This is a genomic window from Streptomyces sp. NPDC052016 (assembly GCF_044548445.1).
Lineage (GTDB): Bacteria > Actinomycetota > Actinomycetes > Streptomycetales > Streptomycetaceae > Streptomyces.
Genome location: NZ_JBIUBX010000001.1, coordinates 379,851 through 492,639, shown reverse-complemented (window position 1 = coordinate 492,639; position 112,789 = coordinate 379,851). Strand labels below are relative to the sequence as shown.

Below are 112,789 nucleotides of genomic sequence, written 5' to 3'. Positions count from 1 at the left end.
CCAGGTGCCGTCGACTGCCCAACCTGATCAGCCGTTTGTGAGCGGTCTGGAACGCGCCGAGCCCGGCAGGCAGGGCCCGTCAGGGCGAGTTGGTGCGGTACTTCCACGCGATGGCCTCAAGGGGGGCGGTGGTCGGCCCACCGCCGCCCGCGGACCGGATTGGCTGGCATCAGCGGCTCGATCCGGTCCCACATCGCATCAGTTATTACTAATCGGACAGACATATCCGATCAACTGACCAACGCGCCAAAGAGACACGCTCTGCGGCGGCCCGGGCCCGATCCTTCGAGCCGCAACTGTTGGCGAGCTCACCTGCTACGGCCGATGCTTTCATCGGCTGCTGCGCATGCCGTCTTCGGGAGACTCCCGGAGGGCGTCTTGCTGCATGGCAAAGGTGCAACTGCCGGGTCACTCGCGTCGTGCGTCATGGTGCCGCCGGCAGAGATGCACACGACCGCCAGCCGGAGACCACAGCCGAGCCCGAGCGGACCACCCATGCCGATCCCCCAGCCCCCGGGCCGGGGCTCGACCGAGATGATGCTGGTGGCCGCCAAGGCGTCGGCGGACGTCGTGACCGAGGAGGAGCTGAACGTCTGTCAGTGCATGAACATCAACGGCGACCATACGTGCTCTCACCGCTGCGGGGCGGCCTCCTGACAGTCCGAACACAGTCCCCACCAGGTGATTTCGGCTTCGTCGACAGCAAAGCCCTTGTCCTCGCCGGGGCTGAGGCACGGTGCCGCGCCTACGCTGCAGTCGACGTCCTCGATCAGACCACACCGGCGGCAGACCAGATGATGGTGGTTGTCGCCGACCCGCAACTCGTACCGGGCGGGCGAACCGGCGGGCTCGATGCAGCGAACGAGCTGGGCCTTCGTCAGATCCTCCAGCACGTTGTACAGACCCTGCCTGGACAGACCTCCGGCCGCGCCCGCGTCCGTACCGATACGCGTCTCGAGATCTGCCGCCGTGGAGTGCGGATGGCCCTGCAGAGCGGTCAGCACCGCCCTGCGCTGGGCCGTGCTGCGCAGCCCCTTGCGCTTGAGCAGGTCACCCGCGAGCTCCTCCATGGCCATTTCGCTCTCCTACGCGATACCGAGTGCCGACCACTCAGCCGCACGAACGGCGGCAGCCCTCGGCGACATCCCGGCCCGGCACCTCACCACGGCCGCCCGGCAGGCAGAGCACAGGGAAACCGTGCCGCCCTTCGACACCACGGCGCCAAGCGTGCAGCCCACGATACAACCCAGAGTTGACTCAGTCAGCTCTAGGGCGTGTAAAGAAAGCGCCTGGTGAGGACGGGCAACGGCGCCTCCGAACGGATCATGACCAAACCGGGGATGCGTCCGCTCCGTGAGACCGTCAATCCCACCTGCGGTCGGCGAGTACGGGTGTTCGAGTTGTCGTCGGACCAGTACGTCACGACCACTCGTTGATGGCGGCTACGAGGACGGCTTTAGGCAGCTTCCGCCGTCCGGCAGGCGCCACACACCAGACGCCGAGCCGGAAGGGCACTCGTCATGGGAATCACTCCGATGGGCCGCTGGACAGGCGACCGCATGATCAGTGAGTGATTGGCGCAGGTGAACAGTCCACAACGCGTGCAGCAGCCGATACCGGTGGCCTCGTTGTGCCCTTCCTGGGAACAGTCGTAACAGTGCATGGTGCTTCCCGAGTGAAAACTGGCCCACTTGCCACGTGCAGTGGGGTGCGTGATGTCCGCATCCCGCCCACGCCGCACTGCGCACACTCAGGCAGAAAGACGACGTTTCGAGCAGGGATGGCCATGTGCCCGCGAGCGCTACTCGCCCCTCGGCACACATCGAACATAGCCCCCTAGTTTTGACTGAGTCAACTCTAGGGACGGCGCGGCGCGGTTTCCATGTCCGGATCTTGGGGTATCGCGTTGCCGCCGGCTCCAGCCCGGGGCATGCCGACGGCAGCCGACTCTCCGGGGAACATGCACCCAGAGCGTGCTTCGGCGTCAGCCGCACCACCCTTCGGCCACGCCCTTCGACCCCTCGTCGATGCGGGACTCGTCACCGACCACGCGGACGGGCACCGAGGAGTACAAGCCCCGCCTGGACGACCGCTGGAGCGAAGACCACACCAACCCACCTCGACATTGTGGGAGGTAGATCCTGCCGCCCGGCTGTGAGGGCAGCCACCGGTCGCGTGAGCCCGCGGGCCGAGTCTCGGCTACTTCAACAACGACGTCACCGACCACGTCCAGAACGGCGGTGGTCAGCAGGGCCAACGACATGGTCAACCGCACGTTTCCACAGGGCGCGGCAGTCCCGCCGTTCCGCAACTCCGCGAACCTGGCGGGTGTCGGCGCTCCCCCGACGGGGGTCCGCCGATCCGCCGATCCGCGATCCGGCGGCCCGCTGAGCCGGTCGCCCGGCATGCCGACCCGGCACACGTCCCTCAATCCGCCAACAGCGCCGACAACTGGGGGGAGTACGTGGCGTGCAGGACGAGCGCCGCGCTGCCCACCACCGCGGCGTCCGCGCCAAGCGGGGACGCCTCGGCCCGGACGACCCGGACGTGACGGGACAGGGGGCGGGTCGCCAGCGCCGCGGCGACCACGTCGACGTAACGCGACTCGACGTGCTGAATGCCGTGTCCGCCGAGGACGATCAGATCCACATCGATGAAGTTGGCGATGTTGACCGCGACCGAGGCGACGTATTCCGCCACCTCGTCGATGACCGCCGTGGCGACCGGGTCGCCGGCCGCGGCGGCCCTTTGGACGGCGCCGTGGTCGACCGCGTCGGGGTCCTCGGCGAAGGCGCGTGCCAGCGCGCTGTCCGCATGCGGTCCGGTGGCTAGTCTGCGATGCACTTCAGCGACGATCGCCTCAGGGTTGGCAAGCCGCTCCAGGCAACCCCGGTTGCCGCAGTAACACTCCGGTCCGTCGGCCAGCACGCAGGAGTGGCCGAACTCGCCCGCGTTGAGTGAACCACCGCGGTACACCTGGTGGTTGAGGATGAGCCCGCCGCCGATGCCGGTTCCGAAGAAGAAGTAGGCGAAGTCCGCCACGCCCCGGCCCGCGCCCGACCAGCGTTCACCGACGGCGGCGGCCGTGGCGTCGTTGTCCAGGGTAACGGGCAGACCAGTGGCCTCGCTGAGCATGTGCTGGACTGGAACCCTGGTCCAGCGGGCGAGCTGTGGCGCGCCGACGATCGCGCCCTGCGCGGCGTCGATCGGTCCGGGGGTGGCCAGGCCCAGTCCGAGTACCTTGCCGCGGTCGACACCAGCCTCGGCGAGCGCGTCGGCAACCAGCTCGGCCATGACCTTCACGACCTCGACCGGGTCGTTGCTCGGGTGCGTCGGGCGCCTCCTCACGACCAGCGGGCGGCCGAGCAGGTCGACCACGGTGCAGCTGAGCTCCACGGGGTCGAAGTGGAGACCCACCGCGCTGCCCGCGTCGGCGTTCAGCCGAAGGGTGGTGCGCGGCTTCCCGCCGCTGGAGCCCTTGCTCGCACCGTCCTCACGCACGATCCCCTCGTCGAGCAGCCGGCGGACGATGCCCGAGACCGTCTGGGGGGTGAGTCCCGTGTGCTGGGCGATCTCGACCCGGCTGATGCCGTCGGCGAGCTGGATCTGGTCCAGGACGACGGCCCGGTTGTATCGCCCGACCTTGGGAAGGTTCGTTCCTGCCTGCCGCACGCACGGTCCTCTCTTGTAACCCACCAACAACATATCTCCCCGCGCCCATTGACTTAGTAAAACAAATGGATTTAGTGTCCGGGCCTCAGACGGAACACCCCGGACACGAAGGCACAGGGCAGTGCCATCGGAGGCAAGTTGATGTCCACGGAATGCCGCAGGCCCGAAGGCCGGGAGGCGCTCTGGCGCGTTCCCGGCGGTGGGGAGCCCGGCTCATGACACCCACCGCCACGCCCCTGCTGGAAATGCGGTCGATCACCAAGACCTTCCCCGGCGTCACCGCGCTCGCCGACGTGAACCTCGTGGTGCGCGAGGGCGAGATCCACGCGATCTGCGGCGAGAACGGCGCCGGCAAATCGACCCTGATGAAGGTGCTGAGCGGGGTCCACCCGCACGGCAGTTACACCGGAGAGATCGTCTACCGGGGCGAGCAGGTCCGGTTCAACGACATCCGGGCCAGCGAGCACGCCGGCATCGTGATCATCCACCAGGAGCTGGCCCTGGTGCCCGGTATGTCGATCACCGAGAACCTCTTCCTCGGCAACGAGCCGCGCCGCCGCGGCTCCATCGACTGGAAGACGGCCCAGCGCCGCGCCCTGGAACTGATGGAGCAGGTCGGGCTCCGTGAGAACCCCGACACCCTGATCAAGGACATCGGCGTCGGCAAGCAGCAACTCGTCGAGATAGCCAAGGCGTTCGCCAAGGACGTCAAGCTGCTGATCCTCGACGAGCCCACCGCGGCCCTCAACGAGGACGACTCCCGGCACCTGCTCGACCTGCTGCGCGGCTTCCGCGAGCGGGGCATCACCTCGATCATCATCTCGCACAAGCTGAACGAGATCGAGGCGGTCGCCGACACCATCACGATCCTCCGTGACGGCCGCACCATCGAGAGCCTCGACGTGAAGGCCGACGGCGTCAACGAGGACCGCATCGTGCGAGGCATGGTGGGACGGGAGCTCAGCAGCCGGTTCCCCGACCGCACGCCCGACATCGGCGAGGTCTTCTTCGAGGTCCGCGACTGGACGGTACGACACCCAAGCTCGGACGAACGGCTGGTGTGCAAGGGGTCGTCGTTCCAGGTGCGCCGCGGTGAGATCGTCGGCTTCGCGGGACTCATGGGGGCGGGCCGCACCGAACTCGCGATGAGCCTCTTCGGCCGCTCCTACGGCACCTGGCTGTCCGGCCGGGTCTTCAAGGACGGCCGGGAGATCCAGCTGAAGACGGTGTCGGACGCCATCGGGCACGGACTGGCCTACGTCAGCGAGGACCGCAAGTCGATCGGGCTCAACCTCCTCGACGACATCAAGACCTCGATGGTGGCCGCCAAGCTGTCGAAAATCGCCCGGCGCAGCGTCATCGACCCCGTGCGCGAGCACCGGGTCGCCGAGGAGTACCGCCGGAGCCTGCGCATCAAGACGCCCAGCGTCGACGAGGGGGTCGTCAAGCTCTCCGGCGGCAACCAGCAGAAGGTCGTCCTGGCGAAGTGGATGTTCACCGACCCCGACCTGCTGATCCTCGACGAGCCCACCCGGGGCATCGACGTGGGCGCCAAGTTCGAGATCTACGGGATCATCCAGCGGCTCGTCGCCCAGGGCAAGGGGGTCATCGTCATCTCCTCCGAGCTGCCCGAGCTGATCGGCCTGTGCGACCGCATCTACACGGTGTTCGAAGGTGCCATCACCGGCGACGTGGCGCGCGAGGACGCCGACCCGGAACTCCTGATGAAGCAGATGACCGCGACGAAGAAGAGCCCCACTCCATGAGCCGTATGACTGACCTGCAAAAGAACCTCTTCGGGGGCACCACCTCCAACGCCCGCCAGTTCGGCATGATCTCCACCCTGGTGGCGATCGTCGTGCTGTTCCAGATCTGGACCGACGGACTGACGCTCACCTCCGGCAACCTCATCGCGGTCGTCAGCCAGTACTCGTACATCCTGATCCTGGCGATCGGCATGCTGATGGTGATCGTCGCCGGGCACATCGACCTGTCGGTCGGCTCGGTGGCCGCGTTCACCGGCATCGTCGTCGCCAAGGCGATGCAGGAGTACGACCTCCCGTGGCCGCTCGGCATCGTGCTGGGCCTGCTGGTCGGCGCGGCGATCGGCGCCTGGCAGGGCTTCTGGGTCGCCTACATCGGCGTACCGGCCTTCATCGTGACCCTCGCGGGCATGCTGCTGTTCCGCGGCGGCAACCAGTACATCGGCAACGCCGACACGGTCCCCGTGCCCGAGGGCTTCCGCGAGATCGGCGCGGGCTTCCTGCCCGAGGTGGGCCCCGACACCGGCTACAACAACCTGACCCTGCTGCTCGGCGCGGTCGCCTGCGCCGGTGTCGTGTGGCGCGAGTGGAAGGCGCGGCAGACCCGCCGCGAGATGCAGGCCGATGCGGCACCACTGTGGGTCACCGGCATCCGTCTGGCCGTCATGATCGGTGTCATCGTCTTCGCCACGCTCCGCTTCGCCGGCGGCCGGATCGGCACCAGCCTGCCGATCTCGGGCATCATCCTGATCGTCCTGGTCCTGCTCTACTCGCACTACACCCGCAACACGATCGGCGGCCGGCACATCTACGCCGTCGGCGGCAACGCGCGCGCCGCCGAGCTGTCCGGCGTGAAGCTCAAGCGGGTCAACTTCCTCGTCATGATGAACATGTCCGTTCTCGCCGCGCTCGCTGGCATGATCTTCGTGGCCCGCTCTGCGGCCTCGGGACCCCAGGACGGTCTCAGCTGGGAACTGGACGCCATCGCGGCCGTGTTCATCGGCGGCGCGGCGGTCTCCGGCGGCCTCGGCACCGTCAGCGGCTCGATCGTCGGCGGTCTCGTCATGGCGCTGCTCAACAACGGTCTCCAACTGGAGGGCGTGGGCTCCGACATGGTGCAGATCATCAAGGGCCTGGTCCTGCTGCTGGCCGTCGCCTTCGACGTCTACAACAAGAAGCAGGGCCGCTTCTCGATCATCGGCGCGCTCATGCGCCCCTTCAAACGGGACGACCCGGCCACCCCGGTGGCCCCCGCACCGGGCGGCGGCACCGACGCCGACGCCGATCCCGGCAAGGCGAAGGTCGCGGGCTGACCCGGTGTCCGCCCACCGACCGGTGACAGGACCCTCCGGCCGGCCGCCCCCGACGATCGGGGGCACCCCTGACGACCGGATGCCCGGTCACCCCCCACCCCCGCACGTGGACCCCGCCCACGATCCGGCGGTCGAACCGCACCGCCTCCACCGCCGCGCTCGACGGCACACCCACCCGCAACCAGCACCGCACGAAAGGTCCAACGCCACCATGCGCAGACTCGTCACCAGAGGCATCGCCGCCGTCGGCGCCGCCGCCCTGCTCGCCCTGGGCACCGCCTGCTCCAACGAGCGCGAGGGCTCCACCGGCAGCGACAGCGCCGACGCCAAAGGCTTCGCCAAGGACGCCCTGATCGGCGTCGCCCTGCCGGCCAAGACCTCGGAGAACTGGGTGCTCGCGGGCGACCTGTTCACCGCCGGCCTGAAGGACGCGGGCTTCAAGGCCGACGTCCAGTACGCGGGGGCCTCCACCACAGTCGCCGACCAGCAGGCGCAGATCTCCTCCATGGTCACCAAGGGCGCGAAGGTCATCGTCATCGGCGCGACCGACGCCTCCCAGCTCGCCACCCAGGTCTCGCAGGCCAAGGAGGCGGGCGCCACCGTCATCGCCTACGACCGTCTGATCACCAACACCAAGGACGTCGACTACTACATCGCCTTCGACAACTTCAAGGTCGGCCAGCTCCAGGGCCAGGCCCTCGTCGACGGCATGAAGGCGAAGAAGGCCAAGGGCCCCTGGACGATCGAGCTGTTCTCCGGCTCGCCGGACGACAACAACTCCAAGGTCTTCTTCGACGGCGCGATGCAGGTCCTCAAGCCCCTCATCGACAAGGGCGACATCGTTGTCGGCTCGGGCCAGACCGACATCAAGCAGACCGCGACCCAGGGCTGGAAGGCGGAGAACGCCCAGCAGCGCATGGACTCGCTGCTGACCTCGGCCTACAGCGGCAAGAAGACCCTCGACGGTGTCCTCTCCCCGAACGACACCCTCGCCCGCGCGATCCTCACCTCGGTGCAGGGCGCCGGCAAGCCGCTCCCGGTCGTCACCGGCCAGGACTCCGAGGTGGAGTCGGTCAAGTCGATCATGGCGGACCAGCAGTACTCGACCATCAACAAGGACACCCGCAAGCTCGTCGCGGAGACCGTGAACATGGTCAAGGCTCTCCAGAAGGGTGACAAGCCCACCATCAACGACACCAAGTCCTACGACAACGGCGTCAAGGTCGTCCCGTCGTACCTCCTCCCGCCCGTCATCGTGACGAAGCAGAACGCGGCCGAGGCCTACGCGAACGACCCCAAGCTGGCGCCACTCACCAAGTAGCACCGGGCCCATCGAACCCTCGCCCGCCTCGGACCGCGGTTCAGGGGCGAGCGGGGGTGCCGGCGCACCGCCGAAGTGCTCGCCCGACAGGGCCATACGGGCACCGATCTCCCGGGTGACGGTCTCCCATCAGCGGCGCGCTCCACGCCGGACGCGAACTGCACACCCCGGGGCGGGTTCCACCTTCTGCTGCCGGAGCCGACCGCCCGCAGCCGCCGGCTGCGTGGCTCGCCATCGCCGCTGCCCGCGACGCCCCCCAGGCCGACCCGGAGGCACAGCGGGCCGACGCCGCCACGAGCGACGCCTGAGCGCGCGGGCGCCCGTCGTCCGCACGCACGACCGTCCCACGTGCCCACCGCGCCGCCCGCGGGGGCGCGGCAGGCTTGTTCATCCCGACAGGCCATGCGCCAGCCCAAGGTTGACCATCGTGTGGGCGCCCCTTCCGAACATCCCCGGGGCCGCCCGCCCAAGGCGCGATGATCTCGTTGCGAGCGTGGTCACCTCCGGGTCGTGGGCCGTGGGACGGCAGCCACTGGCCGGGAGGGCGGCCGGACCTGCGGGTCCTCGGACAGGCGGTGCGAACCATCGATGCCCGTGCGCTGAGGCCGGTGGGGCGGAGCATCGGTCGCCTGACCGCGGAAGCGGACCACGGTGGCGCCCGGGCCGCCTGCCGCGCCGCGCGCGTGCCCGGTGTCCGGTGTCCGGTGTTCCGGGGTGGGGCATGCGACGTACGACTGCGCCGGCATCGAGGGCGCGGCGGCGAGCGTCTCCCGGAACCGCCGAGGGGGCGGACGCCCAGTGAGCGGGCAGCCGGACGGTCGGAGTCGGCGGCCTGCCGTCGCCCCGGTCCGTCGCTGCCCGGGCAGCCGGTCGCCTCCTCATCAAGCGTCTCACCGGCCCCTGCGGGCCGGCACCGACGGCGGCCGCCGTATCACGCACCATCTCGTGACGGGACACGCCTGGGAAATCAGGGTGCGTCGCCTTCCCTTCCCGCACTCATGGTTTACAGTTCAACCACATTCGGTGCCACGAGGAGGTCGCACCATGGCGGAGCTCGGTCTGGCCGACACGGTCGGCATCCTGCGGCAACCCGGCGTACGGACGCGGCACAGCAGCGCCGGGCTCGGATGGGAGCGGCTGTACGTATCCACCCAGGTGGAACAGCCCTATCGTGCCGCCTTCGATCCTGCGCCCACGCATCTGCTGATCCTGCACTTGAGCGGACCCGTCACCGTGCGGCGGGGACACGGGGCGGGCACCCGGTCGCGCACGATCCCGGCCGGTGGGCTCTTCCTGCAGCCCGCCGGCCGTACCCTCGCCGTCGAACTCGGCGGCACGCTCGACACGGTCCACGCCTACCTCACCGACGACGCGCTGTGCGAGGCGAACGACGGACGGGCCGTGGAGCTGTCCGAGGAATTCGGCATCACCGATCCCCTGGCCGAGCAGGTCCTGCTTGCGCTGGCGGGCGCGGTGCGCTCGTGGGAGCCGTCGGCCCGTACCTACACCGACCACCTGACCGGGATGCTCGCCGCACAGCTCGCCCGCCGGCACGGCGTCCGCGACGCCGTGCCGGCGGAGGGCCGGTCCGGACTCTCCGCACGTCGGCTGGCCGCCGTCCGTGCGCTCATGGAGGAGCGGCTGGCCGAACCGCTACCGATCGCGGACCTCGCCGACGCAGCCGCACTGAGCCGCAGCCAGTTCACCCGGCAGTTCCGGGCGAGCACGGGACAGTCGCCGCACCAGTTCCTGCTCGCGCTGCGTCTGGAGCGGGCGTGCCGGCTGCTGCGCACCGGCACCCACCCGATCGCTGCGGTGGCCGTGGCCTGCGGATTCTCCCACCAGGAGCACCTCACCCGGGTGATGCGCGCCCGGCTCGGCACCACTCCCGCCGCGCTGCGCCGCTCGGGCTGAACGCGGCGGCCGCCCCGTTCAGCGTTCCAGCACCAGCGCCAATGCCTGGCCCACCCCGATGCAGAGCGCCGCCAGCCCCGTGCCCGTGCCCGCCGCGGCCAGCTGGTGCGCGACCGCTCCCGTGATGCGGGCTCCCGACGCGCCCAGCGGATGGCCGACGGCGATCGCGCCGCCGCGCGGGTTGACGACGGCCGGGTCGAGCTCGGGCAGGGCGGCGAGGCAAGCCAGTGCCTGGGCCGCGTAGGCCTCGTTGAGCTCGACGGTGTGCAGATCGGCGGCGGCGAGGTCCGCCTTGGCGAGCACCTTGCGGATCGCGTCGACCGGACCGAGCCCGAAGTACTGCGGCTCGATACCCGTCACCGCCGCCGCCCGCACCCGCGCCAGCGGTTCGCGTCCGATCGCCGCGAGCCCCTCCTCGTCGGCGAGCAGCAGCGCGGCCGCCCCGTCGTTGAGCGGCGAGGCGTTGCCGGCGGTGATGGTGCCGTCCGTGCGGAACGCCGGCTTCAGCCTGGCGAGGGCCTCCAGTGAAGTGTCGTCGCGGATGTTCTCGTCGCGCGGCAGGCTGACGTCCTCGACCGGGACGACCTCCCCGTCGTAGAGGCCCTCGCGCCATGCGCGCGCGGCGTTGCGGTGGCTGGCGAGCGCGAACGCGTCCTGGGCCTCGCGGGTGATGGCGTACTTGGCGCCGACCAGCTCGGCGCTCTCGCCCAGCGGAATGGTCCACTCCCGCGGCATCCTCGGGTTGACCAGCCGCCAGCCGAGCGTGGTCGAGTACAGCTGCTGGTCCTTCGCGGGGAACCCCCGGTCCGGCTTGGGCAGCACCCAGGGTGCGCGGCTCATGGACTCGACGCCGCCCGCCACGACGACGGAGGCGTCACCGAGTGCGACGGCGCGGGCCGCCTGGACGACGGCTTCCATGCCGGATCCGCACAGCCGGTTGACGGTGGCGCCGGGCACGCTGACGGGGAGCCCGGCAAGCAGCACGGCCATGCGGGCCACGTCGCGGTTCTCCTCGCCCGCGCCGTTGGCGTTGCCGAGCAGTACGTCGTCGATGCGCGCCGGGTCCAGGTCGGGGCTGCGGTCCAGAAGGGCGCGTAGCACACCGGCGGCCAGGTCGTCGGGGCGGATGCCCGACAGCGCGCCGCCGTAGCGACCGAAGGGGGTTCGGACGGCGTCGACGACGTACACGTCACGTGGTCGCTCGATCATGGAGGGCTCCCGGCTGGACAAGGGGGGCGGTCAAGGGGCGTCAGGGCGGCTGTGGTGGGCACGGTCAGGGGCGTCAGGGCGCCTGAGGTGGGGGCACGGTCAAGGGCGTCAGGGGGCCTCAGGTGGGGGCACGGTCAGGGACCTCAGGGCGCCTCAGGTGGGGGCACGGTCAGGGGCGTCAGGGCGGCGACCTCGTCGGCCGTCACGCCGGGTGCCGTTTCCACGAGGGCCAGTCCGTGCGGGGTGACGTCGAGCACGCACAGGTTCGTGATGATCCGGTCCACGCAGCCGCGGCCCGTCAGCGGCAGGGTGCACTCCTCCACGATCTTGGAGGTGCCGTCCTTCGCCGTGTGCTCCATCAGTACGACGATCCGGCGGACCCCGTGGACCAGGTCCATCGCACCGCCCATACCCTTGATCATCTTTCCCGGCACCGCCCAGTTCGCCAGGTCGCCGCGGACGGAGACCTGGAGTGCTCCCAGGACGGCGGTGTCGATGTGGCCGCCGCGGATCATGCCGAAGGAGAGCGAGGAGTCGAAGAACGACGCGCCCGGGAGCACGGTGACGGTCTCCTTGCCCGCGTTGATGAGGTCGGCGTCGACCTCGTGGGGCGCGGGATAGGGACCGACGCCGAGCAGCCCGTTCTCCGAGTGAAGGACGACGTCGACGTCCGGGGGCAGGAAGTCGGCGACGCGCGTGGGCAGTCCGATGCCGAGGTTGACGTAGTCGCCGTCCCGCAGTTCGCCGGCGGCGCGGGCGGCCATCTCGTCCCTGGTCCAGCTCATCGTTCGCGCACCGTTCTCTTCTCGATTCCCTTGTCGGCCGCCTGCTGCGGCGTCAGCGCCACGACGCGCTGCACGAAGACCCCCGGCAGGTGCACCTCGTCGGGGTCGAGCCGCCCCGGCTCGACCAGTTCCTCAACCTCGGCCACCGTGATCCGGCCGGCCATCGCCGCCAGCGGGTTGAAGTTGCGTGCCGCGCGGTGGAACACGAGGTTGCCGTGCCGGTCGCCGCGGGCGGCCCGGACCAGCGCGTAGTCGGTGGTGATGGCCTGCTCCAGGACGTGGTCGACGCCGTGGAAGCCGCGCACCTCCTTGGGCGGCGAGGCCACGGCGACCGATCCGTCCGGGGCGTACCGCCACGGCAGCCCGCCCTCGGCGACCTGCGTGCCGACGCCGGCCGGCGTGTAGAAGGCGGGGATTCCGCTGCCGCCCGCCCGCAGCCGCTCGGCGAGGGTGCCCTGAGGGGTGAGTTCGACCTCGAGTTCACCGGCGAGGTACTGACGTGCGAACTCCTTGTTGTCACCGATGTACGAACCCGTGACCCGGCTGATGCGGCCCGCCGCGAGCAGGACACCGAGGCCCCGCCCGTCGACCCCGCAGTTGTTCGACACGACCGCGAGGCCGGTCGTCCCGGTCGCGTAGAGGGCGTCGATGAGGATCTCCGGGACACCGCTCAGTCCGAAGCCTCCGACGGCGAACGACTGTCCGTCCGTCACGTCTGCCAGGGCCTCACCGGCCGTGGCAACGAGCTTGTCCATGTCCTCCCCTAACGCGCCAGGACGTGGCGGAGCGCGCCGAGGAGTTCCTCCCGCGCCGCCTCATCGGTCTCGGCGGCGGTGGCCCGGCGCCAGGCGACGTGTCCGTCCGGGCGCACCAGCAGCACACCTTCCTCGGCGATCTCGCTGACGCGGTTCCATTCGCCGTAGGAGTCACGGCAGTTGTCGTCACCGACGCGCACCACGCGCAGCGGTACGCCGAGGGCGTCGCCGCAGGCGCGCGCGGCGGTCTCCCAGACACCGCCGGACAGGCCGGTCAGTACGGTGAAGACACCCTGGCCGACGACGTCCAGCGTGGAGACGCGCTCGCCCTGTGCGTCGACCAGCCAGGCGTGCGGCAGTTTGGCGCCCGGCCGAGTCGTCGGCTGGTGCACCAACTCGCGGTCGCCGGCCCACGCTTCGGCCGGGCTGTCGTCGTGGAGAACCGCGGTGGAGACATACCGCTGGTTCATCTCCACGCCGTGCGCGTTGAACTCGTAGTTCTTCAGCTGGATCGCCTCTTCGAGCTGCCGTCTCTTCTTGGCGCCCTCGGGTGTCCGTGCCCGTATCGCCGCGATCCCCGCGGCAATGGTGTCCGCGTCGCTGCCGACGCCGAGCACGTCGAAGATCGGCCCGAACTGGTCGCGGCTGAGGTTGGCCCGCTCGACGATCTGCCGCCCCACGGGGGCGCGTTCGGCCGTGTAGCTGTCGAGCAGGGCGGGCCCCGCCTCACCGCGGATCACCATCGCGAGTTTCCATGCGAGGTTGTACGCGTCCTGGACGGAGGTGTTGGAGCCCAGTCCGTTGGACGGCGGATGGCGGTGCACGGCGTCGCCGGCGCAGAAGACCCTGCCGATCGCGTACTCCTCGGCGTAGGTGTGGTTGACGGTCCACAGCGAGGTCGACGTGATCTCCACCGGCAGGTCCGGATCACCGACGAGGTCGCGCACGATCGTGCGGGCGGCCTCCTCGTCGACCCGCGGCGGCGGCTGATCTATGTCGTAACCCCACACCAGCAGCCACTCGTTCCACGGGCGGACCATGCGGACCAGGCCCATGCCGATGCCCCCGGTGTCCGCGCCGGGCTGCAGCACCCAGTACAGGACGCTGGGACGGTGGGCGCAGTACCGGGTGAGGTCGGCCTTGAAGACGATGTTCATGCTGCCGGCCTTGGCCATGCGACCGGCGAAGGGCAGGCCGAGCTGCTCGGCGACCGCGCTGCGCCCGCCGTCGGCGCCGATCAGGTAGCGCGCCCGCACCGTGAACTCGTCACCACGGACCCGGTCGCGCAGCAGGGCGGTGACCCCGTCCTCGTCCTGTTCGAAGCTGACGAACTCGGTGTCGAAGCGGACCTTGGCGCCGCGGGCCGCCGCGTTGTCGACCAGGATCGGCTCCAGATAGGTCTGCGGCAGGTCGATCATCTCGCAGGGGCTTTTGGCGGAGTACTCGGTGGCCGTCGCGGGGCCGGTGCCCCAACTGCGGATACGGCCGATCTCGTCGCCCGTGAGCGCCGTACACAGCACGGTGTCCCCCATCAGGTGGGAAGGGCTGCCGAGGGCCAGCGCCTCCGACTCGACGCCGAGGTCGCGCAGGACCTCCATGGTGCGCTGGTTGGTGATGTGCGCGCGCGGGGTGTTGGCGAGCCACCCGTACTTCGTCACCAGCAGAGTCCGGATGCCATAGGTGGCCAGCAGCAGGGCGGCCGAGCCGCCTGCGGGGCCGCTGCCGACGACGAGGACGTCGGTGTCGTACACGTCGAGCGGGTCGGTGGTCGTCATGGATGGGCGCTCCTCGGTCATCCGGCCAGCGGGGCGAGACGGAAGGTGTAGTCGAGCCGGCACCACTCGCCGTCGACCGGGCGGCCGTCGGGGGTGGGGGCGGACAGCGGTGTGAAGTCGACGACGAGTTCGTCCTTGACGCCGAAGACGGTGTCGCTGTCCAGGTACGCTCCGCCGGCCACGAACAGCTGCGTGACGAGCCGGCGGTGGCCGGGCGCGTCGAACATGAAGTGGAGGTGGGGCGCCCGGTAGGGGTGGCGTCCGACCGCGTCGAGCAGCTGCCCGACCGGTCCGTCCGCGGGGATCGGGTAGTGCGAGGGCAGGATGGACCAGAAGGTGACCCGCCCCTGGGCGTCGCTGCGCAGCCGGGCCCGCAGCACCGGTCCCTCCAGATCGGGGAGCTGTACGTCGTAGAAGCCGTCCTCGTTGGACTGCCACACGTCCACCACTGCGTCCCTGACCGGTTCGCCGTCGCTGTCCGTGACCCGTACGTCCACCCACAGCGGGGTGCCCCGCAGGCCGCCGGAGATGTCGCTGCCGAGCGCGGTCTCGGGCGGGCCCTCCACGTAGAAGGGACCGAGCACCGCGGATGGAGTGGTCGCGGGCGTGCGCGAGTTGGTCAGCAGGTCCACGGCGCTGGAGACACCGAGCGTGTCGGACAGCAGCACGAACTCCTGGCGGGTCGGGCCGCAGAGCTGTCCCGTGCGGGTGAGGAAGTCGATGGCGTACTGCCATTCGGCGTCGGTGACGTCGTTGGCCGCGACGAAGGCGTGCAGGTGCCTGACGAGGTCGGTCATCAGCGTACGGACGCGGGGGTCGGGGGCGTGCGCGAAGCTGGCCACCACCTCCTGGGTGAGCCGGGCCAGCTTCGCCTCCGTCGAGGGCGGGCCTTGCGGGCGGCGTCCCTGCCAGGCGCCGGCCAGCAGCTCGCCGATGCCCTCGGTGGTCAGCTCGCGCGGATTGGGGTACGGCGTCGAGGTGGCCAGCTCAGCCGCGCGTGCCAGGTCGGACTCCGCCATGCCGAGGTCGCCCAGCGAGGTGGGGCCGCCCAGGGAGACGATCAGGTCGTGCACGCCGCTCGGGGCGTCGGGCACGCCCAGGGCGTCGGCGATCCGGCGCATGACCTCGGGGACGGCGGGTGCGTTGTAGGCCATCGCGTGCGACAGCACGACGGTGTGGGTCTCGGCGTGCGGCAGGCCGAAGCTGCCGCCGAGGGTGTGGCACAGCTTGTGGTGCAGACCCATGCCGACCGTGGCCAGGCAGGTCCCGGCGAGCCAAGCGCCGTGCAGCAGGTCGGCCCGGGCCTCCGGGTCGGCCGGGTCGGCGGCCAGCCGCGGCAGCGCCCGTGCGATGCCCGAGATCGCGTCGAGTGCCTGCCGGTCCGTCACCGGATTGGCGTCGGCCGAGTAGAGGGCCTCGACGGCGTGCGCGAGGGCGTTGACGCCGCTCGTCACCGTCATGGGCAGCGGCAGCGTGAGGGTGAAGTCGACGTCGTAAACGACTGTCTCGGGCAGGATCGCCGTAGAGGACTGGATGACCTTGCGCCCGTCCCGGGTTTCCCCGAGCACCGGGGTCATCTCGGAACCGGCGTAGGTGGTCGGCAGGATCACCTGCGGGAGGTCCGTACGCAGGGCCAGCGCCTTGGACAGGCCGGTCGTCGAGCCGCCGCCGACGGCCACGATCGCGTCGGCCGAGGCGTCGGTGAGCACGTCGAGCGCCCGTTCGGTCACCTCGACCGGGGTGTGCATGGCGGCGCCGTCGAACTCCGCCACAACGAGGTCTGCGAGGGCCTCGCGGACCCGCGTGGCGGTCCGGGCCAGGGGCCGGCTGGACAGCAGCAGGACACGGGAGCAACCGAGCCGCTCCACCTCCTCGCGGAGCCGGCCCACCGTGCCGGGTCCGAAGACGACCCGCGAGGAAGGGGATGTGTAGACGAACGTGCGCATTGAGTTCTGCCTCCGCCTGTCATCCGGTGTGCGTCGAGCGCTTGGATGACCGAGTGTGCGGAGGAGGGCGGCACGTCGTCCTGCACGATGAGCGCGTCGCGCTGCACGAAACGCGCGTGTGTTCCGAGCCGACGCACGCGCTCGACGCGGCGGGGCCCGCGCCGAGCTCGTCGAGGACCAGGTTGGCTAGCAAGCCACATGAGATGACCGGCAAGGCGTACGGCCTCGGATCCCCTACGGCACTCCCGGAGCCGCAGGCGTGTCGTCTCGTACGCAGACCGGGCCCCGGGGAAGACTGGCGGCCGGGGACACCGCCAGGCAGAAGGGACAGCCAGATGACCAAGGATGTCGACCCGGGTCCCGTTCGGATGCTGGTGTTCGGTGCGGCCCTGCGCGCTGATTCCACCAACGCGCGGCTGGCCTCGCTGGCATCGACCCTGCTCGTGGAGGCCGGTGCCGAGGTCGACCTGGCCAGGATGCGGGATTTCGACATGCCGCTGTACGACGGCGACGTGGAGGCCGACGAGGGTCTGCCCGCCGGTGCCCTGGCGCTGTGTGAGCGGATCAAGCGCTGCGATGCGTTCGTGATCTCGTCGCCCGAGTACAACGCCTCCGTTCCGGGACTGCTGAAGAACGCCATCGACTGGGTGTCACGAGTGCGGCCGCAGCCGTTCAAGACCAAGCACGCGCTGCTGCTGTCATCCTCGCCGTCGCTGGTCGGCGGCAACCGCGGCCTGTGGGCGTTGCGGGTGCCCCTTGAGCATCTGGGAACGCGGGTCTACCCCGACATGTTCAGCCTGCCCCGTGCGCACGAGGGCTTCACCCAGGACGGCCGGCTCGCTCAGCCCGGGTCGCAGGAGCGGCTCGCCGAAATCATCTCCGGGTTCATTCAACTGGTTCGGGCCGATGTGCAGTTCGTCTGCCTGCAGCGTCTCTGGTACGAGTTCCCGGGCGACCGAACGGACGCACTGGTAACGCAGCGGGCCGAGGACTGACCCGTCGTGACCGCCATGACGCTCTCCGGCACGACCAGGCGCCGGACGGCGCGACCGCGTGTCGGGCGGAGCGGTTTTCTGGCGTGCGTCCCCCTGTACTGAGTGCCGGTACGGGGCACCGCCTTACCCGCCATCGACCTCGCGTAGGACAGGCACTGAAGACCACTGTCAGCTCCGCATGTCGTGGTACGGCGAACTTCTCCCGCGAGCGCCTGGTGCGCAAAGAAGAGAGTGATCGAACTCGCGTCGGCGCACTCCTAGCAGTGCAGGTGATGAAGAAACCGCTCTACGAACCGCACATCGGCGAGCCACTTCTGCACGAGCCGGGTCGCCCCGGCGCCGCGCCAAAGCGCGACCCGCGCCATCACAGACGCCGGGTGGCCCGGCCATGGTGAAGGCGGTGTGAAGAGGCTCCCTGCGGCGGAGGAGGAGCCGATGCCGCATGCTGGCCCTATGGGGTCGTTCGCCCGGGATCCGACCTGCACCTTCTGCGGCATCGTCTCCGGCCGTGTGCGCGCCAGCCGGGTGTACGAAGACGCGCAGGTCCTCTCCTTCATGGACATCCACCCGGCCGCGCCTGGTGATCTCCTCGTCATTCCCAAGGCGCACGCGGCAGCTCTGGAGGACATCGACCAGACGCTGACGGCTCACCTGTTCCAGGTCGTCCACCTGCTGGCGCGGGGACTCCGGCGCTCGGGGCTGCCATGTGAGGGAGTGAACGTGTTTCTCGCCGATGGCGAGGCAGCCGACCAGACGGTCTTCCATCTTCACGTGCACGTTTTCCCCCGTACTGCGGACGACCGGTTCCGTCTGGAGGTCAGGTGGCTGGAGCGGTCCCGAGCCGACCTGGACGACGACGCCGCACAGGTCAGGACAGGCTTGGCACGCAGCGGCTACCGCCCGGGACATCCATGAGGTGCACGTGATCGAAGACGAAGCGCCCCTTCGCCTGCTGGAGAGCCGACGTGGGTGACGATCTCATCACCGTTGGCCGGCCCGCGCTCGGACCGTCCCTCGCCTTGGCCGCGTAGAAGCCGGTCCCACCTGCAGGGCGGACCGGCCCGCTGAACCGGCGGGCGAGCCGGCTTCAGCGGACCCAGGGGCCGGCAGGTCCTTGCCCACGACTTCGAGATCAGCCGCTATGGCTGCTCGGCCGATCGTCGCCCCTCTCAGCGAGGGGGGTAGGGCGGGGAAGCGTCGGAGGCGACACGGTCGACCTTGGCTGCGTCGGCGAGGGCCGCGGCGGCGGCTTCTGCGGCCTGAGCCGTGTCACTGGCAGCCTGGGCGGCCTGGGCAGCCATGTCGTCCGAGAGCTTCTCCCGGGTGGCCGGCGACTGCGGCAGCACCTCGCTGAAGGCACGGGACACGCCCTGGAGCGCAGAGGTCATCTCGCTGGGGATCACCCAGAAGGTGCTGCCCGGGCCTTGTGCGAGTTGGGGCAACATCTGGAGGTACTGGTAGGCGAGCAGCTTGGGGTCGGGGTCGTTGCGATGCACGGCCTGGAAGACCTCGTCGATGGCCCGGGACTGCCCCTCGGCCTGGAGGATCGCAGCGGTACGGTTGCCTTCCGCACGCAGGACAGCGGCCTGCTTGTCGCCTTCGGCCGTGAGAATCTGCGATTGGCGCTGCCCCTCGGCCCCGAGAATCGCGGCCCGCTTGTCCCGCTCGGCTCGCATCTGCTTCTGCATCGCGTCCTTGATGGACTGCGGCGGGTCGATGGCCTTGATCTCCACCCGGTTGACCCTCAGCCCCCATTTGCCGGTGGCCTCGTCCAGCACGCCACGGAGCTGGCTGTTGATGGTGTCCCGCGAGGTGAGCGTCTTCTCCAGATCCATGGACCCCACGACATTGCGCAAGGTGGTGACGGTGAGCTGCTCGACCGCCTGAAGGAAATTGGCGATCTCGTAGAAAGCCGCTCGCGGGTCGGTGACCTGGAAGTACAGCACGGTGTCGATCTCGACGACCAGATTGTCCTCGGTGATGACCGGCTGCGGCTTGAAGGAGACGACCTGCTCCCGCAGGTCGATCACCGGATGAACCCGGTCGATATACGGGATCACCAGATTGAGGCCGGGATTCAGAGTCCGGTGGTAGCGGCCGAGCCGCTCGACATTACGAGCGCGCGCCTGGGGCACGATACGGACCGCCCGCACCACGGTGAAAACCGCGATCAACGCGACGATCAGGCCGGCAATCAAATACGCCGAGGTATCCATGGTTTCAGTCCCGGGGGTAGACGATCGCGGTAGCACCGCTGATCTCTATGACGTCGACGGTCCTTCCAGCAGGAATCACCAGCGTCTCGTCGTAGGCCCGGGCCGTCCACTCCTCGCCATCGATGCGGACCCTGCCGTCCTGGCCCGTCACCTCCGAGACGACATGGGCGGCCCTGCCCACCAGTGCATCTGTGCCGAAGCGCGCCGCTTGGGGCTGGAGCACGTGGCGCAGCGCAATGGGACGCACGAACAGCAACGTGATGATGGCGACGATCGTGAACACCAGGAACTGGAAGGGCAGCGGCAACCCGACAGCGGCGGATCCCGCCGTGACCAGCGCGGCCGCACTCAGCATTCCGAGCGCAGCAGTAAAGGTGAAGATCTCCGCCACAGCCAACACGGCTGCGATGATCAACCAGATCAGCCATAGATCCATTACGTGCCTCTTCTGACCGGTTCGGGTGCGAAGGGCTTGACTCTCTTCATTGGACCCCGACGAGGGACGGCCGCGATACCCCTGGGAAAGGAAACCCTGCCGAGCGAGCGGTGGGCGCACTCGTACAAGGCACTGTAAGTGACCGCTTCAACCTTTACAGTGATCCTTTTCAGCGCTGCCGCTCCGGGGTGAGGACGGCTCCGGCGACTGACGACATTCGAATAGGGCTGCACCGGCCCTACGGAAGGTCCGCCAGGACTTCAGTCGTGCGACGCCGCGCTCGACCGGTGCCCGTGCCGCGACAGCACGCGGTAGACGGTTCGCTGGGTCGGTGCGGGGTCGCGGCCCGGCGGACGTCTCTTTGGTCGTGCGGGCCGCCCCCTGGTTGACGCGCGGCCATCAACGAGCTGCGGGAACTGGCGTCGGGCATCTACCCGCTCGTTCTGAAGAGAACCAGGATGGTTCAGAACGCCATGGCTACGCCCCTCACGGCTATGTCCCGATCAGACCTGCTCGGCACCATCATGAGGGAACACCGGGACAGCCTCGTCTCGTGCGCCGAGAAGATGCTGGGTGACCACGGACTCGCCGAGGACATCGTCCAGGAAACGCCGCCCGACCGGTGGCCCCCGGCCCTGGGCTGCGGCTTCGGCTTTTCCGCCATGGCGCGCGCCTTCCGACACATGTGACCTTGCCGAGCACGCGCGGCATCGTCGCCCGTTTAACCAGTGACGGTGCTGTCATGTGGGCCCAAGGCTGTCAACAACGGACCGTTCATGCACACGTATGAACTCGCCCGGAGCCACACCGCCGACCGGAACGGGAAGGCGGCTGTTAGCATCGGGGGGACGTTGACCGTTGATCGAGGAGTCACAGACGTGGTGGGTGAAGACGACATCTCCGGGTGAGATCCGGATCTGACGGCCACCGGCCGGCGCTCAGGAGCGCTGCCGAGGTGGTCCGTTTCGTCGTACCCCTTTTCCCACGTCTGCCCAGGGCAGAGGTCCAAGCTCTGCCCTCAGTCCCTTCGAGGTCGCCTCCATGTCCGACGCCGCGATCGTCTGCTCCAACCTCTCCTTCGCCTGGCCCGACGACACCCCGGTCTTCCACGACCTGTCCTTCACCGTGACCAGCGGCCGCACCGGCCTGGTCGCCCCCAACGGCTCCGGCAAGAGCACCCTGCTCAAGCTGATCGCCGGCGAACTGAAGCCCGCCACAGGCTCGTTGTCCGTCGCCGGCACTCTCGGTTACCTCCCGCAGAGCCTCCCTCTGACCGGCAACCTCACGGTCGCCGAGGTGCTCGGCGTCGCCGCGGTGATCCGCGCCCTGGACGCCGTGGAGTCCGGCGACGTCAGCGAGGAGCACTTCACCACCATCGGCGACGACTGGGACATCGAGGAGCGCACCCGCGCCCAGCTCGACCGCCTGGGCCTGGCCGACCTCACCCTGGACCGCAGCCTGAGCACGCTCAGCGGCGGCCAGGTCGTCTCCCTCGGCCTCGCCGCCCAGTTGCTCAAGCGCCCCGACGTCCTGCTGCTCGACGAGCCGACCAACAACCTCGACGTCGAGGCCCGGCACAAGCTCTACGACGTGCTGTCGGACTTCACCGGCTGCCTGCTGCTCGTCAGCCACGACCGCGCGCTCCTGGACCGCATGGAATGCATCGCCGAACTCGGCATCGACGAACTACGCCTCTACGGTGACAACTTCACCGCCTACGAGGAGGCCGTGCGGGCCGAGCAGGAGGTCGCTGAGAAGAACGTCCGCAACGCCGAGCAGGAACTCAAGCGGGAGAAGCGGGAGATGCAGCAGGCCCGCGAACGCGCCGAACGCCGGATGAGCAACGCCTCCAAGAATCTCAAGAACGCGGGTCTGCCCAAGATCTTCGCCGGCAACATGAAGCGCGGCGCGCAGGAGGCCGCGGGCAAGTCCGGCACGATGCACGCCTCCCGGGTCAGCGAGGCCAAGGCCCGCCTGGACGAGGCCGGACGCGCCCTGCGCAACGAGCAGCGCCTCACCCTGGAACTGCCCGACACCCAGGTACCCGCCGGGCGCAACCTCTTCCTCGGCGAGGGCATGCAGGTCCGCCTCGGGGACAGGGAGGTGTTCGCCCCCGGCGGGATCGATCTCACCGTCCGCGGCCCCGAACGCATCGCGCTGACCGGGCCCAACGGGGCCGGCAAGACCACCCTGATGCGGCTGATCACCGGCGACCTCACACCGGACGGCGGGGAGATCAAGCGCAACGACGGCCGGATCGCCTACCTCTCCCAGCGCCTGGACCTGCTGGACCTGGGCCGCACGGTCGCGGAGAACTTCGCCGCGTTCGCCCCCGAGCGGCCCGAGGCCGAGCGGATGAACCTGCTCGCCCGCTTCCTCTTCCGGGGCCCCCGGGCACACCTGCCGGTCGGGGTGCTCTCCGGCGGCGAACGGCTGCGCGCCACCCTGGCCTGCGTGCTGTGCGCCGAACCGGCCCCCCATCTGTTGCTGCTCGACGAGCCGACGAACAACCTCGACCTGGTCAGCGCGGGCCAGCTGGAGAGCGCGCTCAACTCCTACCAGGGCGCCTTCATGGTGGTCAGCCACGACGAGCGGTTCCTCGCCGAGATCGGTGTGAACCGCTGGCTGGGACTGGCCGACGGATTGCTCAAGGAGACGGGAGCCCCCGCGGTGTGAACCGCCGGCGTTGACGTGGCCCGCGTCCGAGGCACCGCGCCCCGCGGGCCGAACACCGATCACGTTGGACGGTTCCCCGTGCCCCAGCCGGGGGAGGCGGTCAGGGAGACGCCGTCCAGGACCTCCGTCCCGAGCAGCCGGTCGATGTTCCGCCAGGCCCGGATGATGGTCTCCTGGACGATGTCCTCGGCGAGTCCGTGGTCACCCAGCATCTTCTCGGCGTACGAGACGAGGCTGTCCCGGTGTTCCCTCATGATGGTGCCGAGCAGGTCTGATCGGGACATAGCCGTGAGGGGCGTGGCCATGGCGTTCTGAACCATCCTGGTTCTCTGTCGTGCAGTGACCGGGGGCCGGATGTAACCCCGCGCCCGCACTCTAGGCAGGGGCGAGTGCCACCGACGTGCCGCATGTGTGTCGCCGTAGTGCCGTGCTCCGCAGCCGACCGACACATGTGTCGAGAGAACCCTTGTCACCTGGGGTGACAGCCCCGGTAACCGATCCCCCGACGATCCGACCACAAACACGTATCTCCAGATCGATGCCACCGCGAGGAACATCCGAAAGGTATGGCCGAACGGTGATGACATCCCCTGATGGACGGCATCGCGCCGATGATTCCGTTCGGGCGGCCCACTGTCCCCGCGTTTGCCGGACTGCTGCTCGCCAGCAGCCCGAACGGCGCCTGCTGGTACGGCCATCGCGGCCTCACGCTCCTCCTCCCACTGCGTCGGACACGCACATCGTCACGGGTCTTGACAGGCAAGTGTCCTGCACAACAGCCTGGCAACGTTGTCAGAGCGCGGGGGGCCGCCCCGCACCGGCACACCGCGCCACCCCTTCTCACCCGCTGTGATTGGACGACTACACATGGCCGAACAGTCGCGTCCCTCGCGACACCCCTCCCGGCGCACCCTCGTCGCGACCGGCTCGACGTTGCTGGCCGGGTTCGGCCTCGGCACCGTCTTCGCACCTGCCGCCGAAGCCGCCGGCCGAACCGCGGGTGCGTCCGGCACCGCCGCCCCCGCCGCGCCCGGCGAACTCGCCGCCTACCGCCCGGTCCGGGTCTCCTCGCAGGCCTACGCCCCCGCTCCCGCCGAGTTCGTGGTGGACGCGCTGCCGGCTCAGGGAGTACGCGGCACCGGCTGGCGCGCCGAGGCCGGTGACCCGCAGTGGATCGAGGTCGACCTGCAGGCGGACTGCCGCGTCGACCGCGTCCGGCTCACCTTCGAGGCCGAAACCGGCGACCCGGTGTTCACTCCGCCGACCAGCGGCAACCCGCGCCAGGGCACCACCGGCAAGGAGATCCTCTCCAGCTACGCCACGGAGTTCGTCGTCGAGACCTCCCGCGACCACGACTCCTGGACCAGCGCGTACCGCACCACCGCCGGGACCGGCGGCGTGGCGGACATCCCGCTGGCGAAGCCCGTCACGGCGCGCTGGGTACGGATGACGGCCCACCGACGCTCCAGCCACAACCCCCTGGGCCTCAACGGCTTCGAGGTGTACGGCACCGCTCCGGGGCACCGCCCGAAGACCACCGGCTGGACCGCCTGGGGGACCCACCGCGGCGTCGCCCCGCGGCTCACGGTCGCCGCCGACGGCACAGTGCCACTGGAGTCGGGCTGGGCGCTCACCCTGGACGACTGGGCGGACGGTGACGGCGCGGCCCTGTCGCGGACCGGCGTGGACACGAGCCGCTGGCTGCCCGCAACCGTGCCCGGTACCGTCCTCGGCTCCCTCGTGGACCAGGGCAAGCTGCCCGACCCGGTCGCGGGCCTGAACAACCTGCGCATCCCGGAGGCACTGTCACGGCACTCGTGGTGGTACAAGCGGGACTTCGAACTGCCCCGAGGCCTCCGCACGGGACGGGGACGCCACATCTGGTTGGAGTTCGACGGGGTCAACCACAAGGCCGAGATCTGGCTCAACGGACACGGCGCGGGCGAGGTGACGTTCCCCTTCGCCCGCTCCGCCCACGACATCACCGACCTCCTGGCCGCCGAGGGCGGCAACGCGCTCGCCGTGCGGATCTCCCCCATGCCGGTGCCCGGCAGTCCCGGCGACAAGGGCCCGGAGGGCGAGGCCTGGGTGGATGCCGGCGCCAACACGATGAACCGCAACTCGCCGACGTACCTCGCCTCTTCGGGCTGGGACTGGATGCCGGCGGTCCGCGACCGCGCGGCCGGCATCTGGAACCACGTACGGCTGAGATCGACCGGCCATGTCGTGATCGGCGACCCGCGTGTGGACACCGTGCTGCCCGCGCTTCCGGACACATCGGTCGCCGAGCTCACCCTGACCGTCCCGGTGCGCAACGCCGACTCCGCCGACCACGAGACCACCGTCTCCGCCGCGTTCGGCGACGTCCGCGTCTCACGCACGGTCACCGTCCCGGCAGGGGAAGACATCGATGTCATCTTCGCCCCCGACGCGTTCGGCGCCCTGCGGGTGAAGAACCCCGACCTGTGGTGGCCCAACGGTCTGGGCGAGCCCACCCTGCACGACCTCACCCTGGTCGCCCGCACCGACGGCACCGAGAGCGACCGGCGTACCACCCGCTTCGGCATACGCCAGTTCGGCTACGAGTACGACACCCCTCTGAAGTTCACCCCCTCCTCCGACGCCTACACCCAGACCGTCCAGGTGGGTGTCCGCCGGGCCCGCCACGTCCGTGTCCGCTGCCTCACCCGGGCCACCAGCTGGGGCAGTTCCCTGTGGGCCCTGTCGGTCTTCGACAGCGCCCGCCCCGGAACCGACCTCGCCCTGCACGCCCCGGCGGAGGCCTCCACCACCGACGAGGACGCCCACGCGGCGGCCAACGTCACCGACGGTGACCCGAACACCCGCTGGTCCTCCGCCTTCGAGGACGACCAGTGGATCCGCGTCGACCTCGGCTCGGTGCAGTCCTTCGACCGGGTCGACCTGGTCTGGGAGCAGGCCTATGCGCGGACCTTCGTCGTCCAGGTCTCCGAGGACGGCGAGCAGTGGACGGATGCCGCGTCCGTGGACAACACGGCCGTCCCGCTGCCCTTCAACAGCGGTGACGCCAGCCTCCGGGTCACCGACTTCGAGGCCCGCACGGCCCGTCACGTCCGGCTGTCCTGCGGTCTGCGCAACACCAGCTGGGGCAACTCCCTGTGGTCCCTGGCCGTCATCGACAGCACCGAGCCGGGCACCGACCTGGCCCTGCGCCGGCAGGTGACCGCCTCCAGCGAGGAGGACGGCCACCCGGCCGCGCACGCCACCGACGGTGACGCCGGCACCCGCTGGTCCTCCGCCTACGAGGACCACCAGTGGATCCAGGTCGATCTCGGCTCCGCCCGGCGCTTCGACCGGGTGGCGGTCCTGTGGGAGCAGGCGTACCCGAAGACGTACACCATTCAGGTCTCCGACGACGGCGACACCTGGACCGATGTCACGACCGTCACCAACACCCCCGACCCACTGAAGATCAGCGTCAACGGCGTGCGGGTGCTGGTGCGCGGCGGCAACTGGGGCTGGGACGAGCTGCTGCGCCGGATGCCCGCCGAGCGGATGGACGCGGCGGTGCGGATGCACCGGGCCATGAACTTCACGATGATCCGCAACTGGGTCGGCAGCAGCAACCGCGAGGAGTTCTACGCCGCCTGCGACGCCCACGGCATCCTGGTGTGGAACGACTTCCCCAACGCCTGGAGCATGGACCCGCCGGACCACGAGGCGTTCCTGTCCGTGGCCCGCGACACCGTGCGGCGCTACCGCATCCACCCGTGCGTCGCGGTGTGGTGCGGCGCGAACGAGGGCAACCCGCCGGCCGCGGTCGACGAGGGCATGCGCAAGGCGGTCGAGAGCCAGGTGCCGGGCGTCCTCTACCAGAACAACTCGGCCGGCGGCATCGTCACCGGCGGCGGGCCCTACGGCTGGGTCGAGCCGGAACGCTACTTCGATCCGTCGACGTACGGCAGCAAGGACTTCGGCTTCCACACCGAGATCGGCATGCCCGTCGTCTCCACCGCCGCCAGCACCCGCGCCATGGTGGGCGACGACGGCCCGGAGTGGCCGATCGGCGGTGCCTGGTACCACCACGACTGGAGCGAGCGCGGCAACCAGGCACCGCACAACTACAAGGCCGCCGTCGAGACCCGCCTCGGCACGGCCCGCGACCTGGACGACTTCACGCGCAAGGCACAGTTCGTCAACTACGAGAACTTCCGCGCCATGTTCGAGGCCTGGAACGCCAACCTGTGGGACAACGCCAGTGGATTGATGCTGTGGATGTCCCACCCGGCCTGGCACAGCACGGTCTGGCAGACCTACGACTACGACTTCGACGTCAACGGCGCCTACTTCGGTTGCCGGAGCGCCTGCGAACCCCTGCATGTGCAGGCCGACCCGGTGAAGTGGCAGGTCATCGCGGTCAACCACACGCGCACGGCGCTCAAGCGCGCGACGGTGACAGCGGAGACGTACGACCTGTCCGGCCGCCGGATCGCCGCTGTCCGACGGGCGCACGTGGACGTGGACCCCGCGACTTCGGCGACGGCGTTCACGGCCGCTTTCGGGGACGACCTGCCGGACCTGCACCTGCTGCGGCTGACGCTCACGGACGAACGGGGCCGGGTGCAGTCCCGCAACACCTACTGGCGCCACCGCACCCCGGAGGCATTGCGGACACTGAACCAGGTCCGGCAGGCCGGACTGTCCGCCTCTCTCACACAGGTGTCACGCGACGGAGACCGGCGTACGGCGACCGCCACGGTCCGCAACCGCGGCTCCGTGGTCGCCGCGATGGTCCGGCTCTCCCTGCTGGACGAGGACGGCAACCGGGTCCTGCCGACGCTCTACGACGACAATTACCTGTGGCTGCTGCCCGCTGAGACCCGCACGGTGACCCTGTCGTGGCCCGCCTCCGCCCTGCCCTCGGGCCGGCCGAAGCTGCGGGCCGAGGGGTACAACACGTCCCCGGTCACGGTGCGCGGCTGAGCGCGAGGAGGGGTCCGGGGGCCGTCAGACGCTGCGTTCGTAGCTGGCCCACGCGATGTGCGACTCGTGCAGTGTCACGACCACCTCGCGGATCCCCCGGGCCCCCTCCCCCAGCGCTCCGCCGTGGATCGCCTCGACCAGGCGGTCCGCGATCACTTTGGCGAGGTACTCCGTCGAGGTGTTGACCTGGTGGAACCGCTCCTCGTCGTCGAGGTTGCGGTAGTTGAACTCGCCGATCCTTTGCCGAGTTCAGCGGTGGCCAGGCCGATGTCGACGACGATGTTGTCGTCGTCCAGCTCCGGGCGCCGGAACGTCGCGTCCACGACGAACGTCGCCCCGTGCAGCCGCTGGGCCGGACCGAAGACCGCGCCGCGGAAGCTGTGGGCGACCATCATGTGGTCGCGCACGGTGATGCTGAACAAGGGTCCTCCAGGTGGAAGTGTGCGCTCAGCAGGAGCATATCCGGCGCACATGTGAACCAGATGCGCGCTCCTAACGTGTCCATCATGTGCCGGAAGGTCCTGAGCCCGGGTCGTCTCCCGGCACACCCTCCCTCTTCCCCTTCCGGGGACGTGCGGAGAGGATGTGCGCGCCGCCCGCGGGTGGCTTCACCGGCGAGGGAGGACGATGGAGACGTCACGGACAGGCCGTCTGGAAAACGTCCTTGCCGACTTCGCCGAGCGGTACGCCACTCTGTCCAGGGCCCGGGAACAGCCGAGGGCGCTGACGGTGACGACGCGTTCCCGGAACGGCGTCGTCGAGGTCACTGTCGGTGCCCACGGCCGGCCGGTGCGGGTCCGGTTCGTCGACCAGCGGTTCCGTGGGATGGCTGCCCCGCAGCTTCGCGACAGCGTCCTGGAGGCGCTGACGACGGCCCGGGCCGAGGTCGCGGCCCGTGCTGCGGCCGTGATGGCGGCCGCCGACCTCCTGCCCGCGCTGCCCGCACAACCCGGGCCCGGGAGCGAGCCGGCACGGTCGCGGCCGCAGGGACCGCTGTGGGGCCGCACCTCCGCGCCGCGCACTCCTCTGCCGCCGGAGCTGCGCGAGGCCGTCACGAAGACACCCATGTTCGTCTGCTCACACGTTGCTCCGGTGGACGAAGACGCCACCTAGAGGAACGGGCCGGCCTCCGCCGGATCCCACGTACGACTCACTTCCCCTCCCCGCCGCCGGTTCTCCGGACCGCCCGTGCGCGCTATGCCACCATCTGCGGCTGGCGGTCCACCTCCGCCAGCACCGAAGGCCCCCGGACGTCTCCCCCCATCCCCCGGACGGCGCAGCACAGCCCCCACACATACAACGATCGCCAAGGTTCGTCACTGCGGTGGTTCTACGACACACTTACCGGGCAGTACCTACGAAGGGCACCTCGTACGAGTGATGTCGTCGCACCTCAAGGAGGCCAAAAAGGGTCCACACTTCCGACATGCACAGGCACATCAGCGCCTACCGTGAAGAGTGGGCATGCCGGACGAATCATCCTGCGCTGACACTTTTCCGCACGGGACCCTCGGGCGTGGGTACCATGCGCAACGTCATTCATATCGAGGGAGTGAACGGTTGTGACCAGCCAATCAGCCGCCACGCTCCGATCGCGGTACGTAGCACAAGCCGCATCGGACCTGGAGGAGAACCGCCGGCGACAGCAGGAGCTGGCGGAGAGGATGAGCGTCTTGAAGCAGGAGGAGGCCCTCCTCGCGGACATCCTCACCCTCGCCGAGCGGTACGAGGGTTTCGCGGACGCCACCCGTCTGCCCGAGCAGTTGCAGGACGAGCCGAGCGTCGCGAAGACGAAGCAGGCTCCGGCCAAAGCCGCCGCACGACGCCCCGCGTCGGCCAAGTCCGCCACGGCCACCCAGACGGCGAAGGTTGGTGCGAAGGGGAAGTCGCGCCAGCCTCTGCTCGGTGACCTGTTGGCGGAACTGCTCGGCCAGTACGACGAGCCGCGTCTGGCGAAGGAGCTACGGGACGAACTCCTGGAGAAGCACCCGGACCGCAACCCCACCCCGCAGGTGGTGCGCAACACCCTCGAGTCCCTGGTCGCCAAGGGCCGTATCCGGCGCCACAAGCAGCAGCGCTCCGTCATGTACACCCTGGTCGAGCAGGACGGGACGGACACCGACTGACACCGACGACGGTCGGTCGGCCGACGGGTGCCCTGAAGGCCCGACCAGGACGGCGGCGTCCGAGGGCACCCGGCACACATGTGCAGGAGACGGGTGTGCAACCTCACTCGCGTCGCGTACGCCTGCGGGCGCGCCCCTGCAGCGCGCCTACGCCCGCCATACGTTGTCGAACGCCGCCTGCTCGACGTCCCGCCGCAGCCGCACGGCCTCCAGTTGCGTCACCGCGTCGCCCACGGCGGCCAGCACGGTCGTGACCGCGTCCCCGTCGAGACTCTCGGCGGCCTCGTCCGACTCCTCCTCGATGCCCGCGGCGGCCAGCAGCGCGGCGAGGACGGGCTCACCTGTCGCCCTGCGCTCCTCCGCCCCGTGGCGGGCCTGCGATTCGGCCAGGACCGTGCGGGTGGACCTGAACCCGAGGTGACCCCGTGGGTGGATGACCAGCCCGGCCCGCTCCAGGTCGTCGACATAGGCCGCGGCGAGTTCGCCGCCGCGCCGCCACAGCCACTCGGCAACCGTGTCGTACGGCTCCCGGCGAATGAGCGAGGCGGCCGCCTGGTCCAGCAGACGGTCACCGGTCGCCACCGGCGGGCCGGGCACCATGCGGTCGCCGTCCAGGCGCAGTGCCCCGCTCTTCAGGAGGTCGATCGCCTCGGCGCCCGCGAGCGCCAGGGACAGGTCTCCCTGTGCCACGGACCGCTCGGCCGGCAGAGCCAGGGCGACCAGGGTGAGGTCGCGTGCGGTGGTCATGAGTCCCTCCTCGTCTCCAGCAGGCGCAGCCACACCTCGCTGATGGTGGGGAAGGCGGGCACGGCGTGCCACAGACGCTCGACCGGCACCTCCCCGGTGATGGCGACGGTGGCCGAGTACAGCAGTTCGGCGACGCCCGGTCCGACGAAGGTGGCGCCGACGACGACCTGACGGTCCCGGTCGATGAGGATCCGCGCCCTGCCCCGGTAGTCGGGGCGGTACTGGACGGCGCCCGCGAGGTGCCCGATCTCGTAGTCGACGACCTCGACGTCCCGCCCGGTGCGCTCGGCCTCGCGGACGGTCAGGCCCACGGAGGCGATCTCGGGGTCGGTGAAGACGACGCCGGGGACGGCCTCTACGTCGGCCGTGCTGCTGTGCGGGGCCCAGCGGCCGATGTCCAGCCGCTCGCCCCGGGCACGGGCGGCGATCACGGCGCCGGCGACACGGGCCTGGTACTTGCCCTGGTGGGTGAAGAGGGCCCGCCGGTTGACGTCGCCGACGGCGTACAGCCAGTTGCCGGGAACGGCGGTGACGGTGAGGCTGTCGTCGGTGGTGAGCCGGTCCCCCGGGTTCAGTCCGACGGTGTCCAGGCCGATGTCCTGCGAGCGCGGGGCGCGGCCGGTGGCGAAGAGGATCTCGTCGGCGGTGATCACACCACCGTCCGACAGGGTCACCCGGACCTCGTTCCCGCCTTCGCCCACCCGCTCCGCGCCGACGACGGAGACGTTGAACCGCACGTCCGCGCCGGCCTCCCGCAGCCGTTCGGTGACCATCTCGCCCGCGAAGGGCTCCGTCCGCGGCAGCAGTCCGTCGCCCCGGGCGAGCAGGGTCACCCGGCTGCCCAGGGCCTGCCAGGCGGTGGCCATCTCGACCCCCACCACACCGGCGCCCACGATCACCAGGCGCTGCGGCGGCCGCTGGGCACTGGTCGCCTCCCGGCTGGTCCAGGGCCGCAGCTTCTCGATCCCGGGCAGCGCGGGCAGGGCGGCGCTGCTGCCGGTGCAGACGGCGACCGCGTGCCGGGCCCGCAGCCGGACGGTGTCGCCCGCGGGGGTCGTCACGGACACCTCCCGCTCCCCCGTCAGCCGGCCGTGACCGCGCACCAGGTCGATGCCAGCCGACTTGATCCACTCGACCTGGCCGTCGTCCTTCCAGTCGGCCGACATGCGGTTGCGGTGCGCCAGGACGGCCTCGACGTCCAGCGGTCCCTTGACGGCGGGGTCCAGGCCCGGGACGTGCGCGGCATCGGCGCGCAGCAGGACGGGGCGCAGCAGGGCTTTGCTGGGTTCGCAGGCCCAGTACGAGCACTCGCCGCCGGCCAGTTCGCTCTCCACGATGACAGTGCTCAACCCGGCGGCGGTGGTGCGGTCCGCGACGTTCTCGCCGACCGGGCCTGCGCCGATCACTATGACGTCGTAACTACGGGTGTTCTCGGTCGGCATGAGTCCTCCGGTGACCGGTTGCCGGTGGGATGGCTGGGGGTGGAGCGGGGCTCAGCGACCGGGGGCGCGCTCGGTGACCTCCTGCAGGAACCACTCGTTGCCGTCGACGTCCTTGAAGGCCGCGAAGGTGCCGTAGCTGGCCCGCTCGGGGTGCACGCCGGGCACCCGGTGCGTGTCACCGGCATGGTGGAAGGCGCCGGTCTCGTCGCGGAACGGGCCGGATACCTCCACACCGCGGGAGGTCAGCTCCTTCTGTGCCTTGAGGATGTCCGTGACGGTCAGCTGAAGGCCGTGGAGCGTGCCCGCCTCCTGCTGGGTGAGGCCCTCCCCGAAGATGATCGAGCACTCGGAACCGGGCGGGGTCACCTGCACGATCCGGTAGCCGTCGTTGATCGGGAAGTCGGCGTCGAGGCGCCAGCCGAGCTGCTCCACGTAGAAGCCCTTGGCCCGGTCGACGTCGGCGACGGGCAGGATGACGACTTCGAGCTTCATGTCCATGTCTGTGATCTCGCTTTCGGATGCTTCGTTCTCATACGCCGGCGGGTGCCGTGCGCTCAGTGTCGGCCGACATACGTGCACGGCCTCAGTCACCTGTCGGATGCTTCGTTCTCATACGCCGGCGGGTGCCGTGCGCTCAGTGTCGGCCGACATACGTGCACGGCCTCAGTCACCTGACGGTGTGTTTCGTCCGGACCCCGTTCCCGGGCCCTTGAGCCATGTCGTCACCGGAGCCGGAGCACCTTAGGGCGCTTGGATACGTGTGAAGGATTAAGGCTCTGCCACCGGCCAGGTGTGCGGAGACCTCTCGACTGATCGCGGAAGGACAGATCTTGGGAGGACCCGTCCCCGCCTCCCGCGCCGGCCGCGCGCTGACGGTGGGTGTCGCGCTGCTCTCCGCCGGAGCCACCCTCGCCCCGGTCGGAACGGCTGTGGCGAGTACGACCACGGAGGGCCGGCAGAGGTGGACTACGTCACCGTCGACGACTCGTACGCCTCGGCGCCGCCCGTGCCCACCCAGGTCGACGGGACCTGTCAGCGTTCCGACCGGAACCAGCTTTCGTTGGTGGCGCGTTCACGGTCCGCGAGACTGACGGACGTCAGCAGGTGACCGGTCCGGGACGATCCGGTGCCGGACGGGTCATCCGCCGGTCACAGGAAGTGGAAGGCGGACGGGCCGTATCCCGAGAGGGCCGCGCTCTCCGCCCAGTTCCACACCTGCGTGTCGGTCGGCCGGTCCCGGTTCTCGGGGTTGTTCGCCTCCGCTCGGGGCTTCCGCTCGCGGTGACACCATCGCGGTCGGAGCGGGCCCTCGAGGCGATCCGTACGTGGGTGTGCGTCATGGAGACCGTGTCCTGCCCTAGCTCGGCGGTCGGGGTGCGGCTGGGGGTGGCGGGTCCCGTGCCGGGGGAAGGGGCACGGGACCCGCGGCTCGGAGGGACGGATCAGGCGGCGGCGCTGGCGTTGATGACGACCGGGATGTTGTCGCGCGTGGCCTTGGAGTACGGGCAGATCTGGTGGGCGGCCTGCGCGAGCTCCTGAGCGGTGGCCTGGTCGACACCGCCGAGGACGGGGTTGAGGACGGCGGAGAGTGAGAACTCGCCGTCGTCGCCGTGGGTGAGCGTTATCTCGGCGGTGATGGTGGTGCTGGTGACCCGGATCTTGCGGGTGGTGGCCGCGCGGCGCAGGGCGCCGAGGAAGCAGGCGGCCCAACCGGCGGCCAGGAGCTGCTCGGGGTTGGTAGCGGTGCCGGCGCCGCCGAGCTCCTTGGGGAGGGCGAGGCTGGTCTCCAGCAGACCGTCGGAGGAGCGGACGTGGCCGCCGTTCCGGCCCTCTCCGTCGACGTCGACAACGGCGGTGTAGCTGACTGCCATGACTGGTGCTCCCCATCTGGGTCGAAGGTCTTGGGATGCCTGCTGACCTGGACACTTTGCGCGTCACCGGTTGAGGCGGTGACGCAATCATGGCAGCCACTACGTCACCCGTCAAGCCGGTGATGAACGATTGCGTGGGTTCACATGTCTCCTGTCGCACTTGTCACACGTCTCAGGGCTCCGTGCGCCGGCGGTGCGGTCCGCCGCGTCCCTGTTCGGCCGCGCCCACCTGCTCGCCGGCTGATCCTCCGACGGCCGGAACGGCAGCCGCCCAGGGAACTCGTCGCCAGGCAGGTACCAGCTAGGTAGGGCCGGAGGACATGACGGTCTCGGACGGCTCCGCGCTCGTGGCGGTTGTGGCAAGATCCGCGACACCCGGCTCAGGGTCCACGCCGTCGCCGAGCAACTGCGCTCTTTTGAAATCTGAGCCGCGGCGGACTGTCGTACGTGGTGGTGCGGCTCAGCGGCTCGGGTCGAGCAGGAGCTTGCCGGAGGTGCGGCGCGACTCGATGTCGGCGTGGGCCTGCGCGGCGGCGCCCAGCGGATAGCGCTCGCTGATCTCGATCCGCAACCTGCCCTCGCGGATCTTGTCGAAGAGGTCTCCGGCGTGCTGGAGCAGCAGCGCGCGGTTGTGGATGTGGTCCGCGAACACGGCGTAGGTGAGTTTGACGCCCTTGGGCAGGTCGAACAGCCGGACCGTGGGGAGGTCACCGATCAGAGGGCCGTCGTAGACCAGGGTGCCGACCCGTCGCAGGACCGCGGCCGAGGACCAGAACGTGGCGGCGCCGCCGCCGTCGAAGACCGCGTGCACTCCCTCGCCACCGGTCAGCTCCATGACCCGGTCCACGAAGTCGCCGCCCGAGGAGACGAGGACGTCGTCCGCACCGGCCGCCTTCGCGGCCTGGACCTTCTCCTCGCGGGAGACGAGGCCGATCACGCGCGCGCCGCGCAGCTTGAGCAGCTGGGTGACGAGGCGCCCGACCCCTCCCGCGGCCGAGTGCACGAGCGCGGTCTCGCCCTCGGCCAGGGCTGCGGACTCGGTGACGAAGTGGTGCGCGGTGAGTCCCTGCATCATGGTCGCGGCGGCGACGTCGCTGGGGATGCCGTCCGGGACGGGGACGACCCCGGCGGCGGGGACGGCGATCCTCTCGGCGTAACTGCCTTGGACGTAGGGCCAGGCCACCCGGTCTCCGATCGTGAAGCCGCCGACGCCCTGGCCGGGGAGGCGAGGAGGAGGACGGCCTCGGCGACGTCATCCGGCTCGTCCAGGCGGCCCAGGGCGTACTGGGCGGTCAGGAGCCTCTCCGGCTGAGGACCGGCGAAGGTCGCGGCGGACGTGAGGTCGGCGGAGACCACCCACGGCCTCCGGCCCGGGCCGGGCATGTCTCGGGGTTCACCGCGGACTGCGTCTCTGTGCCGTCCGATCAGTGCCTCACGGGCGTCGGCGCCGGCCGACGGCTGCCACACTCGCCCCCACTGGCCGGGCCGCCGCCGGCCACGGCGGTGCGGCCTGGCGGCGGCCTGGTGGGCGGGCTTTCGGACCTGTCGGTTCCCGTGCGGGAGGTGGCCCGGATGGGGTGTCAGCCGGCGGGACGGCGGTAGGCGCCGTACCACCAGATCCGCCCGAGTTCGCGGGCGAAGGCGGCGTCGCCGCTGCCGTCGTCCACGGCGATGTGGTGGGCGATCGCCTGGGCACCTCCCCAGACGATGATCCGGCTCGCCGCGACGGCGTCGAGGTCGGCCGGTGTCGAGCCGGCGGCCTGTTCGGACCGCAGGGTCCGCAGTACGGCCTCGTCGAACCCTTCGAGGTCGGCGGTGTAGAAGTCGCTCACCGCGGGGTCGTAGGAGGCCGCCTCGCGAACCGCTGTGATCACCCCCTGGTGGGCGCGGTGGATGGTGATCACTTCCGTGAAGAACCGGGCGAACCGGTCGGCGCCGCCCTCCTCGGGACCCGGGGCCCACTGCCGCGCCAGCTCCAGAAGTGACTCGCGCAGTTCGTCGGTGAGCCGCACCAGGATGTCCGACTTGCCGTGGAAGTGGGCGTAGAAGGTGGCCCGGGAGACACCGGCCTCCTCGATGATCCGCTGGACGCTGATCTCGGAGAAGGGCTCGCCGGAATCGAGCAACCGTTGCAGGGTGGCCAACAGCTGGGCCCTGGTCGCGGCCGTCCGCGCGGCATGGTGGTCCGCCTGACGGCGGGTCACGGGTCTCATGAAGCACCTTCCGGTTGTCGCACTGAGGGGGCGTTCCCCCACACCACGGTAGGTGCCCGACCCGCGCGCTTCGCGAACGGTCCGGAAGGCGCGGGCCGGTCCCGTGCTTCCGGGGTGATCCGCGATCGCCACGAGGCTTGCACGTACTCGCGGGCGTGAGAGGAGAAGGGCGCATGGTGACCCGGGCCCAGCACACTGTGTCGGCGCGCTCGGCCGGGGTCTCGGCGAGCGCCCCGGTGAGGGAGACGTCGCTTTGCGGGATCACCTGGCTGTTGGGGACGGTCCGCCGTCCCACCCGGGTGAGTGGGCCGCATCGGACGGAGCGGCCGCGGCCTCTTCGGCCATGTCCGGTACGGTCGTTCATCTCGTTCCTTCGCATCGTCCGAGCGGCCGTCCCGGTCGTTCCCGGCGAGGTGAACAGGGGCGCGGGAAGGTCAGCTCACCACAGGGAGTGCGTAGTCCCACAGGCGGTCCGCGCCGACCGGGTCGACCGACCACCTGGCGACGCCCGCCATCACGTCGGGGCCGCCCTCTACGACCTCCGCTTCCTGGTTGTCCTCGAAGTACCGTCCGGTCACGCCGTCGAGGAGGGGGGAGGCCGCCAGCAGAACCGTGGTGGCGGCGCCCTGGGCCGGGGTCTTGTAGTAGTCGGGGGTGAGGAGGTCGCCGTCCTCGTCCATGGCGCCGAAAGCCTGCATGGTCGCCTTGTCGAGGTGGCGTTGCAGGTTGGTGTGGATGAATCCCGGTGCGCAGGCGTTCGCGGTGATGCCGTGTTCGGCCCAGCGGCGGCTCATTGCGACGGCGAGCATCACGTCGGCGGTCTTGGACTGGGCGTAGGCGGCGAAGGGGTCGTAGGGGCGTCGCTCGAACTGCGGATCGTCGAAGTCGAAGCCGGCCCGCAGCTGGGCGCCCGAGCTCACCAGGACGACGCGGGACTCGCCGGCCGCCTGCAGAGCGGGGCGCAGGCCGACGGCCAGGGCGAAGTGGCCGAGGTAGTTGATGGCGAGCTGCATCTCCCACCCCTGGGCGTTGACCTGCCGGGTCGGGAGCATCATCACGCCCGCGTTGGCGACGAGGGCGTCGACCGGCCCGCTCCAGTCGTCGCAGAAGGCGCGGACGGAATCTAGATCGGCGAGGTCGAGTGCGACGGCCCGCGTTCCCGGCAGCGCCTCGACCAGCGGTTCGGCGGCAGCGGGGTTCCGGGTGGCGATGGTCACCTGCGCGCCCGCGCCGGCGAGCGCGCGCACCGTCTCGGCACCGAGGCCGGAGGCCCCACCGGTGACGATCATGCGGCGCCCGCTGAGATCTACTCCGTCGAGCACCTCCGCAGCGGTGGTGCGCATGCCGAAGGGAGTTGTTGTCAGCGTCATAACTGGTGCCATGCCTTCAGAAGGGGATGGTTTCGCGCGGTCGGCGGCATACGTCCTGTGTCGCGTGCGCCAAACGCCGCGCGAGAGTAACCATACAACGTGTTCAGACATGAAGGCTGGTATGCCGTCTCGCCGAACACGTCCTGGCCCACGGCGACCAGGTGGTGGCGACGGCCGGATCGACGCAGGCCACCACCGAACTGGCCGCGCGCTACCCGGAGACCGCGCCGGCGGTCAGGCTCGACGTCACCGACACCGGGACCGCATCGAGGCCGTGCGTGCCGCGGAGGCGCGCTTCGGGAGCGGCACAGGACTACGCCGCCACGGCCGGGGCCTTCCGCGCCATGCGGAGCAGCCTCACGCGCCGGAGTTGTTCCCCGGGGATCGGGAGGGTGCCGCCGAGGCGATCCTCCAGGCCGTCAGCGCCCAGGCGACGGCCCACAGGCTCGTGCTGGGCAGTGACCACGCCCAGCGGCGTATCGGTACCGGCGTCAACCTCGACCAGCTGCGGGCCGAGTTCGAGGCGGGCCGGGAGCCGGCGTTCAGTACGGACTTCCCGGGGGACGCGGACAACGCGGTGCTCTGAGCGGGAACAACGCGCCGGCGGCAGATGGATCGGGCCACCTGCCGCCGTCGGCGTTCGTCGTGTGCTGGGCGGTGCGTACGGTTCGGGGTCAGACGGTGATGGTCTTGTACTCGGTGTAGGTGCCGAGGCCGACCGCGCCGTATTCGCGTCCGATGCCGCTGGCCTTGAAGCCGCCGAACGGGCCGTCGAAGGCGACGGAGGCACCGTTGATCGTGATGGTGCCGGTGCGCACGCGGCGGGCGACCGCGAGGGCGTGCTCCTCGTCGGCGGACCAGACGCCGCCGGACAGACCGTACTCGGAGTCGTTGGCGATGCGGACGGCCTCGTCCTCGTCGTCGTAGGCGATGACCACCAGGACCGGGCCGAAGATCTCCTCCTGCGCGATGCGCATGGACTTGTCGACGTCGGCGAAGACGGTGGGCGTGACGTAGTTGCCCTTCTCCAGGCCCTCGGGGATCTGGGGGCCGCCGGTGACCAGACGGGCACCCTCCTCGATGCCGAGCCGGATGTAGTTGCGCACCCGCTCCTGCTGGTCGGGGCGGATCATCGGGCCGATGAAGGTGTCGGGGTCGTTGGGGTCGCCGACCTTGAGCGACTCCACCAGGTCCTTCAGTCCCGCCACGACCTCCTCGTAGCGGCTGCGCGGGGCGAGGATCCGGGTCTGTGCGATGCACGACTCGCCGTTGTTGAGCAGGGAGCCGAACTTCACGCCCTCGACGGCCTTGTCGATGTCGGCGTCGGGCAGGATGATCGCGGCAGACTTTCCGCCCAGTTCCAGGCTGACCCGCTTGAGCTGCTCGCCGGCGATCGCGGCGATGCGGCGGCCGGCCCGCGTGGAGCCGGTGAAGGCGATCTTGTCGACGTCCTTGTGCGACACCAGGTACTCGCTGGTCTCCCGGTCCGCGGGCACGACGCTGATCACACCCTCGGGCAGGCCCACCTGTTCCAGCAGTTCGGCCAGGAATCCCATGCTCAGCGAGTTCTCCGGGGACACCTTCAGGACCACGGAGTTGCCGGCCACCAGAGCCGGGATGATCTTCGAAGTGGCCGAGGAGAAGGGTGAGTTCCAGGGGATGACGGCGGCGACGACGCCGACCGCCTCGCGGCGCACCACGCTGCGTACCGGGGACGCCGGGTCGGAGGGGACGAGCGTCTCCTCCCAGGCGAACTCCTCGGCCGCCTTCAGGTAGGCGTTCGCCTGCCGGGTCAGACCGGGCTGCCCGGCCCGGGTGAACCAGCCTGCCGAGCCGTTCTCCTGCGAGATCAGGTGGGCGATCTTCTCCGCGTTCTCCTCGCGGAGCGTGTTGAACCGCCGCAGGGCGGCGATGCGCTCCGCGGGCGGGGTAAGACGCCACTCGCCCGCCTCGAAGGAGGCCCGTGCCGCGGCGACCGCGCGGTCGACGTCCGCCGGCTGCGCCTGTGCGGCGCGGCCGACCACCGACCGGTCGTGCGGTGAGGCGATGTCGAGCAGCTCCGGGTTGCTCGGCTCGACCCAGGTGCCTCCGATGAAAAGCCGACCGTAGGTGATCATGTGCTTTCTCTCTTCCGGGTGCTTTCGGTGCGGTCTACAGGGCACCCCTTCTAACTGCCACTTCAATGTAGCACTTCTATCAGTTAAGTTCTCACACTGTGACAATAAAGCGTCCATTCTCTACATCGGGGGTACTCTTGAGGCGTGAGAGCCGATGCAGCGCGCAACCTGGTAGCCGTCCTGACCACCGGCGCACGCATGCTCGCCGCCGACCCCGGCGCGAGCATCGCCGCCGAGGCGGGAGTCGACCGGCGCACCGTCTACCGCCGCTTCGCCTCCCGCGAGGACCTCCTCGCCGCATCTACGAAGCCCGCCTCACCGCCATCGAGCACGCCATCGACGACGCCCGACTCCGCGAGGCACCCGTCGCCATCGCCCTGCACCGCTACGTCGAGAACGTCATCACCGTCAGACTGGCGGCGCCGGCCGTCTCGGTCGCGCCGTTGGCGGTGCCGCTGACCATCATCCTGGAGCACGGCGCCTTCGCCGACGGCTCCAGTTGGAACGGCGTCATCGCCGACCTGCGCGCCGGTGGCTACCCGGTCATCGCCGCCGCCAATCCGCTGCGCGGCCCGGCCTCCGACGCCGCCGCCCTGCGCACGGTCCTCGACCACGTCGAGGGCCCGAAGATCGTCGTCGGCCACTCCTACGGCGGCAACGTCATCAGCCAGGCCGCCACCAACGACCCCGAGGTCAAGGCCCTGGTCTACGTCGCCGCCTTCCTGCCGGCCCCCGGCGAGAGCGCCCTGGAGCTCACCAACAAGTACCCGGGCTCCACGCTCCCCGGCACCCTCGACCCGGTCACCTACCAGCAGGCCGACGGCTCAACCGCCACCGATCTGTACATCCAGCAGGACAAGTTCCATCACCAGTTCGCCGCGGACGTGCCCGCCCGGCAGGCCGCCCTGATGGCCGCCGGGCAGCGTCCCATCGCCCAGGCCGCCCTGGAGGAGAAGGCCACCAGCGCGGCCTGGAAGACCAAGCCCGGCTGGGACATCGTCACCACCGAGGACCTCAACATCCCCGTCGCCGTGCAGCGCTTCATGGCCAAGCGTGCCCACGCCCACACCACCGAGGTCGCCGCCTCCCACTCGGTCGCCGTCTCCCACCCGCACCTGGTGGCCGACGTCATCGAGCGCGCAGCCCGCGCCACCGTCCGCTGACACACCTCGGAGGGCGGCGGGACCAAAGTGTTCCCCCGCCCTCGGGCGACATCACGGCACCCACCGGCACACCGCACATGTGTGCGCTCCGCAGGAGAATCGACGTCATGAGCTCACATCACGACCCGCATGCCCTCGGTGCCTTTCTCCGGGCCCGTCGAGCGCAGCTGGACCCGCTCGCGTACGGTCTGCCGGATACGGAATCCGCGCGCCGGGGCGCCGGACTGCGCCGCGAGGAGGTCGCCCGGCTCGCCGCGATCAGCGTGGACTACTACACCCGCCTCGAACAGGGCCGCGTCCGCGCCTCCACCCCCGTCCTGGCCACCCTGGCCCGCGCCCTGCGCCTCGACGACGACCAGCAGACCTACCTCTACGAACTCGCCGGCCGCACCGACGACCGCCCACGCCGCCGCCGCACCACCCAACGCCTACGCCCCGCCATGCGTCGCCTGCTCGACCAACTCACCCACACCCCCGCCCTCGTCCTCGGCAAACGCCTCGACATCCTCGCCTGGAACCCCGCCGCCACCGCCCTCTACACCGACTTCGCCGCCGTACCGGCCGACCGCCGCAATTATCTGCGCCTGCTGTTCACCGACCCCGTGATGCGGGGGCTGCACCAGGAGTGGTCGCATGACGCCCGCGATGCGGTGGCCGCCCTGCGGATGGAGGCGGGCACCGATCCCGACGACCCGGACCTGGCCCGTCTGGTCGGCGACCTGACCATCCGGGACGCCGACTTCGGCACCTGGTGGGCCGAACACCGCGTCAACAGCGCGACCTACGGCACCAAGCACTACCGCCACCCCCTGGTCGGTGACCTCACCCTGGACTGCGACACCTGGTCCGGCGCCGACGGCTCCGGACAGCGCCTGATGGTCCTGACCGCCGAACCCGGCAGCCCGTCCCACGACGCCCTGCGCATCCTCGCCTCCTGGACCGCGCAGCGGACGGAGCCCGACACGGCGAAGGACACGACCCGATAGCGTCCCGGGCGAGTGAACCCGCACGCCCGTGTCTCCTGGACGAACGAGTCCGATGTCGGGGCCGGTGCGCGAGCTCGAGGAGAGGACGCTCAAGATCATGTTGTGGCGCAAGACCTGAACCCCCCTTGACCGCGCTGTACCTGAAGATCGACGAGAGGGGAGGGACCCGGTGGAGGGGACGGCCGCCGCTGCTGACCGACTCCGAGCTCGTCGCCTTGCCGTGGCGCAAGCCCTGCTCCGCAGGTACAGGTCCAGGCACGCCGCTCGCGCAGCGCGACGGCGAGGTTTCCAGGTACGTGGCTCAGGGGTACAGGCCGGCCCGGAAGGTGAACGAGACGAGTTGCGCTCGATCACGTGCGCCGACCTTCGTCATGGCCCGCACCGCATGCGTCTTCACGGTGAACGGCGACACGGACATCTGGGCCGCGATCTCGTCGTTGCCGAGACCGCTCGCGACGAGAACGACCACGTCCCGCTCCCTGGGTGTCAGAGAGTCGAAGCGTCGCAGCAGCTCCTGGTCGATCACCGGGGGCGGACTGTCGGTCATGTGACCGATGAGCGCGGCCGTCGCGGCGGCCGACAGCGCACCGCCACCGCCGACGACCTCGGTGATTCCGGCGACGAGTTCAGCGGGGCTCACGGTCTTGCTCAGGAAACCGTTGGCGCCCGCGCGAAGGGCGGCGAGAACGATGTCGTCCCGGTCAAAAGTGGTCAGCACGATCACCCGGATCTTTTCGGGTGGGTGCTCTTTGCGGATCCGGCGGGTGGCTTCGACACCGTCGATGCCGGGCATCCGGATGTCCATCAGGACCAGGTCGACGGGGTGGTCCCGGAGGAAGGGGACGACCTGCAGTCCATCGGAGAGATCACCCGCAACAACGAGACCTGGGTCGAGCCGGAGCATCGCTTTGATGCCGACCCTTATCTCGTCCTGGTCGTCGACGATCAGGATCCGCGTCATCGGACGACGGCTCCCAGGGGGCTGAACTCCGCATGGACCCGGAATCGCCCGTCGTCACTGTCGATCGTCAGCCGCCCGTTGGAGGACTCGACGCGTTCGCGCATCCCCACGAGTCCGAGTCCGCTGCCCGAGCCGGAGCCGGAGCCCCGCAGTGAGCGACCGACGCGGTTCTCCACGGTGACGCAGATCCTGCCGTCGCGCTCGCGCACATCCACAGTTGCCGCCCCCTCTCCATGCCGGTAGGCATTCGTGAGTGCTTCCTGAACGACCCGGTAGACCGTCACGCCGACACTGGGCTCCACGAAACCGGCGGGAATGTCGATGGAGGGATGGACGTCGAGGCCGATGCTCTCGAAAGAGGCGATAAGGCCTTCCAGCCCGCTGAGCGCCGGGGTCGGCCGGAGCGCCTCGTCGTCGCAGACGTCGTCTCCGAGGCGGAGAAGGGCGAGGATCCGTTGCGTTTCGACGACGACCGTGCGGGCGCTGGACCTGGCTGAGACGAGGGCCTGCCGGGAAGATTCGGCGTCTTCGGGCAGCCCGATCTCCGCGGCACCGAGATGCAGGCTCAGCATCGCGACCTGGTGGCCGATGACGTCGTGGAGGTCCCGGGCGATGCGGAGTCGTTCCTCGGTCACCCGTCGGGTGGCTTCGATCTCGCGGGTGGCGATGGCGCTTTCGGCCCGTCCCTCCAGGGTGCGCCAGTGCTCTCGATGGATGCGCAGCGCGGCCCCTGTCGCACCTCCTGCTATGGCTGAGAAGAGTGCGGCGGCTCCCACGATCGCGCCGCCACGGAATCCTCCCAGCGTCATGAACGCGCCCAGGAAGAACGCCGCCACGATGCCGGTTCCGGCCAGCGGCTGCTTCCCCCTGAGGGTGACCGAGAACAGCACGAGCACCGCCATCATCCACACCGACAGGGGGTCGTGGCCCACCGCTGTGACGGCGAAGGACGCCGCGCTCGTCACGACCAGTCCTGCCCACGGCCTCCACCATGAGAGGGCGGCACCGCCACCGGCGAGGAGCACGGAGAGGGCCGTCGGCCAATCCGCCCCTCGCAGGATCACTGCCACGATCTGGCCGGTGAACACCAGCGCGGCCACCGAATAGGCGACGAGGTGCAGCACCTCGGGGCGGCGGACCCACAGGGGTGCCACGGGCCCGTCCTGATTGCTCTGCGCCTTGACCATGGCCTGATTCTCGTCGATGTGTGCTGCGGCCGTGTACTTCGAATGATGTAGACGGCGAGCCCGGTCCGTGCGATGGGGACGGCAGAACTCATTCGATTCGAAGTGGATGGCAAACCTACTTCGTTCGAAGTACACGGCGCCTCCCGAGGCCGCTGAGACTCCTCATCGAGGCGACCGTCTCACACCATCACGATCACAGATCGGGACACCCGATGACTCAGACCACCGTGACTTCGAGCACGACCACGACCACGACGACGCCCTCCGGGCTCCGATCGCTCTACCTGATTCGAGTCGCCTTCTCCCTGATCTGGGTGGCACTCATCGTCACGACCTCCGCCTCGCTCGTGTCGACGGACAAGCCCACAGTGATCGCGGCCGCGCTGCTCGTCATCTACCCCTTGTGGGACGTCATCGCCACGCTCCTCGAGCGTCGCATGGCCGGCACCGGCTCCACGGACCGCGTGGGTACCACGAACATGGCTCTCGGCCTTGCCACCACCGCCGGGATGATCATCGCCGTCTTCGCCACCATCGGCACGGCCCTGCTCGTGTTCGGCATCTGGGCCGTCCTTTCCGGAGCGATCCAGCTCGTCGTGGCGATCCGGCGCCGACACACCGTCGGCGCCCAATGGCCCATGATCATCAGCGGCGGACTGTCCGTCCTCGCCGGTGCCTCCTTCGCTGCCATGTCCGCCTCGGCGACGAGCAGCCTGTCCACCGTCGCCGGATACTCAGCCTTCGGCGCCTTCTGGTTCCTTGTCTCCGTCATCGCCCTGAGCATCCGCAGCCGACGCGAAAAGCGTTGACCACTGCCGTCGGAGCCACCGCCTCTCCCGGAGGCGCGGCGTCCTCGGCACATTCGGCGTCGAGCAGATCGACCCGCTGATCCTGCACCGGCCCGCGCCGGACCGGGCCGGACTGACGGGATTCGTGATCGCCGGAACCTCGCTGGGCGCGGCCGTCGCGGTCGCGGTCGCCGCCCGCCATCCCCGCCGGGTCCGGGGCCTGTTCCCCTTCTGCGGGTTCGCCCGGCGCGGCGGGAGTGCAGGGTTCTCGGCGTAGCCTCACCACGTTCAGTCCGTCAGATGCTCCAGGACCACGGTGGCGAGACGGAGCGCTGCGTGCAGTTCCGTCACCTCCGCGACAGTGGGGCGGACGACGGCGGACCAGTCGCCGCGCAGGCCCGGCCAGAGCGCCAGCAGGACCTGGGCGCCGGCGAGGCCCAGATGGGCCGTGACGTCCGTGCGGTCCTCGCCCGCGGGTCTCCAGGACAGCAGGACGCGGCCCTGCGGATGCGGGACGGCTCGCTCCGGGACCTCCAGGTGGCCATGAGCCTGCCGTGCACCGGCGTCACGATCGCACCCCGCACGTCCGTCGGCATGGGCGCCCGTGTCAGCGTGGACAGCTCGACGGGCGTCACGCCGGGGCCGGCGCCCCGTACCAGGGTGAGAACGGGGCGGCCTGCGCGGTCGGCCTCGGCCGGCGCGGCCGACAAGAGGTCACCGTCACCGCACGGTCGGCCACACCTGTCGTACCTCGTCATGGTCTCTCGAAGTCTCCCGGGAGCGGACGCCGGACCACATCCGTCATCTGACTGCGGGGTACACCGGATCCCACGCCCTCGACCGGCCGACGCCCACCGGGCGCCGGCCGGCGGCGTGCTCCGGCCACCCCACGGCGCCGGCTACGCGCCGCCGTCCTGCTGGGTCAGGCGGCGGGGACGGATTCCTCGGCGGTCGCGGGGTCAAAGCGGCCGGAGGCGGAAGTGGTCTCACCGGTCTTCCGCGCCGGCTTCAGGAACAGGGCGAGGAGAATGCCGACGGCCAGGGTGGGCGCGATCCAGAGATAGCCGGTGGCCGTGGCGTGGGCGAACGCGTCCAGTGCGGTGTCGCGCAGGGCGCCGGGCAGCTCGCCGATGGTGTCGGGGCGGGTGGCGTCGAAGCCGCCGGCGGTCGGCAGGGCGTGGGTGCGGTCGGCGAAGCCGGTGTTGAGGAGGGTGCCGAAGACGGCGACTCCGAAGGCCGCGCCGATGGAGCGGGCGAAGGTGACGACGGCGCTGGCGGCGCCGAGGTCGGCGGTGGGCACGCTGTTCTGGACGGTGGTGAGCACGACCATGGGCACCATGCCGATGCCGACACCGGTGATGAGGAAGTAGACGCTCAGTACGAGGGTGTCGGTGGCCGCCCCGATGGTGCCCAGGAGGAGCAGCCCGGCGAGGTTGGCGACCAGGCCCGCCAGGAGGATCACTCGCAGCCGGCCGGCGTGTGCGGCCCAGCGTCCGGCCAGGGACTGGCTGACGACCAGCCCGGCGACGAGCGGCAGCATGTAGATGCCGGAGAGGGTGGCCGAGACTCCGTGGACGATCTGGAGGTAGGTCGGCAGGTAGACCAGCACGGAGAACATCGCGGCGTTGGCGAAGAACCCGATGAGGGAGGAGAAGACCACGGTCCGGGAGGCGAACATGGCCGGCGGCAGGACCGGGGCGGCGGCGCGGCGCTCGACCGGCACCAGCACGACGGCCAGTACGACGGTGGCGGCGATCAGGCCGACGATGGCCGGCGAGCCCCAGCCCCAGCGCTCGCCGAAGGACGTGACGAGGACCAGGCCGGTGGCGATGGCGGCCAGCACGGTGGCGCCGAGGTAGTCGATACGGGCCCGGGTGCCCCGGGTGGCGGCGGGCAGCGCCCGCGCGGCGATGGTCAGGGCGACGATGCCGACCGGCAGGTTGACCAGGAAGGCCCACCGCCAGGACAACTGATCGGTGAAGACACCGCCCAGCAGGGGGCCGACGATGCTGGCGACGCCGTAGACCGAGCCGAACATGCCCTGATAGCGGCCGCGTTCGCTCGGGGCGACGATGTCGCCGACGAGGGCGAAGGTCAGCACGATCATGCCGCCGCCGCCCACGCCCTGCAGGATGCGGGCCCCGATCAGTTCGGGCAGGTTCTGCGCCAGGCCGCAGGCCACGGAGGCGATCAGGAAGACCGACGTCGAGGCCAGGTACAGCCGCTTGCGGCCGAACATGTCGCCGAGCTTGCCCCACAGCGGGGTGACCGCTGTCGAGGCGAGCAGGTAGGCGGCGCTGACCCACGCGATGTCGTCGAACCCGTTCAGGTCCTCGGCTATCCGTGGCAACGCGGTCGAGACGATCGTCTGGTCCAGGGCGGCGAGGAGGACCGCCAGGACCAGAGCGCTCATCGCTGCGGCGACACCACCCGCCTTGAGTGAGGAGGACTTGTCTGCCTTCGACATCGGCGGATGCCTTTCTAGAGGACTCACTGATCTGGCACTACTAGATCTATCTGTCACTGTACCGTAGCGCTTAGAGGGAAGGGTTCTACTCCCGAGAGGCGTTAGGTGCCTCAGGCATCACATTCCGCCACTAGACTCGGTGCGGTGAGAGCCGACGCCGCGCGCAACCTGGAAGCCGTCCTGACCACCGGCGCACGCATGCTCGCCGCCGACCCCGGCGCGAGCATCGCGAGCATCGCCGCCGAGGCAGGAGTCGACCGGCGCACCGTCTACCGCCGCTTCGCCTCCCGCGAGGACCTCCTCGCCGCCATCTACGAAGCCCGCCTCACCGCCATCGAGCACGCCATCGACGACGCCCGACTCCGCGAGGCACCCGTCGCCATCGCCCTGCACCGCTACGTCGAGAACATCATCACCGTCAACCGCACCTGGCCCGTCGACCTCGCCCGCATGCTCGCCGACGACAGCGTCCACGCCCGCCGCGACGCGGCCATCCAGGAGGTCGGCGCCTTCCTGCAGCGCGCCACCGACGAAGGACTCCTGCGCTCCGGTCTCCCGCAGGGCTGGGCGAGCGTGCTGCTGCCCCAGTTGATGCACCTGGTCTCCCGGCAGCTGCCCGAGCTGAGCGCGGGTCAGGCGGCGGACGTCGTCGTCGACACCCTCCTCAACGGCATCGGGACGTCCTGACACACCGACGTCCCTCGGGAACACCTGTGTTCGGGTGTTCCGGGACAACCGACCGCGGCGCCCGCACCATCGGTCGCGCACCGGTTCAGCCGCGGCGGACGCCCTCGATGAAGCGGCCGGCGAGGTCGACGCGTTCGGTGACAGAGCCAGGGGTCTGCCCGAAGTCCACGAACAGCTCGTGCACGCCGACCTCGGCGGCGGCCCGCGCGTAGTCGACGTACTGGGCGAGGGTGCCCGCCCGGGGCATCCGGTCCGGGGCGGTCGTCGTGTCGGTCAGGCTGGGTTGACGCGGAGCGCCGTCCGCAAGGCGGAGGGGTCGCGGCCTGCACCGCCTCCTTCCGGATCACGTCCCACATGTCCGTCAGGTGGGCGATCGGTATCGCCACGGGCAGCCAGCCGTCGAGCCGCCGGCCGATGCGGCGCAGCCCGCCGGGAGTGAACGCCGCGATGGTCAGCGCGCGGGCCAGCATGATCGGCGGCAGCCACAGACCACCTCCAGCTCGTAGCCGTCGTAGAGGTTCCAGGGCGTCGGACCGACGGAGTTGGAGAGGATGCCGACCCTGACGCCGGCCCGGCGGGCGGCGGCCGCGGCGATCACCGAGGGCTGCGGGCGCAGATCGGCGAAGACACGGCCCATCAGGTTGTCCGGCCGGATGCCGAGCAGCCCGGCGGCCGCTTCGTTCCACTCGGTCTGGGTGAGCGTGCCGCGCTCCAGTTCCTCGGTGAGCCGGATGCCCTCGGGGTCGAGGTAGAGGCCGGTGAGCAGGGTTCCCTCGGGGAGTCCCTCGCGGTGCTCGAAGGCGAGCGCGGCGGGCAGCAGAGGGGGGGTCGGCACACCACCGAAGTCGAGGACGAGACCCTTGCGGTGCTGGGTCATGCCCACACTTAAACAGGTACCTCGCCACTCAGGCACACATGCCTACGCGGATACCGGTGGCGACCGTTGTGTGTGAACCCCCGGTGCAGGTGTCCACGTTGTCCCGATGACGGGTTTCCCGCCGCCACGGACGGCGGCGGAAAGCGTTTCAGGCCGCTCCGGACGTCTTCCTTGTCTCAGGTCCCGGAGAGAAGGCGGCCCCGCGCGACGGGCACGGCGGGCCTGACGTGCCACGTCGGCGCGGGGCCGCACACCGGCTGCCGCAGGTGTGCGCTCAGTTCTCCAGCCGGTGCGGATGCGCGGGGTACACCCCGAGGATGCGTACCTCGGTGGAGAAGAAGCGCAGCTCGTGCAGGGCGAGGGCGACGCGCTCGTCGTCGGGGTGTCCCTCGATCTCGACGTAGAAGCGGCTGGCGTTGAGCCCGGCGCCCATCTGGTAGCTCTCGATCTTGGTGAGGTTCACGCCGCTGCTGGCGAACCCCCCGTGCGCCTTGTACAGGGCGCTGGGGATGTTGCGGACGCTGAAGAACAGGCTCGTCATCGTCGGTTCGCCGGTGTGCGGGGCCTGGGCGGCGTCGCGGGAGAGGACGACGAACCGGGTGGTGTTGTCCGGGTCGTCCTCGACCTCGGCGCGCAGCACCTGAAGACCGTACAGCTCGGCCGCGGCGGGCGGGGCGAGCGCGGCGTGCCGCGGGTCGCCGAGTTCGGCCACCTCGCGTGCTGACCCGGCCGTGTCGTCACTGACGAGCGTGCGCCAGTCGCCCTCCCGCAGGACCTTGCGGCACTGCCCCAGCGCGTGCGCATGACTGCGTACACACTCCACCTGGTCGAGGGTCGCGCCGGGCACGCCCATCAGGTCGAAGCGGATCGCGAGGAAGTACTCGGCGACGATGAACAGGCCCGACTCCGGCAGCAGATGGTGCACGTCGGCGACGCGTCCGGCCGCGGAGTTGTCGACCGGGATCACGGCGACGTCGGCGGCGCCGAGCGTCACGGCGTCCAGAGCCTGCTCGAAGCTCGTGCAGGGCACTTCGCCGGCCTCGGGGAAGAGGGCGCGCGCGGCGGTCGCCGAGTTGGATCCGGGTTCACCCTGATATGCGGCGGTCGTCACCGTGGTTCAGCCTTCCTGGGGGGCAGGTTCCGTCGTGGCGCAGCAGAAGCTCCGTCGCCTACCGCACCTGCTGAAGTATCAGTCACCTCGGCGAAGTGGACGGTCAACCCATCCGCAATGAGCAGCAACCAACCCGGTGTACAGGCCCGACCGGCGTCGTACGCCTGTCCCGAGTTGATCGTGGACATCGAGCGCGTGCTGGACGTCGCCGCCCGGCAGACGATCAGGGCGGAGTTCCGGTTCGACCCGGGGTCTCCCCTGGTGGTGTCTCTGGAACTCGTCATCAAGGACGGCCCGCGTGTCCTGTGGCGGATCGGCCGCGATCTCCTGCAGCAGGGGCTCTGTTCGGCGAGCGGTCTCGGTGACATCCAGATGTGGCCGGCGCGCCCCGAGGAGGGGGGCACCGTATGGCTTCAGCTGGCTTCCAGGGACATGGCCGCTCTGTTCGAACTGCCCGTGCCTCCGCTGGAGGAGGGGCTGGAGTACACCTACGAACTCGTTCCCGCGGGCCGCGAGCTCGCGGAGATCGACTGGGAGGCCGCCACCGCGGATCTGCTCAGGGGCTGCTGACAGGCGGTTGCGGGCGCCGACGGCCGCACGGGCGGGACCGGAGCAGCCCTTCGAGGCGAGGGACTCAGCAGTCGGGTCGCCTGGCCGCCCGCGACCAGGACCGGGCCGTCCGGAACCGCGGGGAAGTCCTCGTCTCCTCCAGCCCCGAGTGCTTCGACTTCCGCCCGCATACGCGCCGGGTCGAAGGAGTTGCCGCCGCCGCGCACCGCGGTCCAGTGCCCGACAGGGCGTAGCAGCGCGTCGTCGGCGGCGGGGTTGGTCCCTGCCACCAGCCGTGTCCCGGCACCAGGGTCTCGACAAGCCGGGGCAGAGCAGCCCGCAGGGCCTCGTCCGGCAGGGAGGGCACCGGCAACCAGATCAGCTGGTAGGCCTCGGTCTCCGAGCGTCCGTGGCTGGGCGGGGCCGAGCAGGGGGCGCCGTCATAGACGCTGTCGCGTTCTGCCGGCGCAGGCACCCGGGCAGCCGACGCCGGGTCTGCGGCCGCAGCTCACCCGCGCCAGGTCCAGCGCCCGCTGTGCAGTACGTCCGAGCCCTCCACCCGTGCCTGAGGAAGACCCTCGGCCAGCGCCAGGGCCGGAGCGCCGACGCCGGTGCCCACATCGAGAATGCGGCTGCCCTCGGTTTGCAGCCCCTCAGCGCACCCGGCAAGCCGTGGCACGACCTATCCGGCGAGCGCACGGCCGGTCGCCGCGGCGGCCCGTCCCCGGCTGAGCAGCACTTCGTCGGCCCGCGCTTCCCCGCCGGCGCGCAGTATCCCGTCCGCCTCCGAAGCGGCTGCCGTGACGGCCTGCCGCAGCGAGCTGAGCTCCCTCCACCGCGCTGAGTGCTGTCGCCGCGTCCCTCCGGTCCAGCGAAGGGTGAACAGCGCGGCCACCGGATTCGCGCCGAGCGGCAGCGCGGGATTCGCGGAAGACGCGGCAGGTTCGGTCGGTGCGGCCCCGGGCATGGGCGGTATCCCCGTCAGGTCGTTCGACATCCGGCACTCGGCGCTCGGCACTCGGCATTCCGAGGCGTGTGTTCAGGAGAGGGCGAACGGAAGCAAGCAGGGCCGAGGACGCCGCGGAGTTCGAATAGTAGCGACGAGCGTGAACCCGCCAGGCCCCCCGCCCCGTTGTCCCAATGAAGAGCACCCTGCGGTCAGGGTGTTCACTGGCTGGCCTGGTCGCACGACGGGGTGGCCGTCCTCATGCTCTTCCCCGACATGAGGGCGGCCGCTCCACCCACCACGGCCACGCGCACGTCAGCGCTGCGACGTGAGGTTTTCGCAGTCCGCGGCCCACACCTCCTCCAGGACGGCCGCAGTCGGGACACAGACTCGGGCTCGCGCACACGCGGCACGGGCAAAGCGTCACACCGGCGGCCGGGTGAGTTTGGCGGCCACGGCATCGAGGACCCAGTCCAGGCCGGTTGCAAAGGATTCCTCGGCGTCCACGTCCGTGCCGTCGTACACGGCCTTGGTCAGCGCCGGGAAGCGGCCCGTGGCCAACATCCTCGTCACATGCGGGCCGGAGGCACGCTGCCAGTCGCGCTTGGACAGGCCCGTGGCGCGCTCGGCCCGCAGGTTCGCGATCTCGCGCCTGATCGCGCCAGTGAAGTAGGCGCTGACAGTCTCCACGGCGCGCATGACGGTGTCGATGTCTGCGAGGCCGTCGAGGGCGGCGAGCGTGGACTCGGTCACGGCGAGGCCGTTCGGGCCCAGGGTCGGGCGGCCGCCGAGCAGGTCGGCCAGCCATTCGTGACGGAGGGCGGCCTGCCTGGTGCGGTGGGCGAGGACGCGCAGCGCCTCCCGCCAGTCACCGGGCTGTTCCTCGGGGAGAATCTCGGCCTGGACGTCGTCCACCATGAGGTCGAGCAGTTCCTCCTTGGTGGAGATGTATCCGTACAGTCGCATCGGGCCGGCGTTCAGCCGGGCGGCGACCTTGCGCAACGACACGGCCTCCAGCCCGCCCTCGTCGGCCAGCGCGACGGCGGCGGCGACGATCCGCTCCCGGTCGAGCGGCACGGGGCGGGCCGGCGGCTCCGGCCGGTCCCACACAGTCATGGTCCACACACACCGTTCTGTTGCGATGCATCGCATCGGGGAAATACAGTGTATCGACATGAGACAGCGTATCGCCGTCGTCGGGAGCGGCCCTGGCGGCCTCACCCTCGCCCGTGTCCTCCACCGCCACGGCTATCCCGTCGCCGTCCTGGAACGCGATCCCGCCCCCGACGCGCGCCCCCCGGGCGGCACGCTGGACCTGCACGAAGGACTGGGCCAGCTCGCGCTGGACAAGGCCGGGCTGCTGGCGGAGTTCCAGGCGCTGTCCCGCCCCGAGGGGCAGGCCATGCGCATCCTGGACGCGGACGGAACCGTCCTGCGCGACTGGCGACCCCGTCCAGGCGACCGGGCCAATCCCGAGATAGACCGCGGGCAACTCCGTGACCTGCTGCTCGGCCCGCTCGACGTTCAGTGGGGGCGGAGCGTGACGCAGGTGGTGCCGGGGACCCGGGATGGCGTACTGGTCCATTTCGCGGACGGGCGACAGGAGACGTTCGACCTCGTGGTCGGCGCGGACGGCGCCTGGTCCCGGATCCGCCCGGCAGTCTCGTCGGCGACGCCCCACTACACCGGCGTCACCTTGGTCGAGACCTCCCTCGACGACGTCGACACACGCCACCCTGAGCTCGCCCGGTTGATCGGCGACGGTTCAGTGGCTGCGTACGGCGTGAACCGAGCTCTCGTCGCCCAGCGCAACAGCGGCGGCCACGTCAAGGTGTACGCCCAGTTCCGCGCGCCGCTGGACTGGCACACGAACCTGGACCTGGCCGACGTCGAGGCCGTCCGATCGAGCCTGCTGGCTCTGTTCGACGGCTGGGCCGCTCCCGTCCTCGACCTCCTCCGCCACGGCACCGCGTTCGTCCACCGCCCCCTCTACGTCCTGCCCGTGTCCCACACTTGGACCCACGTCTTCGGGGTGACGCTACTGGGCGACGCCGCCCATCTGATGCCTCCGTTGGGGGCGGGCGCGAACCTCGCGATGCTGGAAGGCGCCGAACTCGCCGAGTCCATCGCCACCGGCGCTGAAGATCTGGACGAGGCCGTTCGCGCCTTCGAGGAACAGATGTGGGCACGGGCCGGCAGATGGGCGAAGATCACGATGGCCTGTCTGGAACGCCTCGTGAGCCCGGACCCCGCCGAAGCCCTCGCCCTCTTCGACCAGGTCCAGCCATCCTGACTGCCGGCGCGAGAGCACCAGCACCGCCGGCTCGCCACGGTTTCACGGGACAGTACGGCACCGCCGCAGTCCCTTCCGGGCAGAACCACCGCCGGGCCTTCAGCAAGATCGATAGAGCGGGTGATGACGCCGGTAGGGTGGCCTGATGGAAGCGGGGGCGGAAAACAAGATGGTTGCGGTCCCGTCGGGACGGGTGACGCTGTCGGACCGGCGGACGCAGAGGAGTTGGCCGGTCGAGGTCGCATCGTTCTGGATGGCAGCGGTGCCGGTCACTCAGTCGTTGTACGCACAGGTTACCGGTCAGCGGCCGAGCACTGCCCAAGGTGACCGCCTGCCCGTTGAGGGCGTTTCGTGGTGGGACGCGGTCCGGTTCTGCAACGCGTTGTCCGGGCGTGAGGGGCTGACGCCTGCCTATCACCTTCACGCTGACGAAGAGGCGGTCGAGTGGAGCGCCTCTGCCGATGGGTACCGGCTGCCGACCGAGGCTGAGTGGGAGCACGCCTGCCGCGCGGGCACCACCGGCCCTCGGCATGGCGGGCTTGACGAGATCGCTTGGTACCAGGGCAACTCAGACGGACAGATCCACCCTGTGGGGGGCAAGCAGCCCAACGCCTGGGGTCTGTACGACATGCTGGGCAATGTGTGGGACTGGTGCTGGGACGTCTACGACTCCGAGGTGTATGGCACCTATCGCGTGCTTCGTGGCGGTGGATGGGCCGACGAGCATTGGAGCTGCCGGGCCTCGGTACGGCGGCGCAGCCACCCGACCTTCCGGATCGACGACGTGGGATTTCGTCTCGCGCGCTCGCTGGTGGCCAGACGTCTCCGAAGCCCTTCTTGACCGCCGGCTCGCGGACCGCCGCGTACGAACCGGCGAAGCCGATACCGGCGACGAACACGGCACCTGCCACGACCACACCGGCAAGGATCCCTATGCGCTCGCGTCAGCTGGGGGTCGGGAGTCGGGTGGTTCGCAGCCTGCGAGCCAGTGAAACGCCACGGCCGGCTTGCCCCAACCCCCAGTACCCGTGGGTGGACGCCACGGGCCGTAGCCCGCCGGAATACTCGACGCTTTCGCGTAGAGGTTCGGCCGCGTAGCGCGTTGGCCGGGCGCCCGGCGCGGGGGCTGCGAGGGCGGGGAGGGGGCCCGCCGTGCGACAGCACTCCCAGGAGCGTGCAGGATAGGAGCATGACAACCAAGGTCTACTTCGATATCACCATCAACGACGAGCCCGCCGGACGTATCAACTTCAACCTGTTCGACGATGTCGTGCCCAAGACGGCGGAGAACTTCCGTGCGCTGGCCACCGGCGAGAAGGGTTTCGGCTACGCCGGCTCGTCCTTCCACCGGGTCATCCCTGCCTTCATGCTCCAGGGCGGCGACTTCACCCGCGGCAACGGGACCGGCGGCAAGAGCATCTACGGGGAGAAGTTCGCCGATGAGAACTTCACCCTCAAGCACGACCGGCCTGGCCTGCTGTCCATGGCCAACGCCGGCCCGCACAGCAATGGCTCGCAGTTCTTCATCACCACGGTCGTGACCGACTGGCTGGACGGCAAGCACGTGGTGTTCGGCGAGGTCGCCGACGAGGCGAGCATGGCCGTCGTCAAGAAGATCGAGGCGCTCGGCTCACGCAGCGGCGCGACCTCGGCCAAGATCACCATCGCAGCCTCGGGCCAGCTCTGACTGACCCCAACGCTGGAGGCAGTGGCGGCGCTTTTGCCGATGGCCGGGTAGTCGGTGTTGAGGAGGTGCCCTGTGCGTGGCTCGCTGGGACCTCCTCAACCCGCAGGCCCAGGTAGCGAGGGCGCCTTCGCCTGCTCGTCAGGTGCGGTGCGTGAAGCCTCCGGGTCGGCCTGCCCGAACGCCCGCCTCATGTCACTGTCGACACGTCTGACGCGACGGTGCCGCCGCACCCTTCCGACCTGCTGTTGTGCGGTCAGGAAGGTGTGCGGCGGCGTCTGTGGGACTTCTCTGGGTGTGAGGCCGGAACGACCGCGCCGGGCCGTGACAGCCGCTCCGACCGCCGGATTCGCGCCGGAGTCACGCCGCTACGAGAGGACGGCATCTCGGACGAGCCGCACCACCACGTCGTGGTTCGGCGGGCGGCCACGTCGCCGTCTCGCCAGCGCACCTTGGCGGACGCAGTCGGCAGGATCGAGGCACTGACCGGGTTACGTCCCGAGACGTCGGGGTCACTGCTGGTTCACGCTCCGGGCGCGACCTGCGGCGACTGACGGCCCTCGCCCTCCAGATCGCCCTCCGTCTCCAGGTACACCCACCCGGGAGTCTGCCCCGGCCAGGCGTCGGGAGGGTGCCGCCGAAACCCGCTCACCAGCTGCTTCGCGCTGTCCACACCGTGCCGCGGGCCTCGTACTCGAGCATCGTTTCCAGACCGACCGCGGCGTCCGCGCCGAGTTCCCGGCGCACCAGCCACAGGGCTAGGTCCAGCCCGGAGGTCACCCCGCCGGCGGTGACCAGGTCGCCGTCGTCGACCACGCGGGCGTCCTTCGGCACGCCGCCCTGCCGTTCCAGGTCGGCCCGCGCCCGGTGATGGGTGGTGCAGGGGCGCCCCGTGGTCAGCCCGGCGGAGGAGAGCAGCATCACGCCCGTGCACAGCGCGCTGACGGTCAGGCCGGGGCGGGTCGCGGCGGCCAGGGCCCGTGGCAGGGAGCCCCGCCGGATCTCGGCCCACACTCCGGGGTCCTCGCGGCGCGCGTACCCGCCGCCGGGGACGACGAGGAGGTCCGCCTCCTCGGGTGCCCACCCGTGGTCGACGCGCAGCCTGGTGCCGTAGGCGGCCTTGACGGTACGAGGGCCGTCGAGCGTGACGTAGCGGACCTCCACCTCGCGGTCGGCGAAGTAGCCGGAGGCGGAGAACACCTCGTACGGGGCGGTGAAGTCGAGTTCCTCCACACCGTCGAACATGACGACGTGTACGCGTAACGGACGGTCGCGCCCGGGAGCCGCGGAGGCCGCCGCGTCGGCCCGGGTGGCGGCGCCGGCGGTCAGCGTCGCGGCCCCGAGCGCAGTCGTGGCGTGCAGGAGGGTACGGCGGTTCATCTCGTTCGGTACTCCACTTCTCGGTCGGTCACGGGCAACGGAGAGGCTCGTCCGCCAGGTACGGGGGTGCCGGGTCGTACTGGAGGGCACGGCGCACGGCGCGGGCGTGTTCGCGCCCGTGCAGGTGGCCGACCAGCCACAGGGTGCTGTCGATGCCGGCGGAGACGCCCTGGCTGGTGAGCAGGTTGCCGTCGACGACATAGCGGGCGTCCCGTACGACGGTGACGTCGCCGCGTCCCTCGAGCGCCTCCTCGTACTGCCAGTGGGTGGCGACCCGGCGGGCCCGGGCCGGGCCGGCGGCGTGCAGCAGGAAGGTCCCGGTGCAGACGCCGACCACCCAGGTCGCGCGCGCGGCGGTGTCGGTGAGCCAGCCGGTGACCCGCTCGTTGTACGGCTCGACCTCCCGGGCGCCGTGACCGCCCGGTACGAGGACGACGTCCAGAGGCGGGTGGTCGCCGAGTGTGTGATCCGGCAGCACCCGCATGCCCTGGGAACACCGGACGGGCGCGGAGCGCTCGGCGACGAGCAGGACGTCGTCCCTGCCGTCACGCAGTCCGGAGGAGGTGGCGAACACCTCCCACGGACCGGTGAAGTCGAGCTCCTGCACCGAGTCGAACAGCAGGATTCCGTATGTGGTCATGCTCAGTTGCCCCAGCGGGCGGCGTCGGCCATGGTTTCCATCCGGGTCCTGTGCGGCGGCACGGACCGCTCCCGCAGCAGTTCGGACGCGACGGAGAAGAGCGGGGCCTTCTCCGGACGGCGCCGTGCCTGGGCGACGATCTCGTCGGTGAGGGTGGTGGCCATCGACAGCCGCGGATAGGCGGCGTGGATCGCGGCCCCGGTGGCGTCGTCGACCCAGTCCGTGTCCCAGCCGAAGTCCATACCGGTCCCCTGGTGCACGAGGGTGCACAGGGTGCCGCGGCGCTCGGCGATGCCCGGCGTCGTGTGCAGGGCGACGGCCTCCCAGACGGCGTCGACGTCGGCGGTGGGCAGGCCCTGCGCGGTGAGGAACTCCGCGGCCGTGTCGGCTCCGTCCACCTCGAACCGCTGGTGGCGGTCACCAGCCTGCGTAAGGCCGATGTCGTGCAGGACGCAGGCGAGGAACAGCAGCTCCGGATCGTAGTCGTGCCCCGGCTTCGCGCCCTGGTGATCGGCGCGGAGGCGGGCGAACAGCGCGCTGCGGACGCTGTGGTTGGCGGTCGCGGTGGACTCCGTCGCGCGCACCAGGTCCAACGCGCCGCGGGCGACGGGGGTGTCGGGGAGCGGCGGGACGCCGGCGGTCATCACGTCGTTCATGACATCGATGATCGGCTGCGTCAACCACCCGTGACAGAGGCAGACTTGCCTCCATGCGAGAGGAAACTGCCACCCCCGCCGCACCGCACCGAGTGGCGGTACTGGTCATGGACGACGTGCTGCCCCTGGACCTGGGTATCCCGGCCCAGGTCTTCATCGCCGTGCCCGGCGATCCCTATGAACTGACCCTGTGCGGACGGACCGCGGGGTCGGTCCCGACCGCAGCGGGGTTCGCCGTGACCGTGACGGCCGGGCTGGAAGCGGTGCGCGGTGCGGACACCGTGGTGGTCCCGGGGTACGCACCGCACCTGCGGGAGCTCCCGGCGGACGTGCTCGCCGCACTGGCCGGGGCCCACGCCCGGGGCAGGCGGCTGGTGTCCATCTGCACCGGGGCGTTCGCGCTGGCCGCGGCCGGGATCCTGGACGGCCGCAAGGCCACCACCCACTGGAAGTACGCCGACGAACTGGCGGCGCGGTACCCGAGGGTGTCGGTGGACCCGCGCGTGCTCTACGTGGACGAGGGACAGGTGCTGACCTCGGCGGGCGTCGCCGCCGGCATCGACCTGTGCCTGCACCTGGTGCGACGCGACCTCGGCTCGCAGACGGCGAACCAGGTGGCGCGCTCCCTGGTCTCCGCTCCCCACCGCGACGGCGGGCAGGCGCAGTACATCAAACGGCCGCTGGCCCCCGACACGCACGGCGTCACCCTCGCGCCCACCCGGGCGTGGGCCCTGGCCCACCTGCACGAACCGTTGACGGTCCCCCGGCTCGCCGCGCACGCGCACATGGCACCGCGGACCTTCGCCCGGCGGTTCGTCGCCGAGACCGGCACGACTCCCCTGCGGTGGCTGCTCGCCGCCCGGCTCGACCGCGCCCGGGAGCTCTTGGAGAGCACCGAACTCGCCGTCGACCACATTGCCGACCGATGCGGTCTGGGCAGCCCCTCGAACCTCCGGCTGCACTTCCGCCGCACCCTCCGGACGACACCCACCGCCTATCGCGCGGCGTTCGCCCGGACGACGACTACCGGCTCGCCGACCACCTCGCTTTCCCGGACGACAACGACGCCGGAAACTCCGAAACCACCAGTCGGACAGCCCGCCTCGTGTAAGCGCGAGGCTAATTGACCCGATCGGCCCTCAGTTCTTCTTCAGCTCCTCGGCGAGCATCACAATGATGCCGCTGGGACCGCGGACGTACGTGAGCTTGTAGACGTCCTCGTAGGTCGCCACACCGCGAAGCGGACGGCATCCGTGCTTTGCGGCTACCTCAAGGGCTTCATCGATGTCGTCGACTGAGAAGGCGACGCGATGCATGCCGATCTCGTTGGGACGAGTGGGCTCCGACTCGATCGCTTCGGGGTGGATGTATTCGAAGAGCTCGAGGCGACCGTGACCGTCTGGTGTCTGGAGCATCGCAATGTTGGCGTGATTGCCATCAAGACCGACGGCCGTGTCGGTCCACTCACCGCTGACCGTGTCACGGCCGACGACCGTGAGGCCGAGGTCGGTGAAAAAGGAGATCGTTGCTTCGAGGTCGCGAACAGCGATGCCGACGTTCTCAAGTTTGATGGCCATGCGTTGCATGCTACCGAGCAGGGCCACTCAGGTACTGCCGGCAACGACGCAGCCGGCCTCAGCAATCCTGATTCTCGATGGTCAGAGGCGCTTTGTTCTCCTTCTTGACAACCGGTCGGACAGCCCGCCTCGTGAAAGCGCGAGGCCAGGAGCATGGCGAGCGGGCCGGGCTGGTCGTACGGCACTTTCCGCAGCCGCTCGGCGACAGTGCGGCGAACGGACAAGCTTGCCATCGTCTACCAGGCGTCCTCCACCTGGTCGCCATTCTCGTCTGGGCTCGCGAGTGTGATCGAAAGGGACACGTGTCAGGGCTGTTGGTCAGAGGGGATCGAGGAGCATCAGGACCTCGTCTCGGGTGTCGCCGGGCGCGAAGCGCAGGGCGCTGGGCCAGCGGCCGACCTCCCGCCATCCAAGGCGGCCGTAGAAGTCCTCCAGCCCCTCCCTCCCCCGGGCCGTAAGGCGGAGCTGCTCAAGCCCCAGCTCGTCACGGGCCACCGTCCGCAGTTCTTGCATGAGGGCGGAGCCGACACCACGGCCGCGGAAGCTGGGGTGGGTCTGGAGGTGGTGGACCGTTCCCCAGTGTGCGACGAGCCGAAAGGGATCACGTTTGAGGACGACCCATCCGACAAGAGCCTCACCGAACTCAGCGATGATGAGGCGGCTGCGCGACGGGGCGAGACTGCCGAGGAGTTCGTCAGTGACCGGCGCGACGTCGTCTTCATGGACCGGAGGGAAAGGGAATCCCGCAGCACCACCCGCGTTCGTGACCGCGACCCAGCAGCCGATGAGTTGGCGCCTCAGGCCGGGAGTTACCTCATGTATCCCGGTGATCTGCGTGAGAGTGGGCGTGATCTTCTTCCTCATGCGCAGGAGCATCCCAGGCGGTGCTGACATCGAAGTGGGCAGGGCCCTCGGAGCCACCTACTGCTCACTCTTTCGAAGAGGCATCCTCAGCGCGGAGAGGTCAGGGCGCCCACCCTAAAGGGTCAGCCTCACGAAACCCTTTGGCCCAAAGTGAAAATAGTCCTGCGTGTCCCTCAATCGCCTTTTCGCTCGTCGCCGAATGATGCCTGAGGAAGCTGAGCAGCTTCCGCATCATGCATGGCTCCACAAGGAGGATTCACATGCGTCCTGTGAACAGGACCTCTTCCCTCTTCAGCCCGCTGCCTCAACGAGGCAAGCAGCTCGCCGGCAGCGCGATGGCAGCGGTGGCCCTCGTGGTGATGGGCCTCGCCGGCAACGCGGCGGCCGTCGGTCCCAGCGAGCAGCAGATGGGTCACGCTTACGAGTCCCCCGCGGTCGACGAGTGCACGAACCCCGGGTCCGACGTGGTGCGCTCCGGCTCGAAGGGGCTGATGGGCAACAAGGACGAGTGCAAGACAAAAGCGATCAAGGTCACGGAGGTGGTGGGGAACACCGTCAACGTGGCCCCGGGTGGCACCGCGACGAGCATTGCCGTCTGTCCGGCCGGCCAGGTGGCGATCTCCGGCGGGCACAACTTCACCGTCGGGGCGGTACCCGGCTTCTCCAAGCGGGTCACCACCGTCACCCCGGGTGACAGCTGGCGAGTCGATCTCGACAATCCTCCGACGAACACCGAGAACGAGAACGGGCAGGCCTACGCGTACTGCGTACAGGGATCCGCCACGACGCTGCAGAACTCCACCACAGCGGCAACGCTCAAGGGGGGCAGGGCCGCGGCCTGACGCAGTCTTGACCGCCCTGGGAAACGCTTGCGGATTCGCGGCCCCTGAGACCTGATGAGGTTTTGGGGGCCGATCGCATGTGCGGGTCGTGCCATGCCTGTCCCTTTGTCAGGGTGGATGTCAGGGTGCCCCGCCACGCGGCTTGAAGCCTGTCGCCAAGGCTGTGTTCGAACAGCGGAAGCGGGCCGGTGGATGACCCGGGCGCGGTCATGCGCCCGTACCGCAAGCGGGCCGAGATACGGCTTGGCACGAGGGTGCTCCTCCAGCCCGGCCCGTCACCCGGCACCGGACGCCTCAGTCTCCGCGTCGCCCGGCAGGCGAACCCGGCGTGCGGTTGCGCTGCTTCCTGGACCTGCGTCAGGAACTCGGCCGGAGTACCAGGAGGAGGGCGAGCCTGACCCGGTGACCGGCTGAGCAGCCGAGTAACGCCGTCAGATGCAGCATGGCCGGCGGTTCCCCTCGCCCCCGACCATGCGCCCGGCCAAGACCGGTCCGGCCATGGCGGTCACCCGGGCAGCCGATGGTCCGGGTGGAAGGCATGGTGCGTGACGTCTCCGCTGCCGGGGCCCGGGCCGGGGACGATGCCGGCCACCCCCGTCCCGCAGAACCGGCTTCAGCGGCGCGGCGCCGGGGCGGCCCGAGCCGCAGGCGAGTGGCCGACCCACTCTCCATCAAATTCGACGCGCCGGCGCGATGTTCTCCCTCGCCCACGACTTCCGCGTCATGCGCGCCGACCGCGGCTACTGGTGCCTGCCCGAAGCCGACATCAACATCCCCTTCACCCCTGGCATGGCCGCCCTGATCCAGTCCCGGCTGGCACCACAGACCGCGCACGAGGCCATGCTCACCGCCCGCCGCTACGGCGGCACCGACGCCGCGGCCGCCGGCATCGTCGACCAGGCGGTCGGCGAGGACGCCGTACGCTCCACCGCGATCGAGATCGCCCAGACGCAGGTGAACAAGGCCGGCGACACCCTCGGCACCATCAAGGCCCGCATGTACGCCCCGGCCCTGGCAACCCTGCGCGACACCACCAACCCGCTCGGCTGACCAGCACCGCACCGACGGCCGCCCCTCGCGTCGAGCTGCCGAGTCCATCCGCCACATGCTTCATGCGTGCGCGATGAGTTCGGGCGGTGGTTCGGGTCTGTCCTGGCATGACTCGAACCATCGCTGACATCTCGGTCTCTCTCGACGGCTTCGTCACCGGGCCGGATCCCAGCCCGGACAACGGTCTGGGCACCGGTGGCGAGGCCCTGCACACGTGGGCGTTCTCCGACGACCCCGACGACCGCCGGGTCCTGCGTGAGGGGACCGCCCGCTCGGGCGCCGTCGTCCTCGGCCGCCATCTCTTCGACGTCGTCGACGGGCCGAAAGGCTGGGACGACACGTCCGGCTACGGCGCAGGCGAGGTCGGCAAGCCCGCGTTCGTCGTCGTGACGAGCTCGCCGCCGGAGTCGGTGCGGACAACCGACCTCGACTGGACGTTCGTCACCACCGGTCTGCCCGACGCCGTCACCGCCGCGCGCGAGCGAGCCGAGGCTGCGTCGTCGGACAGCGGCGAGGACCTCGACGTCATCCTCATGGGCGGCGGTGCCACGATCGGCTCGGCGCTGGAGGCCGGGCTGGTCGACGCGCTGACGCTGCACCTCGCACCCATCGTGCTGGGCGCCGGGACACCACTGTTCACCGGCGGAGCGCCGCGCACGCTGACGCAGCGGAGCGTGATCTCGACGTCGACCGCGACGCACCTGACCTACGACGTCTCCCGGTGATCCGATGACCACTGTCAACGCCAATGAGATCGCCTTGGGCATCGAGTCGTTCGGTGACGACGACGCGCCACTCGTCCTGCTCGCGGGCGGGACGACGATGCTCTCCTGGCCCGACGCGCTGTGCGAGCGCCTCGCCGCCGGCGGGCGCCGTGTGGTGCGCTACGACCTGCGCGACAGCGGGGAGTCGACGACGTCGGATCCGGAGGCGCCCGCCTACACCCTGCGCGGCCTCGCCGCCGACGCGGCGGCCCTTGCTGACGCGCTCGGCGGGGGGCCTGCGCACCTCGCGGGGATCGGCGTCGGCGGGATGGTCGCCCAGGTGGCCGTGCTCGACCATCCGGGCGCGTTCTCGGCGCTCACACTGGTCGGCACCCGCGCGGTTGCCCCTGGTCCGGCCGACGATGACCTCCCCGACCATGACCGGGCGACGATGAGCCGACTGTTCACGCGTCCGATGCCCGATTGGACGGACCGCGAGGCTGTCGCGGAGTTCGCCGCCGCCGGCGCGGAGATCCTCGGCGACGACCCCGTCGCCGCGCGCGCGATCGCTGCGCGCATCTGGGACCGCACGCCCGGCGTCGCACCCCCGGTCCAGATGGCCAACCAGATGGGCATGGTGTTCTCCAGGCTCGACTGCACACCCCGCTGGCGCGAGCGCCTGCCCGAGATCGAGGTCCCCACGCTCGTCGTCCACGGCCGCCGCGACCGGTTCTTCCCCGTCGGCAACGGCGAGGCGATCGCGCGCGAGATCCCCGGGGCACGGCTGCTCGTCCTCGAGGAGGCCGCCACCGCGATCCCCGATACGGCGGTCGGCGAGGTCACCGAGGCGATGCTCACACTCGGATAGAGGACGGCGGGTGCCGCGCGGGTCTGGCCTCCACGCAGCAGCGGAGGTCGGAGGCTCGATTCGCCGGTTGCAGCCCCTGCCTCGTGTACGCACCGCCCCGAGCGGGCGGGAGCCGCCGGAGGGGGACGGACCCGGCACGCTCCGCGCATGAGACGGCCTGGTGGGCGTGGCCGTCTCATACGCGACCGGGGCGCAGCGTGCGGTCGATCAGTTCAGCGGTTCGATCCACACATTGCGATAGCGGACCTTGTTGCCGTGGTCCTGGAGTTTGATCGGGCCGGTGGCCAGGCCTTCGACGATGCCGCCGCCGGTCGGCCCGTCGATGGTCACGTCGTCGTGGACCGTCTTGCCGTTCCACACCACCGTGACCCGAGCCTTTTCGGTTCTCTCACCGGCGCTGTTGTAGCGCGCGGCCCGGAAGACGATGTCGTACGACTGCCAGGTCTCGGGCGGCGTCGACGCGTTGGTGTCGGCCGCCTTCTGGTTGTAGATGGCGGCGGCCTCGTTGTTGGCGAGGGTAGTTACTCCGTAGGAGTCGAGGATCTGGATCTCGTAGCGGTTCTGGAGGTAGACGCCGCTGTTGCCGCGGTCCTGGCCGGTGACGTCGTCGGGGAGCTTCGGCACCCGGAACTCGACGTGCAGCCGGTGGTCGCCGAAGTTCTGCTTGGTGCGGATGTCTCCGCAGCACACCTCGATGGAGCCGCCATCGGTCCGGGGCCATTCGACCGCGCGGCCGTCGGTGTGCTGCCACTGCGACAGGCTGCCGCCGTCGAACAGGTTGATGCGTTCTCCGGGGCGGTTGATGTGGATCATGTCGAGGTTGACATGGCCGTCGTCGTCATCGTCGTACCGGTAGGCGATGGTGTTGACGCCCTTGCGCAACGTCAGCCTCTCGCTCTGCGTCGCCCAGGTGTCCCAGTCGGCGGTCGGCGGCAGCACCGTCCGACGAACCTTGTCCCCGTTGACGTAAAGGCTGATCTTCTTGTTGCCGTGGAAGGGGTGCGGGCCGTTGGCGTACCGCAGACCCACGTCGTACGTGCCCTTCTTGGCGACGTCGACGCGGAAGGTGGTGGTGGCGCCGAGGGTGCCGTAGCGGTCGACGAAGCCGCCGCCGGAGTAGCCCCCGTGATCCTTGTTGACGCCGGCGCCGCCGGTGAGCTTGGCCTCCTCCGCCTCGTAGGCGGTGACGGGCGTTTCCTCGCCGGGTTGCGCGTTGAGGGTGTACCAGGCCTCGGTGCTCCACAGGTTCTGGCCGTTCTCCGCGGCGAAGGGACGCGGGGACCGGATGTGCACCACGCGGTCGGTCTTGAGCCCGGGGATGTCCAACCGGACCTGCTTGCGGTCGTCCGAGACGACGGCGCGGGACACCGTCAGCGGCTCCTCGTCGATCTTCGGGCCGCCGTACTCGGGCGTGGGCGAGTAGCGCCACTGGCGGACCTGGTAGCTCTGCGCGAGCTTGTCGACGGTCTCCTGGGTCAGGGGTTGGGTGTACTTGAGGACGAAGCCGTTCCTCGTGGCACGCATCGAGTGGATGTCGAAGGCGTTGGTGCCGTTCGGGGTCAGCTTCTGAAGGCCGAAACGGAGCTTGCCTTCCTGACCCCAGTTGCCGTCGGCGCCGAGGCCGCCGGCGTAGATCGCGCCGTCGGGACCGACGCTGATGCGGTTGACGCCCGCCTCCAGGCCTTGGGTGTGACGGAAGACGGCGCCCTGGTACTCACCGTCGACCTTCTCCAGGCTCGCGCGCTGCAATCCGCCATAGGTGACGTCGCCGAAGATCATCTGTCCGGCGAAGGGCCCCTTCTTCAGCATGAGCGGTGTGCTGGGCGAGTTGGCGATCTCGTTCTGCGGCAGCCACAGGACCGGCTTGGTCACCGGACGGTCGTCGAAGGGGCCGGGCCGGAAGGGGGCGTTCTCGCCCGTGCCGTCCCGGTACCGGGTGTAGTGGTTGAAGAAGCGGTCCTGCTTGATGTGCACCAGCTTCGAGGAGGGCAGCCAGCCGCCCTGGTTGTCGGTGACGAAGATGCCCTTGTCCGGGCCCCAGCCGATGCCGTTGGGCGTGCGCAGGCCTCCGGCGATGTAGGAGACCTTGCCGGTCGCCTTGTCGACCTTGATGGTCGTGCCGCGGCCGCCCTCGGCCGGTTGCGGGTCGGTCGTGGCGCCGCCGTAGTTGATGGAGACGGACAGGTTCAGGTAGAAGCTGCCCTTGTCGTAGAGAAGGCCGAAGGCGAACTCATGGAAGTTGCCGCCGTAGGGCCAAGAGGCGATCTTCTTCTTCTCGTCGGTGACTTCGTCGCCGTCGTGGTCGTTCAGCTCGGTCAGCTGGTGCTTCTCCGAGACGTACAGCTTGCCGTCGACGTACTTGATGCCCATGGGCTCCTTGAGCCCCGAGGCGACCTTCTTGGCCGTGACCTTCTCCGGGCCGGTGTCCCCGGTGACGTTGTCCAGGAGATAGACCTCGCCGTTGGTGGTCTCGCTCTCTCCCCAGGTGGCCACGGCCAGTCTGCCGTCCGGTAGCCAGTCCATGCCGGAGACCTTGGGTTCGAAACCGGCGGGACGCAGGTCGGTGAGGGTGTAGTTCGGGTGGACGCCGGCCAGCGGCAGGCCGTCGCCCGGGCTGTCCTGGCCGCCGACGCACTCCTTGCGGCCGGGAGCGGTGACGCGCACGACTCCGGCGTCGGTGCTCAGCGCCGAGTTGGGCACGAGGGTGAAGTCCGCGGCACCGGGTGGCTTCCACTGAAGGGTGAGCTGCTGGCCGCCGCCCGCCTCGAAGTGCTCGATGCGCAGCGGGTGCAGACCGGTGGTCAGATTGGCGGTGCCGTCCTTGGGTTCGGCGCCGTGCAGGCCGTCGTGGTCGATGACCTCCTGGTCACCGATGTGCAGGCGTGAGCCGTCGTCGCTGATCAGACGGAAGCCATACGTACCGTCCTGTGGGACCTGGAGGTTCGCGATGACGTGGGAGACGAAGTTGCTGCCCATGCCGAAGTCCGCATCCGTCGTCCAGTCGACGGTGGGCATCAACTTGTCGATGTTGGGCGTCTGACCGGCCTTCAGTTCGCAGATGTTCTTCAAGGGCACCTGCACGTCGAAGACGCGCAGCGTCACCCCGGGTTCCTGCGGTGGGATGTCCGCAGCGGCCCGGGCGGCCGGCTGGGCGGCGGCGGGGGTCCAGCTTCCGACGACGACTGCGGCGAGTGCCAGCCCCGCAGCATGTCTGCGAAGCCGGCGGTGCGGCCGTTGACTCACTCTTCCTCCTGGCGCTTGGGGCACGGACTGCGGACGCCTGGTCAGGGGTGAACCAGCCTTCGACCTCGGACGAACGGCAAAGGCGGGCATCTGCGGTCCAGCGATTGCGGGTTGCGCTGTACACGGAAAGTGGTTGCGACCAAGACGGTAAGGACTTCCGCTCTCGCCGTCCATGCTTTGTCCTCAAAAAGTTCAAAGAACTGGCGTCTTGAAACCAAGAGGGTGCCCTCGGTGGCGCGTTCACCGCCGCTGTAGCGGCTGCGAGGGCAAGCCGGGTGGTTGCGGGGAGCGCGTTCATCTCCCTGGGCGGCTCTCCCGTCCTTATGCCCGCGGGTAGCTCCCGGCCCTACCAGGGGCCCACGCGCATGGGGCCTGCCAGATGCCCGTCCCGGCGTCTGCGACAGTCACAGCAGGGTCGGGGTACCCACGGGCCATGGGTCGCCGGCAACAACGTCGTCTCTACCGCGACCGCCTGCAACCCCGCGCTGACGTCGTCGTCCCGTGGGTCCGGGGCGCCCGAACCCTCCTGAAACACCTGGATCCGCCGACCGAACGAGCGCCCACTGCTTGTGCCCTGCGAGGAGAAAGAAAGCGTCCGAGATTGAAGCCCCCGCCCCACTTCGGCCGGCGTGGGGCCTCTAGGCGCGCTCCGTGTGGTGCAGTATCTCGTCGGCCAAGAGGTCGTCCAGTGCCTGGGGCAGGGTGTGGCCCATGCCCTGGACCATGACCAGGCGGGCGCCGGGGACGGCGGCAGCGGTGGCTTCGGCGTGCTCGGGTGGGAACATCGGGTCTTCAGTGCCGTGCAGTACCAGCGTCGGTGCCGTGACGGAGACCAGGTCCGCCGTGGAACCCATGGGGGCGGTCCCGGCGAACGTGTGGTTGAGCGCGGCCTGCAGGTCGCGCGCCCGCTCGTACACCCGGTGCTCCATCGCCCGGTACTCGTCCTCGTGGAACGGCAGCGCTGGGCCGTGCAGCACACGCCATAGCGGCAGCCGGGCGGCCAGGTATTCCTCCAGGTCCGCCTGCCCCTTGGGGAAGGCCGAGACGAGCGCGGCCAGCAGCTCGGGCTTGGGCGGAGGCAGTTCGCCCGGGAGCGGAGGCGCCCCCTCCAGGACGCGCTGCACTGCCGCCGCCGTGTCCGTGCCGAGAGGCTGGGACGACAGGCTCGTCAGGGTCAGCACCCGGCGCGCGTGGGTGACGGCCAGATGCTGAGCGATGATGCCGCCGAGGGACGCGCCCACCAGGTGGGCTCGTGCGACTCCGAATGCGTCCAGGACGGCGAGCGCGTCGCAGGCCATGTCGGCGACGGTGTAGGGCTGGGCGGCGAAGTCGACCGTCGAAGAGCGGCCCGTGTCGCGGTGGTCGTAACGGATGACCCGACGGCCCCCGTCGACCAGGCGACGGACGATGCCGTCGTTCCACTGAATGCCCTGTGCCTGCGCACCCATCACCAGCAGCACCGCCGGATGGTCAGGGTCACCGAAGTCCTCTGCCCACAGTTCGAGGCCGTCTGCACGGACCGTCCGCTCGCGGCCCGTCAGGTACTCGTTCTTCGTTTCATTTTCCTGCATGGTCATTCAAGATAATGGTGTGGGGCAGGCTTCGCACCTGTTTTCTCCTCCGAGTTGGACGCCGCGGGTCCGTCCGGGCACCCTGATGCCATGGCGGGTGTCAAGGGACAGGTGCAACGGCGTGGCGTGGAGCGCCGCCGCGCCATGGTCGACGCGGCGATCGAGCTGTTCGCGCGTCAGGGGGTTCGCGGCACCGGAGTGGCCGCGATCGCCGAGCGCGTCGGCGCCACCCCGTCCGCCCTCATCCACCACTTCGGCAGCAAGGACGGACTCGTACGGGCCGTCCTGGAGGAGGCCGACCGGCGTGCTCTGGAACGGCTGTCCATCACGCAGGGGGCCGAACCCACCCTGGAGGAGGCGTTCGACTGGTTCATACGGGACGCCGAGCACACCGCCGCCACCGAACGGGACCTGGCTGCCCTGCACACCACCCTCACGGCAGAGAACCTGGAGCCCGGTTCCGTGCTCCACACCTGGTTCCGGGACCGGGGCCGGGCGCTGCGGGCCCATCTGGTCTCCCTGTTCACCCGCGCCGCGGCCGACGGTTCGGCCCGCGCAGACCTGAACCCCGCGATCCTCGCCGCGGAGACGGCCGCGTTCATCGAAGGGGCCCACCTGCTGTGGCTGCTGGACCCCGAACAGGTGGATCTGGCCTCCGTGCACCGCAGCTACTTCGAGGGACTGGCATCCCGGATACGGCCGTGACCCTGCCCGGCTTCCGCCGGCACGACGTGGTCGAGTGCTGCCGCAAGCCGGGCTGGGGCGACGCCTGCGATGCTGCAATGCTCCGATGCCGGACGGTCCCCCGACATCCGCCGTCCCCGCCGACGAACGGCTGCTCCTGAGGAGAGCCTGGCGGCGACCGTTCACCCGGGGACAGAGGTCCGGTTGTGACCGTGACGATCAGCCGGCGATGGAGTCCAGCTGCTCCGGCGCCGGGCGCAGTGGCCACAGGTCGCCTCCGGGAGGCTCCTGCAGGGCGGGAAGGGCCCGGCGCGCCCGGGTGCTGCCTGCGTCGGCGGCGGCGTGGACGACGTCGGTGGCCGCGTACCGGTGGAATGCGAGTTCCGGATGCGGCCAGGCCGCGGTCCCGGTGGCGGCGGGGAGCAGGTAGTCCACCGCCCTGAACAGGCTCTGTCCGTCCGGGCCCCGGTACGCCCAAAGGTCGACGCCGACGTGACGGCCGATCGCGGCGAGCCGGGTGTGGGCGACCAGGGTGAAGGTGGAGTAGTGCCAGCTGCGGGTGCGGGTCAGCTCCTGGGGCTGGCTCCCGTCACCGGCGATCTGGGGCGTGATGCGCGCGCTCGCCGCCTGCTGGACGGTACGGCGCGCCAGTTCCTCGTCGCCCGTCGCGTAGGCGAGGGCGGCGAGCTGCATGTCGTAGAAGGTGCCGTGGTTGTTGGCGGCCGCTGCTTCCTGCCGGCCGAAGTCGCTTGTCCGCAGCCAGTTCAGGAAGTCCTTGTTCCACCGCGTCATGCCGGCGCGATCGACGGCGGACCAGCCGGGGGCGCCGGTGTCCAGGACGGCGATCGCGTCAAGGACGCTGGTGTACGACTGGGAGAAGTCGATGACGCCGATCGCGCGGCCGTCGTACTTGCAGGGGATGAACTGCGCGTGGTTCAGATGGGGGTTCATGCGGGTGGCCGCGTCCAGGAACCAGGTGCGCAGGATCTGGCCGGCCTTGCGGGCGTACCGGGGGTCGTCGGTGTAGTACCAGGCGAGCGAGAGGTCGTAGACGGAGTCGACGACCTTCTCCAGGTCCTGGCGGTCCGTGCCGGTGTCGACCTCCGGATTGCGCTGGCCGTCGCGCTGCACGTACGGGCAGCCCCACTCGTTGCCGGGGCCCGGCGGCTGGGAGGGCCACCAGTAGGGGGCTTGACTGAGGTAGTCGTGGACGTCGCCTCCGGGGGCCGGACGGGGTTTGTCGACGACCGTCCAGGGGCCTTGGCCGAGCCATGCGTCGGCGCGAGCGGTCAGTGCCCGGGCCGCCCGCCGGAGATGGGCGTCGCCGTGCGCCAGACGGATCTTCGTCTGGTGAAGGCGGGCGCCGTCGAGTACGGCGGTACGGGGGATCCCGTGCGCGGCGCTCGCCCCCGGCGCCGGGACAGCCGGGGTGGTTCCTACTCCGGCGAACGCGGCCAGGGCGGCCAGCAGGACCCCCAGGCGATGCCCCGCCCTCATCGGCCCGCTCCCTTCGCGTGCGTGATCAGGTCGCGCTGGGCCTGATGCAGGTTGCGCGGGCGCACCACGCCGGTCGTGCCGTACAACTCGAGTCGGGCGTGCAGGTCAGCGTCGAAGTCGGGAACGTCGATCTGGTCGAACTCGCGCACCTCGGAGATTCCGACGGTCGCGGAGTACGGGGCCAGCCCGTCGATCTTCATCAGACCCGCGCGGCCGTTGGTGACGCGGATGTTCCAGTGGGTGAAACGGGCGCCGAAGAGGGGCCCGGCACTCGCGTCCCCGCCGTGGCGGCCGTTGTTGTTCACGGTGATGTCGGTGCGGACGTTGGCGAAGGGCATGCCGCGGTGGCTGTCGAAGGTGCCCATGCGCATGTCGCCGCGCGACCAGACGTTGTGGGAGGACAGTCCCTCGACGTTGATGCCGTGCAACTGGGTGCCGGCGGGGGCGGGGGTGGTGCGCTCCTCGATGACGAAGTCCTCGATCAGATTGTCGTGCGAGCCCTCGCGGCAGAAGTACGGGTGGTGGGAGCCTCGTCCCGCCACACGCGTGCGGCGCAGGGTACAGGCGGAGGCGGCGACCAGGCCGAAGCCGTTGTCGGTGTGCCGGACCGTCACGTCGTCCACCCAGCAGTCGTACGCGCACTGGAGCACCACACCGTTGTGGCCCGGGTCGAGGAGGTGGGGTTGCTGCGGCGTCTGCACGGCCTCCAGGGTCAGCCCTTCGACGCCCGAGCCGGTCAGCTCCGGCACGTGCGTGGTGAACCGCGGGTCCCACTCGGGGCGCACGTCCAGGGGAAGCGGGCGCTCCAGGGTGACCTCACGTCCGTGGACGCGGGTGACGCGGACGGGCCACTCGTAGGGGACGTAGGAGAGCAGTTTGGTCTTGTCGGCCCAGCTGTAGGCCTCGGGGCCGGGGCCGTCTCCCGCCATGTGCCTGAGCAGGGTGTGTCCGGCGTCGTCGGCCAGGCGCAGCAGGACCAGGGCGCCGGGACGCAGCCCGGCCGGATCGGTGACCGTCACGGTCCAGTCGCCGCGGCGGGCGGGGCTGACCGCGGTGAGCGTGCGCCACTCGTCGCGCCGGTTGCCGGTCCAGCCCTCGAACGGCCACGCCCGCGCCCTGATCGCCGCGGTCAGGGAGTCCCAGCGGGCCTCGGGCGCCAGCCAGATCAGGCCGCCCGCCCAGGACCAGGAGGACTTGTCGCCGCCGTACCGGGAGCCGTACGGGCCGATGAGTTCGGTGAGGTTCTTCGTGGCGTACAGCGTCGTGCGGCCGCTGCCGGCGCCGCGCAGGACGACGTTCGAGTGGCTGACGCGGATCAGTCCGTCGATGCGGAAGGTGCCGGGCGGGATGGTGACCGTGCCACCGCCGGCCTTTCCGGCGGCGGCGATGGCACGGTTGATGGCGGGCGAACAGTCCGTGCGGCCGTCCGCGACGGCGCCGAAGTCGCGCACGTCGGCGACGACCGGGCGGCGCGGCAGGCACGCCGCCCCGCCCCCGAAGCCCGCCCGGCCGATGTACGGGATCTGGGGGTGCCGGTACGGGTCACGCGTGAACTCGCGCCAAAGCGCGGGGACGTGAGCGTCCGTGCCGGAAGCGGCGACAGCGGTCCCGCCTTCCGCGACGGTCCCCGCCACGGCCATGGCCACGGCGCCGCCCAGCAGGCCGCGCCTGGTCATTCCGGAGGCGGACCCGTCCTCGTTGCCTTTCATGTCGCGTGTCTCCCGCTCTCTCGTGGGCCGGTGGCCGCGCAACCGGTGTGTCAGAGGCTCGACAGGTCGATCGCCCGGTCGACGTCCCGCGGCCGCAGCACGCGCAGGATGCCTTCCAGGAGGTAGTAGTCGGCATAAGGGACCGAGATCTCGACCCCGTCCTCGGCCGGCCGGTTGCGGGTGCAGCGCGCGACGACCGCGTCGGCGCGCGACGACGTCCGCGTCAGGCAGGTCCGCGACAGCGCGGTGAGCAGCCGCAGGGCCACATCGCGGTAGGCGCGCTCACCGGTCACGGTCGACAGGTCCAGCAGTCCACAGGCCATCACCGCACCGGCCGAGGCGTCCTTGACGTCGTACGGCTGCTGCGGCGCGCGGTAGTCCCACACCGGCACGTGGTCGGGGCCCAGCGCCCCGATCGCGAAGTCGGCGAGGCTGCGCGCGCTGTCCAGGAACTCCGCCTCGCCGGTTCGGCGGTGGATCGTGGTGAAGCCGTAGATACCCCAGGCCTGCCCCCGCGACCAGCAGGAAGCGGGGCTGTAGCCCTGGACGGTACCGGGCCCGACCGGGGCGCCGGTGACCGGGTCGAAGTCGAAGACGTGCGGGGTGGAGCCGTCCGGCCGCAGGAAGTGCCGCTGCGTGGTCCTGGCGTGCTCGACCGCGATGTCGAGGTACCGGCTGTCACCCGACTCCTGGCTCGCGAAAGCCAACAGGTCCAGGTTCATCATCGTGTCGATGATGACGCGGCCCGCGTTGTTCGCCTCGTCGAGCCGGCCCCACGCCCGCAGGAAGCGGCCGCGGGTGTTGTACCGCCGGATCAGCGTGCCGGCCGCCTCCAGCGCACCCTCCCGCCAGGCCTCGTCGCCGGTCAGCCGCCAGGCAGTGACCCAGGAGGGGTAGAAGAGGAAGCCGAGGTCATGGGTGGTGGTGTCGTAGCGGCGGGGAGCGAGGCGGCGGGCCCAGTCGACGGCCAGGTCACGGAACGCGCCGTCTCCGCTGTACAGGTGGGCCATCCACAGCGTTCCCGGCCAGAACCCGCCGACCCAGTCCCCGCTCTGCGAATAGACCCACTTCTCGAACCTCGTGCCGACCGGGAAGCCGCCCACCTGCGGGGCGACCGCCCGCACCTTCTCGACGGCGTAGTCCGCGGCCGCCCGCAGCGTGCGTCTCACCTCGTCCGGTGACTCGGCGCCGGCGGCCCGCGCGCCCGGCGCGGAGGCGACCTGGGCGGCGGTGGCGGCAGCGGCCGCCGTGGTCAGAACGGTGCGCCGGGATACGACCATGCGTGGATGACCCCCATCTCGCGCGGATTGGGACTGTTGTCATGAGCGTGGCACACGATTCGACAGTGGTCTACTCACGTGCATCACGTTCATGTATATGAACCCATGATGGGTCAGGCGGCGCCACCCTCTGCTGCTGCAAACGGCTTCTGGACGCTGGTGGTCGAGTCGGTCGCCTGCCCGGCGATCCGCAAGGTACGGATCGAGTCCCTCATGGCATGGTCCCGGCTGAGGCGGCCCTGGTGGCCGAGCACCGCCCCGACCGGCCGGTACCGGCGATGGCCGGTACCGCCGCGATCGGGGGCGGTTGTGCATGTGCCGGCCACCGCCATCGAGAAGGGCCGGGACCTGGGACCTGTCCTCGATGGCGGCATCCTGGCCGACACCGCCTACCGTCTGCTGCCCGCCGGACGGCCCGGCCTCACTTCAAGTGTCGGTCCAAGAACCGGCACCCGTCCTCCAGCTCGAACCACGGGGTGCCGGTGTGCCCTCCCAGATTGGCGTGCAGCGTCTTCTCCTTGCTGCCGAAGGCGTCGAACAGGTCCAGGGCCCGTTGCCGGGGATTCCCTTCGTCGTCCCACTGCAGCAGGAACAGCAGCGGAATGGTGACCTGCCGGGCCTCCTCGCGCTGGGCACGGGGCACGTACCCCCCGGCGAAGAAGCCTGCGGCCGCGATGCGCTGCTCGACCACCGTCAGCCGGATGCCGAGGGCGGCCCACCCCCCGGAGTACCCGACCGGGCCGCCGATCTCTGGCAGCTCGAGGAGGGCGTCCAGAGTGGTCTGCCATTCCGGGACCGCGTTTTCGACCAGTGGGCCGATGAAGGACTCCAAGATCTCGTCGATCGGCTCGCCGGCCTGCATCGCCCGCCGGAGGTCGGCACGGGACTGCTCGTCGGCGGCGGAACGGGGACGGTCACCGCACCCGGCGGCGTCGATGGTGGCCACCGCGTAGCCGCGCGCCGCGGTGTACCGGGCCCGGGCAACCAGCCGGGGTTCCGCCTTGGGCAGGCCGTTGTTGTGGGCCATCAGGACCAGCGGGGCCGGTGCGGATCCGGGCGTCCACAGGGTGCCGGGGATCTCGCCGAGGGCGAATTCGCGCTCGAGGACGCCGTCGTCGAGGCGCTGTTCGGAAGTGAATCGCACGGTCGTGCCTTTCGGGAGGGCTCGTGAACGGCGCTCCCGGACGACCTATCGCCCGACCGTGACCCCGGAGGGGAGCACCCATGTCGACACTGCGTTCACGGGTACCACCTCCTCGTTCTCTCGCACGGCCTCCGGGAGGCTAGCAACGGTCGCCCTGGTCCGCCAACGGGTTTCTGCGGAGGCGACGTGGCCGGATGCCGCCTCAACGCATAGGGCGCGGCCCGAAGTTGTCCCAGGCCCAGCTCGAGCACCGCCCGGGGTGCTCGCCGGCTTGGTCCCCACCCCGATCGGACGCTCCTCCCCCGCACGCGATCAGGACTCAGTCACATACCGTCCGAACAACTCGCTGATGAACTCTGCGTCAGCTGCCTCTCGCACACTCCGCTTGGGCAGCACGCAGATGCCTCCGAGCCTCGCGCTCACCGACAGCACCCAAAGATTCGGCGTCTCATGAAAGCTCTGAAAGGCAGTCCACTGATAGGTGGCTGTGAAATGAGCCGTATCCGCCTGCACACCGCGATTGCCCAAACGGATCACACACAATCCCTGATCGAGCGTCCAGTGGTACATCTGCCGCGTTCCAAGGCGCAGCCACAGCTTGATGTAGAGCAGCCGCAGCAGCACCGCCAAAGGCGCCAAGGCCAGCCATGCGAGCAGGTGCCACGGCCCAGGAAGCCATGCGGTCGCAGCTACCGCCGAGGCCAGGCCAGCCAGACACGCAATGCGCCGCGCTCCCGGAATCGTGCGGCCCGACCAGACGCACAGGGCCTCGGCAAGCTCCGCTTTCGTTGCCTGGTAGCGCACTTCGACCACCCGGTCGCGGGCATCCCGCCCCGCGTTGAGTGCCATCACCGCAGACCTGTCAGGAGGAGGCACAGGCGAGTGCCGTGGAGCCGACAACACCACCGGAAACCGTCACAGAGATCATTCCTCACGGTCGAACGCTAGTCCAATACCGTGGGAGATTACCCCTGCGCAGGGGCGCCTGGCCCGCTGCGAAGCCGACCGAGGCCGTGAAAAGTGGTCGGCTTGCCTGTCAGCGCCGCAGTAGGTTCACGACCCGTCCGGGCCACGGTCGTCGACGCCCCCGCGGCTGACCACTGCCGCAGTGGACCCTCCGCCCGAGGGATCGGTGGTGAGCGAGCACCGACTCGGCGTCCTCGGCGCCCCCCTCGCTCGCGGCGTCCCCGGTGACGTCCTGGTGCTCGGGGCGCGGGGTGTTCATCAGCACGCGACGATCACTGTACCGACCAGGAGGATCCCCGCGGCCAAGGTGCCGGCCGTCACGAACCCTTCCAGCATCGCCTAGGAAGGTCCGTTTGCGGCCGGTGTAGTCGGCGGTCCGACCGCCGAGAAGCAGCAGGCTGCCGAACGCGAGCGTCTACGCGGTGATGATCCACTGCCGGTCTCCGTCGGAGATTCCCAGATCCCGCTGGAGCGAGGGCAGAGCGCATGCTGCCGTCGGCGGTGATCTACGCGACCCGCACCGGGTGAGCCGTGTCTCACAGCGGCAGCGTTGCTATGCAACGAGGTGCATAGGAGGATCGTGGACATGGCGCTCGAGCACGCGATCCTCGTCTCCCTGCTGGAGAAGCCGGGCTCCGGCTACGAGCTGGCCCGGCGGTTCGAGCGGTCCATCGGGTACTTCTGGACCGCCACCCACCAGCAGATCTACCGCGTGCTCAAGCGGATGGAGAGCGACGGCTGGGTCGACGTCCGGGACGTCCCGCAGTACGGGCGTCCGGACAAGAAGGAGTACTCCGTCGCCGGGCCCGGACGGGACGCGCTCTCCGCGTGGCTCCACGAAGCGACCGGGCCCGAGAGTGTGCGACACGACCTGGCGGTGAAGGTCCGGGGCGCCGCCTTCGATGATCCGGCCGCCCTGATCAGTGAGGTCGAGCGGCACCGGCAGGCGCACACGGATCGCCTCGCCCACTACCTCGCGGGCGAGGCCCGCGACTTCGGGGACCCCCCGGCGGACGGTCCGCTCGACGCCGAACGGGAACTCCAGCACGTCGTGCTGCGCGGCGGCATCGCGTACGAGCGCATGATGATCGCCTGGCTCGACGACGTCCTCGCCACACTCGCCGGCTTCGGCGCCGGTCGCTGACCGGCCGAGCAGGCCCCCCGGGACCCGTACCCGGACCCACCCTCACCCTCCCAGCCGAAAGGCGGCACCCATGGCCGACGCGCTGCTCTTCAACCCGCGGACGTACGACCCCGCGCACTTCGACCCCGAGACGCGCAGGTTGCTGCGCGCCACCGTCGACTGGTTCGAGGAGCGGGGCAAACGCCAACTGATCGAGGACTACCGGACCCGCGCCTGGCTCGGTGACTTCCTCGCCTTCGCCGCCAAGGAAGGGCTCTTCGCGACCTTCCTCACGCCCGCCTCCGCCGCCGCGGAGGGCGAGGGCGACAAGCGCTGGGACACCGCCCGCATCGCCGCCCTCAACGAGATCCTCGGCTTCTACGGCCTCGACTACTGGTACGCCTGGCAGGTGACCATCCTCGGCCTCGGCCCCGTCTGGCAGAGCGACAACCCAGCCGCCCGTGCCCGTGCCGCCGAACTGCTGGCCCAGGGCGAGGTGTTCGCCTTCGGACTGTCCGAGAAGGCCCACGGAGCCGACATCTACTCCACCGACATGCTCCTGGAGCCCGACGGCACGGGCGGCTTCCGGGCCACCGGCTCCAAGTACTACATCGGCAACGGCAACGCCGCCGGGCTCGTCTCCGTCTTCGGCCGCCGCACCGACGTCGAGGGCCCCGACGGCTACGTGTTCTTCGCCGCCGACAGCCGCCACCCGGCGTACCACCTGGTCAAGAACGTCGTCGACTCGTCGAAGTACGTCAGCGAGTTCCGCCTCGAGGACTACCCCGTAGCCCCGGAAGACGTCCTGCACACCGGCCGTGCCGCCTTCGACGCCGCCCTCAACACCGTCAACGTCGGCAAGTTCAACCTGTGCACCGCCTCGATCGGCATCTGCGAGCACGCGATGTACGAGGCCGTCACCCACGCGCAGAACCGCATCCTCTACGGCCGCCCGGTCACCGCCTTCCCGCATGTGCGGCGCGAGTTGACCGACGCATTCGTCCGGCTCGTCGGCATGAAGCTGTTCAGCGACCGCGCCGTCGACTACTTCCGCACCGCGGGCCCCGACGACCGCCGCTACCTCCTGTTCAATCCGATGACGAAGATGAAGGTGACCACCGAGGGCGAGAAGGTCATCGACCTGATGTGGGACGTCATCGCCGCCAAGGGCTTCGAGAAGGACAACTACTTCGCCCAGGCCGCCGTCGAGATCCGCGGCCTGCCGAAGCTGGAGGGCACCGTCCACGTCAACCTGGCGCTGATCCTCAAGTTCATGCGCAACCACCTTCTCGACCCGGTCGCGTACGAGCCCGTCCCGACCCGCCTCGACGCGGCCGACGACGTCTTCCTCTTCCGGCAGGGTCCGGCCCGTGGCCTCGGCTCGGTGCGTTTCCACGACTGGCGGCCGGCCTTCGACGCGTACGCCCACCTGTCCAACGTCGCCCGTTTCCGCGAGCAGGCCGACGCCCTCTGCGAGTTCGTCCGCACGGCTGCTCCTGACGAGGAGCAGAGCCGGGACCTCGACCTGCTCCTCGCCGTCGGGCAGCTCTTCGCGCTCGTCGTCCACGGGCAGCTGGTCCTGGAGCAGGCAGCCCTGGCGGGCCTCGACGAGGACGTGCTCGACGAGCTGTTCGCCGTCCTCGTGCGGGACTTCTCCGCGCACGCCGTAGAACTGCACGGCAAGGACTCCGCGACCGAGGAGCAGCAGCTCTGGGCGCTCGGCGCGGTCCGGCGCCCGGTCGTCGACGGGGCGCGTTCGGAGCGCGTCTGGCAGCGCGTCGAGGCTCTCTCGGGGGCGTACGAGATGATGCCCTGAGGCCTGGACGCGGCCTCGGACCGCCTCGCGGAGTACGGCGACCGCCGCCGTACTCCGCGAAGTGTTCGCCGGTGCGCGTGGAGCGGTTGGCCGAAGGACGACGGGGGTTCGGGACGAACGGACAGCAGCCGCTGGATGCCCCGGTTCACGGTGATCATCAGGACGCGCTGCTCACCCGCTCGATTGCGGACCGGTGGGACCGCCTCGGTCGATTCGTCCATCGGGCCGGCGGTACGCGTCGACGGTTCGGCTGCCCGGTCGGCTTCCTCTTCTCACCCGATGCGCCGCACCCCCATTCGGCCATTCCCCCGTCCGCCGGTGGACACGGGACAGTCTGAATGGAACGCTCGCTCCAGACCGCGGGCAGTACCCAGGAGGCGCACCCCCCGGCCGCGCCGACGCGTTCCCGTATACGAGCCGCGCATCGCACCAGCACGAAGTCCTCGCAGAAGCCGAGTCCTGGTACGCCCGGATTCCTCGCCGAGAGGGGTTCACCCATGAAGGCCACAGCCGTCACGGCCGCAACCGCCGTCGTCCTCCTTGCCACCGCCGCACCTCACGCCGCAGATCCCACCGCGCATCACGTCGCCCGTGCCACCCCTACCGCGACCGCCGGACCTGCGGAGTTCACCGTGGACACCACGTCCGACGCTGTCGACGCCGACGGGTCGGACGGCCGGTGTCTCACCGCCTCGGGCGCGTGCACCCTGCGTGCCGCGGTGATGGCCGCCAACGCCCGGCCCGGCAGTACGATCACGCTGCCTCCCGGCCACTACCGGCTGACGATCCCGCCCGACCCGCGGCTGATCATCGGCGACAACCCCGACCCCACCACGGGCGATCTGAACATCACCGCCCGCACCACGATCAAGGGCGCCGGCGCACGGACCACGGTCATCGACGCCAACCACCTGGACCGGGCCTTCCGCATGCAGGCGGACACCCGGCTGTCCGACCTGACGATCACCGGAGGAGTGACCAGGCAACGCGAACTGCCCATCACCGACACCGGTGGTGGCGCGATCGCCAACGGCCGTCACATGACGCTGCGACGGGTCACCGTGACCGGGAACTCAGCTGGTTACGGCGGCGGCATCTTCAACGTCCCCGACTCCCACCTCGTTCTGATCGACAGCACAGTGAGCGGGAACGTCGCGGGCGAGGCCGGAGGCATCAGATTCGACGACACCGGCACCGTGACCAACTCGACGATCGCGGACAACCGGGTGACCAACCCCGGCAACCGCCCCGGCAGCCTCGCCGGTTACGGCGGAGGCATCGACATCCGCGGGACGGGCCTCGTGGAGATCCTCAACTCGACCATCACCGGGAATCGTTCCAGCGACGGCGGGGGCGGCATCAACATCGCCCCCGCCTACCTGGACAGCCTGCCCTCACCGATCCCCGACATCATCGATCTGCCCCTCGGGCGCGTCACGCTGCGCAACTCCATCATCGCGGGCAACACCGTCGACGGCGCGCCAGCCGACTGCAAGAAGGCATTCGCCACCATCGCGTCCGCGGGCCACAACCTCGACGGCGACGGCAGCTGCCGACTCACCGCGGCCGGCGATCTGCCCAGCCGCGCCCCGCTGATCGGACCGCTCGCGGACAACGGCGGCCCCACCGACACCGTCGCACTGCTTCCCGGCAGCCCCGCCCTGGACGCGGCCGAGAACTGCACGGCCACCGATCAGCGCGGCGTCGCGCGCCCCCAGGGCGCCTCCTGCGACATCGGCGCCTACGAGCGAACGCCCTGACAGCACCCTCGTACCGGCACTTGGAGCCGAAGATGAGAGCCCCGATCCTGCGTGCCGTTCCGGCCCGCGCCGCAGCCGCCCTGTCGGCCCTGCTCCTGTCACTGACCGTCCCCGCGCCCACGGCCCGCGCCGCTTCCGACCCCGACTCCCTGGTCGTGCGCACCGACCGGGGCTGGGTGCGGGGCGCGGCCGTCCGCGACGGCGGGCGGGTCTTCCACGGCATCCCGTTCGCCGCCCCGCCGACCGGTGAGCTGCGCTGGCGTCCGCCGCGACCGGCGGCGCGGTGGTCCGGCACGCGGGACGCCACGGCACCGGCCCACCCCTGCCCCCAGTTACCGCTGACGCTGCTCCCCGACGGCGGCCCCGTCCTGCCCGGCGAGTCCAACCGCACCGGCAGCACCGTGGAGGACTGCCTCCACCTCAATGTCTGGACCCCCGCCCGCAGCGGCGGCCGGCCTCTTCCGGTGCTGGTGTGGCTGCACGGCGGCGCCAACGCCTACGGCGCGGGCAGCGACTACGACGGCGCCGCGCTGGCCGCGCGGGGTGTGGTCGTGGTGACGGTCAACTACCGCCTCGGAGCACTGGGTTTCCTCGCCCACCCCGCCCTGTCCGCCGAGAGCGCGGACCACGCCTCCGGCGACTACGGCCTGATGGACCAGCAGGCCGCGCTGCACTGGGTACGGCGCAACATCGGCGCCTTCGGCGGCGACCGCAACCGGGTCACCCTCGGCGGCCAGTCCGCCGGATCGGCGGACACCTGCCTCCACATCGTCTCGCCGACCGCGAAAGGCCTCTTCCACCAGGCGATCCAGCAGAGTGGAGCCTGCGCCGGGGGCGGAGGTCTGACGCCTCTCACACTCGACGCGGCCGAACGCAAGGGGGGCGACTTCGCGGCCTCGGTCGGCTGCACCGACCCGGCGACCGCGGCGAACTGCCTGCGTGCCGTGCCCACCACCGAGCTCATCCGCGTCGCCGGGACAGGAGTCGCATCCCTGTGGGCGCCGAACACCGGTCCCTGGGTCCTCCCCCGCCCTCCGCACACCGCGTGGGCCGAGGGACGAGTGAACGCGGTCCCGGCACTGATCGGCAGCACCCGTGATGAACACCGCTACTTCACCGCGCTGTACGTGGATCTGCTCGGCGGCGGCCCACTGACTCCCGACTCGTACGCCGCCCTCATCAGGCTCCAGTACGGCAACCAGGCGGCCGCGGTCCTGGACGCGTACCCCGCCTCGGGGTACCCCTCCCCCAACCTGGCCTACTCCGCGATCGGCACCGACCAGCGGTTCGCCTGCCCGGCACGGGCCGACAGCCGGCTGTACACCAGCCGTGCTCCCGTCCACGCCTACGAGTTCGCCGACGCCCAGGCACCGCCGTTCATCCCGGCACCACACACGCCTCAGGGGGCCTTCCACGCTTCCGAGCTGGCCTATCTCTTCCCCACGGACGCATTGGCGCCCCTCACGCCCGCCCAGCGGCGGCTGTCCGCCACGATGACCGCCTATTGGGCCAATTTCACAGCCACCGGCAATCCCAACGCGCCCGGAACTCCGCCCTGGCCGCGCTACACGGCCGCCGGGGACCGCATCCAGGTGCTGGCACCGGACCGGGTCCACCCGACCACCGACTTCGCGGCCGACCACCACTGCCCGTTCTGGCAACCCTCCCCCACTTTCCAGGGAGCCGTGCGATGACCTCGGCGCTCGCCCCGTTCCGGGGCGGGCGCCGGACGCTCGCCCCGGCGCGGCGGCAGCGGGAACGGCCGGCCGCGATGGCCGGCGTCGCCCGTACCCACTCCCCGTGGTACCGGGAGCTCTACCGGACCGTGCCCGCACGCGTCGAGGCAGTTCCGGGTCGTCATGCCCTGGTCATGACGCCGTACGAGGGGGCGTCATCACAGGGACGCCACGCCCTCCACCCGAACGCCGTGGTGGCTCGCCAGCGCCAGCAAGGCCACGCGCAGCGGTCCGGTCTCCAGGACCGTGTCCGGCTCGAACCAGCGGGCCACCGCCGTTCCGCTCGCCATCCTCAGGGTGAAGCGCGCCAACTCGTCCGCCACCTCGGGGCGGTCTCGCAGGGCGAAGACGGAGCTCACCGCATCACGGGCCCAGTCCACCAGCGCGTCGCGGTAGTGACGCACCTCCGCCACGGCCGCCGCGCTGGCGTCCTGCTGCACCATGCCCAGCCCCAGCAGCAGCTTCACCCCTCGCGGCTGGCGCTGGAACGCGCCCTCCACCTCCGTGAGGAAGGTGTCCAGACGCTGCACGACATCGGCGCCGGGCACGTCGGCCGGGGGCAGGGCCGCCAGCAGTGCGGTCCTGGCGCGCTCCAGCACCGCGACGTAGATTCCGTCCTTGCTCCGGAAGTGCCAGTAGATCGAACTGACCGGCAGACCACATGCACCGGAGATCATCGAGATGGACGTGGCGGCGTAGCCGTGCCGCGCCATCAGATCGCCGGCGGTGTCGAGAATGGCATCACGGGACCGCGCGCCGCGGTCCCGGGCCGGTGCCTCCGTCATAGGGCCGACTCTAAAGGAGACACCGGCCGACGGTGCCCGTTCATGGCAGGTCGCGCGGGCCATGCCTGAGGCGCGGCCGTACGGATCATCCGTAATCAGCGGAGGGCAGGTTGAACGCCTGACAGATCTTCGCGTCCACGTGCGCCTCCGGAGGCGCACGTGCACAGTCACTGCGGCCCGCTACCGCGGGTCCGCACCTCCATGCGCCCCCGGAGTCTCCCGAACGGCGGCGAAAGGTACGCATGTCGGTGTCAAAGTGAAGCGCATGGTGGTTTCGACACTCGCGCCGCTCTGTGGCGTCGTGCTGGGCGGGATTCTGTCGTGGCTGGCCCAACGTTCCGCGGGGCGGGCGGCAGCGCGGGCCGAGGCACGGCGCTGTTCCAGTGAACTGGCCGAAGCGCGCCGCAAGGAACGCCTCACCCACCTCATCGACTTCCTGTCGGCGGTGCAGGAAGCCGAACGGGTGGCCGTCGACCGCTGGTACCACCTCAGCTGTGACGAGAACTGGGAGGCCCGATCGCGGCAGGCTGTCGACAAGGTGTGGGTGACACAGAAGACGATCCACCTTCTGTGCGATGCGGAGGTCAACGAGGCGGCGCGCGCCCTGGCGTTCGCTGTGCAGGAGGTGGTCAGGCAAGGCCCCGACGACCGGGGTGCGCCACTGGACGAGAAGGTGTGGGCGCACATCCGTCCGAGTCGACGGGTCTTCCTGGACGTGGTGCGCGAGCATCTGAGGTGAAGGCCGCCTCGTCGAGCCCGGGCCGAAGGCCACGCGGCGCCTGATCTCGGACTTCTTGTCCTTGAAAACGCGTTCGACGTCATCGTAGCGGGAGGTGATGTGACTCTGGGTGGCCTCGTGCCAGATCAGGGGTTCCCCTCCCGCATCACCGCGTAGGCGGGGTAGGGATCCGCGGCGAACTCGGGCGAGAGAATGTCGGGCACCTGCTGGGCAGTGGACATGGAACTCCTCAGGTCGGACGGGCCTGTGCGGGCAACAGGTTATTGATCTTTCCTTGGCTCAAACAGGTGCGATCCTGACCGAAGTTGGTTGGGCGGAGGCAAGGAATCCGGACAGGGCGTACTCCGCGGCCCGGCCGCGGCTCGACGTGCGGTCGGGTGAGGCGAGCCGTCGATGGGGAAGGCTGCCCGCCGGTGGGGCGGGCAGCCGTGGTCGCGCGCGGTGTCCGGCTGGGCGCCCTAGCTGTTGGGGACCGTGTCCTCGAAGGTGGTGCCGGCGGTGCGGTACGCGTTGATCTTCGCGGTGACCTGGGCCGGGGTCAGGACCTGGTCCTTGACGTGCAGGACGTAGTCGATCTGCTCGTCGTAGGCGCGCGGGGTGGTGCTGGTCTGGCCCGCGAGGTCGATGAGCCACTGGTTGAAGTTGATCGACATGGGACGCTCGGGCAGGTAGGCGGCGTCGTGGGTGCCGAAGAGCTGTCCGTCGACGTAGTACTTGATGCTGCTGTTGTCGATGGTGAGCACCAGGTCGTGCCAGCCCGCGTGGCTCTGCCGGGACTCGGTGTGCTGGTTGACGGCCTGCCACGGGTCGGGGTTGTAGGTCTCCCAGGACGTCGTGTACAGGATGTTGGAGGGCTCTCCCCAGCCGCCGTTGGGCAGGTACTCGAAGTCGTACTCCGCGTAGTCGTCGGCCATGGGCGCCTTGAGGTCGTTGATGGTGAAGAACGTCTGGACGAGGCGGTCGCCGTCGGGGCCGGAGACGGGCGCGTCGGAGAACTTCACGCGGGCGGCGTACGTGCCGTTCTTGAACTTCGTCGCCTTGGTGAGGACTTCGGTGTGCTTGGTGCTCGCGGCCGTTCCCGCGGTCGAGGTCCGCAGGTTCATCACGGCGCCGGCGCCGGAGCCGGCGAAGGTCACGTTCTCGGGGGCCCAGGTGGCGCCGGGCACCCCGGGGCCACCGGAGTTGGACCGGACGCTCCAGCCGTTCGCGGAGATCCTCGGGTCGCTGGAGCTGGTGTAGTTGAAGTCGTCGAAGAGGCTCTGTCCGCCGGCCGGGGGGTCCGTGGGCGGGTCGGTGGGGGGATCGGTCGGGTCGTTGCCCTCGGGGGCGGTGCCCCACACCGTGCTGCCGGAGACCTGGGCGGTGACCTTCGGCCAGTCGGCGTACGTGGTGCGGGAAGGGCTGAAGGAGTAGTCGTCGCTCTGGTTGAGCGGCTGCCAGTCCGTGCGGTGGAAGCGCAGTTGCATGTCCCCGGTGTCGGAGCCGGGGGCGAGGCTGCCGGCTCCGGCGGTGAAGCCGATGTCGAGGTAGCGGTCGGCGGTGGCCGTGGGACGGGCGAGGGTGCCGAAGGTGCCGGTGATGTTGGCGCAGCCCTTGACCGCCCAGGAGCAGGCGAAGCGGTACGCGGCGCCGGCCGAGTCGGCCTTGAAGTAGTAGCGCACCTTCACGCCGGAGAGCTGGACGGGGACGGTGCCGGTGTTCTTGACCTTGAGCCAGGGTTCGGACTGGTCCGCCGTGGCGGAGCCGGCGCTGGTGCGGTACTGGACGGTGACGGCTTCGCCGGCGGCGCTGGCCGTGCCGGTCAGGGCGGCGAGGCCGGTGGTTCCGGTGGCCATGGCCACGGCGGCGGCCGCGGCGATGCGCCATCTGTGCGGAGCGGTGGGCCGGTGCATGCTGGTTCCTTCCGGATGAGATGTGGTCGTCCTGCTTCCCCGGGCCGGGCAGGCAGGGCTGTGCCGTGCAGTGGTGCGACTCAGGGGTGGCGATTGACCTTCAGAACGTCGAGGCGTGCGGTGTGCCCCTCCATGCGGGAGCTGAAGTCGGTCCAGGTGCTGGGGCCGCTCCAACCGCCGTCGGCCAGGGCGCACAGGCGGGGGTAGGTCAGGTACTCGATGCGGGCGGGTGTCGCGGCGTACTCGGTCCACAGATGGGCTTGGGTGCCGAGGACATGGGCGGCCGTCCGAGGAGGCGCTGTCTCGGGTAAGGGGTCGTGGCCGTGGACGTCCCGCAGGCCTACGACCCCGCCCGGCTGCCCGGGCGGCTCGTCGGGGTCGGCGCTCTGGGGGTAGTCGAGGTAGGTGGCGCGGTAGTAGGAGTTGATCACGTCGTGACCTCGTCGGGCCGCGTTCAGGGCGTGTGCGGGGTCGCGCCAGGCCATCACGGTGAACCCGTCGGGCAGTTCGGTGCCGGTCTCCGCCCAGCCGACCGGGCGCCGTCCTTGTCGGGTCAGGAAGGTGCCGATGCGGTCGAGGAACCATCCGTGCAGGGCTGCGGGGTTCCTCAGCCCCTCGATCCGGGCTCGGGTTCGGGCCGCCGGGCTCTGTTCCCATTCGGTGGTGGGGCATTCGTCGCCGCCGATGTGGAGGTAGGGCGAGGGGAAGACGTCCATGACCTCCTCCAGCACGGTCCGGCAGAAGTCGAAGACCTCCTCGTGCACCCCGAAGGTGGTCTCGCACACCCCCCACCTGGTCCAGACGTCCAGGGTTCGCTCCGGCTGGTTGCCCAGGTGCGGGTAGGCGGCCAGTGCGGCCCGGACATGGCCGGGCATCTCGATCTCGGGCATCACGGAGATGCCGCGCGCCGCCGCGTGATCGACGAGACGGGCGAGTTCCGCCCGTGTGTAGGCGCCGCTGTGCGGTGTGCCGTCGTAGCGGTCGCCGTTCGGTCCGATCGAGGACTGGCGGCGGTGGCCTCCGATCTCGGTGAGCTTGGGGTAGGCCGAGACGGGCATCCGCCAGCCCTGGTCGTCGGTCAGGTGCAGGTGAAAGACGTTCATCTTGTGCAGGGCGAGCAGGTCGACGTAGCGCAGCAGGTAGGACAGGGGCTGGAAGTGGCGGGCCACGTCGAGCATGGCCCCGCGCCAGGGCAGTCGGGGGATGTCGGTGATGTCGGCGCAGGGCACGGTCCAGCGCACGCCCGGCTGGGGTGAGGCCGCCAGGGCTTCTGCGGGCAGCAGTTGGCGGATGGTCTGCACGCCCCGCAGGAGTCCGGTGACGTCCCGGGCGCGCAGGAGCAGGGAGTGCGGCCCGATCGTCAGCCCGTACCCCTCGTTGCCGAGTCCCGTCAGGGCGGTGTCGAGGGCGAGGACGACGGGACCGTCGGCGGCGGGGGTGAGCGGCAGTCCGGTGGCGGGTGCGAGGAGGGTGCGCAGGAGGTCGGCGGCGGGTTCGGCGCCGTCGGTGATGCGCAGGCGGGTGTCGGCGTCGAAGGTGAAGTGACCGGGTTTGATGCGCGCCTTGGTGGGGCGGGGGATGAGCGAGGTCCGCGGCAGGGACGAGGGCACGGCAGTCTCCGGAAGGGTCGCGTCTGAGTGGGAGCGCGGAAGGCTCAGCCCTTGACGGCACCGGCGGCGAAGCCGGAGGTCACATGGCGTTGGAGGAGGAGGAAGACGGCGAGGGCGGGGAGCGCGAAGAGGGTGGAGGCCGCCATGGTGGCGCCCCAGTCCGTGCCGAAGACGTTCTGGAACGACGACAGCCAGACCGGCAGGGTGCGGCTGTCCTGCTGCTTGATGATCAGGAAGTTGGCGTAGGCGAATTCGTTCCAGGCGGTGATGTAGCCGAACAGGGAGGTGGCCATCAGGCCGGGGGCGAGGAGCGGGAAGGTGATGTGGCGGAAGGCGTGCCGGCGCGTGCAGCCGTCGACCTGTGCCGCCTCCTCCAGCTCGGGTGGGATGGCGGCGATGAATCCGCGCAGCACCACGATGGTGAACGGCAGCGTCATCATGAAGTACACGAGGGTCAGGGTGGGCAGGCGGTCGAGCATGCCGGTGTCCCGGGAGATGATGTACACGGGGATGATCAGCGCTTCCCACGGTGCCATCTGGGCGATGAACACCAGCAGCATGAACTGCCGTCTGCCGCGCCAGCGCATGCGGGCCACGGCGAACGACGCACCGAGCGCGACGACCAGGGCGAGCAGGACGGCGCTCGCGGTCACGAGGATGCTGTTGCGCCAGAACAGGGCGAATCCGTCCGCGTCGACCGCGGTGCGGAAGTGCTCCAGTGTCCAGGTGCGGGGCAGGAGTCGAGGGGCGTCGGACTGGATGTCCCGGTTGGGTTTGAACGCGGTGGTGATCATCCAGTAGACGGGGAAGAGGCAGACGGCGATCGTCAGACCGGCGGCCGAGTTCAGGAGGACGCGCCGGCGGGGATGGTGACGCGCCGTTCGCCCGAGGCCCATGGGGCTTCGCAGGTTCACAGGGTTTCGCGGGCTCACAGGGCTTCGCCCTCCTGGCGGAACATCTGGCGGAAGTAGAGGACGAGCACACCGGCCATCAGCAGGACGGTGACCATCGAGGCCGCGGAACCGAGGTCGTAGCGCTGGCTCGACAGGGCGGTCTGGACGGCGTAGACGGGCAGGATGGTGGTGGCGTCTCCTGGTCCGCCGTTCGTCATCACCCAGATCTGCACGAACGCCTTGAAGGTCCAGATGACCTCCAGGGAGAGGACCAGCATGAAGATCGGCCGGATCATGGGCAGAGTGATGGCCCGGAAGATGCGGCCGGCCGAGGCGCCGTCGAGGCGGGCCGACTCGTACAGTTCCGCGGGGACGGTGGTCAGGGCCGAGTAGAGGGTGATGGCGGCGAACGGCACCGACTGCCAGACGATCAGCAGGACGAGGATGGTGAAGGCGGCCGGGCCGTGGGCGAACCAGGGGTAGCGGTCGAACGAGGCGAAGCCGAGTTGGTGGAGAGCCCAGTTGACGATGCCGAACTCGGAGTGGAACAGCCACTGGAAGACGGTGGTGGCGGCGATGACGGGCATCGCCCAGGCCAGCACGAGTGCGCTGAGCACGGCCGTTCGCCACAGGCGGCCCAGCCGCTCGATGAGCAGCGCGACCAGGGTGGCGATCAGCATGATCAGGACGACGTTCACGGCCATGAAGGCGAAGGTGCGGCGTACGACCTGCCAGAAGCGCTCGTCCGTCAACAGCGTCTCGTAGTTGCGCAGTCCCACGAAATCGGCGTCGCCCCGGATGAGTTGACGTAGCTGGAAGTCCTGGAGGGATATCAGCACGGCGCGGGCCAGGGGGTACAGCAGGAGGTAGAGCATGCCCAGGATCGTGGGGGCGGCCAGCAGGTAGGGCCATACGCCTGCGTGGCCGGGCCGTCGTGCGCTGCCGCGCTTCGGTTTCGCGGAGGGCCGCGAAGGCGGGCGTGGCCGGGTGGGTGGCGCACTGGACTCGCGGATGACCGACACGGTGTCGTCTCCTCGGGTGTCGTCTCACCGGGGTGGGCGGCCGTCCGCCGCGCCAGGTGGCGTGGCATGCCGGCCGGTCGTGGATCAGGAGTCGTTCATGGCGGCGGTGATCGACGCGGAGGCCCGTGCTGCTTCCGTCGGTGCGTCGGCGCCGGTGAGGACCGCGGTCATGTAGTCCTTGATGGGGTTCTTGGCTTCGACGGCCGCCCAGCCGGGGGTGTTGGGTGTCGCCCTGCCGACGGCGGCGCCCGCCGCCATGGCCGAGGCGCCGGGGTCGGAGGCGACCGCGTCGGCCAGGGTCGTCTTGTTCGGCACATAGCTCATCGCAGCGGCGAGCTTGCGCTGCCAGGCGTCACCGGTGAGTTCCTTGATGAAGGTGAAGGCGGCGTCCTGCTTGCCCGAGGCCGCCGGGATGACGAGGTCGGAGCCGCCGATGAACACCGAGCCGGGGCGTTCGGCGGTCTTGCCCGGGATGGGGAAGAAGCCGAGCTTGCCCTTGAGTTCGGGGTTGTTCTCGGTGACCACGTTGGCTCCGCCGGGAGTGGAGATGATCTGGGCCACCTGCCCCTTGGCCATGACCTCGGCCTGCGGAGGCTCCGCCTCGTCGGAGTCCTTGGGGCCTTTGCCGAGGGCCTGGAGCTTCTTGTAGAAGTCCATGCCGCGCAGCGCCTGCGGGGTGTCCAGTGCGCCCTTCCAGGTTTCGCCGGACCGAGTGGCGAGGTCGCCGCCCTCGTCCCAGATGAACCCGGCCAGGGCGTACCACATCTGGCCCGGCAGGTAGATGCCCTGTGTGCCAGCGGTGTCGAGCTTCTCGGTGGCGGCGATCCACTGGTCGCGGGTCTTGATCGAGGCGGCATCGATGCCGGCCTTCTCGAACAGATCGGTGCGGTAGATCACGACGCGGTTGGCGGCGTAGTACGGGATGCCGTACTGCTTGCCCTCGAACGCTCCGGGCTCGGCCAGGCCCTTGAGCCAGTCTCCGCCGCCGAGTTCGTCGGTCCTGTCGCTGAGGTCGAGCAGGCCGCCGCTCTGTGCGTACTGGGCGACCTGGGTGTTGCCCGTCTCGATGACGTCCGGAGCGTCGTTGCTGGCGAGGGCGGCCGTGACCTTCTCTCCGATGCCGTCCCACTCCTGGATCTGGACCTTCACGTCGATGTCCGGGTGGGCGGCCTCGAAGCCTGCGACGAACTCCTTCTGGAACTGCGCAGAGATGCTGTCGCGCATGAGCCAGACGTCGATCGTCGTGGCGCCGTCGGCGGAGTCACCGGACGATCCGGAGCCGTCGCCGCAGGCGCTGACGCCTGAGACGATCACCAGTGCGGACAGGCCTGCAAGCATGCGGAGCTTCACAGTTCACCTCTGGAGGGAAGGCGCCAAGGAACCTGACCAGTTGAGTCACTGGACAGGTGACCTCTCGTTGGTCGATGAAAATGGCATAGACCATTTGAGGCGTCAATCCCCCGCGGTAGCCTCAGTTTTGGCCACCGCGTCCCCACGCCGAATGACAGACGGGCGAACCCCGCGCTTGACCAGCGGGCGATCAGTGGTAAACAGTCCACACAACTGGTCGAGCAACATTCGCGTAGCGGCGGGGCGGGAGCGGGCGGCATGAACGCTGGCGAGTCGGGGTCGGTGCTCAAGCGGGAGCGGGTCCGGGACCACATCCTTCAGCTCATCGAGTCACTGCACCCCGGAGACGCCATCCCCTCCGAACGGTCCCTGTGCGCCACGCTCGAGGTCTCCCGCCCGACCCTGCGAGCGGCCGTGGACGAACTCGTGGCGGCCGGGCTCCTGGTGCGCGAGCACGGGCGGGGCATGTTCGTGGCTCCCGAGAAGATCACCCAGGAACTCGTCTCGGACTCCCACGGCATGGTCCTGCCGCAGGCGTCCGGCGCGTGGTCGAGCCGCCTGCTGGAGTTCGCCACCATCTCGGCCGGCGCCCGCGTGGGCCGCAAACTGCACCTGTCTCCGGCCGCCGACGTCGTCTACGCGGCCCGTTTGCGACTCGTCGACGGCGCTCCGATGGCCATCGAGCACCTGCACATCCCGGCGGCACTGGTACCCGCGCTCACCGCGCGGGAGCTGGAGACGGGCGACCTGTACGAGCATCTGCGTGAGCGGCACCGGGTGCAGGTCAGCGAAGCGACACAGACGATCGAGCCAACGGTCGTCAGCCAGGCGGAGGCGAGACTCCTGGGCGTGCCCGAACTGTCTCCCGCGCTGCTCTTCGAACGCCACACCAGCGACACGCACGGCCGGCCCGTGGAGTACGTCCACTCGATCTACCGGGGCGACCGCTATCGCATCGTCTCCCGGCTCCGCCTGAACTCGTCGAGCGCCCGGGCCACCACGCCCCCGGCGGGGGTCACCCCGGGCATGGCACCCGGGGCGACCGCTCAGTGGGAGCCCAGTCCCCCCACCGGCTCGGGGGTGTCCGGAGCGGAAGCCGGGAAGGCCGGCGGGCCGGCGTCACGCGTGCCGTAGAAGATCGGCGGTTCGGCGACCGTTGCCCCGCTGAGGGCGGGTCGTCGACCTCAGGTCACCGGTCCCGCGCTCGGCGGCGCGGGGTCGTAGGCGGCGCCCCGGGTGATGTCCCGCAGGTGGAGCGCGGCGGTGGGCAGGTCCCGGTGGCTGGTGTACAGGGCGTTGACGCCGAAGCGCAGCAGGTCGGGCGCGCGCATGTCGGCGATGACGCCGTGCTCGGCGAGGGCGGCGACCAGGCCGCGGGCGTGGGGGTGGCGGAGTGTGACCTGGCTGCCGCGCCGACCGGGATCGGCCGGGGTGACGGAGGTGAAGCCCAGGGAGGTCAGGAGTTCGTCCGCGCAGCGCAGGAAGAAGCCCGTCAGGGACAAGCTCTTCGCGCGGACCCGGGTCAGGTCGACGCCGTCGAATGCGGTGAGGGCCGCTTCGAGGGCGAGCAGGGACAGGATCGGCGGCGTACCGATGCGGGCGCGGGCGATGCCGGGGGCGGGCGCGTACTCCCGGGCCAGCCCGAACGGGTCGGCGTGGCCGGTCCAGCCCGGCAAGGGCGTCTTCAGGTCGGCGTGATGGCGCTGCGCCACGTACAGGAAGGCGGGGCGCCGGGGCCGCCTGAGAGGAACTTGTAGCCGCAGCCGACGGCCAGGTCGACGCCGAGGGCGTCGACGTCGAGGGGCAGGGCGCCGGCCGCGTGGCACAGGTCCCACAGCGCGAGGGCCCCTGCGTCGTGGGCGGCCCGGGTCAGCGCCCGCATGTCGTCCAGCTCGCCGGTGCGGAAGTCGACGGGCGCGTAGCTGACGACGGCGACCCGGTGGCCCTCGGCGGCGAGGAAGCGCGGTCCGCCGGTGGCACGCGCCGCACCCGCAGACCCCGGCGACGGGCGACCGCGTCCGCCAGGTAGCGGCCGGCGGGGAAGTGCCCGGGGTCGGTGACCAGCAGCGGGCGGTCCGGGCGGAGCGCGGCGGCGGCGTCGAGCACGGTGAACAGCTGCACGCTGGTGGAGTCGCCCGCGACCGTCTGCCCGGGCGCGGCCCCGATGAGCGCGCCGATGGCGTTCCCGACCCGCACTGCGGGTGTGCCCGTCCGGGGACGGCCTGCGCGTCTGCCTGCGCGCGGCCCCGACAGACGCCGTGCACGTGCGGGTGGTGCGCGTCGGGACGGGGGTGTTCAGCTACGTCGTCGGCCGGGCCGGCGCCCGCGGCTGACCGCGCGCTGCCCGTCCCCGGTGCAGCACCGGGGACGGGCAGCCGGTCGTTCCGAGGTCAGCGTTCCGACGTGCCGCCGTCCCGGTAGGAGCGCCGCGCCGCGTCGGCGGCCTTGTCGGTGTGGGCGTCGTACTTGTCGCCCGTCCGCTCGTCGACCACTCGCTCGGCGCCCGCGACGCCCTTGTCGGCCTTGTCGGGGTGGCCCTTGGCCATCTGCTTGGCCTTGTTCATCATGTCGCCCAGCTTGCCCATGGGATACCTCCCGGGAGTGCACGTGCGTCGTACACCGCCGCAGGTACCCCTCCGGCCGCGCGCGAATCACCGGGCGGCTCACCACCGCCCCGTTCCTCATCCCCGGTCGCCCACCCGTGCGGCCATGTTCCCCGCCGGGTGCCGGTTGTCGTGGATGAGCTGGTGGGCGAGGCCGATCTCGTCGAAATCGAAGGTCCGGGACAGGCAGCGGTCGATGATTCCCTGGTCGATGAGACGGGTGACCTCCCGTGCCTCGCGGGCGGTGGCGACGTGCGAGCCCTGCAGGCGCTTCTGCCGCATCCACAAGAAGCGCAGGTCGACGTCGCCGTTGTAGCCGGTGGTGCCGCCGCACAGGACGACCATGCCGCCGTTGTCGCACAGGTACAGGGACGTGGGGATGGTGTCGGCGCCGGAGTGCTCGAGCACGATGCGCGGGCTGCGACGCTCGCCCAGCACCTCCCAGAAGCTCCGCCCGAAGGCGCGGGCACCCGACAGCCAGCGGTCCATCGCCGCTTGGTCGGAGGTGTCCGGCAGCCGTCCCCAGTGGTCGAACCGCCGCCGGTCGATCCAGCCCTCGGCGCCCAGCTTGAGGCAGAACTCGCCGCGTTCCTCGCTGGAGACGACCGCGACGGGGATGCCGCCGACGTGCCGGACGAGCTGGATGGCGATGCAGCCGAGGCCGCCGGCGCCGCCCCAGATCAGCACCGGGTCGCCGGGGCGCACGGTGTGCGGGGGCCGGCCGAAGAGCTGGCGGTAGGCGGTGGCCGCGGTCGCCATGTAGCAGGCGGCCTCGGACCAGGACAGCCGGGCGGGCTTGGGGTGGCACATGTAGTCGTCGACGACCGCGAACTGGGGCGAAGGAGCCGTGGTTCTCCGCGTAGCCCCACACCCGTTGGCTGGTGGACCAGGTGGGGTCGCCGCCGAGGCGGATGTCCTCGGCCTTCTCGTCCCAGCGGTTGGCGAGGACGACGACCTCGTCGCCGAGCTTCACCCCGCGCACGTCCTCGCCGACCGCCCACACGATCCCGGACAGGTCGGAGCCGCCGATGTGGAAGTCCTCGGTGGCGCCCGCCTTCTGCCGGGCGGCGATCACGTCGAGCGGCGAACCGAGCGCCGCCCAGACGTTGTTGTAGTTGATGCCGGCGGCCATCACCTTCACCAGGACCTGTCCGCGCCCCACGGGCGGGACGTCGACCACCTCGGTCCGGAAGGCGTCGAAGGGCTGTCCGTAGCGCTAGGCGTACATCTTCTTCGGGGCGGTGCCGATCTCGGGCGCGTCACCGAGTTCGTGGAGGTCCTGGGTCGCTCTCACGCTGGATCTCCTCAACGCGTGCTCAAGGGTGCTCAAGGGGAAGGGGTTCAGCCGCCGAGGCCGCGCAGGGCCGTGGCGACCGCCTCGCCGATGCGGGCGATCGGCTCGGGTTCGGTCATCGCCCACGCTGCTCGAATTCAGGTCAGTGGCGCGTCCGCCGCTCAGCGCCGTGAAGGTATCCGCCAGACCCGACGGGCGGCCTACCTAGACCTCATCGACCACGCCCAGGCCGTCGCTGACGGACTTCGAGGGGTCAGCGGTCTCTCAACCACCGAGTACGAAGGTGCTTTGGCCGCTCACCGCGACCGGCATCAGCGACTGCGCCTGGCGGTGACGCTGATCGATCTGGAAGGCCCTTCCACAGTCCAAGTCGCCGCATCGAACCTGCTGATCATGTCGGGCACGCTCAGCACAGCCCTGGCGGCCGCGGCCGAGAATGCCGGCAGGGAGAACCGTCGTGAGTTTCAAGAGACCTTGCGCTCTTACATACGGCTGATCAGGCCCTTCGTCGACGCAGCCGCCGCCGCACTGGACGAGACGTAGGCGCAACAAGCTGAGTGACGTCGGCGAGGGCGCGCAGTCTGTCGCCTCCCCCGTCGGCGGGCCGCATTCGGGGCGCCCAGGACGGGGGCCCAGTCCGTAGGGGGCTGAGCGCGCAGACGGGCCCGCCGCGTCAGCTCGGCCTCCCGGATCAGCGTGCCCGTGTGCCGCTCGTGGCGTCGCAGCCCAGTACCAGCCCGAAAAGGTGCCGGCCAGGTGGTGCGAAAGTGGCCGGTTTCAAGCGACTGGACGAGCCCTGTCGCAGGGGCGTTCGGTCACGGCGGGAGTACGAGGTCCACGGCACCTCTGAGGCCGTGGTCGGTGCGGTCCGCCGAGTCGCTCTCCGCGCCCGGTACGCCGCTGCTGGGCCGCTGGGACCGATCGGGCCGCTTTCATCCAGGTCGGTCGGAGCGATTGCCTTGCGTACGACCGGACCATACTAGGTAGACTGACCTACCTAGTAACGGAGAGGGCATGCGATGAGCGAGACCGGAACTGCGGCAACGCGTCCCAGGCGGCGGGGGGCCGCGCGGGAGCGGCTGCTCGCTGCCGCGGCGCGCCGCTTCTACGCGGACGGGGTCGCGGCGACGGGGATCGACACGATCACCGCCGAGGCGGGCGTGGCGAAGATGAGCCTGTACAACAACTTCTCCTCCAAGTCGGACCTGGTGATGGCCTACCTCGACGCGCGGCACGAGGAGTGGCTGGGCCTGTACCGGCGGCGGCTGGCGGAGACCTCGGACGGTCGCGGTCGCGTGCTGGCGGTCTTCGACGCGTACGCCGATCACGCCGCCTTCGCCTACGAGCGCGGCTTCCGGGGGTGCGGACTGCTGAACGCGGCCGCCGAGCTGCCCGCCGGGGACGAGGGGCGGGACGTGGTGCGCCGGCACAAGGAGGAGGTCGAGTCACTGCTCGCCGGGCATCTTGCGGAGCTGCTGCCCGACCGGCCCGAGGAAGCGCGTGCCATGGCGGAACACCTGTCCTTCCTGCTGGAAGGCTCGATGGCACGCGCCGGCCTGGAGGGCGCGGGCACGCGTGTGGAGCACGCCCGGGCGATGGCGGCCGACCTGCTGGACAGGCTGTGACGCGGCCCGCCGCGCGTGCGGCCGGCTCGACGGGTGTGGGCGCGATGTGCGTGCTGGTGGCGTCAGTGCTGTGGGGCACCACGGGCACCGCCGCCACCTTCGCCCCGTCGGTGGGACCGCTCGCGATCGGAGCCGCCGCCATGGGCCTGGGCGGACTGCTCCAGGCCCTCATCGCCGCCCCCCGCATCCGTCGGGAAGCCCCACGGCTGCGAGCGCACAAGGGTGTGGTGCTCCTCGGTGCGCTGTCGGTGGGGGCCTACCCTCTGGCGTTCTACAGCTCCATGCACCTGGCCGGGGTCGCCGCGGGCACCGTGGTGTCGATCGGCTCGGCCCCGCTCGCTTCGGCCCTGATCGAGCGCGTCGTCGACGGGCGCCGCCTCACGCGCCGCTGGATGGCCGGCGCCGCTCTGGGCCTGTCGGGGACGGTGCTGCTGTGCGCGGCCGAAGCCGCCGGCTCCCACTCCGGCCCGGGAATGCGCTCCGCGAGCGAGACCGTGCTCGGCGTGGGGCTCGGCCTGATCGCCGGGCTCACCTACGCCCTGTACTCCTGGGCCGCCCACCGCCTGATCAGCCGCGGCATCACCTCCGGCGCGGCCATGGGAACCGTCTTCGGGACAGGCGGGCTGCTTCTGATGCCGGTGCTGCTCGCGACCGGAGCCCCGCTCCTGGCCTCCTGGTCCAACGCGGCCGTCGGCGCCTACATGGCTCTGGTGCCCATGTTCGCCGGCTACGTCCTGTTCGGATGGGGGCTGGCGCACGTGCCGGCGAGCACCGCGACCACGCTCTCGCTGCTGGAACCCGCCGTCGCCGCCGTCCTGGCCGTCCTCGTCGTCGGCGAGCGACTGCCACTGCCGGGGTGGGCCGGCATCGCCCTGGTCGGCGGCTGCCTCGCCGTACTCACCACGCCGACCCGCAGGCCCCGGGCGACCACCACGGGGCCGGCCGCCACCACCCCGAAGGACGCCGCCCTCGCAGGGCACACCGGGGCTCCATGATCCCAGGTGACAGTGGGTTCACCGCCTCGGTAGAAGCGGCTCCGCCAGAAGCGCACCCGCCGCTCGTTCGGCCGTCCGGGAAGCTCTCGAGCCGTCACGGCTGCCCCCCCGCGCCGCTCGTCGGCGCGGTGGTCGTCACGTGTCCGTGCCGTCCGCGCCGACCCGTCCGCCCTCCACCTGTCCGGTGAGCCGGGTCGCGAGGCGGTAGGCGACGGTGACGTCCTGGTACTCCTCTTCGGCGACGACCCTGTCGGGAAGGCGGGTCCGGTGGCTGTGGCTGGTCGAATCCCGCTCCCCCGCGCCGGGGAAGCCGACGGCTGTCCGGGGTCGTTCCGCGAAACGGAGACGATCGGCGCGAACCGTCGACCGGAACGAGATGTCCCACGCCGGACTCTGCACCCCGGCGCCCCCCGTTCAGGGTGGCTCTTCCCGCTCCTCCGGCTCCTCGGCGGTACGGCGGCGACTGGGCCTCGGTCGCACCCTGCCGTCCTCGCCGCGCACGCGGCGGGTGCGGGTGCCGCCCTGACCGGCCCGGCGCCGCTCCCCCTCCGCCGGCCTGCGCGTCGTACTCCGTCCGGCCGACTCGGTTCGACGCGCGGTCTCGCCTGCTGTGTCGAGGGCGTCTTCAGCGGCGTGGCCAGCCTTGCGTACCGTTTCGCCCGCCGCTTCCGTCACGCCCGCTGCGCCCTCGACCACGCTTCCGGTGGCGTCGCCGACGCCCTTGCCGACCTCTCCGACCGCGTGGCCGGCCTCACCGCCGACGTCCTCCACCGCGCGCCCGGCGCCGCGGCCCACGTCCCTGACGGCCCTTCCGGCCCCATGGCCGACGTCCTTCGCCACGGAACCGACGCCGCGACCCACGTCCTGCACGGCGGAACCGGCGCCCCGGCCGACGTCCTGGACGGCCCTCCCGGCGCCCGTGCCCAGCTCGCCGATCGCGTCGCGGGCTCCGCCGCCGACGTCCTGCACGGCTGACCCGACGCCCCGTGCCAGCTCGTGCAGGATCTCAGGGTTGCGATCGAGCGTGCTGAGCACCCGGTCGATGATCCTCGCGACATTGTCGAGACGTACTTTGAGCTGCGCCTGCGCTTCCACACCCGAGATGCCCAGGTGCACCCGGCCGAGCGTGACGTCGGCGCCGACATTCAGCTTCAGCAGGTCCAGCACCTCGGCCTGCAGTGAGACACGTGCCCGCAGGTCCTCGACGTCCAGGTCGATCTCGTCGACCTTGAGCACCGGAACATCGAGATAGACGTCGGGGTTCGCGTCGGCGGCAGCAGGATCAGCCTGCCCATGGCCTTCGTACTCTTCCCACTCTTCGACGAACTCCGGCTCCTCGTCGTACGGCTCCGGCTCGGTGTACGCGCCGGTGTCCTCGGCGTCGTGTTCGCCGTCGAACCGCTCACGCTCCTCAAGGGATCCGTCGTCGTTCCCGGCGTTGCCGTGCATCACCGCGCCTCCGCGAATGTGGACGTTTCGTCCATTCTGAGCCAATACGGTGACCAGTGCGCGGTCAGTATGCTCACCAGGCGGGCTCCGGCCGTCCGGCGGCTCACCTGTTCCAGCCGTGGAACGGTGAGTGATCGCCGGTTTCGGGCGGGCACGGCGTGCTCAGGTCACGGTCCAGGCGCATCTCCCGGGATGACCTCGCGGAGAGAACGGCGTATTGACGGGCGCCTGGAGCCGGGAACGGGCCGGTACGCGGGCCGCGTTAACGCCTTCGGCCGGGTCAGTCCTTCAAACCGTAGAAGCTGATCGGTGAGTTCGGCTTGAAGCCGATACGCGGGTACACCGGGGCTCCGGCGACGGTCGCGTGCAAGGTGGCTCGGGTCAGTCCGGTGGCCCGCGCGCCTTCGTACAGCGCCTTGCGGGTGACCGCTTCGCCGTAGCCTCGGCGCTGCCACTCCGGGTCCGTGGCGACGAGTACGACGAACAGGCGGCCGTCCGCCGCGATCGTGCCGGCACACGACACCGGAACGTCGCCCCGCATGGCCAGGTAGGCGTACACCTGGTCCTTCCACAGCGTGGATCCGACGAGTCCGTCGCGGGCTGCCTCCGGGGGAAACCCGTAGCCGCGCGCGTTGAGGTCGGCATAGGCGCGCAACTGCTCGTCGGTGGTCACGCGCACGAACGTCAGATCCGGGTGCACCGGGTCCGGAACAGGGAGGAGGTCGCCGGCCATGCCCGTACCGGGGAAGGCGTACTCAAGGCCTGCCCGCTCGGTCGCCGTCTCCAGCGTGGCGCGAGCCTCCTCGTCGAGGAGGTCCTCGAAGAGCCACAGAAAGCCCGGCTGCTTCTTCGAGCGCATGATGTCCGCCGCCTGGGCCAGTCGCTGACCGAGGAGGTGCGCGTCCGTACCCACGTCGGTCAGGGTGAGCGCGTTCCAGAAGGCGAACCGGGAGTCGGCCCACCGGACGGCGATGCCCGGCAGGTCGCTCACATCAGCGTCCGCGTCCCGGTCGAGCACCATGGCTCGCCAGACCACGGCGAGTTGTTCCATCGACTCGATGGACTCCGCAAGATCGGTCATCGCGACTCCATGGCTTCATGACGGGGCGACTCTTCGAGTTCGTCACCCTTTGACTCTTCGTCATACACGATCTTGCATTCCGCACCCATGCACAGAGCCCATTTTCGGCCGCAGTTCGCGCTCGCCTCACGTCCCGGCGGAGGACGGTCTGGACATCGCAGCACGCGGAGGTACCGGCCGGACCCCAGGTCCCACGCCTCGCCGTGCAAGAAGTCACCCCGGTCCACTGGAAGGTGACGTTTTCCAACGGTGAGATCAACCTGATCGACCCGGACACCATCGAGCAGCTCGCGGAGCTGATCACCCGCATCGAGCAGGCTCCCGATCTCACGGTCGTCGTCTTCCGCAGCGCCAACCCGGACTTCTTCATGGCGCACTGGGACATGCTGGCGGACCGCTCCCGGGTGGCCGCCATGAAGCCGGCCGCGTCCGGCCTGCACCCGTTCGCCGACGACCTCTACCGGCTCGGGAAGGTCCCCGCTGTCACCATCAGCGAGATCAACGGGCGCAGCCGTGGCGCCGGCAGCGAGTTCGTGCTGGCGACCGACATCCGCTTCGCTGGACCGGGCGCCGTCCTCGGACAGTTCGAGGTCGGGGTCGGATCGGTCCCCGGCGGCAACCCCACCGGGCGACTGCCGCGCCTGCTGGGCCGCGGGCACGCGTTGGAGATCCCGCTGGGCGCCGACGACTTCCCCGCCGACCTCGCGGCGGCCTACGGCTACGTCAACCGCGTTCTACCGGAGGACGAACTGGAGCAGTTCGTCGACTCCTTCGCCCGCCGCATCGCCGGCTTCGACAAGGTGGCCTTGCGCGAGACGAAGTCGCTGGTCGACGCCGTCACCCAGCCTCCCGTCGAAGAGTTCGGAACGGCCCTGGCGACCTTCTTCCGCGCCTCCGGCCGACCGGAGAACGTCGACCGCGTCAAGCGGCTCTTCGACGCCGGCCTGCAGAAGCCGGACGGCGTCGAGCGCGACCTCGGCCGCCACGTGGCCGAGTGAACGGCGCGAACCGCACCGTACCAACGGCACGCCACCGATGACGCGGCCGCGCGATCGGTCGGCGCACCGCGCCTGACCGGAAGCACGGCGGCAAACAGCAGTCGGCCCTGCCGGACGCGGTCCGATGGTCGCAACGAGCGTCGCTCTTCGCGCCGGGCGCCGGGGCGCCGGGGCGCCGGGGCGCCGGGGCGCCGGGGGCCCGATACCGGCCATCACATGCACGCGCCGCGTGCGAGCAGGCGTGGAGCCCAAGCGCACGACTGTCCCGCCCGAGCTCCGTCGGCCTTCGGTCGCGGTCCGCCTCGTAGGCGCCTGCCGACTCGGCCGTGCGAGTGTCCGGCGGAGACGGCGGTTCGACAGCCGCGGCGGAGGGCGGGAAAGACCGAAGTCACGTCCACGGGCCGCGGCGGAGTAGTACGGCAGGTGTGCGTATCCGTTCGTCAGGCCGCGTCAGGACGCGTCAGGCCGCTTCGGTCGGATGACGCGACGAAGCGGTGCGGGCCCTGCTCACCACTCGGCCGCTCTCGGTCTCCGGGAAGCGGTCGAGCATGGCGCGCAGTTCGTCGGCGTCGACGTTGGCGCCGAAGGGTTCGGTGCCCGGTTGCAGACGTACGCCGTCGGCGAGCGAGCCGGCGATGACGGGGTCGAAGCCGAGTGCGTGCACGAGTTGTGCGGCGGTTGCCGTGTCGTCGGGATGGTCACCGGCGACCGCGATGGCCTTGCGGCCGGCTGCCCCGGAGGGCCGTGCCTCGTCCTCGAGGTCGTGGTAGCCCATGTGGTTGAACGCCTTGACCACACGGGAGCCCGGCAGGAACGCCTGGACCATCTCGCTGGTCGAGGTGCGCGGGTCGGTGAAGTCCTCGCGTACGCCGTCGACTTCCCACCAGTAGTTCATGGCGTCGATGACGAGTTTGCCCCGCAGTTCCTCCACCGGGACGGTGCGGTACTTGCCCAGAGGAAGGGCCAGGATCGCCACGTCGGCCCCGGCCGCGGCCTCGGCCGCGGTGACCGCGACCGCGCCGGGGGTGAGGACCTCGACGGTGAGGGCGATGGCGTCGGCTTCCCCGGAGCCTGCGATCAGCACACGATAGCCCGCCGCCAGGGCGAGCCGCGCCAGCACGGTTCCCACTTTTCCGGCGCCCAGGATGCCGATCGTGCGCACGTCTGTGATGTCCATTCGGTCTCCTTCGGTCAGCCGGCCAGGATGTCGCGGACCAGGGGGATCACCTTCGTGCCGTAGAGCTCGACCGCACGAAGGCGGGCGCTGGCAGGCAGCGCTCCCGCGGTGTAGAGGAGGTCGAACCGGCCGACGCCGAGCTTGCGGACGGCTCCGGCGATCTTGCGGGCGACCGTCTCGGGCGAGCCGATGTAGAGAGAGCCGTGCTCGATCTCTGCCTCGTACTCCGCGCGGCGCAGCGGCGGCCAGCCGCGCAGTGCGCCGATGCGGTCGCGGATCTCCCGGTACGGCTGCCAGTACACTTCCCGGGCCTCTTCGTCGGTGTCGGCGACGAAGCCGGGTGAGTGCATGCCCACCGGGTGGGCGGTGGTGCCGAACTGTGCGGTCGCGCGCTGGTAGAGGTCGACGTAGGGGATGAAGCGCTCGGGGTTGCCGCCGATGACGGCGAGCATCAGCGAGAGGTCGTGGTGCGCTGTGCGGACGACCGACTGCGGTGAGCCGCCGACGCCGACCCAGGTGGTCAAGTGCCCGGACTCGGTACGGGGGAAGACCTCGGTGCTCTCCAGCGGAGCCCGCACGGTTCCCTTCCAGGTGACGGCCTTCTCCTGGAGCAGCTGCACGAAGAGGTCGATCTTCTCCTCGAACAACACGTCGTAGTCGCTCAGGTCGTAGCCGAACAACGGGAACGACTCGGTGAAGGAGCCGCGGCCGAGGATGACCTCGGCCCTGCCGCCGGAGAGCGCGTCGACCGTGGCGAAGCGTTGGAACACCCGGACCGGGTCGTCCGAGCTGAGCACGGTCACGCCGGAGGACAAGCGGATGCGCCGGGTGCGCGTGGCGATGCCGGCGAGCACGGTCTCCGGGGTCGACACCGCGTACTCGGGACGGTGGTGCTCGCCGAGGGCGAGGACGTCGACACCGATGTCGTCCGCGAGAACGGCTTCGTCGACGACCTGCCGGATCGCCCTCGCGTGGGTGACCGGGGCGCCGGAGTCGTCCACGGGCACGTCGCCGAACGTGTCCAGGCCGAGCACGAGTTCAGACATGGGCGGGCTCCTTCGTGAGCAGTTCCCGCACACGAGGGGCGACTTCGCGGCCCAGGAGTTCGATCGTGCGGGCGCGGGCCTGGCGAGGCAGGTGCATGATGTCGTACTTGAGGTCGAAGCGGCTCAGGCGGAGGTCACGGGCTGCCCTGGCGATCTTGCGGGCGACGGCTTCCGGGGAGCCGACGTAGAGGGCGCCGTCGGCTATCTCCGCCTCGTAGCGTTCGCGGGTCGGCGCGTAGAACCCTCGTTCCTCGGCCAGTTGGGCCACGACCGGCTCCCAGTACTGCCACCAGGTCTCGATCGCCTCCGCGTCGGTGTCGGCGATGAGGCCCAGGGAGTGCTGGCCGACTGGTTGCGGGTCGTGTCCGGACTGCGCGAGCGCCCGGCGGTGGAGGTCGACGTGGCCGGCGAAACGCTGCGGGCGTCCGCCGATGACTGCCAGCATCAGGGGCAGACCGTAGCGGGCGGCACGCACCACGGAGCGGGGGTTGCCGCCCACGCCGATCCAGGTGGGAATCCCGCCGGGCCGCATCCGGGGACGCAGCCGCTGCTCGACGAGCGGGGCCCGGTAGGCGCCGGACCACGTCACCGTCTCCTCCCGCTGCAGCCGCATGAAGAGTTCCAGTTTCTCCTCGAAGAGCTGCTCGTAGTCGGCGAGGTCGTAGCCGAACAAGGGGAACGAGTCCGTGGCGGAGGCGCGCCCCAGCACGAGCTGGGCCCGGCCGCCGGAGACGGCGTCCAGGGTGGAGAACTCCTGGTAGAGCCGCACGGGGTCGTTGGTGCTCAGTACGGTCACCGACGTGCCGAGGGCGATACGTTCCGTGGCCGTGGCGAGGGCGGCGAGCAGCACGGGGGTGGCGCTGTCGACGTGCCCGGCACGGTAGTGCTCGCCGGCGCTGAAGACGTCGATCCCCGAGGCCTCGGCGAGTCTGGCCTCCTCGACCAGCAGCCGTAGGGTCTCGGCGTCGTCGAGGACGCGGCCGTCGTCGGTCGCCACCTCCCCGAAGGAGTTGAGCCCGATTTCGAAGGTGGTCGCCGTCATCGTGTCCTTCCCTGCCGGCTCCCGGATGCTGACCGTTCCAGGAATTTTCATTGACCAGTCAATTAATTCATGAATATGATTGACGTGTCAATCGGGAGGTTTTCAGTGACGGGTCCTCGACGCAGGGCATACCCCACGACCGAGGAGCTGCGGATCTGGCGGGACTTCATCGAGACCGCACAGGCCCTGCGCGCCGAGCTCACGGCGCGCCTGCAGAGGGACTCCTCGCTGTCGTCGGGAGATTATTCGGTGCTGCTCACACTGAGCGAGGCGGACGGCTCGCGGTTGCGGCCGTCCGTGCTGGCGCGAGCCCTCGACTGGGAGCGCAGCCGCCTGTCGCACCAGCTCGGGCGTATGGAGCGCCGCGGATTGGTACGGCGTGAGGAGTGCGCCACCGACAACCGCGGCGCCGAAGTGGTGCTCACCCACGAGGGGGCCCAGGCCTTCCGGGCGGCGGCCCTTCCGCACCTGCGCGCGATCCGGGAGCTGTTCCTCGACCCGCTCACAGAGGAGCAGATCGCCGCCGTCGGCGACGCCGCGGCGGCACTTCGCGTCCGGACGGAGTCACAGCGGGGCCATCGAGCGGATGCCGGCGACGCGGTCGGCAGCGGCGACCACACCCCTTCGGACGGCGGCCCGATCGCGGCAACCGATGGCCCCCGCCGACGCGACTCCTTTCCGGCGGAAGGGCCACGGATGCGGCAGCAGGTCGGCCGCAGACCGGGCGGCGATATTGCCCTTTGACACAGCGGAAATGTATCCATGTACTTGACTGGGGAAGTAAGCATCTTTCGACTGTGCCGATCGGCGCATGCGAGCGGTCGACCCCGGGCGCGGCCGGCCGGCAGGCCGGCAGGCCAGCCGGGGCAGTGTTCCGATCAGCCGCAGTGACCTCGGCGGTGACCATGGACGGCCCGCCCGTTGCAGTGACCCGCTCTCCGTGGCGTACCGCGATCCGCTGGAGCGGGCCATCGCGGTGAACCAGGGCAGTGCCGCCTCCCTCTGACGCCGACCGACAGCGGGTGCGGCCCTTCACGGTGCAGTCCGTCGGTCGCCCAGCGGCGTGTCGCCCCTTGACGGTGCGGCCGCCTGCGCTCGGTCATGGCTCGCGCGGAACCTACCGACCGTCGAATAATTGCTTATCACCCTGGATACGGCACATCCCCTCTCGATGATCAGCACCCGGCTGGAGGGAGCCGTCTCGTGACGAGCAGCGGATCACAACCACATCAGCAGTGCGGGAGCGGGACATGCGCGGCACGGATCTGGAAGATGCCCTCCACCACACCACCGAGGCGGCCAGACACCGGTTGAACGCCGTCTCGGCGGCGGTCTACCTGCTCGACGAGCGCAGCGACGACCTCCGACTCGCGATGGCGGACGGAAGCCCGCCGTCGCTCTTCACACTGCCCTGGCGCATAGGGCTGGACGCGCCCGCCGCCTCGGCACGAGCTGTCGTGTCGGGGGAAACGGCCGTACTGATCGATCCGGATCCTGCCGAGCCGAGCCAGGAGCACGCGCTGCCCTACCCATACGTCGCCCTCTCGGCCCCCGTCGCCGCCGGCGGCCGGCGCTTCGGCGCCCTCACCTTGCTGCGGCTGGAGAACGGCGGCGACTGCACGCCCGCCGACCGAGCGGAGCTGGAGAACCTGGCGGACCGACTGGCCGAGGCCCTGGCCGGGCTCGTCAAGGACGGCGTCAAGGTGGAGGCCGGACCCATGCCGATGCTGGTGCCGCAGGGAGGCACCACCGACACCAGCGTGTACGCATCCGGCTGGGGGGTGCGCGGCGTCCCCGGCTCCGCGGGCACCAGCATGATGTACCCGCTGCGGCGGCTGTCCGAGATGCTCAACCGGGCCGCGAGCATGGACGACATCGTGCAGGCGGCCCAGTACTGCATCATGGCGCCGTTGCGCGCCCAGGCCCTGGTGTTGGTGTCGGCCGGCGAAGGCCGGCTGTGGGTCCTGGGGCACAGCGGCGCCTCGTCGGGCATGGTCCGCGCTCTGCACGGTGCCAGGGTGGACGATCGGACACCCGCGGCGGAGGCGTTCCGCGGACACCCCCTGTTCCTGTCCGGGGACCGGTCGTCGCGTACCGGTTCCCTCTCCCTCGACGAGTCGATAGCCGAGTTGTACCTGCCTCTCACCGGCGACCGGCAATTCGTCGACCTGCCGCTCGTCGGCGGCGGGCGGGTCGTCGGAGTGTGCTGCCTGCAGTTCTCCGGGCCGCGCGATTTCCCTCCCGAGGAGAGGGCCCTCCTCGGCATGATGGCCGGGTCGCTGGGGGCGGCGGTGGACCGCGTCGAACTGAGCGCACGGCAGCGTGCGATGAGCGAATGCCTCCAGCGTTTCCTCCTGCCGTCCCGGCTTCCGGACCTGCCGCGGCTGGTCACCACGGCGCGCTACCGGCCCGCCGGCGTCACCTCCAAGCTGGGGGGCGACTGGTACGACGTGACCACGCTGCCGGGTGACCGTGCGGTGCTGGTCGTCGGCGACGTCGAGGGCCACGCCATGGAGAGCACCGCCGTCATGGGGCAGGTGCGCACCGCGGTGGCCTCCTACGCCAGCGAGGGTCACCGACCCGGCGCGGTGATCGAGCGGACCGGCAGGCTCCTGGCCGAACTGGGCACCGATCTCACGGTGACCTGTTGCGTCGTCTCGCTGGACACGCTCGACGGCACGGCCGAGGTGGCCCTGGCCGGTCATCTCGCGCCCCTGGTACGACGGCCGGACGGGAGCATCGGCGTCCTGGACGCTCCGGCCAACCTGCCCCTCGGTATGCCCACGACCAACACCTGTCAGGGAAGCGAGCACCGTCTCGAGCCCGGTTCGGTCCTGATGCTCTACACGAACGGCCTCGTCGACTGGGCGGCAGCAGATCCGCATGCGCGCCCGCAAGCGCTGCTCGGCTCCGGTGACGGTGGGGCCGCACCTGATCTCGAACAGCTGGCCGACCTGGTCGTCGCGGACGACTCCGCACCACAGCAGCGCCGCGACGACGCGGTGGTGCTGCTGGCGCGGTACGCGGGGGCGGCGGGCCAGGAGGAGCCCCGGGTGGGGGGCCTGCACATTCAACGCCGCGATCTCCTCGGCGTCCGGACGGCCCGCGCGTTCGTCCACGACCAGTTGGGCTCCTGGGGCCTGCAGGAGATGTCGGAGGCCCTGGAGCTCATCGTCTCCGAGATCGTGACCAATGCGCTCATTCACGCCGGCAGCGACGTGGACGTCCGTCTGCGCGCCTTCGCCGATCACCTCCGGCTGGAGGTACGGGACTCCGACAGCAACCCGCCGATCCCTTCGCCCTTGTCGCTCACCGAAGAGGAGAACGCGGAAGCGGAACATGGGCGGGGTCTGCTGATCGTGGAGGCGCTGGCCGACACGTGGAACAGCTCCCCCAACGGACAGGGCAAGACGGTGTCACTGACGTTGCCCATCCCTGCGCGGTGAACAGCGGGGTGCGAGGGTGGGACCGGCGTCCTGAGCCGGGCCGGGACCGGGATACGGTCGGAGCGGCGGAGCCGGGAGCGAGCGTGTGTCTCGCGAGCGGCGGTACGGACGAGGGGACGGGGGTGGCCCACATGACCAGGGTGCAGCGGCCGGAGGCGCCGATGCGGTGGCGGGGCTCGTCCGTGCCGGCGTCGCGTCGCTCCCAGCGGCGGCGGCAGGTGGCCGAACTGCGGGCGCACGGCCGGTACGGTCCCGAACTCCGCGAAGTCCTTCCCTCCTTCGTCGGCCTCGGCCTGGTCGTGCTCGCGCTGGTCCTGCTGCTCAGCCGACTCGGCCGCGCGTTCGGCGCCACCGGCCTGGCGATGGGCATCCTTCTGCTGACGGTGGCCGCCACGGTGGGCCTGCGCCTGCGCCGGACGTCTGTCCGCCGACACGGTGGCCATTACACCGCCGAAGAGCTCGCGCGACTGGATGACCGCGGGCTGGTGGAGGCCACCGCGCGCATGCTGGAGCGCGACGGCTGGCGTGTGGCCGATCTGAGCCTGAGCAAGGGGCGCATGCGCCTGTACGCCCGGGACCGCGACGGCCGTGAACTCGACGTCGCGTTCCGCTGCGTCGCGACGGCCGACGAGGACGCCCGCCGGCCCGCGACGGTGCGGGAGACGTCCCGCACCCGGGCCGAGCAGCCCGGCCGGATCATCGTCCACCGCGGTGGCTTCAGCCAGGCCGAGATGCGATGGGCCGCCCGGCAGACCGACATCCACCTCGTCGACGGCCGCCAACTGCGACGCTGGGCAGCCGGCACCCCCCTGGACCGGCTGAGGCGCCAACGGTGAGGGGCGCGCTGGCACACATGGGCTGATCCGGATGGCAACGTTTCTTGCGGGCGCGTCGGGGCCGATCCAGTGTGCGCCCGCCTGCCGACCGGCGTCGGTGCCCTGACACAGCACGAACGCTTCGGCCGCATCGACACCCTGATCAACAACGCGGGCATCTTCGTGGCCAAGCCGTTCACCGCGTAAGTGAAGATCCTCAACGCAGGGCGACCCACAGACGGGAACGGCAGGCGGTCTCCGCGTTCCCGGCAGCTCGCCGGCCGACTACACGCTGCCACCCGACCGTCCGGCGGTCGTCGTCCACCGCACTCGGTGCGGAAGGCGCCCTACCGCCTGCCGCCACGGCCCAATATGCGCCCGACCCGGAGCGGACACCACGACCGGACGACCTGCTTCCCCTTGCCGGGAGCCTCGCCGCCTACCGGCGGGAGACCACCGCGCCCGCCGAGAAGCCGCACCTTTCCCGGTCGTTTCTCCCCATTTCTGCATAGTCGAGCGGTCGTATACTTGCCGCATGGGACGGACAAGTGACGCCAGGAAGAAGATCCTCGACGCTGCGCAGTCACTCATCGAGCTGCGTGGCTACTCGGCGCTGGGCGTTGCCGAGATCTGCAAGGCAGCCGGGGTACCCAAGGGCAGTTTCTACTACTTCTTCGAGTCCAAGGAGGCCCTCGCGCTCACCGTGATCGACGAGCACTGGGCCGCCGAGCGAAGCCAGTGGAGCCGCATTCTGAAGAGCGACGCCGAGCCGCTGGAGCGGCTGCGGCTGCTTTTCGAGGCGACCGAGGCCCAGCACCGGGCCGGCCGGGAGAACCGAGGATCGATCGCGGGCTGCATGCTCGGGAACCTCTCGTTGGAGATGTGCAACCAGAGCGAGGCCGTACGCGACCGGCTCCAGGAGATCTTCGAGGAGCAGGTCGACCTGATCGAGGCGGTGGTCACGGCGGCCCAGAGCCGCGGTGAGGTCACCGTGGCCGACACCCGCGCGTCGGCCCGCGCCGTGGTGGCGCAGCTCGAGGGCCAGGTGCTGTTCGCCAAGCTCTACAACACCACCGCGCCGCTCGGTGGGCTGTGGCCCAACTGCCAGGCCCTTCTGGGCGCCCGCGCGGCCTCCGTTCCGGCCGAGACCTGACGGCAGGGCGGACCGGAGGTCCTGATACGACTGCGGCCCCGAGGTCCCAGTGACCCGGGGCCGCAGTCGTCCGATTGGTCACGGAAGGCTGCGAGAAGCACAGGTGACCGTCGACAGGCTATGGCACGCCGTACCGGCCTTCCCGACGATCAGCGAAGTCCAGCACTGTGACTGCTGGTGACCCACGGCTGCTGGAGACCCACCGCAACAGGGGCGACGCTGAGCCCTGTTGAACGCGTTCGCGGCCGGCCGGGGCCTCCTCGTCTGACCGCCGTCACCGGGCAGTGGCCGCGGCACACGGCCGTCGGGGCCGCCCCCGGCGTGCGTGTGGAACGACCCCGCTCGGTTCCGGTACCTGTCGCCCACCGGACTCGACCACAGGGACCGGGACATCGCCGCCAGAGCCCGGCGGAAGCCGACTCAGCCGGCGCGCAGCGGAGAGAGGGCGTTGCCCCACGCCACGACCTGGTCGAGCATCGTGACGAGCGTGTCACGCTGGACGTCGGCCGGCTTGAAGACGCTGAAGTTCTCGAAGTCGGTGAACAGCGAGAGGGCCACCTGCGCGCGGACGTCGGCCATCTGCAACTCGCCCGCGATGCCGCGCAGGTGCTCCACGGCACGGGCGCCGCCGAGCGAGCCGTAGCTGACGAAGCCGACGGACTTGTTGTTCCACTCGGCGTAGAGGAAGTCGATCGCGTTCTTCAGGGCACCCGGCACGGATCGGTTGTACTCCGGGGTGACGATGACGAATCCGTCGAGGGAAGCGATCTTCTCGGCCCAGGACTGGGTGTGGGGCTGGGTGTAGTTGCCCAGCGAGGCCGGGTACGCCTCGTCCAGGACGGGGAGCTTGTAGTCCAGGAGATCGACGATCTCGAACTGGGCGTCGGTGCGCTCGGAGGCGGCCTCGTGCACCCAGCGAGCGACGGCTTCGCCGTTACGGCCCGGGCGGGTGCTGCCGATGATGATACCGATCTTGATCATGAGTGACGCTCTTCTCCTGAATACAGCCGCGCCCGAAACCTGAGCTCGGCCCAGCGGTCATTTTTACTTGCCGCGTCAAGTAAATGGGAAAATGATTGATGCGTCAAGAATGCCGCGGGCGCGGATGCGCCAGCCCACACCGATGACGCCACACCGGGGACGGAGGTGAGCCATGCACTCCCGCAGCCGGTATGTACGGGTCGGACATGCACGCCGCCGACGAAGCCGCCGGGCGCCACGCAGAGCGCATCCTATTTCCTAGTAACCAGTTTGACTGGTGACGACCTCCCGTGAGACTGTCGCTTAGGCCCGCACCTCGATGGCGCGCGACCGTCCTGCGGCGGGATCTCCGCATCAGACACCCCAGCTCCTCGTCAAGCACCACGGAGGGTTCACATGATCAGCAGGCGCACGTTCAACAAGGCCGCCGGACTGGGCACGGGCGCGGCCGCGGTGTCGCTGACCGCCCTCCAGGGCATCCCGAGCGCCTCCGCCGCGCCGGGCGAGGCGGGCGGCGCTCCGACGCCGACCGTTCCCACGGTGACCCCCGGCACCCACACCTCCTTCGCCCAGCAGAAGCAGATCAAGGCCGGTGTGCTGAACGTCGGGTACGCCGAGGCGGGCCCCGCCCACGGGCCGGTCGTCGTCTGTCTGCACGGCTGGCCGTACGACATCCACAGCTTCGTGGACGTCGCCCCACTGCTGGCGGCGCAGGGCTACCGGGTGATCGTTCCCTATCTCCGCGGCCACGGCACGACGACCTTCCTGTCCTCCCGCACGGTCCGCAACGCACAGCAGTCGGCGGTCGCCCTCGACATCATCGCCCTGATGGACGCCCTCAAGATCGAGCAGGCCGTCCTCGCCGGCTTCGACTGGGGCTCGCGCACCGCCGACATCATCGCGGCCCTGTGGCCCGAGCGCGTCAAGGGGCTGGTGTCCGTGAGCGGGTACCTCATCACCAACCTGGAGGCCCAGAAGAAGCCGCTGCCTCCCGCGGCCGAACACACGTGGTGGTACCAGTACTACTTCTCCACCGAGCGAGGCCGCCTCGCCATGGAGGACCGGCGGAACAGGCACGACCTGTGCCGGTACGTCTGGGAGACGGTCTCCCCGACCTGGCAGTTCGACGACGCCACGTTCGAACGCACCGCCACCGCGTTCGAGAACCCCGACTACGCGGCCATCGTGATCCACAACTACCGCTGGCGGCTCGGCCTCGCCGACGGCGAACGGCGCTACGACCGTTACGAGCGGCTGCTCGCCACGCGGCCCGTCATCGAGGTGCCCACCATCACCCTCGACGCCGAGCGCGACCCGTTCACCGCGCCCGGCAACGGCGCTTCGTACCGCGACCGTTTCGTCGGCGCGTACGAGCACCGCACGCTGAACGGCATCGGTCACAACGTGCCTCAGGAGGCTCCCTCTGCCTTCGCTCAGGCTGTCGTCGACGTCGACCACTTGTGACACCCGTGCCCGCGGGGAGCGTCGCGCGGGCGGGCATCCCTTTCGACGTCGTGAACCCCGGCACCGCGCGTTTCCGTTGAGCAAGTAGAGAAGCTCCTGCTGCCAAGGCGTCGATGCGATGCCCTCGGCAGCAGGCAAGGAGCGGTCGTCCTGAGCACCTCCCCCGTGTGCGGACGACCGCTCCGTCATGTCTGGAACATCAGGCGAACGTCCGCATGCGGTGGCCGGTCGATCGCACGGTCGACCCCTGTGCCCCGACCAGCAGGCCGGTCCTGGCCAGGGACGCCCCTGCCGACCGTGCCACGGTGACGGTGGACGACGTCGTCGTCCGTACAGCGGCCACGCTCGGCGTCCTGGTTCAGGCGCACGCCCTCCCCCGCGCTGATCCTCGGGTACGCCGCCTCGAGGGCGCCTTCCTCGGCTTCCTGTCCGGTGTCGTGTCGACATATGTCGCGCCGGGCGTGGTCGCCCAGGCGGTGCCGGCACGTTCGCCGTCCTCGCGGAGGTGCTGAGCGCCTGCCGGATGCACTGGATCGTCGTCACCCCGGCCTCACCTGGAGGCACTGCGCGTGCTGAGCATCCTCAACAGCGTGATCAAGGATCCATGCACCGTCGAGGGGCATCGGCACAACGCCGATGCCCCTTCGCATGTGGCCGTGCATCGCCCTTGGCGGTGGGGGCGCGTCAAGGGTTCCGGGGGCTGATTGGAGGGTTTGAGAAGCTCCTCGCCTGCCGCCGGTGGCCTACGTGGAGACCGGGTACTTCCGCGGTGTGGGTGAGCAGCGCGCCGCCGTGTGGGACGACGACGCCATGGGGCCGGCCCTCCTCCAGGTGGAGGAGGGCCGGCCCCTCCCCCCGTCGGCCGTTCGACCCCGCAGGCCCCGAGCCCGGCGGCC

Annotated in this window: 100 protein-coding genes and 7 pseudogenes (1 of these 107 running past the window's edge); 46 read left to right on the top strand and 61 right to left on the bottom strand. The window is 70.3% G+C overall.

Going from position 1 to position 112,789, the window contains the following annotated elements; all coding sequences use genetic code 11:
• A pseudogene (locus ACIHAR_RS02280) lies at positions 1-224 on the bottom strand (IS5 family transposase); its annotated part reaches 267 nt to the left of the window's first position; the annotation flags it as partial.
• A 271-nt stretch (positions 225-495) separates the two neighbouring features.
• Between ACIHAR_RS02280 and ACIHAR_RS02275 the strand changes: the two are divergent.
• Positions 496-657, top strand: coding sequence for a hypothetical protein (locus tag ACIHAR_RS02275; protein WP_400016043.1), 162 nt, complete (start codon positions 496-498; stop codon positions 655-657).
• Here ACIHAR_RS02275 and ACIHAR_RS02270 read toward each other — a convergent pair.
• The 3 genes from ACIHAR_RS02270 to ACIHAR_RS02260 all read right to left on the bottom strand — a co-directional run bounded on the left by ACIHAR_RS02270 (position 633) and on the right by ACIHAR_RS02260 (position 3,672).
• The gene (locus ACIHAR_RS02270; RefSeq protein WP_400016336.1) at positions 633-1,070 is read right to left on the bottom strand and encodes a Fur family transcriptional regulator; all 438 of its coding nucleotides are present in this window, start codon (positions 1,068-1,070) and stop codon (positions 633-635) included. The two genes, ACIHAR_RS02275 and ACIHAR_RS02270, sit on opposite strands and share 25 nt — an antisense overlap.
• Before the next feature lie 386 nt (positions 1,071-1,456).
• On the bottom strand, positions 1,457-1,663 hold the full coding sequence (locus ACIHAR_RS02265; protein WP_400016041.1) for a DUF2180 family protein: 207 nt from the start codon (positions 1,661-1,663) through the stop codon (positions 1,457-1,459).
• Between the two features lie 764 nt (positions 1,664-2,427).
• Positions 2,428-3,672: an ROK family transcriptional regulator gene (locus ACIHAR_RS02260; RefSeq protein ID WP_365472669.1), complete on the bottom strand. Its 1,245-nt coding sequence runs from the start codon at positions 3,670-3,672 to the stop codon at positions 2,428-2,430.
• A gap of 215 nt (positions 3,673-3,887) precedes the next feature.
• On the opposite strand from ACIHAR_RS02260, the gene mmsA reads away from it, so the two are divergent.
• The 4 genes from mmsA to ACIHAR_RS02240 all read left to right on the top strand — a co-directional run bounded on the left by mmsA (position 3,888) and on the right by ACIHAR_RS02240 (position 9,983).
• Positions 3,888-5,438 carry a multiple monosaccharide ABC transporter ATP-binding protein gene (gene mmsA / locus ACIHAR_RS02255; RefSeq protein WP_388759653.1) on the top strand — a complete coding sequence of 517 codons (1,551 nt, stop codon included), beginning with the start codon at positions 3,888-3,890 and terminating at the stop codon, positions 5,436-5,438.
• The gene (gene mmsB / locus ACIHAR_RS02250; RefSeq protein WP_400016038.1) at positions 5,435-6,748 is read left to right on the top strand and encodes a multiple monosaccharide ABC transporter permease; all 1,314 of its coding nucleotides are present in this window, start codon (positions 5,435-5,437) and stop codon (positions 6,746-6,748) included. The genes mmsA and mmsB overlap by 4 nt, the downstream gene beginning before the upstream one ends.
• A 211-nt stretch (positions 6,749-6,959) precedes the next feature.
• Positions 6,960-8,069 (top strand): substrate-binding domain-containing protein, encoded by a 1,110-nt coding sequence (locus ACIHAR_RS02245; protein WP_400016036.1) that lies wholly within the window; start codon positions 6,960-6,962, stop codon positions 8,067-8,069.
• A gap of 1,044 nt (positions 8,070-9,113) precedes the next feature.
• Positions 9,114-9,983: a helix-turn-helix domain-containing protein gene (locus tag ACIHAR_RS02240; RefSeq protein ID WP_400016034.1), complete on the top strand. Its 870-nt coding sequence runs from the start codon at positions 9,114-9,116 to the stop codon at positions 9,981-9,983.
• Between the two features lie 18 nt (positions 9,984-10,001).
• Here the strand turns inward: ACIHAR_RS02240 and ACIHAR_RS02235 are convergent, their stop codons facing one another.
• The 5 genes from ACIHAR_RS02235 to ACIHAR_RS02215 all read right to left on the bottom strand — a co-directional run bounded on the left by ACIHAR_RS02235 (position 10,002) and on the right by ACIHAR_RS02215 (position 16,453).
• Positions 10,002-11,192 carry a thiolase family protein gene (locus ACIHAR_RS02235; protein WP_400016032.1) on the bottom strand — a complete coding sequence of 397 codons (1,191 nt, stop codon included), beginning with the start codon at positions 11,190-11,192 and terminating at the stop codon, positions 10,002-10,004.
• Positions 11,193-11,335: 143 nt separating this feature from the next.
• Positions 11,336-11,977 carry a CoA transferase subunit B gene (locus tag ACIHAR_RS02230; RefSeq protein ID WP_388759642.1) on the bottom strand — a complete coding sequence of 214 codons (642 nt, stop codon included), beginning with the start codon at positions 11,975-11,977 and terminating at the stop codon, positions 11,336-11,338.
• On the bottom strand, positions 11,974-12,732 hold the full coding sequence (locus ACIHAR_RS02225) for a CoA transferase subunit A (RefSeq protein ID WP_400016030.1): 759 nt from the start codon (positions 12,730-12,732) through the stop codon (positions 11,974-11,976). The genes ACIHAR_RS02230 and ACIHAR_RS02225 overlap by 4 nt, the downstream gene beginning before the upstream one ends.
• Before the next feature lie 8 nt (positions 12,733-12,740).
• Positions 12,741-14,507, bottom strand: a complete 1,767-nt coding sequence (locus ACIHAR_RS02220; RefSeq protein ID WP_400016028.1) for an FAD-dependent oxidoreductase — start codon at positions 14,505-14,507, stop codon at positions 12,741-12,743.
• A 17-nt stretch (positions 14,508-14,524) separates the two neighbouring features.
• Positions 14,525-16,453: a maleylacetate reductase and hydroxyquinol 1,2-dioxygenase domain-containing protein gene (locus tag ACIHAR_RS02215; RefSeq protein WP_400016026.1), complete on the bottom strand. Its 1,929-nt coding sequence runs from the start codon at positions 16,451-16,453 to the stop codon at positions 14,525-14,527.
• A 335-nt stretch (positions 16,454-16,788) separates the two neighbouring features.
• On the opposite strand from ACIHAR_RS02215, the gene ACIHAR_RS02210 reads away from it, so the two are divergent.
• Both ACIHAR_RS02210 and ACIHAR_RS02205 read left to right on the top strand, forming a co-directional pair.
• Entirely contained in the window at positions 16,789-17,448 is a 660-nt protein-coding gene (locus tag ACIHAR_RS02210) for an NADPH-dependent FMN reductase (protein WP_388759632.1), read from the top strand.
• Between the two features lie 453 nt (positions 17,449-17,901).
• Positions 17,902-18,363 carry an HIT family protein gene (locus tag ACIHAR_RS02205; RefSeq protein ID WP_365472684.1) on the top strand — a complete coding sequence of 154 codons (462 nt, stop codon included), beginning with the start codon at positions 17,902-17,904 and terminating at the stop codon, positions 18,361-18,363.
• 254 nt (positions 18,364-18,617) lie between these two features.
• On the opposite strand, the gene ACIHAR_RS02200 is transcribed toward ACIHAR_RS02205, so the two are convergent.
• From ACIHAR_RS02200 to ACIHAR_RS02190, 3 genes and pseudogenes are all read right to left on the bottom strand, one after another.
• On the bottom strand, positions 18,618-19,664 hold the full coding sequence (locus ACIHAR_RS02200; RefSeq protein WP_365472681.1) for an SPFH domain-containing protein: 1,047 nt from the start codon (positions 19,662-19,664) through the stop codon (positions 18,618-18,620).
• A 4-nt stretch (positions 19,665-19,668) separates the two neighbouring features.
• Positions 19,669-20,100: an NfeD family protein gene (locus ACIHAR_RS02195; protein WP_365472678.1), complete on the bottom strand. Its 432-nt coding sequence runs from the start codon at positions 20,098-20,100 to the stop codon at positions 19,669-19,671.
• A 169-nt stretch (positions 20,101-20,269) separates the two neighbouring features.
• Positions 20,270-20,405, bottom strand: a pseudogene (locus tag ACIHAR_RS02190) (IS5/IS1182 family transposase); the annotation flags it as partial.
• 189 nt (positions 20,406-20,594) lie between these two features.
• Here ACIHAR_RS02190 and ACIHAR_RS02185 point away from each other — a divergent pair.
• Complete coding sequence (locus ACIHAR_RS02185) at positions 20,595-20,789, top strand: hypothetical protein (RefSeq protein WP_400016023.1); 195 nt, start codon at positions 20,595-20,597, stop codon at positions 20,787-20,789.
• Between the two features lie 352 nt (positions 20,790-21,141).
• Positions 21,142-22,776 (top strand): ribosomal protection-like ABC-F family protein, encoded by a 1,635-nt coding sequence (gene abc-f / locus ACIHAR_RS02180; protein ID WP_400016021.1) that lies wholly within the window; start codon positions 21,142-21,144, stop codon positions 22,774-22,776.
• A gap of 59 nt (positions 22,777-22,835) precedes the next feature.
• Here the strand turns inward: abc-f and ACIHAR_RS02175 are convergent, their stop codons facing one another.
• Positions 22,836-23,060, bottom strand: coding sequence for a sigma factor (locus ACIHAR_RS02175; RefSeq protein ID WP_365471514.1), 225 nt, complete (start codon positions 23,058-23,060; stop codon positions 22,836-22,838).
• Between the two features lie 583 nt (positions 23,061-23,643).
• Here ACIHAR_RS02175 and ACIHAR_RS02170 point away from each other — a divergent pair.
• Positions 23,644-27,738, top strand: coding sequence for a discoidin domain-containing protein (locus tag ACIHAR_RS02170; RefSeq protein ID WP_400016019.1), 4,095 nt, complete (start codon positions 23,644-23,646; stop codon positions 27,736-27,738).
• 24 nt (positions 27,739-27,762) lie between these two features.
• Here ACIHAR_RS02170 and ACIHAR_RS02165 read toward each other — a convergent pair.
• Positions 27,763-28,160: pseudogene (locus ACIHAR_RS02165) on the bottom strand (6-pyruvoyl trahydropterin synthase family protein).
• 205 nt (positions 28,161-28,365) lie between these two features.
• Between ACIHAR_RS02165 and ACIHAR_RS02160 the strand changes: the two are divergent.
• Positions 28,366-28,851, top strand: coding sequence for a YbaB/EbfC family nucleoid-associated protein (locus ACIHAR_RS02160; protein WP_400016018.1), 486 nt, complete (start codon positions 28,366-28,368; stop codon positions 28,849-28,851).
• Positions 28,852-29,300: 449 nt separating this feature from the next.
• A complete protein-coding gene (locus ACIHAR_RS02155) occupies positions 29,301-29,864 on the top strand; it encodes a hypothetical protein (protein ID WP_400016015.1) in 564 nt (187 codons plus the stop codon).
• A gap of 147 nt (positions 29,865-30,011) precedes the next feature.
• Here the strand turns inward: ACIHAR_RS02155 and ACIHAR_RS02150 are convergent, their stop codons facing one another.
• The 7 genes from ACIHAR_RS02150 to ACIHAR_RS02120 form a co-directional block, all read right to left on the bottom strand.
• Complete coding sequence (locus tag ACIHAR_RS02150; RefSeq protein WP_400016013.1) at positions 30,012-30,611, bottom strand: GPP34 family phosphoprotein; 600 nt, start codon at positions 30,609-30,611, stop codon at positions 30,012-30,014.
• Entirely contained in the window at positions 30,608-32,053 is a 1,446-nt protein-coding gene (locus ACIHAR_RS02145) for a dihydrolipoyl dehydrogenase family protein (protein WP_400016011.1), read from the bottom strand. The genes ACIHAR_RS02150 and ACIHAR_RS02145 overlap by 4 nt, the downstream gene beginning before the upstream one ends.
• A 51-nt stretch (positions 32,054-32,104) precedes the next feature.
• Entirely contained in the window at positions 32,105-32,551 is a 447-nt protein-coding gene (locus tag ACIHAR_RS02140; RefSeq protein WP_365471532.1) for a VOC family protein, read from the bottom strand.
• Positions 32,552-33,495: 944 nt separating this feature from the next.
• Positions 33,496-33,924: an organic hydroperoxide resistance protein gene (locus ACIHAR_RS02135; RefSeq protein WP_400016009.1), complete on the bottom strand. Its 429-nt coding sequence runs from the start codon at positions 33,922-33,924 to the stop codon at positions 33,496-33,498.
• A gap of 460 nt (positions 33,925-34,384) precedes the next feature.
• Positions 34,385-35,107, bottom strand: coding sequence for a zinc-binding dehydrogenase (locus ACIHAR_RS02130; RefSeq protein WP_400016007.1), 723 nt, complete (start codon positions 35,105-35,107; stop codon positions 34,385-34,387).
• Between the two features lie 397 nt (positions 35,108-35,504).
• Complete coding sequence (locus tag ACIHAR_RS02125; protein ID WP_365471543.1) at positions 35,505-36,137, bottom strand: TetR/AcrR family transcriptional regulator; 633 nt, start codon at positions 36,135-36,137, stop codon at positions 35,505-35,507.
• A 434-nt stretch (positions 36,138-36,571) separates the two neighbouring features.
• Complete coding sequence (locus tag ACIHAR_RS02120) at positions 36,572-37,507, bottom strand: SDR family NAD(P)-dependent oxidoreductase (protein ID WP_400016004.1); 936 nt, start codon at positions 37,505-37,507, stop codon at positions 36,572-36,574.
• A gap of 370 nt (positions 37,508-37,877) precedes the next feature.
• Between ACIHAR_RS02120 and ACIHAR_RS02115 the strand changes: the two genes are divergently transcribed.
• Complete coding sequence (locus tag ACIHAR_RS02115) at positions 37,878-38,093, top strand: hypothetical protein (RefSeq protein WP_365471549.1); 216 nt, start codon at positions 37,878-37,880, stop codon at positions 38,091-38,093.
• 88 nt (positions 38,094-38,181) lie between these two features.
• On the opposite strand, the gene ACIHAR_RS02110 is transcribed toward ACIHAR_RS02115, so the two are convergent.
• Positions 38,182-39,624 carry an aldehyde dehydrogenase gene (locus tag ACIHAR_RS02110; RefSeq protein ID WP_400016002.1) on the bottom strand — a complete coding sequence of 481 codons (1,443 nt, stop codon included), beginning with the start codon at positions 39,622-39,624 and terminating at the stop codon, positions 38,182-38,184.
• A 198-nt stretch (positions 39,625-39,822) separates the two neighbouring features.
• Here ACIHAR_RS02110 and ACIHAR_RS02105 point away from each other — a divergent pair, with 198 nt between their 5' ends.
• From ACIHAR_RS02105 to ACIHAR_RS02095, 3 genes are all read left to right on the top strand, one after another.
• A complete protein-coding gene (locus ACIHAR_RS02105; protein ID WP_400016334.1) occupies positions 39,823-40,083 on the top strand; it encodes a helix-turn-helix domain-containing protein in 261 nt (86 codons plus the stop codon).
• The gene (locus tag ACIHAR_RS02100) at positions 40,068-40,787 is read left to right on the top strand and encodes an alpha/beta fold hydrolase (protein WP_400016000.1); all 720 of its coding nucleotides are present in this window, start codon (positions 40,068-40,070) and stop codon (positions 40,785-40,787) included. The genes ACIHAR_RS02105 and ACIHAR_RS02100 overlap by 16 nt, the downstream gene beginning before the upstream one ends.
• Before the next feature lie 107 nt (positions 40,788-40,894).
• Entirely contained in the window at positions 40,895-41,773 is an 879-nt protein-coding gene (locus ACIHAR_RS02095) for a helix-turn-helix domain-containing protein (RefSeq protein WP_400015998.1), read from the top strand.
• Positions 41,774-42,074: 301 nt separating this feature from the next.
• Here ACIHAR_RS02095 and ACIHAR_RS02090 read toward each other — a convergent pair whose 3' ends face one another.
• Both ACIHAR_RS02090 and ACIHAR_RS02085 read right to left on the bottom strand, forming a co-directional pair.
• The gene (locus tag ACIHAR_RS02090; protein WP_400015994.1) at positions 42,075-42,734 is read right to left on the bottom strand and encodes a response regulator; all 660 of its coding nucleotides are present in this window, start codon (positions 42,732-42,734) and stop codon (positions 42,075-42,077) included.
• Positions 42,731-44,056, bottom strand: coding sequence for a sensor histidine kinase (locus tag ACIHAR_RS02085; RefSeq protein ID WP_400015992.1), 1,326 nt, complete (start codon positions 44,054-44,056; stop codon positions 42,731-42,733). Before ACIHAR_RS02085 ends, ACIHAR_RS02090 begins: the two co-directional genes overlap by 4 nt.
• Before the next feature lie 92 nt (positions 44,057-44,148).
• Here ACIHAR_RS02085 and ACIHAR_RS02080 point away from each other — a divergent pair, with 92 nt between their 5' ends.
• The gene (locus tag ACIHAR_RS02080) at positions 44,149-44,730 is read left to right on the top strand and encodes a DUF308 domain-containing protein (RefSeq protein WP_400015991.1); all 582 of its coding nucleotides are present in this window, start codon (positions 44,149-44,151) and stop codon (positions 44,728-44,730) included.
• 901 nt (positions 44,731-45,631) lie between these two features.
• Here ACIHAR_RS02080 and ACIHAR_RS02075 read toward each other — a convergent pair.
• The gene (locus tag ACIHAR_RS02075; protein WP_400015989.1) at positions 45,632-47,176 is read right to left on the bottom strand and encodes an MDR family MFS transporter; all 1,545 of its coding nucleotides are present in this window, start codon (positions 47,174-47,176) and stop codon (positions 45,632-45,634) included.
• 198 nt (positions 47,177-47,374) lie between these two features.
• Here ACIHAR_RS02075 and ACIHAR_RS02070 point away from each other — a divergent pair, with 198 nt between their 5' ends.
• A complete protein-coding gene (locus ACIHAR_RS02070; RefSeq protein ID WP_400016331.1) occupies positions 47,375-47,863 on the top strand; it encodes a TetR/AcrR family transcriptional regulator in 489 nt (162 codons plus the stop codon).
• A gap of 85 nt (positions 47,864-47,948) precedes the next feature.
• Here ACIHAR_RS02070 and ACIHAR_RS02065 read toward each other — a convergent pair whose 3' ends face one another.
• From ACIHAR_RS02065 to ACIHAR_RS02055, 3 genes are all read right to left on the bottom strand, one after another.
• Positions 47,949-48,110, bottom strand: a complete 162-nt coding sequence (locus ACIHAR_RS02065) for a hypothetical protein (protein ID WP_365472732.1) — start codon at positions 48,108-48,110, stop codon at positions 47,949-47,951.
• A gap of 204 nt (positions 48,111-48,314) precedes the next feature.
• Complete coding sequence (locus tag ACIHAR_RS02060; RefSeq protein ID WP_400015986.1) at positions 48,315-48,740, bottom strand: hypothetical protein; 426 nt, start codon at positions 48,738-48,740, stop codon at positions 48,315-48,317.
• A 274-nt stretch (positions 48,741-49,014) separates the two neighbouring features.
• A complete protein-coding gene (locus tag ACIHAR_RS02055) occupies positions 49,015-49,851 on the bottom strand; it encodes a prephenate dehydratase (RefSeq protein WP_400015984.1) in 837 nt (278 codons plus the stop codon).
• A gap of 117 nt (positions 49,852-49,968) precedes the next feature.
• Between ACIHAR_RS02055 and ACIHAR_RS02050 the strand changes: the two genes are divergently transcribed.
• Positions 49,969-50,421, top strand: a complete 453-nt coding sequence (locus ACIHAR_RS02050; protein ID WP_400015982.1) for an SsgA family sporulation/cell division regulator — start codon at positions 49,969-49,971, stop codon at positions 50,419-50,421.
• Between the two features lie 1,348 nt (positions 50,422-51,769).
• Here ACIHAR_RS02050 and ACIHAR_RS02045 read toward each other — a convergent pair.
• Entirely contained in the window at positions 51,770-52,462 is a 693-nt protein-coding gene (locus tag ACIHAR_RS02045; RefSeq protein ID WP_400015981.1) for a TetR/AcrR family transcriptional regulator, read from the bottom strand.
• Between the two features lie 58 nt (positions 52,463-52,520).
• Here ACIHAR_RS02045 and ACIHAR_RS02040 point away from each other — a divergent pair, with 58 nt between their 5' ends.
• Together ACIHAR_RS02040 and ACIHAR_RS02035 are read left to right on the top strand one after the other, a co-directional pair.
• Positions 52,521-53,639: an FAD-dependent oxidoreductase gene (locus ACIHAR_RS02040; RefSeq protein WP_400015979.1), complete on the top strand. Its 1,119-nt coding sequence runs from the start codon at positions 52,521-52,523 to the stop codon at positions 53,637-53,639.
• Between the two features lie 145 nt (positions 53,640-53,784).
• On the top strand, positions 53,785-54,480 hold the full coding sequence (locus ACIHAR_RS02035; RefSeq protein ID WP_400015977.1) for a formylglycine-generating enzyme family protein: 696 nt from the start codon (positions 53,785-53,787) through the stop codon (positions 54,478-54,480).
• Here ACIHAR_RS02035 and ACIHAR_RS02030 read toward each other — a convergent pair.
• Positions 54,461-54,587: pseudogene (locus ACIHAR_RS02030) on the bottom strand (DUF2637 domain-containing protein); the annotation flags it as partial. The gene ACIHAR_RS02035 and the pseudogene ACIHAR_RS02030 overlap by 20 nt on opposite strands.
• A 241-nt stretch (positions 54,588-54,828) precedes the next feature.
• Here ACIHAR_RS02030 and ACIHAR_RS02025 point away from each other — a divergent pair.
• Positions 54,829-55,326 (top strand): peptidylprolyl isomerase, encoded by a 498-nt coding sequence (locus ACIHAR_RS02025; RefSeq protein WP_365465699.1) that lies wholly within the window; start codon positions 54,829-54,831, stop codon positions 55,324-55,326.
• 645 nt (positions 55,327-55,971) lie between these two features.
• Here the strand turns inward: ACIHAR_RS02025 and ACIHAR_RS02020 are convergent.
• Genes ACIHAR_RS02020 through ACIHAR_RS02010 form a run of 3 tightly spaced genes read right to left on the bottom strand, consistent with a single transcriptional unit; the run spans position 55,972 to position 57,999 of the window.
• Positions 55,972-56,703 carry a DJ-1/PfpI family protein gene (locus tag ACIHAR_RS02020; protein WP_365465702.1) on the bottom strand — a complete coding sequence of 244 codons (732 nt, stop codon included), beginning with the start codon at positions 56,701-56,703 and terminating at the stop codon, positions 55,972-55,974.
• Positions 56,704-56,731: 28 nt separating this feature from the next.
• Positions 56,732-57,343, bottom strand: a complete 612-nt coding sequence (locus ACIHAR_RS02015; RefSeq protein ID WP_400015974.1) for a DJ-1/PfpI family protein — start codon at positions 57,341-57,343, stop codon at positions 56,732-56,734.
• 2 nt (positions 57,344-57,345) lie between these two features.
• Positions 57,346-57,999, bottom strand: coding sequence for an HD domain-containing protein (locus ACIHAR_RS02010; protein ID WP_400015972.1), 654 nt, complete (start codon positions 57,997-57,999; stop codon positions 57,346-57,348).
• A 53-nt stretch (positions 58,000-58,052) separates the two neighbouring features.
• On the opposite strand from ACIHAR_RS02010, the gene ACIHAR_RS02005 reads away from it, so the two are divergent.
• Positions 58,053-59,126 (top strand): GlxA family transcriptional regulator, encoded by a 1,074-nt coding sequence (locus tag ACIHAR_RS02005; RefSeq protein ID WP_400015970.1) that lies wholly within the window; start codon positions 58,053-58,055, stop codon positions 59,124-59,126.
• Between the two features lie 12 nt (positions 59,127-59,138).
• Here the strand turns inward: ACIHAR_RS02005 and ACIHAR_RS02000 are convergent, their stop codons facing one another.
• Both ACIHAR_RS02000 and ACIHAR_RS01995 read right to left on the bottom strand, forming a co-directional pair.
• Entirely contained in the window at positions 59,139-59,576 is a 438-nt protein-coding gene (locus tag ACIHAR_RS02000) for a VOC family protein (RefSeq protein WP_384647393.1), read from the bottom strand.
• A gap of 318 nt (positions 59,577-59,894) precedes the next feature.
• Positions 59,895-60,440: a GNAT family N-acetyltransferase gene (locus ACIHAR_RS01995; protein WP_400015967.1), complete on the bottom strand. Its 546-nt coding sequence runs from the start codon at positions 60,438-60,440 to the stop codon at positions 59,895-59,897.
• 260 nt (positions 60,441-60,700) lie between these two features.
• Between ACIHAR_RS01995 and ACIHAR_RS01990 the strand changes: the two genes are divergently transcribed.
• The 5 genes and pseudogenes from ACIHAR_RS01990 (at position 60,701) to ACIHAR_RS01970 (ending at position 63,904) form a co-directional block, all read left to right on the top strand.
• Complete coding sequence (locus ACIHAR_RS01990; RefSeq protein WP_400015966.1) at positions 60,701-61,282, top strand: hypothetical protein; 582 nt, start codon at positions 60,701-60,703, stop codon at positions 61,280-61,282.
• A gap of 328 nt (positions 61,283-61,610) precedes the next feature.
• Positions 61,611-61,688, top strand: coding sequence for a hypothetical protein (locus ACIHAR_RS01985; RefSeq protein ID WP_400016329.1), 78 nt, complete (start codon positions 61,611-61,613; stop codon positions 61,686-61,688).
• A 278-nt stretch (positions 61,689-61,966) separates the two neighbouring features.
• A pseudogene (locus tag ACIHAR_RS01980) lies at positions 61,967-62,332 on the top strand (enoyl-CoA hydratase/isomerase family protein); the annotation flags it as partial.
• A 107-nt stretch (positions 62,333-62,439) separates the two neighbouring features.
• Complete coding sequence (locus tag ACIHAR_RS01975; RefSeq protein ID WP_400015964.1) at positions 62,440-63,057, top strand: dihydrofolate reductase family protein; 618 nt, start codon at positions 62,440-62,442, stop codon at positions 63,055-63,057.
• A 4-nt stretch (positions 63,058-63,061) separates the two neighbouring features.
• A complete protein-coding gene (locus ACIHAR_RS01970; RefSeq protein ID WP_400015961.1) occupies positions 63,062-63,904 on the top strand; it encodes an alpha/beta fold hydrolase in 843 nt (280 codons plus the stop codon).
• A 207-nt stretch (positions 63,905-64,111) separates the two neighbouring features.
• On the opposite strand, the gene ACIHAR_RS01965 is transcribed toward ACIHAR_RS01970, so the two are convergent.
• Both ACIHAR_RS01965 and ACIHAR_RS01960 read right to left on the bottom strand, forming a co-directional pair.
• On the bottom strand, positions 64,112-67,147 hold the full coding sequence (locus tag ACIHAR_RS01965) for a family 16 glycoside hydrolase (protein WP_400015959.1): 3,036 nt from the start codon (positions 67,145-67,147) through the stop codon (positions 64,112-64,114).
• Positions 67,148-67,785: 638 nt separating this feature from the next.
• Positions 67,786-68,718: an alpha/beta fold hydrolase gene (locus ACIHAR_RS01960; RefSeq protein WP_400015958.1), complete on the bottom strand. Its 933-nt coding sequence runs from the start codon at positions 68,716-68,718 to the stop codon at positions 67,786-67,788.
• A gap of 90 nt (positions 68,719-68,808) precedes the next feature.
• On the opposite strand from ACIHAR_RS01960, the gene ACIHAR_RS01955 reads away from it, so the two are divergent.
• Positions 68,809-69,423, top strand: a complete 615-nt coding sequence (locus tag ACIHAR_RS01955) for a TetR/AcrR family transcriptional regulator (RefSeq protein ID WP_400015956.1) — start codon at positions 68,809-68,811, stop codon at positions 69,421-69,423.
• Between the two features lie 198 nt (positions 69,424-69,621).
• On the opposite strand, the gene ACIHAR_RS01950 is transcribed toward ACIHAR_RS01955, so the two are convergent.
• The 5 genes from ACIHAR_RS01950 to ACIHAR_RS01930 all read right to left on the bottom strand — a co-directional run bounded on the left by ACIHAR_RS01950 (position 69,622) and on the right by ACIHAR_RS01930 (position 75,881).
• Positions 69,622-70,899: an alginate lyase family protein gene (locus ACIHAR_RS01950; RefSeq protein WP_400015954.1), complete on the bottom strand. Its 1,278-nt coding sequence runs from the start codon at positions 70,897-70,899 to the stop codon at positions 69,622-69,624.
• Entirely contained in the window at positions 70,896-72,608 is a 1,713-nt protein-coding gene (locus tag ACIHAR_RS01945) for a glycosyl hydrolase family 28-related protein (protein ID WP_400015952.1), read from the bottom strand. The genes ACIHAR_RS01950 and ACIHAR_RS01945 overlap by 4 nt, the downstream gene beginning before the upstream one ends.
• Before the next feature lie 50 nt (positions 72,609-72,658).
• A complete protein-coding gene (locus ACIHAR_RS01940; protein WP_365465745.1) occupies positions 72,659-73,888 on the bottom strand; it encodes a glycoside hydrolase family 88 protein in 1,230 nt (409 codons plus the stop codon).
• A gap of 421 nt (positions 73,889-74,309) precedes the next feature.
• The gene (locus ACIHAR_RS01935) at positions 74,310-75,032 is read right to left on the bottom strand and encodes a dienelactone hydrolase family protein (RefSeq protein WP_400015950.1); all 723 of its coding nucleotides are present in this window, start codon (positions 75,030-75,032) and stop codon (positions 74,310-74,312) included.
• Between the two features lie 312 nt (positions 75,033-75,344).
• The gene (locus ACIHAR_RS01930) at positions 75,345-75,881 is read right to left on the bottom strand and encodes a YcxB family protein (protein ID WP_365465749.1); all 537 of its coding nucleotides are present in this window, start codon (positions 75,879-75,881) and stop codon (positions 75,345-75,347) included.
• Positions 75,882-76,167: 286 nt separating this feature from the next.
• Here ACIHAR_RS01930 and ACIHAR_RS01925 point away from each other — a divergent pair, with 286 nt between their 5' ends.
• The 5 genes from ACIHAR_RS01925 (at position 76,168) to ACIHAR_RS01905 (ending at position 82,391) form a co-directional block, all read left to right on the top strand.
• Positions 76,168-76,341: a hypothetical protein gene (locus ACIHAR_RS01925; protein WP_400015948.1), complete on the top strand. Its 174-nt coding sequence runs from the start codon at positions 76,168-76,170 to the stop codon at positions 76,339-76,341.
• A gap of 243 nt (positions 76,342-76,584) precedes the next feature.
• Entirely contained in the window at positions 76,585-77,142 is a 558-nt protein-coding gene (locus ACIHAR_RS01920; protein WP_400015946.1) for a PadR family transcriptional regulator, read from the top strand.
• Between the two features lie 70 nt (positions 77,143-77,212).
• The gene (locus ACIHAR_RS01915; RefSeq protein WP_400015944.1) at positions 77,213-78,937 is read left to right on the top strand and encodes an acyl-CoA dehydrogenase family protein; all 1,725 of its coding nucleotides are present in this window, start codon (positions 77,213-77,215) and stop codon (positions 78,935-78,937) included.
• A 497-nt stretch (positions 78,938-79,434) separates the two neighbouring features.
• A complete protein-coding gene (locus ACIHAR_RS01910) occupies positions 79,435-80,697 on the top strand; it encodes a choice-of-anchor Q domain-containing protein (protein ID WP_400015942.1) in 1,263 nt (420 codons plus the stop codon).
• Between the two features lie 32 nt (positions 80,698-80,729).
• Positions 80,730-82,391, top strand: a complete 1,662-nt coding sequence (locus ACIHAR_RS01905) for a carboxylesterase/lipase family protein (protein WP_400015940.1) — start codon at positions 80,730-80,732, stop codon at positions 82,389-82,391.
• Positions 82,392-82,591: 200 nt separating this feature from the next.
• Here the strand turns inward: ACIHAR_RS01905 and ACIHAR_RS01900 are convergent, their stop codons facing one another.
• A complete protein-coding gene (locus tag ACIHAR_RS01900) occupies positions 82,592-83,218 on the bottom strand; it encodes a TetR/AcrR family transcriptional regulator (protein ID WP_400015938.1) in 627 nt (208 codons plus the stop codon).
• A 256-nt stretch (positions 83,219-83,474) separates the two neighbouring features.
• On the opposite strand from ACIHAR_RS01900, the gene ACIHAR_RS01895 reads away from it, so the two are divergent.
• Complete coding sequence (locus tag ACIHAR_RS01895) at positions 83,475-83,957, top strand: hypothetical protein (protein ID WP_365465861.1); 483 nt, start codon at positions 83,475-83,477, stop codon at positions 83,955-83,957.
• Between the two features lie 45 nt (positions 83,958-84,002).
• On the opposite strand, the pseudogene ACIHAR_RS01890 reads toward ACIHAR_RS01895, so the two are convergent.
• The 6 genes and pseudogenes from ACIHAR_RS01890 to ACIHAR_RS01865 form a co-directional block, all read right to left on the bottom strand.
• Positions 84,003-84,178: pseudogene (locus ACIHAR_RS01890) on the bottom strand (cytochrome P450); the annotation flags it as partial.
• A gap of 237 nt (positions 84,179-84,415) precedes the next feature.
• Positions 84,416-85,849, bottom strand: a complete 1,434-nt coding sequence (locus ACIHAR_RS01885) for a cellulose binding domain-containing protein (RefSeq protein WP_365465763.1) — start codon at positions 85,847-85,849, stop codon at positions 84,416-84,418.
• 80 nt (positions 85,850-85,929) lie between these two features.
• Positions 85,930-87,459, bottom strand: a complete 1,530-nt coding sequence (locus ACIHAR_RS01880) for a beta-N-acetylhexosaminidase (RefSeq protein WP_400015936.1) — start codon at positions 87,457-87,459, stop codon at positions 85,930-85,932.
• 44 nt (positions 87,460-87,503) lie between these two features.
• The gene (locus tag ACIHAR_RS01875) at positions 87,504-88,355 is read right to left on the bottom strand and encodes a carbohydrate ABC transporter permease (RefSeq protein WP_400015934.1); all 852 of its coding nucleotides are present in this window, start codon (positions 88,353-88,355) and stop codon (positions 87,504-87,506) included.
• 32 nt (positions 88,356-88,387) lie between these two features.
• Positions 88,388-89,374, bottom strand: a complete 987-nt coding sequence (locus ACIHAR_RS01870) for a carbohydrate ABC transporter permease (RefSeq protein WP_400015931.1) — start codon at positions 89,372-89,374, stop codon at positions 88,388-88,390.
• 84 nt (positions 89,375-89,458) lie between these two features.
• Positions 89,459-90,712 carry an extracellular solute-binding protein gene (locus tag ACIHAR_RS01865; protein WP_400015930.1) on the bottom strand — a complete coding sequence of 418 codons (1,254 nt, stop codon included), beginning with the start codon at positions 90,710-90,712 and terminating at the stop codon, positions 89,459-89,461.
• Positions 90,713-90,982: 270 nt separating this feature from the next.
• On the opposite strand from ACIHAR_RS01865, the gene ACIHAR_RS01860 reads away from it, so the two are divergent.
• Positions 90,983-91,858 (top strand): GntR family transcriptional regulator, encoded by an 876-nt coding sequence (locus ACIHAR_RS01860; RefSeq protein ID WP_365465773.1) that lies wholly within the window; start codon positions 90,983-90,985, stop codon positions 91,856-91,858.
• Positions 91,859-91,908: 50 nt separating this feature from the next.
• Here the strand turns inward: ACIHAR_RS01860 and ACIHAR_RS01855 are convergent, their stop codons facing one another.
• The 5 genes and pseudogenes from ACIHAR_RS01855 to ccrA form a co-directional block, all read right to left on the bottom strand.
• Positions 91,909-92,436: a hypothetical protein gene (locus ACIHAR_RS01855; RefSeq protein ID WP_400015928.1), complete on the bottom strand. Its 528-nt coding sequence runs from the start codon at positions 92,434-92,436 to the stop codon at positions 91,909-91,911.
• Entirely contained in the window at positions 92,409-92,606 is a 198-nt protein-coding gene (locus ACIHAR_RS01850; RefSeq protein ID WP_400015926.1) for an aminotransferase class V-fold PLP-dependent enzyme, read from the bottom strand. The genes ACIHAR_RS01855 and ACIHAR_RS01850 overlap by 28 nt, the downstream gene beginning before the upstream one ends.
• Positions 92,594-92,920 carry a hypothetical protein gene (locus ACIHAR_RS01845; RefSeq protein ID WP_400015924.1) on the bottom strand — a complete coding sequence of 109 codons (327 nt, stop codon included), beginning with the start codon at positions 92,918-92,920 and terminating at the stop codon, positions 92,594-92,596. Before ACIHAR_RS01845 ends, ACIHAR_RS01850 begins: the two co-directional genes overlap by 13 nt.
• A gap of 194 nt (positions 92,921-93,114) precedes the next feature.
• A complete protein-coding gene (locus ACIHAR_RS01840; RefSeq protein ID WP_365465777.1) occupies positions 93,115-93,309 on the bottom strand; it encodes an antitoxin in 195 nt (64 codons plus the stop codon).
• 96 nt (positions 93,310-93,405) lie between these two features.
• A pseudogene (gene ccrA, locus ACIHAR_RS01835) lies at positions 93,406-94,621 on the bottom strand (crotonyl-CoA carboxylase/reductase).
• Positions 94,622-94,693: 72 nt separating this feature from the next.
• On the opposite strand from ccrA, the gene ACIHAR_RS01830 reads away from it, so the two are divergent.
• From ACIHAR_RS01830 to ACIHAR_RS01820, 3 genes are all read left to right on the top strand, one after another.
• Positions 94,694-95,164: a hypothetical protein gene (locus tag ACIHAR_RS01830; protein WP_400015922.1), complete on the top strand. Its 471-nt coding sequence runs from the start codon at positions 94,694-94,696 to the stop codon at positions 95,162-95,164.
• 476 nt (positions 95,165-95,640) lie between these two features.
• The gene (locus tag ACIHAR_RS01825) at positions 95,641-96,246 is read left to right on the top strand and encodes a TetR/AcrR family transcriptional regulator (RefSeq protein ID WP_400015920.1); all 606 of its coding nucleotides are present in this window, start codon (positions 95,641-95,643) and stop codon (positions 96,244-96,246) included.
• Positions 96,243-97,241, top strand: a complete 999-nt coding sequence (locus ACIHAR_RS01820; protein WP_400015918.1) for a DMT family transporter — start codon at positions 96,243-96,245, stop codon at positions 97,239-97,241. Before ACIHAR_RS01825 ends, ACIHAR_RS01820 begins: the two co-directional genes overlap by 4 nt.
• Positions 97,242-97,376: 135 nt before the next feature.
• On the opposite strand, the gene ACIHAR_RS01815 is transcribed toward ACIHAR_RS01820, so the two are convergent.
• From ACIHAR_RS01815 to ACIHAR_RS01805, 3 genes are all read right to left on the bottom strand, one after another.
• The gene (locus ACIHAR_RS01815) at positions 97,377-97,640 is read right to left on the bottom strand and encodes a hypothetical protein (protein WP_365465783.1); all 264 of its coding nucleotides are present in this window, start codon (positions 97,638-97,640) and stop codon (positions 97,377-97,379) included.
• 15 nt (positions 97,641-97,655) lie between these two features.
• Positions 97,656-98,690 carry a hypothetical protein gene (locus ACIHAR_RS01810; RefSeq protein WP_400015915.1) on the bottom strand — a complete coding sequence of 345 codons (1,035 nt, stop codon included), beginning with the start codon at positions 98,688-98,690 and terminating at the stop codon, positions 97,656-97,658.
• A 280-nt stretch (positions 98,691-98,970) separates the two neighbouring features.
• Positions 98,971-99,771, bottom strand: coding sequence for a GNAT family N-acetyltransferase (locus ACIHAR_RS01805; protein ID WP_400015913.1), 801 nt, complete (start codon positions 99,769-99,771; stop codon positions 98,971-98,973).
• Between the two features lie 203 nt (positions 99,772-99,974).
• Between ACIHAR_RS01805 and ACIHAR_RS01800 the strand changes: the two genes are divergently transcribed.
• A complete protein-coding gene (locus tag ACIHAR_RS01800) occupies positions 99,975-100,769 on the top strand; it encodes an enoyl-CoA hydratase/isomerase family protein (RefSeq protein WP_400015911.1) in 795 nt (264 codons plus the stop codon).
• Positions 100,770-101,229: 460 nt separating this feature from the next.
• On the opposite strand, the gene ACIHAR_RS01795 is transcribed toward ACIHAR_RS01800, so the two are convergent.
• The 3 genes from ACIHAR_RS01795 to ACIHAR_RS01785 are packed head-to-tail and all read right to left on the bottom strand — an operon-like array spanning position 101,230 to position 104,034.
• Positions 101,230-101,946 carry an NADPH-dependent F420 reductase gene (locus ACIHAR_RS01795; protein ID WP_400015909.1) on the bottom strand — a complete coding sequence of 239 codons (717 nt, stop codon included), beginning with the start codon at positions 101,944-101,946 and terminating at the stop codon, positions 101,230-101,232.
• Positions 101,947-101,960: 14 nt separating this feature from the next.
• Positions 101,961-102,992, bottom strand: a complete 1,032-nt coding sequence (locus tag ACIHAR_RS01790) for an LLM class flavin-dependent oxidoreductase (protein WP_400015907.1) — start codon at positions 102,990-102,992, stop codon at positions 101,961-101,963.
• A complete protein-coding gene (locus tag ACIHAR_RS01785) occupies positions 102,985-104,034 on the bottom strand; it encodes an LLM class flavin-dependent oxidoreductase (protein WP_365465793.1) in 1,050 nt (349 codons plus the stop codon). The genes ACIHAR_RS01790 and ACIHAR_RS01785 overlap by 8 nt, the downstream gene beginning before the upstream one ends.
• A 105-nt stretch (positions 104,035-104,139) precedes the next feature.
• On the opposite strand from ACIHAR_RS01785, the gene ACIHAR_RS01780 reads away from it, so the two are divergent.
• From ACIHAR_RS01780 to ACIHAR_RS01765, 4 genes are all read left to right on the top strand, one after another.
• On the top strand, positions 104,140-104,778 hold the full coding sequence (locus ACIHAR_RS01780; RefSeq protein ID WP_400015905.1) for a MarR family winged helix-turn-helix transcriptional regulator: 639 nt from the start codon (positions 104,140-104,142) through the stop codon (positions 104,776-104,778).
• Between the two features lie 506 nt (positions 104,779-105,284).
• Positions 105,285-107,480, top strand: coding sequence for a SpoIIE family protein phosphatase (locus tag ACIHAR_RS01775; RefSeq protein ID WP_365465797.1), 2,196 nt, complete (start codon positions 105,285-105,287; stop codon positions 107,478-107,480).
• A 131-nt stretch (positions 107,481-107,611) separates the two neighbouring features.
• A complete protein-coding gene (locus tag ACIHAR_RS01770; protein ID WP_365465799.1) occupies positions 107,612-108,316 on the top strand; it encodes a hypothetical protein in 705 nt (234 codons plus the stop codon).
• Positions 108,317-108,830: 514 nt separating this feature from the next.
• On the top strand, positions 108,831-109,448 hold the full coding sequence (locus ACIHAR_RS01765; protein WP_400015902.1) for a TetR/AcrR family transcriptional regulator: 618 nt from the start codon (positions 108,831-108,833) through the stop codon (positions 109,446-109,448).
• Positions 109,449-109,868: 420 nt separating this feature from the next.
• Here the strand turns inward: ACIHAR_RS01765 and ACIHAR_RS01760 are convergent, their stop codons facing one another.
• Positions 109,869-110,429 (bottom strand): NADPH-dependent FMN reductase, encoded by a 561-nt coding sequence (locus ACIHAR_RS01760; protein ID WP_388749805.1) that lies wholly within the window; start codon positions 110,427-110,429, stop codon positions 109,869-109,871.
• 396 nt (positions 110,430-110,825) lie between these two features.
• On the opposite strand from ACIHAR_RS01760, the gene ACIHAR_RS01755 reads away from it, so the two are divergent.
• Both ACIHAR_RS01755 and ACIHAR_RS01750 read left to right on the top strand, forming a co-directional pair.
• Positions 110,826-111,893, top strand: a complete 1,068-nt coding sequence (locus tag ACIHAR_RS01755; protein WP_400015900.1) for an alpha/beta fold hydrolase — start codon at positions 110,826-110,828, stop codon at positions 111,891-111,893.
• Positions 111,894-112,198: 305 nt separating this feature from the next.
• On the top strand, positions 112,199-112,405 hold the full coding sequence (locus tag ACIHAR_RS01750) for a hypothetical protein (RefSeq protein WP_400015898.1): 207 nt from the start codon (positions 112,199-112,201) through the stop codon (positions 112,403-112,405).
• Positions 112,406-112,789: the final 384 nt, after the last annotated feature.

Bases quoted from the DNA above. Each gene is read 5' to 3' on its own strand.
- ACIHAR_RS02275 (WP_400016043.1), top strand. From the start codon at position 496: ATGCCGATCCCCCAGCCCCCGGGCCGGGGCTCGACCGAGATGATGCTG.
- ACIHAR_RS02270 (WP_400016336.1), bottom strand. From the start codon at position 1,070: ATGGAGGAGCTCGCGGGTGACCTGCTCAAGCGCAAGGGGCTGCGCAGC.
- ACIHAR_RS02265 (WP_400016041.1), bottom strand. From the start codon at position 1,663: ATGCACTGTTACGACTGTTCCCAGGAAGGGCACAACGAGGCCACCGGT.
- mmsA (WP_388759653.1), top strand. From the start codon at position 3,888: ATGACACCCACCGCCACGCCCCTGCTGGAAATGCGGTCGATCACCAAG.
- mmsB (WP_400016038.1), top strand. From the start codon at position 5,435: ATGAGCCGTATGACTGACCTGCAAAAGAACCTCTTCGGGGGCACCACC.
- ACIHAR_RS02245 (WP_400016036.1), top strand. From the start codon at position 6,960: ATGCGCAGACTCGTCACCAGAGGCATCGCCGCCGTCGGCGCCGCCGCC.
- ACIHAR_RS02240 (WP_400016034.1), top strand. From the start codon at position 9,114: ATGGCGGAGCTCGGTCTGGCCGACACGGTCGGCATCCTGCGGCAACCC.
- ACIHAR_RS02235 (WP_400016032.1), bottom strand. From the start codon at position 11,192: ATGATCGAGCGACCACGTGACGTGTACGTCGTCGACGCCGTCCGAACC.
- ACIHAR_RS02230 (WP_388759642.1), bottom strand. From the start codon at position 11,977: ATGAGCTGGACCAGGGACGAGATGGCCGCCCGCGCCGCCGGCGAACTG.
- ACIHAR_RS02225 (WP_400016030.1), bottom strand. From the start codon at position 12,732: ATGGACAAGCTCGTTGCCACGGCCGGTGAGGCCCTGGCAGACGTGACG.
- ACIHAR_RS02220 (WP_400016028.1), bottom strand. From the start codon at position 14,507: ATGACGACCACCGACCCGCTCGACGTGTACGACACCGACGTCCTCGTC.
- ACIHAR_RS02215 (WP_400016026.1), bottom strand. From the start codon at position 16,453: ATGCGCACGTTCGTCTACACATCCCCTTCCTCGCGGGTCGTCTTCGGA.
- ACIHAR_RS02210 (WP_388759632.1), top strand. From the start codon at position 16,789: ATGACCAAGGATGTCGACCCGGGTCCCGTTCGGATGCTGGTGTTCGGT.
- ACIHAR_RS02205 (WP_365472684.1), top strand. From the start codon at position 17,902: ATGGGGTCGTTCGCCCGGGATCCGACCTGCACCTTCTGCGGCATCGTC.
- ACIHAR_RS02200 (WP_365472681.1), bottom strand. From the start codon at position 19,664: ATGGATACCTCGGCGTATTTGATTGCCGGCCTGATCGTCGCGTTGATC.
- ACIHAR_RS02195 (WP_365472678.1), bottom strand. From the start codon at position 20,100: ATGGATCTATGGCTGATCTGGTTGATCATCGCAGCCGTGTTGGCTGTG.
- ACIHAR_RS02185 (WP_400016023.1), top strand. From the start codon at position 20,595: ATGTCCCGATCAGACCTGCTCGGCACCATCATGAGGGAACACCGGGAC.
- abc-f (WP_400016021.1), top strand. From the start codon at position 21,142: ATGTCCGACGCCGCGATCGTCTGCTCCAACCTCTCCTTCGCCTGGCCC.
- ACIHAR_RS02175 (WP_365471514.1), bottom strand. From the start codon at position 23,060: ATGTCCCGATCAGACCTGCTCGGCACCATCATGAGGGAACACCGGGAC.
- ACIHAR_RS02170 (WP_400016019.1), top strand. From the start codon at position 23,644: ATGGCCGAACAGTCGCGTCCCTCGCGACACCCCTCCCGGCGCACCCTC.
- ACIHAR_RS02160 (WP_400016018.1), top strand. From the start codon at position 28,366: ATGGAGACGTCACGGACAGGCCGTCTGGAAAACGTCCTTGCCGACTTC.
- ACIHAR_RS02150 (WP_400016013.1), bottom strand. From the start codon at position 30,611: ATGACCACCGCACGCGACCTCACCCTGGTCGCCCTGGCTCTGCCGGCC.
- ACIHAR_RS02145 (WP_400016011.1), bottom strand. From the start codon at position 32,053: ATGCCGACCGAGAACACCCGTAGTTACGACGTCATAGTGATCGGCGCA.
- ACIHAR_RS02140 (WP_365471532.1), bottom strand. From the start codon at position 32,551: ATGGACATGAAGCTCGAAGTCGTCATCCTGCCCGTCGCCGACGTCGAC.
- ACIHAR_RS02135 (WP_400016009.1), bottom strand. From the start codon at position 33,924: ATGGCAGTCAGCTACACCGCCGTTGTCGACGTCGACGGAGAGGGCCGG.
- ACIHAR_RS02125 (WP_365471543.1), bottom strand. From the start codon at position 36,137: ATGAGACCCGTGACCCGCCGTCAGGCGGACCACCATGCCGCGCGGACG.
- ACIHAR_RS02120 (WP_400016004.1), bottom strand. From the start codon at position 37,507: ATGACGCTGACAACAACTCCCTTCGGCATGCGCACCACCGCTGCGGAG.
- ACIHAR_RS02110 (WP_400016002.1), bottom strand. From the start codon at position 39,624: ATGATCACCTACGGTCGGCTTTTCATCGGAGGCACCTGGGTCGAGCCG.
- ACIHAR_RS02105 (WP_400016334.1), top strand. From the start codon at position 39,823: ATGCTCGCCGCCGACCCCGGCGCGAGCATCGCCGCCGAGGCGGGAGTC.
- ACIHAR_RS02095 (WP_400015998.1), top strand. From the start codon at position 40,895: ATGAGCTCACATCACGACCCGCATGCCCTCGGTGCCTTTCTCCGGGCC.
- ACIHAR_RS02090 (WP_400015994.1), bottom strand. From the start codon at position 42,734: ATGACGCGGATCCTGATCGTCGACGACCAGGACGAGATAAGGGTCGGC.
- ACIHAR_RS02075 (WP_400015989.1), bottom strand. From the start codon at position 47,176: ATGTCGAAGGCAGACAAGTCCTCCTCACTCAAGGCGGGTGGTGTCGCC.
- ACIHAR_RS02070 (WP_400016331.1), top strand. From the start codon at position 47,375: ATGCTCGCCGCCGACCCCGGCGCGAGCATCGCGAGCATCGCCGCCGAG.
- ACIHAR_RS02065 (WP_365472732.1), bottom strand. From the start codon at position 48,110: ATGCCCCGGGCGGGCACCCTCGCCCAGTACGTCGACTACGCGCGGGCC.
- ACIHAR_RS02060 (WP_400015986.1), bottom strand. From the start codon at position 48,740: ATGACCCAGCACCGCAAGGGTCTCGTCCTCGACTTCGGTGGTGTGCCG.
- ACIHAR_RS02050 (WP_400015982.1), top strand. From the start codon at position 49,969: ATGAGCAGCAACCAACCCGGTGTACAGGCCCGACCGGCGTCGTACGCC.
- ACIHAR_RS02045 (WP_400015981.1), bottom strand. From the start codon at position 52,462: ATGACTGTGTGGGACCGGCCGGAGCCGCCGGCCCGCCCCGTGCCGCTC.
- ACIHAR_RS02040 (WP_400015979.1), top strand. From the start codon at position 52,521: ATGAGACAGCGTATCGCCGTCGTCGGGAGCGGCCCTGGCGGCCTCACC.
- ACIHAR_RS02035 (WP_400015977.1), top strand. From the start codon at position 53,785: ATGGAAGCGGGGGCGGAAAACAAGATGGTTGCGGTCCCGTCGGGACGG.
- ACIHAR_RS02025 (WP_365465699.1), top strand. From the start codon at position 54,829: ATGACAACCAAGGTCTACTTCGATATCACCATCAACGACGAGCCCGCC.
- ACIHAR_RS02020 (WP_365465702.1), bottom strand. From the start codon at position 56,703: ATGAACCGCCGTACCCTCCTGCACGCCACGACTGCGCTCGGGGCCGCG.
- ACIHAR_RS02015 (WP_400015974.1), bottom strand. From the start codon at position 57,343: ATGACCACATACGGAATCCTGCTGTTCGACTCGGTGCAGGAGCTCGAC.
- ACIHAR_RS02010 (WP_400015972.1), bottom strand. From the start codon at position 57,999: ATGAACGACGTGATGACCGCCGGCGTCCCGCCGCTCCCCGACACCCCC.
- ACIHAR_RS02005 (WP_400015970.1), top strand. From the start codon at position 58,053: ATGCGAGAGGAAACTGCCACCCCCGCCGCACCGCACCGAGTGGCGGTA.
- ACIHAR_RS02000 (WP_384647393.1), bottom strand. From the start codon at position 59,576: ATGGCCATCAAACTTGAGAACGTCGGCATCGCTGTTCGCGACCTCGAA.
- ACIHAR_RS01995 (WP_400015967.1), bottom strand. From the start codon at position 60,440: ATGAGGAAGAAGATCACGCCCACTCTCACGCAGATCACCGGGATACAT.
- ACIHAR_RS01990 (WP_400015966.1), top strand. From the start codon at position 60,701: ATGCGTCCTGTGAACAGGACCTCTTCCCTCTTCAGCCCGCTGCCTCAA.
- ACIHAR_RS01975 (WP_400015964.1), top strand. From the start codon at position 62,440: ATGACTCGAACCATCGCTGACATCTCGGTCTCTCTCGACGGCTTCGTC.
- ACIHAR_RS01970 (WP_400015961.1), top strand. From the start codon at position 63,062: ATGACCACTGTCAACGCCAATGAGATCGCCTTGGGCATCGAGTCGTTC.
- ACIHAR_RS01960 (WP_400015958.1), bottom strand. From the start codon at position 68,718: ATGCAGGAAAATGAAACGAAGAACGAGTACCTGACGGGCCGCGAGCGG.
- ACIHAR_RS01955 (WP_400015956.1), top strand. From the start codon at position 68,809: ATGGCGGGTGTCAAGGGACAGGTGCAACGGCGTGGCGTGGAGCGCCGC.
- ACIHAR_RS01950 (WP_400015954.1), bottom strand. From the start codon at position 70,899: ATGAGGGCGGGGCATCGCCTGGGGGTCCTGCTGGCCGCCCTGGCCGCG.
- ACIHAR_RS01945 (WP_400015952.1), bottom strand. From the start codon at position 72,608: ATGAAAGGCAACGAGGACGGGTCCGCCTCCGGAATGACCAGGCGCGGC.
- ACIHAR_RS01940 (WP_365465745.1), bottom strand. From the start codon at position 73,888: ATGGTCGTATCCCGGCGCACCGTTCTGACCACGGCGGCCGCTGCCGCC.
- ACIHAR_RS01930 (WP_365465749.1), bottom strand. From the start codon at position 75,881: ATGGCACTCAACGCGGGGCGGGATGCCCGCGACCGGGTGGTCGAAGTG.
- ACIHAR_RS01920 (WP_400015946.1), top strand. From the start codon at position 76,585: ATGGCGCTCGAGCACGCGATCCTCGTCTCCCTGCTGGAGAAGCCGGGC.
- ACIHAR_RS01915 (WP_400015944.1), top strand. From the start codon at position 77,213: ATGGCCGACGCGCTGCTCTTCAACCCGCGGACGTACGACCCCGCGCAC.
- ACIHAR_RS01910 (WP_400015942.1), top strand. From the start codon at position 79,435: ATGAAGGCCACAGCCGTCACGGCCGCAACCGCCGTCGTCCTCCTTGCC.
- ACIHAR_RS01905 (WP_400015940.1), top strand. From the start codon at position 80,730: ATGAGAGCCCCGATCCTGCGTGCCGTTCCGGCCCGCGCCGCAGCCGCC.
- ACIHAR_RS01900 (WP_400015938.1), bottom strand. From the start codon at position 83,218: ATGACGGAGGCACCGGCCCGGGACCGCGGCGCGCGGTCCCGTGATGCC.
- ACIHAR_RS01885 (WP_365465763.1), bottom strand. From the start codon at position 85,849: ATGCACCGGCCCACCGCTCCGCACAGATGGCGCATCGCCGCGGCCGCC.
- ACIHAR_RS01875 (WP_400015934.1), bottom strand. From the start codon at position 88,355: ATGGGCCTCGGGCGAACGGCGCGTCACCATCCCCGCCGGCGCGTCCTC.
- ACIHAR_RS01865 (WP_400015930.1), bottom strand. From the start codon at position 90,712: ATGCTTGCAGGCCTGTCCGCACTGGTGATCGTCTCAGGCGTCAGCGCC.
- ACIHAR_RS01860 (WP_365465773.1), top strand. From the start codon at position 90,983: ATGAACGCTGGCGAGTCGGGGTCGGTGCTCAAGCGGGAGCGGGTCCGG.
- ACIHAR_RS01850 (WP_400015926.1), bottom strand. From the start codon at position 92,606: ATGCGGGCGCTGACCCGGGCCGCCCACGACGCAGGGGCCCTCGCGCTG.
- ACIHAR_RS01840 (WP_365465777.1), bottom strand. From the start codon at position 93,309: ATGGGCAAGCTGGGCGACATGATGAACAAGGCCAAGCAGATGGCCAAG.
- ACIHAR_RS01825 (WP_400015920.1), top strand. From the start codon at position 95,641: ATGAGCGAGACCGGAACTGCGGCAACGCGTCCCAGGCGGCGGGGGGCC.
- ACIHAR_RS01810 (WP_400015915.1), bottom strand. From the start codon at position 98,690: ATGCACGGCAACGCCGGGAACGACGACGGATCCCTTGAGGAGCGTGAG.
- ACIHAR_RS01805 (WP_400015913.1), bottom strand. From the start codon at position 99,771: ATGACCGATCTTGCGGAGTCCATCGAGTCGATGGAACAACTCGCCGTG.
- ACIHAR_RS01795 (WP_400015909.1), bottom strand. From the start codon at position 101,946: ATGGACATCACAGACGTGCGCACGATCGGCATCCTGGGCGCCGGAAAA.
- ACIHAR_RS01790 (WP_400015907.1), bottom strand. From the start codon at position 102,992: ATGTCTGAACTCGTGCTCGGCCTGGACACGTTCGGCGACGTGCCCGTG.
- ACIHAR_RS01785 (WP_365465793.1), bottom strand. From the start codon at position 104,034: ATGACGGCGACCACCTTCGAAATCGGGCTCAACTCCTTCGGGGAGGTG.
- ACIHAR_RS01775 (WP_365465797.1), top strand. From the start codon at position 105,285: ATGCGCGGCACGGATCTGGAAGATGCCCTCCACCACACCACCGAGGCG.
- ACIHAR_RS01770 (WP_365465799.1), top strand. From the start codon at position 107,612: ATGACCAGGGTGCAGCGGCCGGAGGCGCCGATGCGGTGGCGGGGCTCG.
- ACIHAR_RS01765 (WP_400015902.1), top strand. From the start codon at position 108,831: ATGGGACGGACAAGTGACGCCAGGAAGAAGATCCTCGACGCTGCGCAG.
- ACIHAR_RS01760 (WP_388749805.1), bottom strand. From the start codon at position 110,429: ATGATCAAGATCGGTATCATCATCGGCAGCACCCGCCCGGGCCGTAAC.
- ACIHAR_RS01755 (WP_400015900.1), top strand. From the start codon at position 110,826: ATGATCAGCAGGCGCACGTTCAACAAGGCCGCCGGACTGGGCACGGGC.